Below are 89,324 nucleotides of genomic sequence, written 5' to 3'. Positions count from 1 at the left end.
TGGTGATTGGTGATTGGTGATTGGTGATTGGTGATTGGTGATTGGTGATTGGTGATTGGTGATTGGTGATTGGTGATTGGTGATTGGTGATTGGTGATTGGGGACTGGGGAAACAGGAAATATTTATCTTTCTCCTGACTCCTTGAACTCCTGACTCCTTGAACTCCTGACTCCTCACAGATAACTTTTTCAGCAAACCCTACCTATCTTTCACTTCTTATAAATGAGAAACACCGAACCAATGGGACCAAAATTTTCCACATACACCTTATTATTATAAAACAACCCTGGAGACATACCCCCATCAAATAACATTCCTTCCCTAATTCTTCCTAAACAATTATTTCTCGCAATACCTTCTAAAACATCATCAAACTGACTAGGTAACAACTCTTTATTATTTGCAGAAACTTGAATACTAGAATTAGCTTTCACATCATTAACTAACAGAATTACATAACCTTTACTGGTAATTGCTACCATAGAACGGTTAGTAGCACCTTTACAAGCAAAATCACCTAAAGCTTTGCAAATATCTTTAAAAACACCCTGATTGTAAAATCTACCATTACCACCTACTACATTATAATTTAGTAAATTAGATCCTCTTTTTCCTATCTGAATAGTAGCAACACGCTGACTGGGGTTTCCTCCAGATATCGCAAAAGAAGAACGTTTATTTTTAAAAGCACCAGAATATTCTACACCACGAGAAATATTTAAACCTTGGGGTTTATTCACCGTATCTATATAATCTGCATTAATAGCTGCAATAGGTTTTCTACCATTTAACTTGGAATTTTCATCACCTACCAATTGACTAAAAAATTTAGGGATATACTCTCTTCTAAAATTACCCCTACCATCCTTAGCATAGATTTTATGATCTAAACCCACATTTACTTTAAAATCTAAATGGGGGGATTTAGGATTAAAAACAATTACATGATTAATACCTCTAGAATAACGTTCACCTTTATTATTAGTCTTGAAAAATTCAATACTAAACCGAGAATTATTACCAGGACAAATAGTTGATGGTTTTGGTTGAGAATTAGCCACCTGATCCTGAAAACCTAATAATAAGAAACTGCTACTAATTAAGAGGAATAAGAAAGATAATTTTTTCATGGATTGGTAATTGGTGATTGGTAATTGGTAATTGGTGATTGGTAATTGGTAATTGGTGATTGGTAATGGATAGGATTTACAGGATGGTTTATTTTATCAGAATCAGGACACCCTTTGGGAAGTCAAAAGTCAAAAGTCAAAAGTCAAAAGTCAAAAGTCAAAATTTTTTGTCTGAATCAGGATAACCAGGATTAGAGGATGTACAGGATGTGATTTTTCATTTTTATGATATGATCTGATTTGTAATTATAGGAAATTTTATATATAATGGATAATGAAGAAGGTATTATAGATATTCCTTTGCGTCCCCTGATTTGGATGGGGGACTCTCTGAAAAATATCCGTTCATTTCCAGAAGAGGTTCGCAGTTCTATAGGTTACTCACTACAATTAATACAAGCTGGTGAAACTCCAATGGATGCAAAACCCTTTAAAGGTTTAGGGAGTGGTGTATATGAAATTGTTAAACGTTATGATACGGATACTTATAGGTGTGTTTATGCAGTAAAAATTGGCAACAATATTTATGTTTTACACGCTTTTCAGAAGAAGTCAAAACAGGGAATTAAAACCCCACAGTCTGATGTTGATTTGATTAAACAACGTTACAAAGATGCAGTAGCAAGGGAACAGGAACAATGAACCAAGAAAAGACATTTACAGAAAGTAGTGGTAATGTTTTTAAAGATTTAGGTTTTGCTAATGCTGATGAACTTTTAACTAGAGGTAAAATTGGAATACAAGTAATTAAAATTTTAAAACAACGTAATTTGAAACGGCGAGAAATTAGCGAGATTTTAGGTATTTCTCAACCGGAAGTATCTCATTTAATGAATGGTGAATTTCAGCGTTTTAGTGAGGGTAAATTATTGATATTTCTGAAAAAACTTGATGCAGAAATTACTTTACATATTCGTTATTATGATGTTGTTAATCAAGGTGAAACTGTGATAGTTTTGTAATTTTCTGATAGCGTGGTGTAAGCAAGATCAAGATAACCAGGATTATAGGATGTACGGGATGTTATTGTTTAATTGATGGTTTGATTTTCTGTCTTTTTGTCTGAATCAGGATAACCAGGATTAGAGGATGTACAGGATGTTATTGTTTAATTGATGGTTTGATTTTCTGTCTTTTTGTCTGAATCAGGATAACCAGGATTAGAGGATGTACAGGATGTAATTTTTATTTTAAGTTTCTGGTTTACGAAAAGATGATAAATTTAGATTAAATAATGATAAGCTGTTACACAGCTAAATTGTATAATCCTAATGTTCTGAACTCTTGTTTAACAGGCAAGATGCCTGTTCCACTTATACAAATTAAATGCACAACAGCTTATAATATCTTTAGATTCTGATGCAAACAGAAAAGTAATCAATAACAATCCTGAAAATCCTTAAATCCTGGACATCCTGATTCAGACAAATTCAGAAATTTAAACAATAACAATCCTGAAAATCCTGAAATCCTGGACATCCTGATTCAGACAAATTCAGAAATTTAAACAATCACAATCCTGAAAATCCTTAAATCCTGGACATCCTGATTCAGACAAATTCAGAAATTTAAACAATCACAATCCTGAAAATCCTTAAATCCTGGACATCCTGATTCAGACAAATAAAATCTATAAAATCAAACCATCAATTAAACAATCACAATCCTGAAAATCCTTAAATCCTGGACATCCTGATTCAGACAAATTCAGAAATTTAAACAATCACAATCCTGAAAATCCTCAAATCCTGGACATCCTGATTCAGACAAATTCAGAAATTTAAACAATCACAATCCTGAAAATCCTCAAATCCTGGACATCCTGATTCAGACAAATTCATTAACTTATATTAAGTTACATTAACAAAATAATAAAAAAATTAATACAACATAACTTAGTCAAGACTTTACAACTATACGTAAGTGTAGTTATTATATTGATTAGATTAGATAGATTCAGATCCCGGACTTCTTAAAGAAATCCGGGATCTATAAAGATTACCCATTACCCAATAAATATGACTATTCAAAAAATATTAAACGAATTTAAACAAACTTCCACCTCTACCCGTGATTTAGGTGATAAATTTGAACGCTTAATGTTAAATTATCTCAAAACTGACCCCTTTTATAAAGATCATTTTAGCCAAGTTTGGTTATGGATGGAATTTCCTAAACGGGGAAATATGCCAGATACAGGTATTGACTTAGTAGCAGTGGAAAAGGATACTGGGGATTATTGGGCGATACAATGTAAATGTTATGATTTAGATCAGACCTTAGAAAAATCAGATATAGATTCATTTTTCACCGCTTCCGGGACAAATTTATTTAAAAAGCGGATGATTATTTCTACTACTTCTAAATGGAGTAAACACGCGGAAGCAGCATTAGAAAATCAACAAATTCCCGTTATTCGTGCTACTATTTATGATTTAGAAAATAGTCCTATTGATTGGAATAAATACAGTTTAAAAAATCCTGATAATTTAGAACTTAAACCTAAAAAAAGCATTCGTCCCCATCAACAAACCGCATTAGAAAAAGTCCTCACTGGGTTTAAAAATGCAGATAGAGGTAAATTAATCATGGCCTGCGGTACTGGTAAAACCTTTACTGCGTTGAAAATTGCGGAAAATTTTCCTAGAGATAATAATTTAGATAATAACTTAATTCTGTTTTTAGTTCCTTCTATTTCTTTACTTTCCCAAACTTTGAGAGAATGGACTGCTGAAAGTGAGATTAATTTTCATAGTATAGCAGTGTGTTCTGATGTCAATGTGGGTAAAAATAAGAAAAAGGGTTCGACTTCGCTCACCAACCATGATGTTGCAGATATTACAGTTAATGATTTAGCTTTTCCTCCTACAACTAACGCTCAAGATATTATTAAATCCTATCAAACTTTTGCAGATAAAAAAGAATTAACTGTTATTTTCTCCACCTATCAATCTATTCAAGCAATATCGGAAGCGCAAAAAATTGGTTTACCACAATTCGATTTAATCATCTGTGATGAAGCACATAGAACCACAGGAGTAACTATTGCGGGAACGGATGAATCTTATTTTGTGAAGGTGCATAATCAAGATTTTATCAAAGCTAAAAAACGGCTGTATATGACAGCAACTCCCAAAATTTACAGCGATGATACTAAAGTTCAAGCTAAAGAAAATCAGGCTTTTTTATGTTCAATGGATGATGTGGAAATCTACGGTAAAGAATTTCATCGTTTAGGTTTTGGTGAAGCTGTTAGCACTGGTTTATTAACTGATTATAAAGTCATGGTGTTAGCAGTTGATGAAAAATTTGTGGGTGCAACTTTTCAACAACAGTTAGCAGATGCAAATAACGAATTAAATTTACAAGATGCGGTAAAAATTGTCGGTTGTTGGAATGGTTTAGCTAAACGTTTACTTAGCGATGAAGAAGGAGATGATACAGAAGATAAAACCCCAATGAAACGGGCGGTGGCTTTTTCTCGCAGTATTAAAGATTCAGAAACAATTGTAAAATTGTTCGCTAATATTATCAATGATTATCAACAATTAAACCCCGATGATGAGACAGTTTTAGAATGTGAATTACAGCACGTTGACGGTACACAAAACGCTTTACAAAGAACCGAAAAATTAGAATGGTTAAAAGCTGAACCCTCCTATTCCTCCCCTTCACAAGGGGGGGTTAGGGGGGGTAATATCTGTCGCATCCTCTCCAATGCACGGTGTTTATCGGAAGGGGTGGATGTTCCTGCGTTGGATGCTGTCATGTTCCTGACTCCTCGTAACTCCGTGGTGGATGTGGTGCAGTCTGTGGGGAGGGTGATGAGAAAAGCAGAGGGGAAAAAATACGGTTATATTATTTTACCTGTGGGTATTCCTGCGGATATGTCGCCTGATGTCGCTTTAAAGGATAATGAAAAATATAAGGTAATTTGGCAAGTATTACAGGCATTACGCGCCCATGATGACAGATTTAATGATACTGTCAATAAAATTGATCTCAATAAACGTCGTCCGAATAAAATTAGTGTGGTTGGGGTTGGTGGTAGGCAAAAAAATGATAGTTCTACATCTACAAATACGGGAAGTTCCTATCAACAATTAGAGTTAAATTTCCCCGTTGAAGAATGGCGAGATGCGATTTATGCAAAAATAGTTACTAAATGTGGTAATCGTCGTTATTGGGAAGATTGGGCTAAAGATGTAGCGAAAATTGCTGAAGGTCACACTTCCAGAATTAAAGCATTATTAGAAAGTTCTGAATCAGAAGCGAAAAAGGCATTTGATGAGTTTATCACAGGTTTACATCAAAATATTAATCCTAATGTCACCACAGAAGAAGCAATTGAAATGTTATCTCAACATTTAATTACCAAACCTGTGTTTGATGCTTTGTTTGAAGGATATGAATTTACTAAATTTAACCCCGTTTCTCAAACCATGCAAAGAATGTTAGATGTGTTAGAAAATCAATCTTTGCAAAAGGATGTGCAGACTTTAGAAAAGTTTTATCAAAGTGTGCGAGAACGCGCAAGCGGTATTGATAATGCGGAAGGAAAACAGAGGATTATTATTGAATTATATGATAAATTTTTCCGTGCTGCTTTTCCTAAGTTAGTGGAAAGATTGGGGATTGTTTATACTCCCGTGGAAGTGGTAGATTTTATTATTAAAAGTGCTGATTTTGCCTTAAAACAAGAGTTTGGTGTGGGTTTATCTGATGAGGGTGTACATATTTTAGATCCCTTTACAGGTACGGGTACTTTTATTGTCCGGTTGTTGCAAAGTGGGTTAATAAAACGGGAAGATTTACAACGGAAATTTAGTCATGAGTTGCATTGTAATGAGATTGTTTTATTAGCTTATTATATTGCTGCGATTAATATTGAGGAAAGTTATCATTTCTTAGCTGGTAGTGAATATCGGCCTTTTAATGGCATTGTTTTAACTGATACTTTTCAAATGTTTGAAAATGACGGTTATTTGTTAGAAAAGATTTTCCCGGAAAATAATCAACGGGTGATTAATCAAAAGCAAAATGATATTACTGTGATTATTGGTAATCCTCCTTATTCTGCTGGACAAACTAGCGAAAATGATGGGAATAAAAATCTTAAATATGATCAGTTAGATGGTAGAATTGCTAATACTTACGCTAAATATTCTACTGCTACTTTAAAAAATAAACTTTATGATTCTTATATTCGCGGTTTTAGATGGGGAAGTGATAGAATTAAAGATAAAGGTATAGTTGGTTTTGTAACCAATGGAAACTTCATTGATAAAAGCTATGCTGATGGTTTAAGAAAATGTTTAGTAGATGAATTTACTAGCATTTATTGTTTTAATCTAAAAGGAGATATGAGAATTAGTGATTGGAAAAGAGAAGGTGGTCAAATTTTTGGTTCTGGTAGTCAAGCTGGTATTGCTGTGATTTTATTAATCAAAAATCCTGATCAAAAACAGGAATGTAAGTTATTTTATCATGATATTGGTGATTATTTAAGTCGTGAGGAAAAATTAAATATTATTAAAAGTTTTGGTGATATTTCTACTATCCAATGGTCAGAAATTACCCCTAATGAAAATTATGATTGGATTAATCAACGTAATGATGATTTTGAAAGTTTTATTTCTTTAGGTGATAAAAAAAATCAGCAAGAAAAAACTATTTTTGATTTGTATTCAAATGGGGTAAAAACAAATCGTGATACTTGGGTTTATAATTTCTCTCATAAATCAGTTATTGATAATATGACGAGAATGATTGACTTTTATAATCAACAAGTTGAAGATTTTAAGAAGATTATAAAAGGTCAAAATCTGAATAATGTTGAACAAAGAAAGAAACAAGTAGAAAGTTTTATTGATACTGATGCTAAAAAGATTAGTTGGACAAGAGAGTTAAAGGAAGATTGCGGAAAATTTAAAATACACAGCTTTAACGAAGATGAAGTAACAAAAGGAATGTATCGTCCTTTTTGCAAACAAATATATTATTTTAATAGATATCTAAATAACTGTGTTTACCAAATTCCTAAAATATTTCCTAATCAAAATTTAGAAAATTTAGCAATTTGTGTTACTGGAATTGGCGCACAAAAGGATTTTTCAGCTTTAATAACAGATGTTATTCCTAATTTACATTTTCAACATACAGGTCAATGTTTCCCCCTATATACCTACGAAAAACAAAGCGAACTAGGAGAACTATTTGCAACAGCAACCACAGAACAATACACCAAAAAAGAAAACATTTCCGATAGCATATTAAAAGACTTCCAGAAAAAATATCAAGACAAAACCATCACCAAAACAGACATATTTTATTACATATATGGAGTCCTCCACTCCCCAGAATATAAACAAAGATTTGCAGCAGACTTAAAAAAAATGTTACCCCGCATCCCCTACACGGGAGACTTTTGGACATTCAGTAAAGCAGGTAGAGAATTAGCAGAATATCATATAAACTATGAAACCATAGAACCTTATGAAATCAAAGAATTTTCACCAGAAATATATTTAGATACTCAAGATTACCGTGTGGAAAAAATGGTATTTGGTAAGAACAAAAACGGAATAGATAAAACCACCATCATCTATAACAGTAAAATCACCTTATCACAAATCCCCCTAGAAACCTACGAATATATAGTAAATGGAAAATCAGCATTAGAATGGATAATGGAAAGGTATAAAATCACCAAAGATAAAGATAGTGGAATAGTCAATGATCCTAACCACTGGTCAGAAGATCCGCGTTATATAGTAGATTTAGTGAAGAGGATAGTTAGGGTAAGTTTAGAAACAGTGAGAATAGTAAAAAGTTTACCAGCATTGAATGAATGGTAATGTACAATCAACGTAGGGGTTTAGCAATGCTAAACCCTTACAAATAAACGGGATAACCATAAAATCATCTGCGTTTATCCGCGTACCCTTCGGGAAGCAAGCTACATCTGCGTTCAATATTATTATTGTCAGAATCAGGATAACCAGGATTAAAGGATGTACAGGATGATTTATTTTGTTTACTAAAAGATGATAAACATAGATTAAATAATGATATAATATCTTTAAATTCTGACTTTTGACTTTTGACTTTTGACTTACCGAAGGGTGTCCTGGACATCCTGATTCTGACAAATAATGATATAATAAAAAATATTTAACTCAGGAGTTAAAAAAAATGACATTTAAAGAACAACTGGTAGCAGAAATAGAAACCATGACAGAAGAACAAATAGCAGAATTGTTAATAATGGTTAAAAATATGAAAACCAAACCAGAAATTAAACGGCGTTTTCCAGTTGTGAATATGGTAGGTAAAGCTAAAACATTAGGTGATATTGTTAGTCCTATTGTAGATGAAAAGGATTGGGAATGTCTGAAATAATTGTACTTGATACTCATATTTGGTTATGGTTAATCAATGGTGACTTTGATAGATTTCCCTCCCATTGGATTGAAAGATTTGAATTAGCAGAATCAATTGGAGTTTCACCTCTTTCCTGCTATGAAATAGCACTTGCTCATCAACGTGGAAGATTAGAATTAAATTATTCTCCACAGGAATGGATTCAGCGAGCTTTAACACCTGCTAAAATAGATTTATTTCCCACTACACCAGAAATTGCAATTAGAGCAGTTAATTTATCACCTATTCACAAAGATCCATTTGATCGAATAATCATTGCTACTACCTTAGAATATAGAGCAAAACTGGCAAGTATGGATGGATTATTTGCTAAATATCCCGAACTTAATCATCACCTGATGTAAAACCATCCTGATTCTGACCAAAAATGATCATTATGAATAGAGAGAATTTAATTAATTTCCTCAAAGAAAATTTAACTAACATCAAAAGTTATGGTGTCACATCCTTAGCTTTATTTGGTTCTTATGCAAGAGATGAAGCTAAAACTACCAGTGATCTGGATTTATTAGTAGAATTTCAAGGACAAGTTACCTTTGATCAATATATGGATTTAAAATTTTTCCTAGAAGATAACTTAGGTTTATCCGTTGATTTAGTAACTAAAAAAATGTTAAAACCTCAAGTAATCAGTTCAGTAGAAAAGGATGTAATTTATGTCGCGTAGTTTAAAACTGTATTGTGATGATATTGTCATCAGTTGTGATAAAATTCTGCGTTAAGTCGCTCAGTACAAGTCGCTCAGTACAAGTCGCGGTAGTTGAGCGTAGTCGAAACTCGATAACCACCTGATTCTGACAAAGAATGATATAATAAAGAATATTAAATGTGCTTCAGGAGTTAAAAACATGACATTGAAAGAAGAACTATTAGCAGAAATAGAAACAATGACAGAAACGCAAATAGCAGAATTTATCATGATGCTTAAAAACATGAAAAATAAAAATTCAAATTTTGATGAAAATCAAATTAAAAAATTAACTCTTGGTGAATGTATAGCAAAATTTCGAGAAGAATTAATAGAAGAAAAAATAGAAATTAACCCTGATGAAATTTGGGAAAATATTCGTGATTATCATCCAGGAAGAGAGGTAATTTGGTGATTCGATTTTTATTAGATACTAATATTATTTCTGAACCTTTAAGGATAGAACCCAATCAAGCAGTTTTACAAAACATGGTAAAATATGAATTAGAAATTGCTATGGCATCAGTAACATGGCATGAATTATTGTTTGGTTGCTATCGTTTACCACATTCTAAAAAGAAAAATAAAATTACTAATTAGGGGTTGCTGAGAAAGTCTTTCCGTGAGGGCATAGGAGTCAGGAGTCAGGAGTCAGGAGTCAGGAGGAGATTGGAAAATTTCTTTGCCATGTCTTGAAATCCCAAAAAATGCACACTTTTTCCGGTATACCCTTCCAAACCCTTGCACTAATTTCTGTGTTTATCAGCCTCTAACCTTTGATATATCAAGGTTTTAGGTTTATTCAGCAAACCCTAATTATTTACACCAGGTAATTAAACCCAAAATACCCATCTTACATTATGATGATGTAGCTGCGGAATGGTTTGCTAACGAAAGAGCGCGACTTGTAGGAATAGGAAAAACTCCTGCATATCCAGATGGACAAATTGCAGCAATAGCAAAAACAAATGATTTGATTTTAGTAACAAATAATGTTGCAGATTTTAGTGAGTTTCAAAATCTGAAAATAGAAAATTGGTTTCTGGATTGAAAGAATCAAAAAAACATCTGCGTTTAAGCTGTTATGCCTTTAACTTGAATAATTAATACAAGCAAGATGCTTGTGCTACTGTAACTTCAGGTTTTTTGATTATACAGTTTAGCTGCACATCAGCTTATCTGCTTTTTTGTCACCTGTCACCTAAATAGGGGTTGCTGAGAAAGTCTTTCCGTGAAGGCATAGGAGTCAGGAGTCAGGAGTCAGGAGTCAGGAGGAGATGTGAAAATTTCTTTGCCGTCTCTTGAAATCCCAAAAAATGCACACTTTTTCCGGTATACCCTTCAAAACCCTTGCACTAATTTCTGTGTTTATCAGCCTCTAACCTTTGATATATCAAGGTTTTAGGTTTATTCAGCAAACCCTATTTAGGGCTTGCTGAAAAAGTCTCTTCGTTAAGGCAGGGAATAGGGAATAGGCAAGACTTTGGGTGATCTGTTAGTAACCAATTCTTTGAAATTTCACCCGGAAAATGCACGCTTTTAGGAGTATACCCCTGAAAAATCCTGCACTGATTTCCTGATTTTCCACCTGAAACCCTTGATTTATCAAGGTTTTGAGTTTATTCAGCAAGCCCTACTGAGCGTGTTGAAGTATGCCTACCCCACAAGAATCTACCCCATAAGAATTAATAGAATATTTTTTGATTTGGTTTTTTCAGGTTGATCTACAGGTTGATCTACTTGTTTAATTTTATTTAAATTTTATCAGTTTCTTGTGTACTCTCTGTATAAATAATTTTGCTAAACGCATTCGGGTGATATCTTGAATATTAGCTGAGTAATATTTTTTGTGATCAAAAAACTCATTTATTGCTGACAAAATTACTGTGAATCGCTGGATAATATTTTCAGTTCTGTATTCTGCTAAAACTTCTGTGGGTAAAGTCAAAGCCACTGGAGATGATAAAGTTTTGAGAATACGTTGTACATCATATTCTAGAGAATACCCAGCTATTTTATAACAATTAAATCCCGGATCTAAATAATCAGAAAGCCCGCCGTTAACGCTAGAAAAAACTTGACAACCACAAGCTAAAGCTTCCATCGGTTGCAAACCAAAACCTTCACTTACACCCTGTTGCGCCCAATATTCCGCAGAGTCGTAAAGGTAAATTTTCGCTCTATTAAATAATCCTGGTAAATCTTCAATATAAGAATCAACAACAAAAACTTTACACTTTTGTTGTAATGTAGGAATTAATTGTTTAATTAAATATTCAGAAGATTTTCGCGCTTGCACTAAAACATCAATATCTCTATCTAAATGCAAATTTGTAAATTCATCAGCGATTTGATTAGGTAAATAATAAATTAAATTATTAGGTGCTTTTTGTCCCCAATATCCCATTGTATTACGGCTAACTGTAATAATCGGAATACTGGAGGGAAGTTTAAAATTATAACCTGCACTATGAGCATGATAAACTACATTATATTTTTGCAGTTTAGGTGCGAGGTTAGCTATATCAAATCCCCAACTAATCACAAATATTACATCATCTAAATTTTGCTGTGAATTTTGATTTTTTAGTATATCATCAAGAAACAGCTTATCCTTTTCTCTTTGTCGGTAAGTGACAACTTCTGCACTACAGATATTTTGAGCTAAATTAACTGTTTTTAACTCTGCCCAAAGCCCACCACAAGCAAATTTTCCATCTGTTCCTGGAACTAAAAAGTACAGTTTTCTCATATAGAAGTTGGTTTTGATAATTACAATTATTTTTGTAGGTTGGTAATTGGTAATTGGTAATTGGTAATTGGTAATTGGTAATTGGTAATTGGTAATTGGTAATTGGTAATTGGTAATTGGTAATAGTTGATAGTTAATAGGGAAACATCAAATTTATTACCCAGTCCCCAGTCCCCAGTCACCAGTCCCCAGTCCCCAGTCCCCAGTCCCCAGTCACCAGTCCCCAGTCACCAGTCCCCAGTCACCAGTTCCCAGTCACCAGTTCCCAGTCCCCAGTCACCAGTCACCAGTCCCCAGTCACCAGTCCCCAGTCCCCAGTCACCAATCACCAGTCACCTGCCGCCATTTTACCTTAACAAAATGCGCTTCACGTCCCCAAGTGTCCCGTGTAAGAATGATATTTTCAATTGCGAGGTTAAAGGGGATAGCTGTTGTTAAATAACGTTGAACGAAAGCACCTAAATCTGGAGCAAGTTCAGAAGCCGTAGTTGCAGCTAATCCTAAACCTACTAGTTGCTCAACAGGTCTAAATGGTAGCATCACAGACACACCCATAGCAAATCCAGCAGTTAACAACATTGCTACAGATAAATTTGTACCGCAACGGGGATGTACCGCTAAATCCCATTCTCCGTTGGTAAGACGATATTGAGCTAGTGTTACTGCACGCCGTAAATAACTGATATTTACATCACCATAAAGGTAAAATCCCTGTTCTGTGGATAAACCACTTAATGATTCATTATCAAACTGTACATGAGTAGGCTGTTTGGGAGAAGAATCAACACTTTTTATTTCACTCAGAACCCAAACAGTAGCGTGTTCTAGGGCGTGAACCTGACGCAGCATGAGAATTTCTTGTAAACCGGGTACAAAAGATAGCTGTTGTAGTAAGTCGGTATCTTGGTTTGGTGATGGTGCTATCAAGTCAAGATTAAAAAAGTTAAAGGGAAATGAGCTATTTGCATAAGAAGTTGGAGTATTCATTTTCCCCCAAGCGGATAAAGTAATATAGATTTCTTTCCAATGTAACGCTTGTACAACTAGATTATTGCTAATTTTTGTTGAAAAATAGCAGGAGTCATGAGTCAGTAGGGGTTTAGCAATGCTAAACCCTTTGGCCTAAATCAAACGAGAAATTCTGATATGTATGTCAGTTCCGATCGCAAAAATTCGCTGATTCCCAGAGCATCAACTTTTACTAGATAAAGTCACGGAACTTGTGGTAGAGGTTCACACTGAAAAATAAAGGTGAGGAGGAGAACAATCTGTAAACCTCAAAATTGATCTTGCCAATTTTAGATTTTAGATTTTAGATTTTAGATTTTGGATTTTGATTGAGGTGTTTTGGTACTTGTACTTCAGAAGCAAGCTCAATACCCCGCTCTTTGTCGGTTGTACCTATCTCAAATACTCGCTGCGCTGCTTACGCTTCGCTAACCCAAATCGAAAATCCAAAATGGTTGAACTTTTCAGCATCCACAGGGATTCATATTAATAAACTAACTCACATTTGAATCATTGTAGTTAGGTAATGTACAGCAATTCACATCGTTTAAACAGACCTTTCCCCACTGTAAAGCCCAGCGAACCAAAGCGACTCGGTTATCTGTCTTTGTTTTGCTGAGAATGTTGCTGATATGATTATCAACTGTACGTTTGCTAATCTCCAGTTTTGCTGCAATCTCTTGGTTAGTTAAGCCTGCGGCCACTAAGTCGATAATTTGCAGTTCTCTGTCTGACAGACTAACAGGGGTCCCAGACTCATTAGCAGCCATGGCTTATTTATTTCTCCCTTGGTATATGTACTTAATCACTCTTTCTAATTCTAAAAGATTCTCTCAGAGCTAGACGTTGTAAATGTTCCTAGTAATACTAAAGTCAATATTTTCTGGGAATTTAATCTGAAGGTTAATTTTCTTAAAAGCAAAATTTCTATAAAATATAACCTATTCATCAGTAAATATTCAGTGTTACTTCAGTGGTAAATTTTGGGTTTTTATAGCATTATGTACTATATAAAGTGATAAAAACTGCTATTTTATGGTTAACTGGAGACAAAGGAATAAAGATGCTTATACATTTTATACATATTCCTAATCCCAAGTCGTAAATCGAAAATGATATGAGTAATCCCCATGTTTTGTGTCTAGGCGAAGTTTTGTTTGATTGTTTAGCGGATCAAATGGGGCTAAAGCTGGAAGAAGTCAATTCTTGGACTCCCTACCCAGGGGGAGCGCCAGCTAATGTGGCTTGTGCTTTAGTTAAACTGGGAACGCCCGCAGGTTTTATTGGTGCTGTAGGAGAAGATCAACCAGGTAATGCACTGGTGAAGTTATTACAAGATGTAGGTGTAGATACAACGGGTGTGCAACGTCATCCGACAGCACCAACGCGACAAGTTTATGTAGTCAGGGATTTGACCGGCGATCGCTCTTTTGCTGGTTTTGGTAAATATGATACTAGCGAATTTGCCGACACCCGCTTACAAGCTAAACAAATACCAGAATCACTGTTTAACGATGCTGATTTTTTGGTGTTGGGGACTTTGGAATTAGCTTATCCTGAAAGTGAGGCTGCTATTCATCAGGCATTGAAATTAGCGGAACAATATGATTTGAAAATCATCTTAGATGTGAATTGGCGACCTGTATTTTGGCAAGATGCTAATTTAGCAAAGCAAAAAATTGCAGCATTATTGCCACGTTTTGATTTTCTCAAACTCACAAAAGAGGAAGCATCATGGTTGTTTGATACTACAGACCCTGGAGCAATTACTTACAGATTGAACTCATTAGAAGGGGTTTTAGTCACCGATGGCGAAAATGGTTGTGCTTATTGTTTAGGTGAGAATGAAGGTAAATTACCAGCTTTTTCTATACCTGTGGTGGATACCACTGGTGCAGGAGATAGTTTTTTAGCTGGGTTTCTCCATCAGTTGAGTAAGTTGGGTATTCATAGTTTGAGAGATGCAGAAACAGCAAAACGAGTTGTTACATACTCTAGTGCGGTAGGGGCGTTAACTACTATTAAACCAGGTGCGATCGCATCCCAACCCACAGCAGAAGAAGTTGATGCTTTTTTAGCCGATCATAAACTTTAAAAATCAACAGTTTTCACTGATTGAAGTAAAACCAAAATTAGGGGAATATCAGATACAATCACCTGATATTCCCTTTACAAATTAAGCCTTGCCAAAATAGACAGCGCCCCAAATCTGGGTGATAAAACCAAAATTTTTCTTTTGTTCCTAAATCCTCAATATCTTGAGAAGCATCTAGGGGAACTTCAATGATGGGAAACTGCTCTGCCATAACAGTTCATTTACAGTGATACAATTCATACTCATACCCATATATTCCTGGCAACTTTTGATCATCAAGCAGACATTTTTCCACTTCCTGACTAATGGGAGCATGAAAATTAACCAACCATAAATCAAAAGGTCGTGGTAATTCTTTGATAGTCTTTTCTAGGGCTATAGTAGAAGTATTGGGGTTTTGGGCTTGATGGGCGAGGAGAAATTGAGTATTTTCAATATTAGTTTGCAAACCAGAGAATTTTAATTCCCAAGCTATACCCATGATTTCCCCAGTTTGTACTAAACTTTTATGAGTTGTGGCAATGAGAACCGGGACTGAAGAATTTTGTTCAATAACAGGAAGAAATAAATCAGGGCGATAATATTTGCGATAACCCAGATTAAAAGTAACTGTAATAGCACTGATTAACCCCATTACCCAAATCAGAATTACAGCTTGTTTGCCGTTAATACCCCATTTACCGATGTTGGGATTTTGATAACAAACTGCTAGACTTGCACCCAGTAAAATTATTACTGCTGGAAAGTAAACAAAACTATAGCGAGCGCCCCTGGTAAGATCAATACCCAGGAAATAAGTAAAGAAGAAAAAGAAAGCGATCGCCCCTAACACTACCCCAATCAATACCTGAGTAATAGAACCAATTTCCGGTTTTTGCAATTGAACTTTTATCCCCCGAATTAAAATTGGCACTGCCCAAATAAAGAAAATTAACATCACCAACCCAGAGAAAATAACCACCGTTAAATCAGGTGCTTCCACTGGGAGTAAGGAAATCATAGTGATCCATGTACCTAAAGCTTGAAAAATGGGGCTAATCCAACCCAGTCCGACCCGTTCACTTTTAATCCACTCGGTTAAAGTGCCAAGGTAGCGATTTTGTAACCTCCCAGGCAACCACACCAACCCAGCAACAGCCGTACCAACTACTACATAATAAAATCGCCACCACACAGGAGAGAACAACACCCAAGTTTTTGTCTGAGTTTGTTGTTTCCAAGCCACAAAAATCAAAGCTACAGCTTCAGCGCCAAGAGTGATCACAAAAAAGAAATGAGTAGCAAAACCCAAGGCGTTAACTCCTACCCAAGCAATAATTAACCACAAAGGTAATAATTTTTGCTTTTCCAAGTGACGAACAGCAACTACCAAACAAGCCAGGGAAAGCATCACCCACAGCATAGCCAAAGTATAATGACGGGCTTCTTGTGCTAAAAATACTGCGTAGGGTGAGACTGCCATCATTGCAGCCGCTAATTGTCCTACTAATGAAGAACGAAAAGCTAATTTACCTAAAAAATAAGCACAGGGAATAGAAACCGCACCCAGTAAAGCCGGAAAAGAACGTGCTGCAAACAAAGATACTAAACCTTCAGGGTGGGGAAATAGCCGCATCCACAGATGAACCAAGACAAAATATAGTGGTGGGTGATTATCCTCTGTGAGAAGATTATTAATTACATCTCCTGTACCAACTGCGGGATTAATTTGTAATGGTTGTAATAAAATATCAGGAGCGATCGCCTGATCTAAAGGTACTGGTAAAAAACTATTGCCCAAGCTAAATACTAAAGTCGCAAATTCATCAGTCCAAGGCGGTTTGGCGGTTAAATTAGTCAAACGTAACCCTACACCAATAACGAACCAAATCAGCAGCAGTAAAGAATGAAACCAGGGAGCAGAAACGGTAGAGCGCCTATTATTCACGTCCATCTTTATTATTGGAAAATTGTTTTAAACAGCGTTCTTGTACTTTAACTACAGTTCCTCTCTTCAACAACTCTGATATAGTCACAAATTCATATCCCTGGGGAGTATAAGCTTTCAAAATTTCCTCCACTACCTCTACAGTATTATGGCGACTAGCATATACTCCTTTTTTTGCTACACCATCAGAATCATGTAAAAGAATGATTGAGCCATTATGAAAGTTATTTTCAAAAATTTTCATCATCTCTGCGGCAGATTTACCACGCCAGTCTTGTAAATCTACATCCCAAAAAATAATCGGTTTTTTTATCTGCTTTAAAACATTTGTGACAACAAAACCAGCACGACCAAAAGGGGGTCTAAAGTGAACATTGTCTCGTGAGATTAATTGACTAATTAAAATATCGGTTTCCCTAATTTCTCTAGAAATAGTATCTTTAAATTTACTATTGAGATTGTAATGATGCCAGGTATGGTTTGCTATTTCATGTCCCTGTTTTTCCAAAGTTCTGACAATTTGGGGATACTTTGCACTGTGTTTTCCCAAGACAAAAAATGTTCCCTGAGCTTGATAATCTAAAAGGGTTTGAGAAATGGCTCTGGTATAGACTGGATCAGGTCCGTCGTCAAATGTCAATGCTAAAACTTTATCAGGAGTGTTGATACAAAATACTGATTCTCCAAATAAGCCGGGAAGCAGGAAACGCTTTGGCCAAGCCAATTCTAAAAAACAGTAAACTGCTATCACTATCAATAACAGAGGCAATAATTGGGAAAATCTGAATTTCGATGGACGATGTTTGCCAAAACGCAGGAAAGAAAATCTCTGAGTCAAGGGTTGAACTAAAAGTATTATTACGGTTTAAGCAAAAATTTTAACATTGAAAGCATATCAGATTATCAGTAAATTTGTCTATAGTTAGGCTTTGATTAAATTTCATAAGAGTCGTAGGGACGAAGCATTCGGGCGACTAATTATAAATTTTTGTCCAAGGCTATTTTCCTGTAAGGGCGAAGCATTCGGGCTATAAATTATCAATTTTGATCACAGGTTATTTTCCGAATGCTTCGCCCCTACTTCGCCCGTACAGGAGTCAGGAGTCAGGCAAAATTAATTTAAAACCAAATGCTTTGAGTTAGCTTTTTTGGATCGGAATATCAGGTATAATCATCAGATACAATTAAGTGATATTCCCTTTATCTTGTACCTAATTCATGTCTTTGATTATTGCTGGAGAACGCAGCGGAGTGGGCAAAACTACGGTGACGCTCACACTTTTAGCCTCTTTGTGTCGTCGTGGTGTCAAAGTACAATCTTTTAAGGTTGGTCCAGATTATATTGATCCTATGTTTCATCAGTATGTTACTGGTCGTCCTTGTCGAAATTTAGATGCGGTTTTGACTTCAGAAAGTTATATTCAAAAATGTTTTCAGCGTCATTCCCAAGAATGTGAATATACTCTGGTTGAGGGAGTGATGGGTTTATTTGATGGTGTTGGTAATTCTTTCAATATAACTGAAAATGGCAATCATCAAATGGACTTTGCTAGTACAGCCCATGTTGCCAGATTATTAGATAGCCCGGTAATATTAGTAATTGATTGTAGTCGTTTGTCTGGTTCAGTGGCAGCGATCGCACATGGTTATTGTAGTTTGGATCAGAGAGTTAAAATTGCTGGATTAGTCTTAAATAGAGTAGGGAGCGATCGCCATTTATCTTTATTAAAAAATTCCTTGAAAACTCTCAACTTACCTATTTTGGGTGTTCTCAGAAGACAGGATAATATTACTATTCCTGATCGTCATCTGGGTTTAGTTCCTACTGGAGAATTACCAGAATTAGATGATGTAATTCATCGTCTTGCAGATTTAGGCGATCATTGTTTTGATTGGGAAAAATTATTACCACTATTACAAGTAACTGAAATTCTGTCTTCAGATGTTCCCAATTTTCAAATCAACGAACCGCACAGACACAGAGAAAGCGGAGAAATAAAAGAAAATCAAAAATCAAAAATCAAAATTGCTGTTGCACGGGATCAAGCTTTTAATTTTTATTATCAAGACAACTTAGATTTATTAGAGAAACTGGGAGCAGAATTAATATTTTGGAGTCCTTTAAAAGATACTCAATTACCAAAAGATATTCAAGGAATGTATTTTGGTGGTGGTTTTCCTGAAGTATTTGCACAAGAACTAGCAGCAAATATTAAAGTTATTCAAGAAGTAAAAACAGCGATTTTATCAGGAATACCCACCATTGCTGAATGTGGGGGTTTAATGTATTTGTGTGAAAATATTATTGATTTTGAAAATCAATCTTGGACAATGGTAGGAATATTACCCACATCTGCACAAATGGATAAAAAATTAACTTTAGGATATCGTCGCGCAGTGGTTTTAGAAAATAGCTTTTTATTAAATGCGGGTACAAATATTTATGGACATGAATTTCATCGTTCTCATGTAATTACAAACCCGCAAAAATCATTGTTTGATACCTATCGTTATGACTGTGAAGAAAATACAGGTTTTGAAGGATGGAATTTACCTAATATTCCTAATGTTCATGCTTCTTATGTTCATCAACATTGGGGAGAAAGTATAGAAATTCCCCAAAGGTTTTTACAAGAATGTTTAAAATTTAGTTATGTCAAGGTGTTGAGGGTTGAAATAATCTAGTCTGATGAAACCAAAGAAACTAAAGAAACTAACATCACCGCAAATACTATACTTCCCAATCTTCAAGTTGTAGATTTTCAACTCTTTGAAATTCTCTAGTATTATGAGTTACTAAAATAAGATTATTAGCTAATGCAATACTAGCAATTTGAAAATCATAAGCACCTATAGGAGTACCTAATTTTGATAATTGAGAACGAATTTCACCATAAATTTTAGCTGCTTTTCCATCAAAAGGTAAACTAATATATTGAGAGAAAAAGAATTCATATAAAGATAAATTTTTTTCTTTTTTTATGCTACGACAAGCTCCATAGTATAATTCTGCTTTGACAACATCACACAAACAAATATTTTCACGATGAGTGGTTTTAAATTTATTAATTACATTTTCACTACGTCCTGTTAAATATTGAATGCAGGTATTAGTATCTAATAAGTAAATCATCATTCAATATCCCAAACTCTTTGATCGCAATCAACGAAATTTTCTCTAACTAAAAATTCACCTTCCCATTTTCCAGCAGTTTTATCAAAAAAATCAGCAGGATATCCTAATTCTTCTGGTGTTGGTATTTTTTCTTCAAAAGAATTAGTAATAATTATTACTAATTCTTGATTAGCTAATTCTTGGGGAAGTTGTAACAATAATTTACCTTGTGTATCAACTTTTGATTTAAGTCTTATTTGCATATAATTAACTCCTTAGTATCTTGGATTATTATACTACTAATTATTTGAAAAGTATTTTTTAATCATTCATGGCTAAATATTACAGGATGAAGTTCGGAATGCACTGGAAGGTAATCGAAGAGATTAAATGGATTAAAGCTAATTGTTTACTCTATTAAAAATGAGTATGGAAAAATTTTTAATACTGTACCAAAAAACTGCTCAGTTAACGAAACAAATAAGGCTGAAACCCTTGAAATTTGGTAATGCCCCAAAAAAGGCTTAACCGAGTAGTATTGCACTATGTCGCCCTCAAGGAACTATCACCAACAGCACAGTGAGGAGCGATCGCTTTATCATCAAAGATGAACTGATAATTTTTTTATCTTCCTTTGCGCTTTTGCTTCTAACCTTCGGGATCTCCGTACAAAAACTACCATGACTATTGATATAATGACTTGAATGTGGAACTTTGATTTCCCCTATTCCCTATTCCCTATTCCCTATTCCCTATTCCTTAGAAAATCAATGTTTTTCAAATGGTGCTTTAGAGTTATTATCGTTTGCTTGGGTTTGTGGCTCATCTTGGATCTAGCTTCTCATTTAGGGGCGGAAATTTTTTGGTTTCAAGAAGTTGGTTATTTGCCAACTTTTATGGTGCGGTTAATAACTCAAGGTGCTTTATGGGTGGGTGTTGTTAGCTTGAGTATGATCTATTTACTGGGAAATTTAATTTTAGCAAAACGTTGGCAATATCCCCAGTCCCTGAAAATTGAGCCAGCAAGAATTGAAAAAACTACACTGAGTAGGGAACTAACAAATTTTCTAAGTCCGCAGTATAAGCAAGTCTATCAAACTCCGCAGATTGCGACAGGAAACACACAAATTAAATTATTCTGGTTGTTACCGCTAACGTTAAGCTTGAGTTTTTTAGTGGGGTTAATTTTCACCCATTATGGACAAGTTGCGTTAAGTTACTGGAATGGACAAATTAATCAGGTTAATTCACCTTTTACTATCTTATTTAGACCAGAGATAGTTTGGAACTTGAGCATTAGAACTATTTCGCAAGTTTGGTATTTTGCATTAGCTGTGGTGATGGCGATCGCTCTTTTGATATATTCTCAGTTTTTGCTGTGGGCGATCGCTATTATTTTTAGTCTCGGTTTTGGGTGGTTAATATCTCAACAATGGGAAAAAATCTTGTTGTATTTGCACTCCACCCCCTTCAATAGCACTGAACCTTTATTTGGCAAAGATATCAGCTTTTATATTTTTTCCCTTCCTGTCTGGGAACTGTTGGCTTTTTGGCTGATAGGTTTATTTTTATATAGTTTTCTTGCTGTTACTCTCAGCTATCTTGTATCAGGAGACAGTATCAGTCAAAGCATTTTTCCTGGGTTTTCGCCCACACAAAAACGTCATTTATTCGGCTTAGGTGGCGGTTTAATGTTGGTGATAGCCTTTGGTTTTTGGTTAAGTCGTTATGAACTGGTTTATTCTCCCCGTGGTGTGAGTTTTGGGGCTAGTTTCACTGATGTTAAAATACAGTTGCCCGCTGATACCATGTTATGTGTTTTAGCTGTGGCGATCGCCTTTTATTTATTATGGCAAACTTTATTTTGGAAACCCAAATCTCAACATCATCAATGGGTAATTTATGGTTTAGGTATTTATTTATTATTAGTAATTGCAGGTGATTTTATTGTACCTGCGGTTATCCAATCTTTTATAGTTCAACCCAATGAATTACAGAGAGAAACACCTTATATTCAACGCACTATCGCCCTCACTCGTCAAGCATTTGATTTAGAAGCCATAGATGCTCAAACCTTTAATCCCCAAGGAAAATTAACCCAAGCAGATATCAAAGCCAATGATTTAACTATTCGCAATATTCGGCTTTGGGATCAAGAACCACTATTAAAAACTAACCGACAATTACAACAAATTCGTCCTTATTATGCGTTTCCTGATGCCGATATTGATCGCTACATTATCAGCAACCAAACTAACCAACAAGAACCCCCAACAAATGAAAAACGTCAGGTACTAATAGCCGCCAGAGAATTAGATTATAATGCTGTCCCACAACAAGCACAAACATGGGTAAACCGCAATTTAATTTACACTCATGGTTATGGTTTTACCATAAGTCCAGTAAATACAGTTGCACCAGGTGGTTTACCAGAATATTTTGTCAAAGATATTAGTGGTAATGGTGCAGCTTTAACTACTGCTAATGCAGCTATTCGGGAAAGTATTCCTATTGGTGAACCACGAATTTATTATGGAGAAATTTCTAATACTCATGTCATGACTGGGACAAGAGTTAAAGAATTAGATTATCCCAGTGGTAGTGATAACGTTTATAATACCTACGATGGCAGCGGTGGAATTACAATAGGTTCTTTATGGAGACGGTGGTTATTTGCCACATATTTAAAAGACTGGCAAATGATATTTACACGGGACTCTCTACCAGAAACAAAGGTATTATTCCGGCGAAATATTAACCAAAGAATTAGAGCGATCGCCCCTTTTTTACAATTTGATAGTGAACCTTATATAGTTGCCGCTGATGCCAACCCAGATGATAAAAATCAACAATTTCCCGGTGCAAAAAATTATCTTTATTGGATAGTCGATGCTTACACTACCAGCAGTCATTATCCCTACTCAGATCAAAATAAAGACGGTATTAACTATATTCGTAATTCTGTTAAAATCGTCATTGATGCTTACAACGGCACTGTCAGATTTTATGTTGCTCAACCTCAAGATCCGCTAATTATTGCTTGGTCAAAAATTTTCCCGCAAATGTTCCAACCGCTAACAAATATGCCTATTAATCTCCTTAGTCATATTCGCTATCCGGTAGACTTTTTCAAAATTCAATCTGAGCGGTTAATGATTTATCATATTACTAACCCTCAAGTATTTTATAACCGGGAAGACCAATGGCAAATACCCCAAGAAATTTACGGAACTGAACCCCGTCAAGTTGAACCTTACTATTTAATTACCAGTCTTCCTGGTGTTCCTTTTGAAGAATTTATTTTATTGCTTCCTTACACACCAAAAGAAAGAACAAATTTAATTGCTTGGTTAGCAGCGCGTTCTGATGGAGAAAATTACGGTAAATTGCTGCTTTATAATTTTCCTAAAGAACGTTTAATTTATGGACCAGAACAAATAGAAGCTAGAATTAACCAAGATCCAGTAATTTCTCAACAAATTTCATTATGGAATCGTCAAGGATCAAGAGCAATACAAGGTAATCTTTTAATTGTTCCCATTGAACAATCTTTATTATATGTTGAGCCAATTTATTTAGAAGCAACCCAGAATAGTTTACCAACTTTGGTTAGGGTAGTTGTTGCCTATGAAAACCGCATTGTCATGGCACAGACATTAGAACAAGCTTTACAGGCGATTTTTCAGCCAGAAATAACACCAGCGCCGGCTATTATTCGTCCTGTGGAAGAAGAAGGAATACCACCGGTTTAAAATAATTTGTAAGTTGTGATTCATTCTTTTATCAAGATGAGTTACTATATAAATTAAGCAACAAATAGTCTCAAAATCACAGCTATAAATTGTCAAAAATTGTCAGAATCAATAATTATGCTGTTAAGTGAACATCTTAATTTTAGTAATTTGAAATCATTTTCTATCAATGGCTTATTCGGCTATAAGGATATGAAAATTCCTTTTGATAAAGAAGCTGTTATTCTTATTGCTGAAAATGGTTCTGGTAAAACTACCATTTTAAATGCTCTTTACTATTCAATATCTTGTAAGTTTAGTAGATTAATTACCATTGATTTTGAATCGGTCGTTCTTGAATTTGCATCTGGAGTAAGTGTTGAAATTAAGAAAAGTGATTTAACTGCTTCTGCTTTAATTGAAACATTTAACTCTGTAGCATTTAGAGATGTTAGTATGGCTGGAAATATTACTGGAAATATTATAATACCAGCTACTACTATAAAAGGTTTTGCTAGAACAATGATTGAGCAAAATTCAATCAATATTAAAAAAAATATTAGAGAAAATTTACATGAATCAATATTATATTTCCCTACTTATAGAAGGATTGAAGAAGAACTAAAAAATTTAGGTAATGAAGAATTAAATTTTGGTAAAGAGGATGAGCGATTAATTCAGTTTGGAATGGACGATGTAATTGCAAAATTTGATAGAATTGAAAAAAATATCAAAGATGCAACTTTAGAATTATTACCAAAAGTAAATGGTGAAATGTTAACTCAGTTTGTTGAAGTTACTACACCAACTCAAGAAATGAGGGATAGTATCCAACCTGAAACCTTAAATATAGTATTAAATAAAATAGGAAATAACATACCTGAAAATGATAAAAACAAAATAGAAGAACTGGTTAATTCAGGAAAAATAAAATCTCCCGAATATAATCAATTAGTTTATTATTTATCTAAACTGCTTGGCTTATATGAGCCACAAAGAGAAAAAGATAATTCGATTAAAAAATTTGCCGAAGTTTGTAATAAATATCTACATAAAAAACGTATTGTCTATGATGAAACAAGTGTAGAAATTTCGATAGTTCAAGAAAAAAATCATCAACCAATAGATATTAGAAATTTATCTTCTGGTGAAAAACAAATTATATCCTTGTTTTCTAAAATTTATCTTGACTCAGATGATGAATACATAATTTTGTTTGATGAACCTGAGCTTTCTCTTTCTCTAGAATGGCAAAGATTATTACTTCCTGATATCTTGAAATCAGGTAAGTGTAAACTGCTGTTAGCTGTCACGCATTCACCATTCATTTTTGATAATGAGTTAGATACAAATGCAATAGACTTAGATGATTTTGTCACGGAAAAATAGATGTCAGTAGCTAAACTTAGAAATGCTCGAAATAGACCGGTAGTAGCATTTACCGAATTTACCCGACAATACAAACAAGATGAATTTGCTCTATACTGCTTCTTTGAAGGTGAAGATGATAAGAAGTATTATGGAATTAGAATCAGAAATATTGCCAGACCAATAAAATACTCTTACTTTAGTTGTGACGGAAAACAAGGAGTTTTAGACATTCATCGAATTATTACTAATCGCAAAACTTACTCTCAAGTTAGAGCAGCATACTTTATAGACAGAGATTTTGATATATCAATAAAAAATACAGAAATAACTGGAATATATGAAACTCCTTGTTACTCAATAGAAAATTTCTATACATCTATTAATAGTTTTTGTGAAATTCTGAGAAGTGAATTTAAGCTGTCTGAATCAGATATTGATTTTAATAACTGTAAAAACCTTTATATAAAACTTCAGAAAGAATTTCATGATGCAGTTGAACTTTTAAATATTTGGATAGCTTGTCAACGAGAAAAAAGAACAGATTTGAAGTTATCTGGTCTTGATATCTCCAAGTTAGTACAGATAGATTTAGATAATATCACAAGTAACTATAGCATTAATGATTTATATACTCAATTTACCAAAGCAATTACTGTTACTCAAGAAGAACTAGACTTAAAGCAAAATCACCTAGGTTTACAAGAACATCAAAAAAGTTTTAGAGGTAAATTTGAGATTTATTTTTTATTCAAAGTTATTCAAAAACTAATTGAAGAAGCAAATAAAGGCAATCCCAAGTATTTTACTAAAAAAATAAAAATCACCTTAAATTTGCGGGAAACAACACTAATTTCTAATTTGTCCCAATATGCGGACACCCCAGATTGTCTAGTAGGTTATTTGGAATCTTTTAGAACTTCTGTGAATTAAAATTATCATAACACTTTGCGCGAAACCTGAATCTATAGTATTTTATTAATTGTAATTAACCAAATTTAGGAAAATTAATCATGCTATATCACTTAGATTTTCACGTTGAATACCCCGACGACATGACACAGCAAGAACTCTTTACCATTTGGAGTGAAGAAGCAGATGCAGCACTACAAGCAAAGCAAGCAGGAATTGTTGTAGATTTGTGGAAATGTGTGGGAACTCGTCGAGTAATTGTTATTGTTGATGTTCCCACACCTGACACACTGGATCAAATTCTCTTAGATTTACCTATCATGAAAAAAATGGGTCAAAATGTACAAGTAGAAGTAACTCCTTTGAGAAGATATGAAGACTTTGCAGCAGATGTAAAATCTCGGTTAGAGAAAAAATAAACATAAAGCAAAGGTAAGCATTCAGCCGTCACCTATCAGCTTTCAGTAGTCAGATTTTGCAAGCGTTGAATAAAACCCACAATTTGCAAACATTCTGACTCCTGTACGGGCGTTCGCGAAGCGTGCTGGAAGCATCAGCATTCGGGCAACAAATTATCAATTTTCTGACCAGGTTATTTTCCGAATGCTTCGCCCCTACTTCTTATCAAATTTAGTATTTAATACTGGGAAAAATGAGGATGTCTATCATCTCACCAACAGCTAAACCTGAGATAGCAATAAATGTTAAAATCCAAAAAGAATAGGTTTTGCTAAATCCAGAAAAACGCATTTCTAAATCAGCTAACAACGTGGTTGCTAATGGGATAAGAAATATGCTGAATAAAATTGACCAAATTGCTATTAAAGCGATGGATGCACTGAGAACCAAGACGACAACTAAAGTTTGAGAACCAAAAACTAAAAGATTTTCTAACCAAGAATTACTTTTTCTGACTATAGCTATAGCGATCGCCGCCACAAAAGCTCCTACTAACCAAACAATCTGATGCGCTGCTAAATACCATCCTAGCAGATTGTAAGCCAGCCAAAGTAATACTAATGCAGTTACAGGAATCCTTTGGAAAAACAGCAAGTTCATATTTCCCGATCCTATAATTAGGGGTTGCTGAGAAAGTCTTTCCGTGAGGGCATAGGAGTCAGGAGTCAGGAGTCAGGAGTCAGGAGGAGATTTGAAAATTTCTTTGCCATCTCTTGAAATCCCAAAAAATGCACACTTTTTCCGGTATACCCTTCAAAACCCTTGCACTAATTTCTGTGTTTATCAGCCTCTAACCTTTGATATATCAAGGTTTTAGGTTTATTCAGCAAGCCCTAATTATTTTAACATCAATTTAATTGACCAAGAGATTATTTGTCTAATTCAAATAGACAATTTTTGACATTATTCCTCTATCCCCAGAATTATTTTAACACTCTGTCCCTACGGCTGCATTAATTTGTAATTTTTGTCAATTTCTTACCTTGGATATACATTCAGATATTTACAAGCAAACCTATCGACAGAGATAGCCAAGGTTTTATTTTGTTACACCTATAATTGAAATAAATAATCTAATTTTTCACAAATTGCTGAGAAAGCGTATTATATAGAGCAGGTAAATAATATGTATATTGAAGACATATTACAACATCAGGTAGATAAGGTAGCGTTAAATAAAACCTTTCATGGTTTAACACAAACCGAAAGTCAACCGGAATACGCGCAACAGGAAGGATTAAACATCTCCGATTTAGCAATAGCTTTAAGTCCACTCAGCTTTGTATTTATTTGGGCAATTTTTCTGTTTATTGTCCAAAAACTTCGTTCTCATGCAGACAATAAAATAGCTTTTAGTGTCAATGGTTTACATCAAGTTCCCTGTAAAAACTGTAAATTTTTCTCAAATAACCATTATTTGAAGTGTGCAGTGAGACCTGATATAGTTCTCACAGAAGAAGCTATGAATTGTTCTGAATACTGCCCCAAAAAAGGAAAATTTACACCAAACAAACTATTTAGATAGGGTGAAAAGTCTTTGACTTTTTCCGCAAACCCTACTTATTTCCTCCTGCCTCCTGCCTCCTAACTACTGACTCTTGTTATATTTTGCTATTAACTTCTTGACTTGAGCGGCCACAAGTGGATGGGGGTCTGTTTGCAAATGGGGTAGAATTTCTTGCAGCACTCGCTGGGAAACCACACTCAAGTATGAAATCACTGCTTCTCTGACAAAACCTGTAGGATGGCGCAAATTTGTCAAAATTTCCGTCGTTGTCAGTCGCACGTAAGCAGCTTGAGCAAAATGAAAACAGCAAGCTAAACACCAGTCAGAGAGCAAATTTCCCTGGTTGATAAGTTTACGGACAAGCTCAATAGAAATAATGGCATCACCATCCCTGGTGCGATGCACTTTTTGAAAGCACTTCGACTTACTTCGACACCGCCCTTCGACACCGCCCTTCGACACCGCCCTTCGACACCGCCCTTCGACACCGCTCAGGACAGGCTCAGGACAGGCTCAGGACAGGCTCAGGACAGGCTCAGGACAGGCTCAGTACAAGTCGCTCAGTACAAGTCAAAACCTGTAAAGTTTTCGGATTTATATGGCTAACGCCACGCTACGCTATCAGCAAACCCTAAGTATTTAGGATAACAGTAACAGCAGTTACTAAATAGTAAAAGTCCTGAACAACTGAGTATTATTTTTCCCACTCAGCAGTCAGGACTATCATTTTGAAATAAATTTACAGTTTGGTGATTGGTGATTGGGGACTGGGGACACTTCGACAAGCTCAGTGCATCGCTGGGGACTGGGGACTGGGTTATTAACTTCTCTTTCCTCCCCTGCTTCCCCTGCCTCCCCTGCCTCCCCTGCCTCCTCTACACCTTACAATCCAGGAATGATTACTTCTTGGGTGAAATTAGCATCATCATATTTCGCCCTTCTTTCTTTGGCGCTTGCTGTACTTCACCAAACGGTTCTAAATCTGTAGCCATCCGTTTTAGCAAATCCTCTGCTAAGTCACTGTGTTGGATTTCTCGACCCCGGAACATCACAGTAGCTTTGACTTTATCACCATCTTTGAGGAAGCGTTCAGCTTGCTTGACGCGCACATTATAGTCGTGTTCTTCAATCTTATAGCGCATCTTTACTTCCTTCACGTCAGCCGTGTGCTGCTTCTTCCGGGCTTCCCGCGCCTTTTTCTCCTGCTCAAACTTATATTTCCCGTAGTCCATGATTCGACATACCGGCGGGTCGGCTTTGTCACTGAGTAGCACTAAGTCTAGTTCTTTTTCTTCTGCTAACTTTAGTGCTTCATGGGGCGGCATAATTCCTAATTGGCCGCCATCAGTGTCAATGACTCGAATTTTCGGGAAGCGAATGCGTTCGTTAATTTGGGGCAGATCGCGAGTTCTTTTTTTCTCAATCACAGGCATTATGATTTTTGGGAGCTTTTTTAGTTAAGGATTTGGCTTGGCTTTGGTTTACTTAGTTTTATTTGCTATGCCAATAAAGGCAAAATACGTAAATGACTCACAATGGAAAAATGAGTGCATATCTTTAGGTTAGCTAATTCAAACAACATTTGGTTAATCTGTTGTATTTGTTATTCTACTAACTTTGTTCAGATTTCCTACAATAGTTAATTTAAATTACAGTTTTCCAGGAAAGAGTTTGTGACTACTACGTTATCTTGGCAGCAGCGGCTAGGTAATCAAAGAGATTGGCTGTGGAGAGGTTGGCAAATTCGCTATACCTACATCCGGCCTACTTACAATTACCAAAATACCACACCTTTAATTTTACTACATGGTTTTGGTGCTTCCATTGGTCATTGGCGACATAATTTAGAAGTTTTAGGTACACATCATACGGTTTACGCTTTAGATATGCTGGGTTTTGGTGCTTCTGAAAAAGCTCCGGCTAATTACAGTGTCAAACTTTGGGTAGAACAGGTTTATGACTTTTGGCAGGCATTTATCCGTCAACCAGTGGTATTAATAGGTAATTCTGTTGGTTCTTTAATCAGCTTAGTTGCGGCTGCTACCTATCCTGATATGGTAGCGGGTGTGGTGATGATGAGTTTACCTGATCCCACTTTGGAACAAGAAGCCCTTCCTGCTTTTTTACATCCAGTGGTTAGGGGTATGAAAAGTATGATTGCTTCGCCTTTACTGCTGAAACCTCTGTTTAATTTTGTGCGTAAACCAGAAGTATTAAAACGTTGGGCTGGTCTTGCCTATACAAACCCCGAAGCCATTACGGATGAATTGATAGATATTTTAGCAGGACCTCCACAGGACAGAGGCTCTACCCGTGCTTTTATTGCTTTGTTTAAATCTTCTATAGGTGCAGAATTTAGTCCTAGTGTCAAGGAAATATTACCAAACTTAACAATTCCTATGTTATTGATTTGGGGGCGAAAAGATAAATTTGTTCCCCCAAACTTGGCCAGTGAGTTTGCTAAATACAATGAAAAATTAGAAGTTTTGTATTTAGAAGATGTAGGTCACTGTCCCCATGATGAAGCACCGGAAAAGGTGAATGAGGTAATTTTAAATTGGATTAGGGAATGGGGAATGGGGAATAGGTGATAGTTGATAGTTGATAGGGAAAAATAAAATTGATTACCCAGTCACCAGTCACCAGTCACCAGTCACCAGTCACCAATCACCAGTCACCAGTCCCCAGTCACCAATCACCAATCACCAATTACCCAACTTTAACTTGCTCAGAGGTTACATTAGTAGCACCATTAACGGAACGAGCGACAGAAACCATTTTGTTGAGAATTTTCTGACTGGGAACTTCACCTTTTAATACCACGGTGCTACCTAGTTGAGCTACCCAGAGGCGATCGCAATCTGCAAGTTCTGAATCTTGATCAAAGGCTAATGCGACTCTTTTAGCTAAACCGCTTTGATCATATTCGCCATTTAATCCTATACGTTCTGGAGGGATTTTGTCAGCGGTAGCTGCTGCTTGTGGAGTTGGGTTTACTTTTGCGTTTTCTGGTTTTTCCATTCCAAACAGTCTTTTTAACCAACTCATAAACGATTTTCTCCTGGTAAAGTGGTTCTCACATATCAGTATAAAACTTTAAAAAGCCAGTAACATCTATCTCTGCTAAGATTTGCAGTAGTTTTAATCTCGTTTAATCTCGTTCCCAGTCTCAGACTGGGAATGCTGTCATTGAGTCTCTGACTCTGATTTAATAGAAGGCAGAGCCTTCTTACATTCATTCCCATACAGAGTATGGGAACGAGAAAGAATCACTTTTAAATCCTGGAAATCCTGATTTAGATAGGAGTCACAAGCGTATTAAAATAAGGGTTTAGACCGAAAATTTTATTTCGTAGTCAGTCTAAAGCAGCCCTGAGATATGGCTGATGTTACATTTATCTCTTTATACTCCCTAGCCTGTGTTGGCGAAGATGAAACATACTCTTTCTGTACTTGTTGAAGATGAAGCGGGGGTTTTGTCCCGTATTTCTAGTTTATTTGCCCGTCGTGGCTTTAATATAGAAAGCCTTGCTGTCGGTCCTGCTGAACAGGGTGGAGTTTCCCGAATTACGATGGTTGTACCTGGTGACGATCGCGTGATTGAACAACTCACAAAGCAGTTATATAAATTAGTTAATGTCCTGAAAGTACAGGATGTTACTGAGACACCTTGTGTAGAAAGGGAATTGATGCTTTTAAAGGTGAATGCTACCAGCAGCAACCGTTCTGAGGTGGTGGAACTGGCTCAGATTTTCCGCGCTAGGGTTGTGGATGTAGCGGAAGATTCTCTGACTTTGGAAGTGGTGGGAGATCCGGGGAAGATGGTGGCGATCGTCCAAGTGTTGCAAAAGTTTGGTTTAAGGGAAATTGCCCGCACGGGTAAGATTTCTTTAACTCGTGAATCTGGTGTTAATACTGAGCTACTGAAGTCTTTGGAAGCAAAGGTTTAGTTTTCAGCTATCAGTTATCAGTTATCAGTTATCAGTTGTCAGTTGTCAGTTGTCAGCTATCAGTTATCACGCGCCATCCTAAAAAAAGGCGATCGTCCATCCATATCATAATATTTAACTACAATAGAGGCGATCGAGTCTTTAACCCCTATTCCCAGTTTTATGACTCTTGCGAAACCTGCTGACATAGATATTACCCATCTTCCCGACCACACTGAGTTACCAGAGTCGGATGGAACATTTGTGAAAAATTTTCAAGAACATCCCCAAAGCATCTTACTAACAGACTCCATCAATAGCACCTTGCAAAAAATACATCCTGATGGACAATATGCGATCGGTCAAGACTGCGGTATTTATTGGCGTTTAACCGAACCACTGGAAAAAGGCGCGGAAGCACCAGATTGGTTTTATGTAGCTAATGTACCACCAATGTTAAACGGTAAATTCCGCCGTTCCTACGTATTGTGGCAGGAATATATAGCACCTTTGATAGTTTTAGAATTTGTGTCTGGGGATGGTACAGAAGAAAGGGATAAAACACCTTTTAATGGTAAGTTTTGGGTGTATGAACAAGCAATTAGAGTACCGTTTTATGGTATTTATGAAGTCCAGAAAGCCAGTGTCGAAGTGTATCATTTAGTGAATGGACGTTATGAATTATTACCAGCTAATGAAAGGGGGCATTATCCGATTTTACCGTTAGGTGTAGAGTTGGGAATTTGGGAAGGACAGTATAATAATATGCAAGCTCCCTGGTTGCGCTGGTGGGATTTACAGGGGAACTTGTTGTTACATAGTGGGGAAAAATGTGTACAGCTAACTACGGAAACCCAGCAGTTAACGTCTCAGTTGGAACAGGAACAGCAAAAAGCGGCACGTTTAGCGGAACGGTTGCGGGAGTTGGGGGTTAACCCGGATGAGGTTTGAATATACCTCACGCAAAGACGCAATTTTTAAATCCCCGATTTCTTTGAGAAGTTGGGGATATATGTGATATTATTCATCATTTTGCATTTGGCTTTCTCTAATTTTATTGTTGTTAGATTTTAGTGGTTTGGGAATATAATTCTAGTTGCTGCATATCTGGTAAATTCAAATGAGTTTCTTCACTGTCAAATAGATGAGGGTCAACTAGAATAAAATCTTTTAAGACATTAACAGGTAATAATTCTGTACAGCCTAAAATATCTATAGAATAACCATCTCTGATCAAAATAGTAATAATTTCTTGCTGTTCTTGATGATTTTTAATTAAAGTTGCTTCTAAATCTATAATTTGTCCATTTTCTTGAATAATTTGTAAAAATTCTTGAGCATAAATTGTGGTATTTTGTTGGTTATTAAGAGTCTGTGTTAAACAATTTCCTGATAATCCTGTTGCATCTATTTCGGTAATTTTCCATTGTGATTGAGGATAGGTTTTAGCGAGATAATCTACTATCAAGAAAACGCGATTTTCTATTGTTTCTTCTGGGTTAATAACTAGAGTAAGTGCAGATTTTTCTGGTTTATTCATAGGGGTTTTGGTTGTTTACTACGAGTGGGAGTACCACCTGTTATATTAGCAAGCCAAAGATGTTGATGAGGGGGTGGTAAATGATCAGGACGGGGTGTACCATTAGGATATGTAGGACTGGTAAAGTCAATGTCTCGCACTGGTTGACCATTGGTATCAAATTCTCTAGCTTGATAAACTCTTTGATGGTATTGATCCCATCTTAATCTAGAATGCCCTCCTTGAGCTAAAGGATCGGCTATGGGTTCACCAAATCTTGGAGGTCTTTGACTTTGATAAACTGGTGTTCCATCCGCATATCGAGAATGGATTTTTTCTGACACTAATGACAGACTCCTGAAGGTAATTGATATTATTAATATTTCATATTTTGACCTAATTTGAATCAATCATAAAATATTGGCTACCAACTATATCTTTGGAAGTTGGGGATTTTGTGGTGTGTTAAGTTTACGTAATTTTTCTTAATTTATCTTCATTGATAGAAATACAAATGTAACATAAGTTAAGTAAATTCTACATACTATTGACTTATAATTGTGATTTAATGAAGGTAGTATTGTAAATACACAGGTTGAGTAACTGCACAGTCTCAGCTATTAAACAGCTATTTTGTAAATTTGTATGTGATGAATGATCAGGCGATCGCCAAAATTGCCGAACCAAATTATAAAATTATTAGGACTTACGCAAGATGTGACTGAAAACCTTATTCTTGCGTAGGGGTAATTCATGAATTACCCCTACTTTCGTTTCCTTTTGCGTAAGTCCTGATTATAAACGGATGCAAATATGAAAACAATCAAAATCAAGGTATCATTATCTACACAACAAGAAGAAATTTTTAATCAATATATAGATCAACTAGAATGGTTTTGGAATTTAGCCCTAGCTAACCAGTTTCACAATCATTGTATCAAATGGTATGAATGGGCAAAAAAACAGCAACAACTCTTAGATAAAACCAAAGAAAACCTCGATAAATTAAAACCCGAACAAAAACAATTAGTTTTAGATTTCTATAGCCACAAATATGGTGAAAAACAACCTAAGTTAACGGAGAAACAAAAGGATTTAATTAATAAATTTGAGATTTTTTCTCGTTGGTTGCCTTTTGATTTAGATGGTATTATACCAGTTCCCTTACTCTTGGGTAATAGTGGTTATGAAGGCTTATCTTGTAGAATTGCTATTGGTGGTCCGCGTTGGGTGAGAGATGAAAATATTAATATCCCCCTGAAAAATAAAAAAGGGGAAATTATACATAAAAAAGGTTCTAAATTAGTTCCTGGTAAACATCCTTATCAACCTATTAAACCCACACCCCACAGTTATAAAACCTTTCCTGGTGGTAAATTTGCAGGTAGAGAATTAGTTGATGTAAAAAAACTCGATAATTTAGATGGGTTAAACAGTATCAGAAGCGCAGAAAATCTACCCCCTTTAACAGTACCTACTGATTATATCGGGGGAACAATGAAATTTTTTGAAGTTTCCTGGAATGCGTTTCTAGATCCGAAATTACCAGAAAGACGCAAGGTAAAATTCAAAGATAAAGAACGGAAATTAACCACATTATCCAATAACCAAAAACCACCAAACCGGATCAACCCGGAAAAGAACACTGTGAGTATTTCAGGAATAGGTGAAGTAAAAGTCATAGATAGAAATTGGTTGCAAAGATTAAACCTAGAAAATATCAGTCCTAGAACCTATACCCTGAGTAAAAAACCTTCTGGATATTATCTAAATATTGTAGTTGCCCATCCTCTCCAGGAAGAAAAATCTAAACTAGATAAACAATTACCAAAAGTGAAAAAAGAATATGGAGAAGAAAGTCAAGAATATCAGGAGATTTTGAGTAAATATAATGAAGTTTCTGAGCAAATCAAATCATCATATTTTGATGATGTTAAAGATTTATCTGTAGGTATTGATCCGGGAGTAAATGCGGTTATTTCCACAGATCACGGGGCTTTGTTTATGCCTAATATAACTAGAGAAAGGATATCTATTCATATTGAGGAATTACAATCAGAATTAAACAAAATAAAAGATATTAATGATGCCCAATGGAAAGCCGCAGAAAACAAAGGAGAAAGACCAAAAACCAAAAACGAAATTAAGTTACAAGCGCAAATTAGTAGACTGCATGAAAAAGGTGCTAACTCTGCTAATTGTTTTAATCATAAACTTTCTACCCGCATTGCTAGAACCTATAGATATGTATGCTGGGAAGATACCAAAATTAAGAACTTACTCAAACAAGTTGAACCTCAAGCCTTACCAGAGGGGGTAGGATATGCCCACAATGGAGCATCTGCCAAACGTGGATTAAATTGGATCATGAGACAGCGTTGTTTGAGTGATTTGGAGGCAAAAACTAAAGAGAAAGTTGAGAAAAAAGGCGGAAAATTTAATGAACCTTCTGCTAATTATAGTTCTCAGCTTTGCCATTGTTGTCAGCAGAAGGGAGAAAGGGTTTCTCAACATGAGTTTATTTGCAAAAATCCCGAATGTAGTTTATTTGAAAAATTGCAGCAAGCTGATGTGAATGCTGCCAGAAATCATAAACAACATGGAGGCTTTGAAGTGGGAGAGGTGAAATATAATTTAACAAAATTACAGTATCAAAAACCCAAGAGATTTAAAAAGAAAAAGTTGACAAAGTAATCTATTTCAATTATTATTAGATTACCGCAGTTTGGGCGGGTGATTAAGTGATTAATCTATGGCTTGTAAGTTTTGATCTTTGGATTTAAACCCAGAAGCAAGGGGTGTGGTGACTATCCCCGTAGACTGTCCAGAAATATGGCAGGAACAACTTAATTTTTGGCAAACCACAAGCTCGGCTAAAAATGCCGGGGATCTGCCAAAACCTCAGAACCTAGACAATTTAAGGGTTTCAGCACTTCAAGCCTCAGATTTTAAATGCTCTTTAGCGGCTGAAATGGACTTTTTGATCAGGTCCGCCAAATATGGCTCTGAAACTTAGGCTAATTAAGGATCTCAATGGGCGGGGTTTCTAGAAGTTCTGAGGACTGATTGTTGTTTAAACGATACTGATCCTCTAAGATAAGAACCCGGCATTTAGTTTCTAGAAGTTCTGAGGACTGATTGTTGTTTAAACAGCAGTCTGACCCTACGCAACTATTAAAAGACATAGTTTCTAGAAGTTCTGAGGACTGATTGTTGTTTAAACTAGCGTAAGCAGTCGTCTATGGGTGATAGTTTCATGTTTCTAGAAGTTCTGAGGACTGATTGTTGTTTAAACTCAATATGTCGAGTCTTTATTTAAACAGAACGTACTGGTACTCGAGTTTCTAGAAGTTCTGAGGACTGATTGTTGTTTAAACATCACTAATAACACCTATTTGGGCATTGATAGAGATAGTTTCTAGAAGTTCTGAGGATTCTTAGTTGTTTAAACCATCTCTCTAAAAAACCCTCTTCTTCCTCTCTTCCTTCGTTTCTTCGTGTCTTCGTGGTTCAATAAAAAATCATCCTGAAAATCCTAAAATCCTGGACATCCTGATTCAGACAAAAAAAGAGGCAGAGCCTCAAAAAAGCATTCCTAGTCAGAGACTAGGAACGAGATAAACGAGATGAAAACTAACCCAACTTAATAGTTTTCGTAATCACCGATAAACTTTCCTCAAACAAAGCCTCACGCCCCCAACGTTGCACCTGCTGACTTAATAAATATTCCGGCTTTTGTTCAGCAAGAGAACTAACTTGTTGAAATAAACCAGCAGATTGAGCGCCACCTTGAGTTTCCATCCGCATACAACCGCCGGTTTCAGAACAAATTACCGTACCACAATTAGCTTGAGGATTAGTAGAACTCAAACGCAAAGCAATCAAATCACCAACAATTTCGCCAATATCAGCAACAGGAACACCTGCTAACTCTGCATTAATTTGTCTTTGATCTTTCGACACAAAAACAATATTGGTAATATCATAATCACCAAATTCTTTGCTGTAAGAAACAGGTTGCCATTCCAAGCGACTCGCTAACCAGCCTAAAAATAATAAAGCTTGGGCGGCATTGCCTTTTTCATAATCAATATTTACCCGATCAATTTCTCTCAAAGCTGCACGACGTTGGGGAGCATCATAAGCTTCTGCTGTTAATTCTTGCCATGCAGATAAACGTCGCCAATTTAAATCAGCTAAAGGAACTCCTGTATCTGCCAAATCTTGTAAAGTTAATAAATCACTTTCAGGAGCATTAAAATTACAAGAATCAACAATTACATTATTACAAACTGCCGCCAATCTCTTAAACAAAGGATTTTGAGAATCAGGAGTAGCTTTCCACCATAAAAACTTAGGCAAACCACCAATTAACAAAGCGGGAATCATACCCCCAATACGTTCCAAAGCCGCAGCAGTACCAGTTAAGGTAATGTATTCGCAACAAATTAATGTACTAGAAGACTGCTTTTGAATAGGACAATAGGCAGAAACCTGCGCCTTTACACCCTCATCTTCCCCCGCAATGGGACATAAAGCAATAATCCGGCAAGGGTTACGCAAAGCAATTTCATCAGCAATAGTGGGACTGGTAGGACTGTAAGTATAGCCCATCGCCGCACCATGACTAGCTCCATGTTCCCCACTGTGCTGAAGTTTAAAATATTCTTCCCGTAAAACCTTGATCGTTTCCGGTGTGGGAATACCGCTTTCTGGAAGTCCGTGTTTTTTCTGTAGTTCCCGCAGTGAAGTTTGGGTTTGGGGTCCCAAAATCCCATCAATAGGACCGTTATAAACACCAATAGCGGCTAACAAATACTGGGTTTCTTCTGGTTCATAAACCACTAGGGTAAATGTTGCAGCACGGGTAGCAGCAGGTAAACCGCCTTCTTCTCCTTGAATACCATAACTTTGCCAAATTTGACTGAGTTCGTTTTCAATATCAGTCAAACACACATCTTTAGGGGCTTGGAGAGAATAAATTGTAGAAGCTTCAGTTACCATAATTTTGGATTTTGGATTAATAATTGGGCATGGGGCATGGGGCATTGGGCATGGGGCATGGGGCATTGGGAAAAACTCTTACCCAGTCACCAGTCCCCAGTCCCCAGTCCCCAGTCACCCCTTAAAGTCTGCGCCAACGGCGGCCGTCTTGGTTGATTAATAATTCAGCTTCTGCTGGTTCCCAAGTACCCGCTTCATACTGAGGAACAGTAGCGGGATCTGCGGGTAAGTCCCAAACAGAGAGCGCAGGTGTCACTACACGCCAAGCAGCTTCTACTTCGTCAGACCGGGTAAACAATGTTTGGTCGCCCATCATACAATCTAAAAACAGGCGATCATACGCATCAGATGTGGCCTCAATCCCAAATGAACCATAAGTAAAGTCCATATCCACGGAACGGGTGCGGAAGTCTCCACCGGGCATTTTCACATCAAAACGGAGCGAAATACCTTCATTTGGTTGTATCCGCATTGTCAAAATATTGGCGTTTGCTTGTAATGCGGCGGATGGGAACATTCTGGAAGGTACTTCCCGGAAATGGATGGAAATTTCACTGACTTTTTTCGGCATCCGTTTCCCTGTCCGCAGATAGAAAGGTACACCTTGCCAACGCCAGTTATCCACCACAAATTTCATTGCTACATAAGTGGGTGTGGTGGAATTAGGATCAACTCCCGGTTCTTCTCGATATCCAGGGACTTTTTCTCCTTTCATCCAACCGGCGCTATATTGTCCGCGAATGGCAGAACGGGACAGGTTATTGACATCTGCTAAACGAGTGGCTTGTAATACTTTCACCTTTTCTGTACGGATACTGTCAGCATCCATTGAGTTAGGTGCTTCCATTGCGGTTAAACAATACAACTGCATGAGGTGGTTTTGCAGCATATCCCGTAGCGCACCGGCACTTTCATAATATCCCGCCCGGTCTTCTACACCTACGGTTTCAGCAACGGTGATTTGTACGTGATCCACAAATTGCCGATTCCATAATGGTTCAAAAATGGCATTGGCAAAACGGAACACTAACAGGTTTTGTACTGTTTCCTTACCTAAGTAGTGGTCAATGCGGTAAACTTGGTTTTCTTTACAAACCTTCTGCACTACTTGGTTGAGACTTTGCGCTGATGCTAAATCACGCCCAAAGGGTTTTTCAATAACGAGACGGTTTTTGTAGGGATCGTCTAACATTCCCGCTGAACCTAGCTGTTTAATAGCTTCGGGGAAGAAGTTGGGCGCAACGGAAAGGTAAAACATCCGATTTCCTCGTGTTCCCCGTTGGGGGTCGAGTTCAGCGAGGAAGTTTTTCAGTTTTTGGTAACTTTCGGGGTTGTCAATATCACCGGAACAGTAAAATAAACCCTTAGAAAAGTCTTGCCAGAGTTCTCCCAGTTCAACTTTGCTGTGAGCTTCCCGCATTCCTTTTTCCATCTGTTCCCGGAAGTAGTCATGGGTCCAGTCACGACGGGCAACACCAACAATGGTAGTTTCTGGGGGAATGCGTCTTTCCCGACGGAGTTTAAATAATGCAGGTACGAGTTTACGCCAGGTTAAATCCCCTGACGCGCCAAAGATAACAATAATTTGGGGTTCGGCCATCCCTTGTTGTTGGAGACCAACCCGCAAGGGATTTTCTAACAGACTGACCATAAGGATTTTGGATTTTAGATTTTGGATTTTAGGTTGGTGACTGGTGATTGGTAATTGGTGATTGGTGATTGGGGGATTAGTGATGGGTAATTGGTGATTGGGGGATTAGTGATTGGTAATTGGTGATTGGGGGATTCATGATTGGTGATTGCGTTATCAACCTCCCCATCTCCCCAGTCCCCAGTCACCAGTCCCCAGTCACCAGTCACCAGTCCCCAGTCCCCAGTCACCAGTCCCTAGTCCCCAGTCCCCAATCCCCTATACTGGTGACAATACCTTGAGTTTCTCTTCTAAAGAGTTCATTAGGGACTGGAAGGGCTGAACAAACTTGTCAATACCCTCTACAAGTAGTTCTGACATCACTGCTTCAATATTGATGTTGATGTCAGGATCTTTTAAGCTTTGGATGAGGTTATGAGCTTCTGCAACTCCTGTTTCTAAACTGTCGCTCACATGACAATGATCAGCACAGGCTTTAATAGTCCCAGGTGGTAGAGTGTTTACTGTGTCATGTCCGATTAATTCGTTAACATACATGACATCGCTGTAACTGGGGTCTTTGGTGCTGGTACTTGCCCAAAGGAGACGTTGCACTTTTGCCCCTTTAGCTGCTAATGCTTGCCACCTATCACTGGCAATTATATTTTGATATTCTTGATAGGCGATTTTTGCATTAGCGATCGCAATTTTTCCTCTGACTGCCCTCAATCTTGCTTCGTGGTTAATATCATCAACGCCTTTCTGCAATTTAGCATCAATCTTAGCATCAATGTTGGTATCAATCCGACTCAAGAAAAAGCTGGCTACTGAAGCAATTTTACTAATGTCCTGACCTTCATTTACCCGTTTTTCTAAACCCCGAATATAAGCCCAAGCTGCATTTACATAGCTTTCTACTGCAAATAACAGGGTAATGTTAACGTTAATTCCTGCGGCTATTGTCGCCTTTACAGCAGGTAAACCAGCATCAGTTCCCGGAATTTTAATCATCACATTTTCCCGCCCAATTTCTTGGCAATAGCGACGGGCTTCATCTATTGTAGCTTGGGTATCATGGGCGATGGTGGGAGGAACTTCAATACTCACATAACCATCCAGTCCCTTGGTCGCATCATACACAGGGCGCAGAATATCACAAGCATTGCGGATATCTGCAAAAACCAGAGATTCATAAATTTTGTATGTGGGTAAACCAGCACGCATCCCCGCTTCAATGTCAGCATCATAAATGGCATTACCAGTAATTGCTTTTTCAAAAATGGCTGGGTTGGAGGTAATACCAGAGATTCCTTGATTTTCTACCAGGTTTTGCAGTTCCCCAGATTGAATAATGTCACGGCTTAAATTATCCATCCAGATACTTTGACCGTGGTTTTTAATCTCTAATAAATGATTGGTTGCCATAACTATTTTTTAACTCCTATTAACATTGTTTTTTGTGAAGTTGAGAAGTTTACTCATCCTAATTTCTTGATGGAGAAGCGCCAATTTATATGAATGAACCGCAAAGTACGCAAAGTACACGAAGGAAGAGGGAAGAAAAGAGGGAGAAAAGAATTTATCAATCAAATAATTCGGCGTTTCTTGACCAGGAAATAGTTTAATTGAGTGTATTTTTTACTTCACATACAAACATTGCTAGTCCTGCATTCCAATCCCAATGTGCCAATGTTTAGCTTCGATTACTGGCCATACTAAATGCTTTTACTGGATTTTGGCTACTGACCTTTTTGAATAAATGACTCGACTTTAGCTACATCCTGTTGACTACCAATAATTAATGGTGTGCGTTGGTGCAGTTGTTTGGGGACTACATCCAAAATATCCTCTGTTCCAGTGGTAGCAAGCCCTCCAGCTTGTTCTATCAAATATGCCAAGGGTGCAGTTTCATAAAGTAGTCGTAACTTACCTTCTGGTTTTTGTAATGTACCCGGATAGAGAAATACACCACCTTGTACTAAAATTCGGTGAATATCGCTGACCATCGCCCCACTATAACGGGCAGTATAACCTTCTGTCTTATGCACATAACGAATATACTCTCTAAATGATTCTTCCCACTGCCAGAAATTTCCTTCATTAACACTATAAACAGCACCATGTTCAGGAATTTTCACGTTTTCTTCTGTGAGAATAAATTCTCCTAAACTGGGATCAAGGGTAAAGAAATGTACACCTTTACCAATACTGTAAACCAGCATGGTACTTGGTCCATAAAGAATATAACCTGCTGCTAGTTGTTTCCGTCCATGATTTAATAAGTCTTTAGCTTCACCATCTAAGTCTGTTCCTTCTTGTTGACGGATGGAAAAAATTGAACCTAAACTGAGGTTAATATCTGTGTTAGATGAACCATCAATGGGATCATATAATAGGGTATAACGTCCAATAGGGCAGTTTTCGGGGATGTAATAGGGTTTTTCCATTTCTTCCGAAGCCAAGCGACAAACTAAGCCACTTTGCTTAAATACGGAAATAAACACTTCATTAGCATAGACATCCATTTTTTTCACAGATTCACCTTGGACATTCACTTCCCCTGTGAAACCCAGAACATCTTCCATTAAACCTGCACGGGTAAACCGTCGTGCAATCAGTTTACCAGCTAAGGCGATGCGATTCATTAACGCACTCAAATCCTGTGCTTCTGGTCCAAAACTCTGGAGTTGTTGGAGGACATGACGGGATAAGGTTGTACAATCTCGGTCTAAGGCTTTATCACTGGATAAATCTAACGTTTCTGCTACTTGAGTCATTTTGGTTACTTCCTGGGATTTTGCCTATAGCGGTTTTTAGCCACTACTTCTATCTTAGAAAGGTATTTGGATAACTTAAATGTGATTTTATATAAACTAAAGAATTGATATTCTCGTTCCTAGTCTCAGACTGGGAATGCTGTCATTGAGTCTCTGACTCACAACCATGTAAAATAACATTGATGAATTTTGTCTGAATCAGGATTTTCAGGATTTAAGGATTTTCAGGATGTGATTTTTAGATTTCTGGTTTATTCTCGTTAAATTATGGTAAATAATCTGGATTAAGAACATCTATAACAGAGAAAGGAGGATTTTCAGGAAATAAATTAGGTGATAATTGATATCTTTTCAGAATATATTGCCTAGCTTTTTGATAACATTCTTCAAAAATATCATCTAGCATATTTCTTAAACTCGGACTATCTTCCAGAGTTAATTCTATTTGTAATCTTTGTTCCGCAACTGTATTTCGCCATCCTCTAGCATTATTTTCTTTTTCTAACTGCCAATATTCCAGTTTTAACAAATGTTCAATTAATGTGATTAAACGGCTTTTTAATTCCTTTTTCTCGCTTCTACCCATGCTGTTGATTTCTTCTATTAAATTTTTAATGTCTAATTCATCAAATTTATTGCTTTCTAATAAATTGGCTGTGGTTTGTAGCCAAAGATAAAAATCTTGCTCATATAAATTTTTTGATTCGTTTTCTATCTTGAATTTTTCCATATTTAGTTACTATATTAAATGTATATTTAATTTTATTATACCACAAGCCTAGCCGCCTCTACAATAAAGTTAACTAAAGTTAAAAATAAGCTGATGTGCAGCTAAACTGTATAATTAAAAAATCTGAAGTTACAGTAGCACAAGCATCTTGTTTGTATTAATTATTCAAGTTAAAGGAACAACAGCTTATTCTCTCTATTTAGTCATCTTTAGATCACTTCATCTATGAGACTGGGAATTTATTCCCAGTCGGTGCTGACATTCAGTTTAGGTTACGCAAACCATTTATCGCTGCTTGTTTTTTTGCTTCTTTCTTGTTCTTGCCTTTTCCCAGCCCGTAGATTTTACCATTTATTTCAACTTGAACAGTAAATTCTTTTTCGTAATCTTGTCCAGTTTCTTGAATAGTCCTATATGTAGGAATATCAAAACCATTTTTTTGAGCCTTTTGTTATAACAAGCCTTGAGGATTTTCTAAACTCTCTAAACTGATATCTTCAGGAATTTTATCCTCAACAACTGAAGCTTTCCAATCGCGTCACGGTTATTTAACTAGGACTTACGCACTGTACAAATTCACCATGATGTGCATGAACCAAAATCCGTCGTTTCAGGCTTTTGTCGATTAACTTCCGATCAATAGCGAACTGCTTGCAGCAGCGCTTCGCTATCGCTCAAAAATCATTAAAAAATCACGTTAAAAAGCCTGAAATCTATACCTCATATTTGGTTGATCCTGTCAATGCGTAAGTCCTATTAACATATTCCAGATGCAGCTAATCTTAAAAGATTTTTAGATCCATAAAGGCTTAATACAGTTTTATATATAATACAGTTGTTATTATAATGGAGATTACACTTAAAAATGCAGTTAATATTATACAGTAAACCCGGTTGCCATCTCTGTGAAGGTTTACAAGAAAAACTAGAACAAATTACAAGTATTTCTTTTAATTTGGAAATACGCGACATTACGACTCGTGAAGATTGGTTTGCTGCTTATCAGTATGAAATTCCAGTGTTGTTTTTATCGAACCACAGAGACACAGAGAACGCAGAGGAGTTACAACCTATACCCCGTCCTTCTCCTCGCGCAAATGTTCGGCAGTTGGAACAATTGCTTTTAAAATATATTCCCAATACTTAAGCTGTCAAGTAGTTAAGCTGTATATTTTTCCAATAGTGAAGTATTGTAGTGCGGGCAAGATGCCCGCTAGACTTATACAAATTAAATGCACAACAGCTTACTAAAAATATAATCACATATTTCTAGCTTGGTAAGGTTCAAGGCTTACTGGGGCTAACTAAAAGCCGCACTATTGGATTTCAATCATCAGATATGATGACAAAAATTAATGATATTTTTCTGTTACGGATGTTAATATTTGACTAGCCCTGACTAGATTTTTGTTATTTAAACGTTGCAATTTTTGGAGTTGGAGAGATGTAAAAGGAATTTGGAAATCTCCTCCTGACTACTCTAATCTCAGGAAAAGACTTTCTTGGCAAGCCTTACTTATACATTTTCGCAGTTTTTGTCAAATCCCGTCCTTAAACTAAATCTATCCGGCAATATTATCCTATGGTTACAAAACTTTATCTCATACAGCAGTCCTTTGATCTTAAAGAAGCATTTCGCTACAGCGTTGGTTTGGTAGTAGTTTGTCTGCTAATGCTTATTCTATTATGGTTACCAGATATTTTAAGGGAAAGGTAAATATAGGTAAATATAGGGATCAACAACTGACAAGCACTTTGGTATACCTTTGGCGGGTGTTGTAGCTGTGGCATTTGTACTAGTCATTTATGATAAGTGATTTTATAGTCTAAAACACTTTTAATTCTTGAGTGATTGCCTATTATCTGCATAAATAGGTAGGGTTTGCTGAATAAACCTAAAACCTTGATATATCAAAGGTTAGAGGCTGATAAACACAGAAATTAGTGCAAGGGTTTTGAAGGGTATACCGGAAAAAGTGTGCATTTTTTGGGATTTCAAGAGATGGCAAAGAAATTTTCAAATCTCCTCCTGACACAAGAGGGCAACCACGGGGGGTTTGCCCCTACTGACTCCTGACTCCTATGCCCTCACGGAAAATCATATAATTGATGCTGCTGCCACTGCGACCTTTGCTACTAAACAGCGCGTACTAGCAATAATTAGACCGGGCGATCGCACCCAAGTACAAGAATGCGTTAAAATTGCCAATGAATACAAAACACCCATTTATCCCATTAGTGGTGGTAAAAATTGGGGCTTTGGTTCTAGGGTTCCCCCCCAAGATGGCAATGTGATTATGGACTTGGGACGGCTGAATCAAATTATTGACTACAATGAAAAACTTGCTTATATTACAGTACAACCTGGGGTAACTTTTCGTCAGGTTTATGAGTATCTCCAGTCCGTAAAATCTAATTTATTTCTGTCTGTCATTGGTGGATCTCCTGAAGCTAGTGTCATTGGTAACACATTAGAAAGGGGAGACGGTTCAGGTCCTTTAGGCGATCGCTTTGCTCATGTTTGCGGGTTAGAAGTGATATTACCAACTGGAGAATGTATTCATACTGGATTTGGTCGTTTTGGTCATGCTAAAACCACTCGCCTTGCACGTTGGGGGGTTGGTCCTTATGTAGATGGAATTTTCACCCAGTCTAACCTGGGAATTGTCACCCAAATGACGGTCTGGCTGCTACCCATGCCTAAATATTACCAGACCTTTAGCTGTCGAGTTAATGATTATACAGGTTTAGCCAGACTACTGGATAGTGTGCAAACTTTAATCCTGCAAGGAACCATTCCAGAGAGTTGTTTTTACATCTGGAATTGTTACAAAGTTATAGCCAAAGAAGGAAGATACCCTTGGAAAGTAACTCAGGGTAAAACACCCTTATCGTTACAAGAGATGAAAGGAATAGAACCTTGGTTTGCCGGTGGTTCATTATTTGCGAACAGCCAAGGGGAAGGTTTAGCACAACGTCAAATAGTTGCAGAAACCTTACCCCAGGAATTACAGCCAGTAGATTTTGCCCAGACAAATCCAGAGGAAGATGGATTAGGCGTACCCGATGATGAGAATATTAGAAGTACCTATTGGCGTAAAAAAACCAAGATTCCCCATGACCTTAATCCTGACCGGGATCAATGTGGCGTAGTGTGGCTGTGCCTATTGTTTCCCTTTGATGGTCAACAAATAGTTGAAGCCTTAGAAGTGATTGCTTCTACAATTAAACTTTATCAGTTTGAGCCAAATTTGGGCATGAACTGTATATCAGCTAGGACTGTACGCCTGTTTATAGCCATTATGTATGATCGGGAGGTATCAGGGTCCGACACACAAGCCATGGACTGTCATGATCAATTACTAGAGTGGTTGTTAGCTGCTGGATACATACCCGACCGATTAGGAATTCAATCCATGAATTCTTTACCTCCAACACAAGATGATTATGCCCAATTTATGAGTAGTCTCAAACAAAACCTTGATCCTGAAAATATCTTAGCTCCAGGTAGATATGACTGCTTTTAAACAAGGGCGTTGCAGAGAAATCTCTGCAACAGGTCAAAAACTAATCTAACTGTCGTGCTACCAAGCGGGCAAATAATCCATCCTCCTGAACCAATTGATCATAATTTCCTACCTGTACTACTCGACCTGCTTCCACAACATAAATGCGATCAGCATTGCGAATAGTGCTGAGACGGTGGGCGATAACAATACGAGTGGCATTCATTTGATCTAAACTTTGAGTGACAATAGCCTGGGTTTGATTATCCAAAGCACTAGTAGCCTCATCCATCAACAGAACTTTAGGTTTTAAAACCAGCGCCCTAGAAATCAATAGCCTTTGTCTTTGTCCCCCAGAAAGGTTAGTTCCCCCTTCGCTAATTACCGTGTGCATTCCCATAGGCATAGCTTTAATATCTGCATCAAATCCTGCCATGCGGGCTGCTTCCCAGGCTTCATCCAAAGTAACTAAAGCCCCGGATGTAATACTGTCAAAAATTGGGGAAGAAGAAATGCGGACATTTTGCAGCACTACACCTAATTGTCGTCGTACTGCTGGCATATCCAGCCCGGCTAAATCTTGTCCATCGTAATAAATTGTGCCGCTGGCGGGAGTCTCAAAGCCCAATAACAGGCGAAATACTGTAGACTTACCACTGCCACTTGGTCCGACTATAGCAATAAATTCTCCCGGTTCTGCATGGATGCTGACATCATCCAGGGTGAGCGGACCATCTTCCCGATAGCGGAAAGTGACGTGATCTAAAGCAATGCGGCCAGTCAGTCGCCCGGGATCAGCTTTGGTGGGATCTGATTCTTGTTCTGTTTGCAGAATTGTTTTGGCTCGTTGCCACAAAGGAACAATTTCCAAAATATCAGTCAGAGTATTACTAATATTTGTGGCACTGCTAATAAACACACCAAAAGCCGAATTAAACGCCAAAAATGCCCCCGCTGATAGTCCGCTAGGGTTTCTCTGAACTGCCGCCATCTGAATAAACAGAATTGCAAACCAAAAGATCAGTATGGAACTGACCATAGATAGGGCTTCATTGAAAACTGTTAAACTATCGTTAATTCCTTGAACTTTTGATTGTAATTTGGCTCGATAACTATATTTTTTTGCCCATGCGGCAAATCCTCTTTCCTCGGCAGCAGCCACACGCAGTTTAGCTACACCGTTGATTAGTTCTACAGTAAATCCATCAATCTCTCCATCTAATTCTTCTTGTTTTCTCTGTTTGGCGATTAACATCCGACTGGAAATCACTGTCACAATCATCACTAAGACCGTTATACCAACACCCACTAAAGCTAGTTTCCAGCTATAGATAAACATCAGCCCTAAGTTGAGGAGTGCAAAGACTCCAGTTAAGAGTGTGCGTTGGGTAGAACCACTTAATTGACTGCGAATTTCACTCACCGCTAAGAGACGATTCACCAGATCCCCAGAGGCATACTGGCGAAAAAACCCAGGACTTAATTTGAGGATGCGATCCCATAAGGCAGGTTGTAGGGCAGCATCAGCGGCATTTTCTACTCTTAAGGTAATAATCTGTTGTGCTAATTCAAAGGTGGCTTTTCCCAAAGCAGCCGCAAATAAACCCAGTCCCAGTTGTAATAATAAGGAGCGATCGCTGTCGGGAATAGCATCATTAACTAAAATTGCCGTTGCCTGGGGAGTCACCATCCCCAGCAGTGATCCTAAAATACCCAAGATGAATATTAGTGCTACATCTTTTTCATACCCTCTGATACCAAAACGGAAAATATCTATGGCTTTGTTAATCAACGGTGGTAACGGCCGATAAAATACATAGGCTTCCGGTTTGATGTTGGCGATAATGTTAGCATTGACGGGAATTTTACTTAAAGTCTCAGGATCGAATAACAGATAAGAATTATTTAGACCTGGTAATAAAGCTACAGGTTGATCAGCCTTGGTGTAGGCTAACAAAGCGTCGTGTTCCTGTTTCCACCACTCCCCTATCAGCAATACTCGACGGGTTCGGCATTGGGAAGATCGAGCGATCGCTTCTAGGGGATCTTGCACCCGTTCCAAGTCTTCTGACTCTGCCGGGGGCAGAATTTTAATCCCCATGAATCTACCTACAGCCCCCGCCGCAATTAGTAAGGGAGTTCCTTCTGGTAGAAATGTTACTTGTTGCGGTTCTAAGATTGAAGTTAGTTCTTCCATAGAACTTTCAATCATCCGGCGGTTAAATTCCTGCCTTTGCTGGAAACGCCGAAATTCTGACTCTATATGCTGCTGCTCTAAAACATTAAACAGGTGAAAAAAGTAAGTGTGTAACAGGGCTAAACTTGCCGGTAACTGTTGCACCTGTGCTATTTCTTGCAGGGGTGCTGTATAAACTTCAACCGGATTTTCCGCTTCCAACCAAGTACCACCTACCAAGGGTATGGGGGGAGAAGAACTATCTATGATGAAGTCTTCTATTCCTCTCCAGCGAGTTCTGCCTTGTTGACAGACTACCCACGATATATTTTGTCTTTTTTTGCCATTACCTGTGGAATATTGAGGAGGTACAAGGGTTTGCTCTTTCAGTAAAGATATGTAGTGAGTTCCTTCTGCTACAATACTATTGCTTGTCAACTGGTGATGCTGTTTTAGCCATTCTCCTAAGTGATAACACCAACCTTCTATGAGAGCGATCGCCTCCCAGTTACCATCTTTAACTTGCTCTAACAACTCCTCGAATGGTAGTTCCAGCAGTTCAGTTTCTTCTAGTGCTACTGCCAAAATGCCCCTAAACTCTTGAGATTGGCTGCTTAGTGCTAAACTAGCGCCAAATAAAGCTTCTCCAGCACCGACATTAAACAAAAAGCGGCGACCACCTTTCACCTGTGAGTTTTCCACCAAGATACCATGCAAGACTAAAGAACCTGACTTGACAAACCAAATTTTCTCAGGATCATTTAAAAGCAATGGTTCATTACCTTTAACAATACGTCCCTGCCGAGTAATAGTCATATTTATCCTTCCTCAGTACCTATTAATCGTGTATATACTCCAGGTTTGCTTCGTAATTCTTCGTGAGTACCCCGCTGTACTACTTTTCCCCGGGATAAGACAATAATTTCATCGCAATCACGAATCGTACTGAGTCTGTGAGCAACAACTAGACAAGAACAACCACGCCGACGCAGGTTTCTGTCAATGATCAACTCCGTTTCCGCATCCAGCGCACTAGTTGCCTCATCAAGAACCAATACGGATGGATTTCTCACCAAAGCCCTGGCAATTTCCAACCGCTGACGTTGACCTCCACTTAGATTCATTCCCCCCTCAGTAAGTTGGGTATTATACCCACCAGGCATATTCAAAATTAAATCGTGGATAGCGGCATCTTCACAGGCTCTGACTAGATCTTCTTCCGGTACGGTTGAATCCCAAAGAGTCAGATTTTCCCGCACAGTACCTGCAAACAGAAAAATTTCCTGCTCTACCATCGCCAGGGAATTGGCAAGAATAGGGCGAGTAATTTCCTGGCGCGGTATCCCATCCAAAAGGATATCCCCTGACCAGGGTTGATATAGTCCGGTGACTAACTTAGCCACAGTAGACTTACCTGAACCACTACCACCGACTAAGGCGACTCTTTCCCCTGGTTTTAAACTCAAGCTTAAATCTGAAATTAGAGGATCTTCTAAACGACTGTAGCCAAAGGTTAGTCCCCGCAGTTCTACATATCCTTGTAATTTAAATGACTCTTGAGTGTATGCAGGGGTGGAGTTTTGCTGGTCAACTTCGCGCTGGGCTTCGGTATCTACTGGGTTTTCTAAAACATCATCAAGACGGTTTAAATCTGCTTGTAAATCCTGTAGTGTACTACCAAAGTTAACTAATTCATTCACAGGGTCAAGAAATTGCTCAGTCAGAGACTGGTAGGCAACCAGCGCCCCAATACTCAGACTGCCCTGCATCACTCTAAATCCCCCTACTACTAAAATGGAGGTGACAGCTAATGAGGTTAACACTGTCGGTAAGCTGCCTAGTATACCGCTGGAAAGTCCTAATTCCTGCTGGGCGTTAATGCTTTTAGCATAGTAACCGGCAAACTTAGAAAATAAATCAGACTCTAAGCCACTAGCTTTAACTGTTTCAATACTTTGAATACCACTAATAGCTACTCCACCTACTTTCCCTGTTTCTTGAGATAATCTGATATTGGCATCAACTCGGTTACGGGAGAGGGATTGCAGGGCTACAAAGTTAGCTGAAGCAAAGAGAATGGCAATGAGAGTTAATACTGGATCGTAGAAGAACATAATCAAGGCATAAAGCACCATCATTAAGGAGTCTATGGCCGTGGTAGCCAAACGTCCTGATAGAACCTCCGCAACCTTATTGTTCAGTTGAGCGCGACTACTAATTTCTCCCGCAAAGCGTTGAGCATAAAACCCCACTGGTAAGCGGATGGTATGCCAGAGAAACTGACCAGACATAGTAACTGACAGTTTCAGTAGTAATTTTCGCAGATAGGAGAGCCGCAAGCGAGCTAACAAGCCTCTCAGCAAGGCTGCTACCACCATACCCAACAATAGGGGACGCAGCCAATCAGTACGGTTTTGAACTATAACTTCATCAATAAAGACTTGAGTAAAGGCAGGTACAGCCAAGCGAGGAATTGTCAGCAGCAATCCCGCCACCAAGGAAAAAATAATTGCTGTGCGGGAAGTCTGCAAGCGTGAGGCTAAGGCAGGAAGAATCCCTTTTTTCCTACCACCCTTCTTAAACTCTGGTCCGGGTTCCATCACCAGGACTACCCCTGTGAACCCTTGGTCAAATTCATCAAAAGTAATCTTTCTCCGACCATCTCCTGGATCGTTGAGATAGACAGTTTTACCAACAAACCCCTCCACTACTAAAAAGTGGTTGAAGTTCCAAAAGACGATAAAAGGAGGTTTAATTGTCTGTACATCTTCTAAAGATTTTCTAAATCCTTTGGCATTTAAACCGTACAACCGAGCCGCTTTGAGTACGTTGGAGGCTTTGCTACCATCTCTGGATACTCCACATTCTCGACGCAATTCTGTTAAGGGAACCATCCGACGGTAATAGCCCAAGATAATACCAAGGGCAGCCGCCCCACATTCTACAGCTTCCATTTGCAGTAAGGTAGGAGTTCGGACGTAACCTCTATCCTTTGGTCTGATCAAGTTAGAAATAAATGCTATGGACATAATTTACTAATAAATACCAGTAATGGATCTAAAGATGGGGATAACGTAGGCTATGGGTGCAATTTCTCCTACTTTGACTCGGACTTGTACTGTAGTTCCCGGAGATAGCTGGATATCGGGACCTTGAGAGGAAGACCATTGATAGCCACTCTTAGTATTGTCGGTTTTCAGTTCGGCAAAAATTTGGATCGGGGCGTTCCCTCCTCCTGATGCCAAACCTTGGGCTAGACTTTCTGCTAGATTTTGGTTGCCAATGACAGTTGACATATCTTGTATAGTCACAGGAAATGGTGTAACGTTTGTGACATTGCCTAGAATACCGCCAAATCTTTCTCGCTTGACTAGACTAGGGGTAACTTGAACCTCCATGCCCTGTTTAACTTGCTTACCATCCTTATCAGCAAAGTACATAACGCTCATGAGTTTGGCTGCTGCTCCTTGGGAGTTAATTGCCCCTAGACGAGAACCTCCAGACACTATCTGCCCTGGCAAAACTGATAATTCTAAAACCTTGCCATCATAATCACTGATAATTTTGCTCTTTAGTTCTATTTCTCTTTCTATTTGAGCTATTCTTCTTCTCACCTCTTCGATATTATTCTTTCTATTAATCCGTGCTTCTAATTCTTCTTGATCTAATCTGGCTAGTTGACTTTTAACTTCTTGGAGTTTGCTATTGATCTCGTCAATGGTATTCAAGCTTTGCTGATATTGTCTTTCCAGATCAGCTCGCTGCACTTGATTTTCTTGCAGTTTAACGTTAAGTTCGTTGCTTTGGTTGATCGAATCTAAATACTGTCGTTCTGTATTTACCTGTTCTAGTTGTAGCTGTTTTTGTTGGGCTTCCAGATCAGAGAGTCGGGCTAGACTATCAAAATATTCTCTTTGGGCGCTTAATATCAGATCCGCACTGACAATTTTTTGTTCATACAATTGGCGGCGAGCTGCTAGCTGTGTTTCCAGTTGGGGTAGCAATTTATTAATTTCCTCTATGCGATCATTAAGACCTTCTCTTCTTTGTTGAATAGACTCAATACTTCTTTGACGCAGACTTGGTAAAACTTTTTGATCATTACTCAGTCGTTTTTGAATTACCTCACGACTTTGGTCTAGTAGGATGAGATTTTTTCTGCGTAACTCTGGCATGATCGACTCTCGCTTTAAGCTCAGTTTCAGGTTAACCTGCTGTTTGTCCAGATTTATCCTTTCTGAAGCGAGTCTAGTTTTGAGTGCTAAGTTACTGTCCTGTGCTTGAGTCAATAGTTCTGCCAGCTTTTGTTTTTCTTGCTGTAGTTGCTTTTCTAGAGAAGGTTGGCTGATAATGCCAATGATGTCTCCTTTTTTGACTTCATCTCCAGGTTGAACTTTGAGTTCAACTACTGTCCCATCACCAGGTGCTTGCAATTGGATGACGCTGCGGGGATATAACAACACACCTTGTCCGGTAACTGTGAGGGGAAGGCGACCAAGGACACTCCAGATTGCGGCTATTGTCACCAAAGATGTCAATCCGGCTAATGGTATCCAAGCTCTAGGATTGACAACATTCATAAGTTGGTCGAGCCTTTCTGGTGAAGATAGGCGTTCTAGGGATTCCTCACGAAATAGTTTTTTGGATGAATCTGACATAACAATTAACTCACTGAAGATTTATATTTGCTGAGGGTTTAACTGACTTTTAATCGTTTGAGCATCCAGTCAAATCTTGCTCCTCCCAGAGTCAAGTTATCCATGATGTCCAAATCAATTTCATCTTCGTAGGCTGTTTCTAAATCTAGACTTTGACCGATTTGGTAACGACCTTTGCCGTATCCCAAACGGCTAATTAGACCTTGCAATCTCCCCGCCAGTAGCAAACAAACAACTCGATAAAAACGGGATGCTGTTCCTACATCTTGCTGTAGTTTTACTAATAGTTGTTGTTCGCTAATTCTCAGTAAAATGGAATTTTCTAAGGCTGTTAAGGTTGAGGTTGAGGTGGGTTTATCTATGGCGATCGCTTCTCCAACAATTTCCCCCCTGTAAAGACGGATGATCTCTTGTTCTAATAATCCATCTGGTTGTTCATCGTTTTCTAGAAGCCCGAAAACACTAAACAGCCGATTGGGTTGTTCTTCTTTGACTAAAACCGCCATTACTCCTTGGAGGATAATATCCAGATTTTCGATTTGCTGGCCATTGCGGATGAGAACTTCTCCCGCTGATATTTGTATCAATCTTCCCGCCCCTAACATCCAATCAACGTCGCTGTCACTCAGTTCTCCAAAAATGAGCGGTACATCCTCTAGGGGCGGAATTTGTCCTTTTTGCTGACGTAAAAAGTTCTGTACTAGTTGTCGCCAACGTTCTGACAGTAAAGTAGCAATTCCCCGATAAAATCGGGCGGCAAAACCAAAGTCATCTGCTATTTTCTCTTGCAGTTTGGCGGAGGAAATAGCTAGGAGATCGGAATTTTGTCTTGCTTTTACAGTCATTATTCCTGGAGTTATTTCTAGTGCAGATATTTTGCCAATCACTTCTCCAGGGTTAAAGCTGGAAATTTCTGCTTCTAAATCTTGGTCTTCCTCCAGGGCAGCAAAAACACGCCCCAGCCTACCACCTTGATTTTGACTAATACTGCCGCTGAGTTTACCGCTAATTACTAGATATAAATAATCAGGCGATCGCCCTTGTTCAATTAACACATCTCCTGATGCAATTTTCTCTATGTTTCCGTTTTCTTTCAGCCATTGGATATCGCTATTACTTAACTGTTTGTGAAAAAGGTCTATCATAATTTCACCTATTTAATCATCAAGGTTTAAAAGGTTGGACTTACAGGGGTGTAATTTCACAACCTGGGGAAAGCAGATGTTTAACATCATTGAGGGCTGATTCTATCAGGAATACTCCTTGTGCAGATGCTAATTCTTCCAGTCTGAGAGTTGTTAAGGCAATCAATATTGACATTTCTTCTTGTCTTGTTTTGGCTGATTGGCGAAACTTTTGGTCAAATTCTTCTATATTTTCCGCTGCTGTTTTCACCAGCCTTTGTAAAACTATAAACGCCCCTTGGGAAAGTGAAGGCTCTCCCCGATAATTTTCTAATCTACCTCCTTGACGATAGGTGGGAAAAGCTTCTAAACCGACAAAGTGTAAAAACCAATCTGCCCGATAATAACCTATAGCGTTGACAATTCCTCGATAATCTGCAATCAACTCATCGAGTATATTATTTCGCATCGAGCCAAACCAACGGCGTGTTACATAATGGGTGCATTCATGTTCTAAGCGAATTTTGACTGATAGTTCTAACCATTGTTTTTCCTCCAGCCCTAACTCAGCCCCCCTAACGTTGCTATATACTCCTGAACTCAATAAAATAAATCGGTCACGATATAGTTCTGGACGTTGAATTAAGTTTTGAAATTCCGTTTCCCAATTTGACTGATTTGGATCTTGTTGTTTCTCTAACCATTCCTGTTGATATTGTCTTACCCGATCCCAGTTGTTATATCCTTGCACAATACAAGCACCCATTGATTCTGGAATAGAGTGCGGTTCATTGCGTTTAGTTAAAGCTTGGACTAAGCTAACAAAATCATGTCTATTACCTGCTACCAAAACCGGAATCCCACCCGCTAAGGTTTGATGAATATATAGTTGCAGATTTTCTGGTGCTAGTAAAGTTAGCCCGGTAGCCATTTTCATCTGTGCAGTTGATTTGCCTTTGCGAGTTGCAGCCCGATATTCTGATGTTTCACTGATACCTCCGACAATCGGAAATTGCAGTTGCACCAAGTGCGTCTGCAAAGTTGGATAAGCCCCTATAAGATGAGATTCCTGGACATATTGCTCCCAGGTAGCAAGATAAGGTTCAGATTCGCTTTGGTGCAGGTATTCTACCCCAGGAAGAGTAAAAACATTTTGATTGTAAGCCAGTAGTTCCAGAACTTCTGACTCATTAGCTCCATAAGCTGCTAAAGTATCGGTGCAAAATTTTAAGGAATTCATTGCTACCGCCAAGAGCAAAAAAAAGTATGTTATGGTTAATAATAGATGAAAAAGTTGTTGTATAATTTACTCGGATGTTTTATTTTTGTAACATTTTTCATAATTTCGGTATTTAAGCCATGTCAAAAATTATTTCTATCCACTCTTATCGGGGCGGTACTGGTAAATCAAATACCACAGCCAATTTGGCAACGTTGGTTGCTAGTCAAGGACATCGTGTTGGGATTATTGACACTGACCTCCCTTCCCCTGGAATTCATATTCTATTTGGTTTAGGAGATCTACAAGGCCGTACAACTCTGAATGATTTTCTGTGGGGGAAGAATAAAATCAGCGATGCTGCCCATGATGTGAGTTATGTTTTAGAAGGACAGGGTACTCCCAATAGTAAACTTTACTTAGTCCCAGCCAGTGTCAAAGTTAATGATATTTCTCGGATATTAAGACAAGGTTTTGATCCAGAATTGTTATTTGCAGGATATGAGCATCTGATTAAAACCCTGAACTTAGATTATTTATTTATTGATACTCATCCTGGTCTAAGTGAAGAAACTTTACTTTCTTTAACAGCTTCCCAAGTTGTGCTGTTGATTTTGCGACCTGATCAACAAGATTTTCAGGGAACAGCCGTGACAGTAGATGTGGCCAGCCGTCTCAAAGTCCCTCAGATGTTTCTCATAGTTAATAAAGCCCTACCCGAATACGACTTTGAACAAATGAGCCAACAAGTCACAAATACATATAATGTACCAGTATTGGGTATTCTGCCAGACTCTCAGGATATGCTGCGTTTAGCCAGTCAAGGGATATTCACCATCAAATATAAAAACCATGCTATCAGTAAAGTTATGCAAAGAATGGCTCAACAAATCACTGGTAAAACATTTACTATTTAAACTAATAGCTAAACCATATTGGACTAGCAGACGTGCCTTATTTAATCTACGCTCCTGCAACTGGTAACCAAAAAGTTTATCAATTAACACTGGGAGTTAACACCATTGGTCGCCAAATGGATAATACTATTGCTCTCATTGAGCAAACTGTATCTCGTTACCACGCCCAAATTCATGTCACTCCTGACTGTGTGACAGTTCATGATCTGGGAAGTCGTAATCACACTTTTGTCAATGGAATGCAAATCGGTGATATTTATCAAATTTGTGAAGGTGACCAAGTTGCTTTTGGTAGTTCCTCTTTTAAATTTGTTCACCACCTGACTACATCTGGGTTAGAGCAGTTTGAGGCTAAACAACAATATTTAGGCAATAATTTCAAACAAATTCCTATCCCCCAAGTTCCTGAAAAACTGGAAAATTTATTAGACCAACAGTCTAGCGATGACTCTGTTCTTAACTTCAATACTCACACCCAGGAACACCAAGTAAACAAACTGAAAATTCTCCTAGAAATAAGTAAACAACTTTGTTCTCCCAACGAACCCAATGAACTTTTGCAGAAGATACTAGATCTACTATTTCAAATTATGAAAATTGATCGGGCGGTAATTCTCCTAGTAGATGAAGATTCCCAGAAACTAGAAGCAAAAGCAGTCAAGTCACGGGAGTATATTCATAATACGCAAGATTTTTACAGTCGTAAAATCGTTAATCTTGCTTATGAAAGTGGAGATGCAATTATCACGGAAAACCCCCAGGTTGATTTTAATGACTCTGCGTCTATTGTGCGATCTGGGATTGAGAATTGTATGTGTGTTCCACTGAAAAACTATAAGGAAAATATTGGGGTATTATACGTCGATAATTTATCTCCCATGGTTCGTTATACTGGTGAAGATTTAGAGTTTTTAAGTGCTTTAGCTAACCAAGCAACAGCAGCTATTCATATGTTTCGGGAGTTCCACAAACGAGAACAGAAGTTAAAACAACAAGTATTATCATTGCAAATTCAAATCGACCAATCGAAGAAAGAAAGCGAAGTTGCTGAGATTGTTGGGGGTGATTTCTTTCAAAATTTGCAGCAACGTGCGGATCGACTCCGAAACAATAACAATATTAGCTGAAAGACCCGTTAATATTCCTGAATAACGCATTCCATACCCCTGGGTTCACAATCGGTAATTTCGGTTTTTAAGCTGCTGAATGCGGGCTGTATGGGTTAGGCGTTGGTATCAACCACGCTAAAATTTAATGTTTATTTTATCAAGTAGGGGTTGCAGAGAAAGTCTTTCCGTGGTGGTAGGGAATAGTTTTAGCTATCCATTAGCTCCAAATTTTTTGATTTATTACCCCTAAAATACACAATTTTAATGGTATACACTTGAAAATTTTTGCACCTATTTATCAGCCTCAAACCTTTGATTTATCTAGGTTTAATATTTATAGGACTTACGCAAAAGAACGAAAAAACAGGGTTTTCGTAAGATAGGTTAATGAGATGAAAAAACCCCTACACCCTACACCCAGCCCTAATAATAGATTTTGTACGTAAGTCCTGATTTATTTAGCCAGCCCCAAGTAAGTCTCAAAGTTGCAGAAATGCCTTAACGGGTGACAAGGGGGCTGAAGATGAGATGTGGCAATAATTTGAGAAAATAAGGAGGGAAAAAAATAGGGGCAAGGAAGCCCCCAAAACAACAAAATGTTACCACAATCATATCAAACAATTTTCCGAAAGCATTTAAGTGAACAGCAGTATCTGACACTAGAGATATTGTTGTTATTGATACAAGCTCATCGCCAAGTAAAACCGTCAAAATTGGCAAGTTTATTTCCCCAACCAATTCAATATGAAAGCAGGAAACGCAATCTACAAAGATTTTTAGCAATAGGGAAACTCTGCGTAAAATTATTATGGTTTCCGTTGATAAAATATTGGATTAGACAATCGTTAACACCAAAGCAACTGAATCGAGAACAGCGGCGTTATTTTCATAAAAAACAATATCAAAAATATGGTTATTGGATGGTAGAACTGGATAGAACACAGTGGAAGGGGCGAAACATATTTATGGTGACATTGGTATGGGGTACTCATGCCTTACCACTATATTGGGAAACATTAAATCATGTCGGAAATAGTAATTTACAAACCCAAAAAAGATTAATAAAAACGGCAATAAAGTTGTTAAAAAAATGTCGAATTGTGGTGTTAGCAGATAGAGAATTTCATAGTCCAAAACTTGCTAAATGGCTTGATGAGCAAGGAGTGTGCTTTGCTCTACGTCAGAAGAAAGACCTTCATTTTCAGGAAAACCCAGGACAAGAATATCAAGTGCTTAAAAACCAAGGATTTAAGCCAGGAATGTCGAAGTTTTATGAGGGAGTTAAATGTGGTAAAGGGGATGAATTAGGCTTATTTAATATTGCTGTTTATTGGAAGAGAAAATATCGTCAAAAAAAACCAAAAGAACCTTGGTATATTTTAACAAATCTGCCAACTCTGAAACAAACTTTATGTCTTTATAGATGCCGATGGGGAATTGAACAGTTCTTTAAAGATTGTAAAACAGGTGGCTATAATTTAGAGGACACTAAAGTGAATGAAACTCGTTTTTTAGCTTTAGTCTTATTGATTATTATTGCTTATAGTTTGGCCACTATGTACGGTCAGCGGATGAAAAAATTAGGTATAGAGATTTATGCCGGACGTATTCAACAACACCAGGATAAGTACCCACGTCAGAGTGATTTTGGCTTTGCTCTCTACGGACAATTATGGATTTATGGCATGGAATTATGGGCTGATTTAGCTCTGAACTTAATCGCTCTCAAGCCGCATAAACGCCTCTTTTTTCAACGTGGCTTTCAGGCTCTATCCCTTATGAAACAAGCTGTTTAGCCACCTTGTCACCCGTTAAGCAGAAATGCTTCACAAAAAATTACAATTTCTGAAGAAATAAATTCAGAACATTACAAGGGGGTAGACCTTATTAATTATCTTATTAACGAGGAAACAGTTATGGAAAGTTATGGAAAGTTATGGAAAGTTAAGATCATGATTAATTAAAATTGACAATGACAGTAAAATCGCTAATATTAGACACAGTGGTAAATTTCAGATGATTTAGGAGAAAGAATATGGAAGCCCAAGAAAAACAAGAAGCTTTAGAAGCATTAAGCAAACGCTCAGAGTTTGAAAATCAATTGGTAATTAAAGCTTACGAAGATGAAGCATTTAGACAACAATTACTAGCAGACCCTAAGACAATTTACGAGCAAGAATTGGGAACAAATATTCCCGATTCCTTCAAAATTCAAGTAGTTGAAGAACTGCCAAACACCATTTACATGGTTTTACCCAGAAAAACCGAAGAAGTAGGCGCAGAAGGTGAACTTTCTGACGAAGCTTTAGAAGCAGTAGCAGGCGGTCGTAGGTGGGCTATTGGTTCTAAACGCCATTGGGTTGTAGCTTGGAATTAACGAGCTTTTTGCTTTGAGTAGAAGACTATAATCAAGCTTGCGGAATGACCCAACACTATTTACCTGCTCTTACCCAGAAAGATAGAAGCAGGAGGGGAACTTTCTGATGAAGCATTAAAAGCAGTAGCAGGTGGCGGCTGGGTGATTGTTTCTAAACTTAGTCAGTTGATGGCTTGGTCTTAAACATCTGTCTGCTTTAACTAAGAGACTAGAATCAATCCTCATCTCAAACCTGCTAATTTTTTCTCAGGTACTGAAAAGTGTTTAACTTTTTCACCAGTGGACTGAGATAAATATAAATTTCCAGTTCACTAGGTCTTTTCCAATTTATAAAAAGTTTGAAAATAACTTAGAACTTATGAATAAAATTTCAGCATTAACTAAGCCAAAAAGAATAGAAATTGATATTAGTCAAATTCGCTGTCTTTTAGAACAAGGGGACAGCGAATCCCATTGGCTCAAAAACCTTTCTGATCAAGAGTTAACGCAAGAAATTCTCAAAATTACTCAAATCAAACGTTTTATTGAAAAGGGACAAGGTGATCTCAGTTTTAGAGAAAAGATTTTGAGCAACTTTGATGAAACTGTCAAAGCTTTTAACTTAGATGTTCGTGCCGATGAAGTTGAGTTTTTGTGGAACCCAAGGTCAGCAAAACCACCGCAGGGATACCAAGATTTTAATAATATTCAATCCCAGTGGGCGCAATCTATAATTAATTTAGCAGGATCGAGTAGCAATCTTCGTTATCGAGCATGGCGAAAACGGCAAGTAGCTCGCTGTAAAAGTCAAGTATTCCAGGATGAAACCCAACATTTTCCTGTATCGTTTGAACTGAACAAGGGATGTTCTGTTGGTTGTTGGTTTTGTGGTGTTGCTGCTCCTAGTTTGGGTGATATTTTTTTCTACACCGCAGAAAATGCCCAACTATGGCAAGAAATTTTGGTATTGATGAAACAAACCTTGGGAGAAGCAGCCGGAGCGGGTTTTTGTTATTGTGCTACTGACCCCCTTGATAATCCCGATTATGAAAAGTTTTTAAGCGATTTTCACGCGATATTGGGTGTATTTCCGCAAACGACTACGGCTCAACCTCTCAAAGATCCTGAACGCACGCGATCGCTGTTGAAACTGTCTTTAGAAAAGGGTTGTCTGCTCAACCGCTTCTCGATCATTTCCCTGAAACTCCTAGAAAGACTGCACGCAGAGTTTACACCAGAAGAGTTGGCATTTGTCGGCCTAGTGCTGCAAAATCCCGAATCTGGCTTACCTAAATCTATCTCTGGAAAAGCTAGAGAACGAGCGCAACGTCAAGCAGAAAAAGAGGATAAAACTATAAATGATGATCACTCAGGAACTACAGCTTGTGTGACGGGATTTCTGATTAATATGGTTGATCGGAGTGTGAAATTGATCAGTCCTTGCAATGCCAGCGATCGCTGGCCACTAGGGTATCAAATTTACGAACAGGGAAACTTTAGCAACCCTAGGGATCTGGGTCTATTCATGGAGGCTGCGGTTGATAAGCATATGCAAATAGAAGTTAAAGATAGCGATAATCTGCGTTTCCGTCCTGATCTACAATATGAAAGTTTATCAGACGGATTTCAACTGTCCACCAGATTTTTTAAACATAAATTTCGCCATGCTGACCACATGAAACAGCTAGGAGAAATTATACTACCGGGAAATAAAACCGTCGCTGAAATATTACATCTATTTAATATCTGGGGTATTCCTTCAGGACAAATCCGCAAATCTATCAACCTCATGTTCAGTCAAGGTGTTTTTGATGACGAGCCAATTACTTAACTGACCGATGAAAATTACGAATCTTTGAGGAAGTTATATGTCAACAATTGCGCCTCCCCATATCCAACAACTAGGCTTGGTTAGTCTAGCACAGATTAGACAGTTGCTATCCAGTCAGATTGCAGCCGAAACCCACTGGATCAAAGACTTATCTGATCAAGAATTTGCCCAAGAATTTCATAGAATTACCCATGCTAAACGCTTTATGCAAAGATGGGAAGCTGATCCTCAATTCAGAGAACAAGTTATCAATAACCCAAAGCAAGCAGTCGCTCGCTACCATTTAGACGTTGATCCCGAAGAAATCAAACCTTTGTGGGAACCGCAGTTGCTTGAACAATTACAAGCAGCCGGACAACTGCCTTTACTTGTAGAACGCTGTCGTGATTTTGCCCAAGCATCCGACGAGGGCAATAATTCTCATTTAATTACTGGCAGTCATAATCGCCATTATACAGCTTGGCGATCGCGCCAAATAAATCGTCTATCTAGTCAAGTTCCCCAATGGCTCTCGGAAGACATTGGACATTTCCCAGTTAGTTTTGAATTGAGTCAAGGATGTTCTGTTGGTTGCTGGTTCTGTAGTGTTTCAGCCCCTACTCTTGAAGACATTTTCTTCTACACTCCAGAAAACGCGCAATTGTGGCGGAACGTGTTGGAATTGTTGCAAGAGAAACTAGGAACAGCCGCAGCAGATGGCTTTTGTTATTGGGCAACAGATCCCCTGGATAACCCTGACTATGAAAAGTTTTTGTGTGATTATCACGAAATTTTGGGTGTATTTCCCCAAACTACCACAGCCCAACCTCTAAAAAATATTAACCGGACAAAATCGTTACTCAAACTGGCTTTAGAGAAAGGGAACAGATTAAACCGGTTCTCAATTCTGTCTCTGAAAATTCTCGACAAACTCCATGAGGCATTCACCCCAGAAGAATTAGCCTTTGTTGGGTTAGTGATTCAAAATCAAGAGGCGGGTATTGAAAAAGCCAGTGCTGGAAGGATGCGTGAGTACAACCAACGCCAAGCAACGAAAAAAGAGCAAGTCGTTGATGAATCTTTGCCGGGAACTAATGCTTGTGTGAGTGGATTTCTGTTTAATATGGTGCATCGCAGCGTCAAATTAGTTAGTCCTTGTCCGGCAAGCGATCGCTTTCCCAATGGCTATCAAGTCCATGATAAAGCCACATTTACCACCATTGATGAATTAAAAACATTTCTAGACAAAGCGATTGAGACTTATATGCCTCTATCTCTGCGTTCAGGCGATCGCGTGGGTTTTCGCAGCGACCTTAAATATGAAGAATTTGAGGATGGTTTTCATGTCTCCACGCGATTTTTCACCTTGAAGTTTCGCAATGATCCTTATCTCAAACAACTAGGCCAACTCATTCTCAAGGATGATAAAACCGTATCACAGATTACTTCTTTATTGAATATTTGTGGTACTTCTACCCCCACTACCCTCAAAGCACTCAATTTAATGTTTGCACAAGGAATTTTAGACGAGCAACCAGAGGAATAATTAGGACTTGCTGAGAAAGTCTTTCCATGAGGGGATAGGAGTCAGGAGTCAGGAGTCAGGAGGAAGTTTGAAAATTCCTTTTCCATCTCTCGAAATCCCCAAAAATGCACACTTTTTCACCTATACCCTTCAAAACCCTTGCACTTTTTTCCTATTTATCAGCCTCAAACTTTTGATTTATCTGCGTTTTGCATTTTTTCAGCAAACCCTAATTAGAAAAGCCTAACAATTAGTTTTTATTTGTAATTAGAGGAGGGTTAAACATCATGGCAGAAATTCCAGTTATTCTCTTTGAAGAACACAACGAAGCATTTTTTGCTGATCTTGTTAGATTACCTGAAATCTATCAACAAGAAAAATTAGCAGCATAACTAACTAGAAAAAAAGGAGACCTATTTATGAAACTTGCGATTATTGGTGGAGGAACTGCGGGCTACATGGCTGCTGCTCATATCACAAAACATTTCCCAAATTTTGAAATATATCACATTTATGATTCAGCCATACCCACAATTGGCGTAGGTGAAGGAACTCAGGCACATTTTCCAGCCTGGATAGAAGATATTACAGGTCTGGGATTTTCAGAATTACAGGAAAAATGCAACGTTACCCGTAAATATGGCATCAAATTTGAAAATTGGGGGACAAAAAATAAGGAGTTCATGCATAACTTTTATCCACCAAAATCGTCCTATGGATATCATATATCCTCTGCTAAGTTAGTCGAACTATTGCAGGAATATATCATTTCAACACGGATAGATCAAAAAGTTATTAATGTAGAAAGTAATGGAGTAAAAGTTAAGATTGAATTTGCTGATCATAGTCACCTAGAGGTTGACTTTGCATTTGATGGTCGTGGCTTTCCTAAAACCTTTGATGAGAAACAAGCTAAATGGTCTTTAATTCCTACAAATGCAGCCTTGATTCGGCGAGGACCAATTGTCGATTATAATCAAGCAACGCGCTCTATCGCCAGACCTCATGGTTGGATTTTTGTGATTCCTCTAACTACCCATACTTCCTACGGCTACATTTACAATAATCAAATTAATTCAGTTAGTGAGATAGAGGCAGATTTCCAAGATTTTCTGCAATCAGAAGATGTAAAAACAATGGGAGAAGACAAACATCTGAATTTTCCCAACTTTGCTTGTAAAGATTTCTTTGATGGCGCATTGTTTAAAATTGGCAATACTGCTTCGTTTATTGAACCATTAGAAGCAACTGCGCTGGGTGTTATCCATGCTCAAATTACTTATGCTTCTCTGTATCCTCTGCAAGAATTAGCAGCACTAAATGGTCAACCCAGAGGCGCATTTGAAATTAATAAAATTCAAGCATTTAATAAATTTTTGTCAAATACAATTTTAAAAATCGTGTTGTTTGTAGGATGGCACTATGTTGGCGGTTCTCCTTTTGACACAGAGTTTTGGCGGTTTGCAAAATCAAATTTTGAGCAAGAGTTGGCGAAAATAGATAATCCTTATGTAATCAGTGAATTTAATAAATTTTTAAAAGCTGGCTCTAATTTTAACTATTGGATGTATTTTGATAACCCCCGCAGCAGTTTTTCAGGAATTACACCCGCGAGTTTCTATGAAATTGGCAATGGTATTGGTTATTTTGCTGCTTAATTTGTCAAGAGTCTCCATTCCCTATCCCCCATTCCTAATATGATTATTGATCGGGTGGCGAGAGCAGTTTTAGAATTAAATCCTCGCATTGTTAGTTGCAGTTCGACATTTCAACAAAACTGTGCATCTTTAGCTTTACTGCGGCGCATCCGGGAATTAAACCCGGCGATCGCTACCATTATGGGCGGTGCTAACTGTGAGGGTGAAATGGGGCTGACACTTCACCAAGCCTTTGACTGGGTAGATTTTATCTGCTCTGGGGAAGGGGACGAATTGTTTTCGGCATTATGTCAGCAAATTTTGACCCACGGGCGAGAGCTACCAATACCAGACTCCAAAGACTACCCAGGTGGAAGCGTTAATGTTCGCAGTTATCTCCAAGATCACCGCAAACAATCACAGCCTCAACAAAAAGTGCAGAGTAGTTTACAGATTTTTCAAGTTAAAGTTTAGCAATAAATGAATGCAATGCCTTTGAGTAGTGTTGCGATCGCGCGAATTCACAAACCCACAAGAGAAGAGTTTGAACAACATTTTTTATCCCCCCAAAAACCTTGCGTGATTACCGGCGCAATAGAAGACTGGCGGGCATTATCTGCTTGGACAATTAATTACTTAAAAACCAATATTGGTGATAAAGCTGTCCCTTGTCGTGTATCCCGCAACGATTACTTTGATAATTATCAAGCACATAAACAAATTAAACTAGCTATTTTCTTAGATTGGATTTTAGCCAACGAACAGCAGAATGCTTGGGATATTATTTTTCAGAAAAAAAACAAGACTAAATATTTTGTGGGTTCTTTAGACATTCCCACCTATTTCTCCGAAATCTTAGCCGACATCACAATTCCCAATTATTTCGACTCCCATTTACTCACATCTCAGAATCTTTGGATCGGACAGGGAAATAATCGGGTAAATTTACACTACGATTTCTTTCACAATTTGAATGCCCAAATTCTTGGAAAAAAACACTGGTTCATATTTCCTCCTGAACAATCTTCTTGCTTATACCCTCATCCTTGGTATACCAAATTTTTTTGGTGTAGTCAGGTAAATATCAATCAACCAGATTTGCAAAAATTTCCTAAATTTAGCGAAATTACCCCCTTAGAAGTTATTACTAACCCAGGAGAGATACTTTTTCTTCCTAGTGGTTGGTGGCATTCTCCTGTGGGAATTGGTACTAATATTGCTGTAAATTTCTGGTGGCGAATGACTTTAAAAGAAATAGTCAATTTCCTATCTCTAAAATTTTTAAACATCCACCCACACATAATTTGATATAGTGATCCAATTTGATTCATGTTCGCGTAGCGTGGCGTAAGCCATATTTTTCGTGGAGGCAGGGAACAGGGAACAGGGAACAGGGAACAGGGAACAGGAAAGAAGGCTTTTAGTATGTACAGAGTTCCGTTCAAAAATCAAATAGGATTCCTATAGTATATGAATGTATAAAAATAAAACATCACAAAATTATCCATTCGGAATATTGGTATGTCTGAAAAAAATAAAATCCTCTTATATTTAGTTATTACTCTGAGTCTTTCTTATTTATACCAAGTATTCATCGCCGTTGTCGCTCCAGATGTTACTTCAGAGAAATTTACCAACCTAGCTTTAATCTTAATGTATTTTCCTGGAGTAATTGCTATAATTTTTACTAGTTTTTTTCAAGAAAGATGGTCTAATTTAGGATTAAAAATTAGACGACCCTTATTGTGGCTGTATAGTTTAGTAATTCCTCTGATTATTACAATTTTATTATTAGTTTTTATCCAACTGCTAGGAGGAGAACAAAAGGTTTTCTCCATGCAAGACTATAATGTGAGTTTTTTAGATAAAAACCCAGTTTCCCTTGGTGTTTTTATTCCTTTATTTTCATTAAACTTTACTGTTACTGCTTGTTTAACTGGTATATTTACTATCGGTGAAGAGCTAGGTTGGAGAGGCTATTTACAAAATAAAATGATTCAAGTTTTTGGCTTGATTCCTGGGATTGTGATTTTAGGATTAGTTTGGGGATACTGGCATTTACCGATAATTTTAATGGGTTATAACTTTCCTGAATATCCTATTTTGGGGGCATTGATATTTATGCCATTAACAACAATTGGATTTTCTTTAATTTTCGCCTGGTTGACATTAAGAAGTAAAAGTATTTGGCCTGCTGTCTTAGCACATGGTGCAATTAATACATTACTATCAAATAGTGTAATTGATAGGATAGAAGTACCAGAGAAAATATTGCTTTATTTATTAATAGTTAGTCTCTGGTCGATTGCGGGTATTATCGCCGGTATAAAACTCAATTCAGACTTTAAAAACGGCAAAATTCAAAACTTAACTTTTCATTGATAGGACTTACGCAAAAGAATGAAAAAACAGGGTTTTCGTAAGATAGGTTAATGAGATGAAAAAACCCCTACACCCAGCCCTAATGATAGATTTTGTGCGTAAGTCCTGTTAAATAGGGCTTGCTGAAAAAATGCAAAACGCAGATAAATCAAAAGTTTGAGGCTGATAAATAGGAAAAAAGTGCAAGGGTTTTGAAGGGTATACGTGAAAAAGTGTGCATTTTTTGGTATTTCGAGAGATGGAAAAGGAATTTTCAAACTTCCTCCTGACTCCTGACTCCTATCCCCTCATGGAAAGACTTTCTCAGCAAGTCCTAAATAGGGCTTGCTGAATAAATGTGAAAATATTACAAGTAAAGGGTCTTAGCCTGCTGGAAGTTAAAAAAGTGCAAGACTTTACGAGTTGGGAACTCAAAAACCTTGCATTTAATTTGTACACAAAGGAAAAATCGCTCCCATCAAACTCTTGAAACTGTTAAGAGTTCCCTGTCTCCACGACAAGACTTTTTCAGCAAACCCTCAATAACAACTCCATCAAAATTTAAATCCCAATAAATTCCAGTAACGCAACCAAAAAGTAAAGGTAATACTTGCTATACTCATTAAAGAATAATCAAGTCGCTGCCATAATGTCCAATTTTGACTGTTCCAACCTAGTAGCGTAAACATGATTAAGCCTAAAGTTAAAGCTGCTGTTATAATGGGAATAGTCAGCAAAATAATTATTATAGTGGGGACACCGTAAGTCAATCCATTAGGATGAGAAGAAGCTAAAACAAAACTAATAATAAAAATTAAATTTAAAGATGCGATCGCTAAAGATAACAGGTCTGGAGATTGTGAAATATTGACCATTCCTAAACCTAGAAAAATTATACAACTTCCTAGAAAAATTAACACACAAAAAGCTAAAATAACAAAATGAAACGGACTAGATTCATACCAATGCAGCTTCTCAAAAGTGCTAATTCCCATAAATAAATAAGTGATGCTTCCTTGATCATCCTTTCTACAGGCTAACAACCTATCATCATCAATACGTTGAAATAATAGGGGTTCAACTTCCACCCATTGATGAGATTCTTCATCTTGTGAAAAACCTGGAATAAGTAAACTATCTTCATTTGCTGCAACTCGAATTTGGGAGAATAATGTAGATATTTTCTGGATAGTAAATTGGGAATTGCCCTGATTGCGATAATAACCTATAAAATCTTGTAACCGCTGTTCACAATTCGGCAAACGTTGAGGGACAAAACAGGATTTTGGTACAGGATAATACTTGTCTAGAAATTGGTTAGCAAAATCCGCAACAAACTTGAATTCTAAACTGTTAACAGCAATAAAAAACCCTAAATCCTGTTCTGGCAATAAGAATAATAGACTGGCAAAACCTCTAACAGTTCCTCCATGTTGAATAACTCGTTGGTTATTTTTATAATCTTCGTAAAATCCATAGGTAAAACCAGGTAAACGAGGATCATTAGTGAATTGCTGTTGATGCATCTCTAAGGCAGTTGTTTGATACAGAATCTGTCGGTTTTTATAGCAACCATTCTGCAAGTGAGCCATGATAAAATGAGATATATCAGTTACTGTTGCATTGAGAGAACCGCCTGGTGGAATTTTGATATAACTAAAAGGTACGGCCTGGTAATTATCGGACTCATATTCGTAGCCCACAGCTAAATCATCAGCTAGATGAGCAGGAATTTCAAAACTACTATGGTACATTTCCAGTGGTTGGAAAATATTTTCCTGAACATATTGCTCAAAAGGCATACCAGCAACTACTTCTACCAAATATCCTGCTAGTCCCATACCATGATTAGAATAGCTAATAGTTTTTCCTGGAGGCATAACGCGAGGAGGTATCCGATTGGCAAAGTATTTACCAAGTGGAATTAACTCAGATGGATTTAAAGTTTCCAGACCAATGCTATGTTCTTCAAAGCCAGCTGTATGTGTGAGGAGATTAGCTACAGTAATTGGTTGTGAATATTTAGCGGGGATTTGAAATTCTTTTAAATAGGTATTGATGTCCTCGAATAAATTCAGTTTTCCAACTTCAGCAAGTTGCATAATTGCTGTAGCTGTCAACAGCTTTGAAATCGAACCAAGTCTAAAAAGTGTACGCTCTGGAGTAACTACAATTTTTTTATCTAAATTAGCAAATCCATAACCTTTGCTCAATAGTAATTTACCATCTTTTACCAAAACAAAAACAGCACCAGGAATATTTAGCTGAAGCATTTGCTCACTAAAATATTTGTTAACGAAAGATTCTAAATCTTGATAAAAAAACATAATTTTTTTGTGAGTGGAAACTGATAAGGGACTTCCCAAAAAAACACTCAATCACCTAATGTAAAAAATATCTCAAAGTATCAGAACTCTGTGTCTCCTGCGTCTCTGTGGTTCGTTTATTTGGATAATTTATTTTTTGGAAGTCCCTAAAAATGTTTTAATCTAATCGACAGCCCCTAAATATTTTAACGTCTCTCTTTGCACATCCGTTAAACCAGTTGCGCCTTGGATACACATCCCTTCATAGGGTCGTTTTGTTCTCAATATCTGTAAACATTGTCCCGTGTGAATGTCCCACAGTCGCATAGTTTCATCTTGTCCCCCACTGGCTAAAATCTTACCATCGGGACTAAAAGCCACTGACCACACCCAACTTTGATGGGCTAATATTGTTTGCTCACATTTACCAGTATTCAGATTCCACAGCTTTACGGTTTGGTCGCAACTACCACTCGCTAAAATCTTGCCATCATGACTAAATGCTACTGACTGCACCCAACTGGTATGTCCTAGTAATATTTTGAGACATTCTCCTGTAGCCACATCCCACAAACGGATCGTACAATCGCAACTTGCACTTGCTAAAAACTTACCATCGGGGCTAAAAGAAATTCCTTGTACCCAGCTAGTATGTCCTACTAGGGTATTTATACAGTTACCCGTGGTAATATCCCATAGTTTAATAGTTTTATCTTCAGAACCACTGGCTAGGATTACTCCATCAGGACTAAATTCAACAGACCACAACCAACCTTGATGTCCCTGGAAAGTTGTTAGGCAGTTTCCGGTAATCATATCCCATAATTTAATGGTGTAGTCGCCACTACAACTGGCTAGGGTTAGTCCATTGGGACTAAAGGCTACTGAACGAATCCAGCGGCTATGTCCTTGCAAGGTGTTGAGACATTGACCGGTATGGATATCCCACAGCTTTATAGTATAGTCGCTGCTACCACTAGCTAGATATTTGCCATCAGGACTAAAAGCTACAGAACACACCCACCCTTGATGTCCTTGTAAAACCATTGTATCAGGTGGAGTTTTTAAAGATTCATTTGTTTGCAGGTTCCACAATCGGACGGTTTTATCTTCACTACCACAGGCGAGGATTTTACCATCAGGACTAAAGGCCACCGATTGAATCCAACTACCATAACCTTGCCAAATATCAATGCAGCTACCTGTACTAACTTCCCATAGTCTTACAGAACGATCTTCCCCAGCAGTGGCTAGGATTTCACCATCAGGACTAAAAACTACGGAGGTCAGAAGACTATTATGACCGTGGAGATTTTTCAAGCATTTTCCATCAGCAAGACTCCACAATCTGACTGTGTGGTCACCACTAGCACTGGCTACTAGCTGACCATCAGGACTAAAGGCTACCGATCGCACTCTTTGAGTATGTCCTGTCAATGTTCTTACACATTTACCAGTGGTAGTTTCCCAAATTTTTAGGCTGCGATCGCCACTACCAGTTACTAACCGCTTACCATCGGGACTAAAAGCCAGCGATCGCACCCACCGATTATGTCCTAGTAGTGTTTGCCGACATTCCCCTGTGTCCACATCCCAGAGTTTAACACTCTTATCTTCACTACCACTGGCGATCATCCTACCATCGGGGGAGAAAGCAACAGACCAAATAAAACTTTCATGGCCTACAATTACCTGAAAACATTGACGAGTGTTCGTATCCCACAGCCTGATTGTGCCATCACTGCTACCACTGGCAATCATCCTACCATCAGGACTAAAGACAACTGCACGCACTCGCTGATGATGACCTGTTAAGGTTGACAGACAACTACCATCAAACACGTCCCACAATTTCACAGTGTGATCGCTACTGGCGCTACAGAGTGTTGTTCCATCGGGACTAAAACTAATAGAATGTACCCAACCGGCGTGTCCTTTGCAGCTAAAAACTACCTGACCATTATCAATTTGCCATAAGTGAATTTCCCCATTTACATCTCCTGTAGCCAGTAATTTACCATTGGGACTGAAAGCCAAAGATAAAACGCTGGTTAACTGTTTGGCGAATACCGATTGACTCAGATCAGTATGACTAAAGTTAACATTTTGTAAATTAGTTGTTTGTAAACAACTAGACCAAACAGTTAGCTCAGACAAGTCATAGCCAGTGAGTTCAATTTGCAAGTGACATAAAATATTAATTATATTTCCAGCCGCATATCCAGGTTCTAAAGTAGCGTTATCACGCAGATTGACCAGAATTTTTTGCAATTTCACTTCCAGGTTCTTGAGATTTTTATATAAGCTTAACAACCTCTCTGACAAAGGTTGAATAAATACCTGTATGTGACGTTGCTTAATATACTCTTTGGCTGAGGATTTAAGTAAAGGATATTGATTTAATAATTCTATTTTTTCGCTCTGTATTTCTTCTATAATTATCTCAATTATTTGGTTTTGTATATATTCCCTCACAACTGGTTGTAAAAATAATTTTCTGTTTTTCTTCTCCAAGAGAGAACGATGCAACAGCGAGCGAATACTTGCAATGATATTTTGCGGTGAAATTCCTGGAATGTCAAGTTTCAAATTGACTTGATCTTGGTCTTCTTGTATAGTTAACCAGTATAGAAAGTTTTTTTCACCAAGAGGTAATCGATTAAATTGTTCCTCTATAACCTCATTAATCTCCCCTATTACTAAAGATTTACTTCTGAGCAACTCCGAAATATTCCCATCATATAAATCCTTGGCAATTACCGAAATTATTTTCAAGGCTAAAGGATTAGCACTATATTGTTTAATAACCTTCTGCCAGGATACATCCGATTCTAAAAAACATCCTTTTAATTGTAAGAGTTGCTGTCCTGCTGCCAAACTTAATCCTGCTAATTTTAGACAGCGTACAGGTAGGGTGTCTCCTTGCATTAAGCTAATTTCTTGGGGTTTTTCTCGCGTAGTTAAGATTACACAACTGTTATGCTGACGTTGTCCTAAAGCTTGAAAAAAGCTTCTATAATATTCGTAACCTGTTTGATATTGACCGCTTAAAACACCACTTTGCAAAATTGTCTCAGCATTATCCAAGATTAATAAACAGCGTTTGGTTTTCAGAACTTGCATGAGGGTGGAAATTTGCTCCTCAAGTCTGATGGGTAAATTGTTGTCTTTTCCTTGAGTTAAAGATTTTAGTATATTTAGTATTAATTGTTGTAAAGAAGGTGCCGAAACTAGCGATCGCCAAATCAAATATTCAAAATGACTATGAATTTCTTGTCCTAACTTGACGCTGAGATGGGTTTTACCTATTCCTCCCATTCCCAGCAAGACTACTAAACGACAACCATCATTAACTATCCATTTTTTTAGTGCATCCAATTCCTGAGTGCGATCGTAGAAAACCGTGACATCAGGTGCGTCTCCCCAGTCTTGGTATGTTTTCGTTTCACTGATACGGGTGTGAATCCCATTTGTCAATAATAAATCTTCCGTTGGTTTCACCTTATATGTAAAGGTTTGGAGAGGTAAATTACGTTCAATTACAGTGTTATCTGATTGATACCATTTTCTTTCTAAGGCGGAGCGAAAATTGGTTTTACTCACCTTTTCACCAAACACTTCCGAAAGCAACCGCCATAACTTAGGTCCAATATCTTGCTTGAGATAATTTACCGAATAACCGTAGCTTTTGGCGATATCATGGTAACGTAGCTGCCGATCTGATAAAGATGAAGACAGAAGTAGTCGTTGCACATCGGTGAGATGCTTACCTGTTTTCTTAAAAATCAAAGTATCAACAAAGACCAAGGCTTGTTGAATATCCATAATTTATAAATTTACGTTACAATTTAATTAAACTAATTAGGAGTATTTTTGATCCCAAGGCATTTAAGCTTACGGTAGTTCAATCTCATTGAATAATGATAAATAAACATTTATACTATTTTACCATAAATAAAAACACAAACTAAGTGATGTTTTTTATCTTTAGAAAGAAAAACTCCAAGGGTTTTTTCTCTATATAAGCAAAATTGGGAACATTAAGAGCGAAAATTAAGTATTATACTTAGTAACCCTCATGCTTGTATTGTGGCTCACCCTTAGTTAACTTACAGTATATGTATTATATGAAACTAAAACTCTGGACAGTGGTGTTTTTAGCCGGTTTGGTGTCCCTACCCTTAGATATTGTTCATCAGACTCAGGTGTTAGCCACAGACGAACCAATTCACATAGCACAAACCCCTTCAAATTATGACCAGTATATGCAACTTGGTTATAGAGAAACTGCAAAGAGAAACTACCGCAGAGCCTTACAATATTTCCAGCAAGCACTGCAACTACGTCCTGATGATAGCCATGCAAAAGCTGCAATCAGGAATGTCAGTAGTTACATTGAAACAGACAGCAGTTTAATTGCCTTTGTACCAGGGAGACCTAATAGACTAAGAGCAGCTGCAACCAGAGGAAATTGCTTCTTAAACAGCAAGAATGCTGTAGCCCTAATACCTACAGACAACGAAGCACAGACTGTATCGCCACATCCCACGTTCTTCTTTTACATTCCTGAAACTGCTCAACCACTACAAGGACTGGAATTTGTCTTGTGGGATAATGAAAACGATAAAACCTTGTATAAAAAGACTATTAAATCTGTGACACAGGGAGGTATTGTCAGTATCACTATACCTACTGATCAACCATCATTAGAACCAGAGAAACAATATACCTGGGGGTTTTCCATGGTTTGTGATTTTGCTAATCGTGATCAAGATTTGTACTTAGACGGTAAAATTAACTTAGTAACAAATGACAACCTCTCCTACCAGATAAAACAGAGTACCCAACCTTTAGAACAAGTAGTGCTTTATGCAACTGCTGGATTGTGGGAAAATGCGGTCAGTATTTTAGCTAATTTACGTCGCCAAAATCCTGATGATTCCCAAGTTAAAAAGTATTGGATAGATTTACTGACATCAGTAGACCTGCAAGCAGTAGCTCAGGAGCCGCTTTTATCTTGTTGTACCCCCGAAAATTAATTAATAGTCAGTTGGAACTCAATTGTGCTGCTTCCATCAAGCAGCACAGCAATTAAAACTACCAAGGACTACCTACCATGGTAAATGCAGCCCAATAATAAGGATGGGTCAGTTGTTCATCAGTTCCCACCGTAATTTCAGCAGGTAAGACTATACTGGGGACTTCTTCTAAACCCCGCAACTGACCATCCTGAATATAAATCTTTCCTTGAGCCATAGACACTTGGGCATCTCTTAGCGCTTCTGCACGTATAGGAGCAGTCTTGAGAGATTCATAAAATTTTGTCATTAACGCTGCCGTACTGGTATCGTTAACTGCCCATAAACTGGCGATAGAGGTTTTCACCCCTGCGAGTACAGCTAAACCCGCAAAGCCAATTTCTACTTCTTCATCACCCAGAGCAGTTCTACAAGCACTTAGCACCAACATCTCCACCGGGGGGTCATTCAACTGTAATTGCCGGAGTTGATCTAGGCGTAACCTGTCATCCCATAATTGAATATAGGAATTGCTCAACGGTCCGGGAATAAAATCAGCATGGGTTGCTAGATGAAGAATACCAAAGGGTTGTTGACGACGGCTGGTTTTCAGATTGTCTAAAGTTGCTTGTTTGTCTAATAATGATCTACCTGACCAGAGTTGAGATACTTTTGATAGCTCAAAAGGAACAGATGGTAATGGGGTTTGTCCCTGAGTGCTTTGGGACACTCCAAAAGCCAACACTTGCGAGTTTTTAATGTCAGTATAAACGGTATTGGTTAAACTCAGACTAGGCATTAAGCCAACACTGTATTTTTCTATGAGAAACTGTTTACCATCATGAAAGGCTGCTATAGGTGTTGTACGCAAGCCCACATCTGGGATGAAAACTAAGTTATTAATACCTTCTGCTTCTAAGTCTGCCTCTAGAGGAGCAATGATCCAATCATAAAGTTGCTGAGATGGCTTTAAATAACCATTGCGGCGGCGATTTTGGGGATTGACTATTTGATTGCGAAATTCTTGAGCCACTTGTAAAACCTTACCTTGAGTTGCTCCAGATATACGTTTACGGATGGGATCTCCCTTACCAGTCACTACTAATATTTCTAACTCATAATTGTTCCTCTCGGCTTTGGTGTCTAACACTTTAGTCGGAGTGTTTTTGTTAAGGGAGGTTTCCACAGGTACGAAACTCAGGTAGATTAACGCAGGTTTTATACCAGTAGTTTCTTCTATCTGGCGAACCGTCTTAATAGCATCTTCTCTTGTTGTGATTTCAGGTGCTGATACACCTAAGCGATTGGCAAAAGTATTGCTGAAATCATTTTCTAAATCAACAATCTGTTCAGAAATAGTATTACTATCTAATTGCGTACCAGTTGCTTGTTGTATCTGAATCTGATCAGTATCTTTTGTAGTTTCATTAGTTTCAGTTGTTTCAGTTGTTTGAACAGACGAAGATGTATTTGATACCGTACTAGTCCCTTGTTCTGTCTGGCGGACAATTTCTTTAATATTTTCTTCTTGTGGTTGTGGTTGTGGTTGTGGTTGTGTGACCACTACTTGAGTGATAGGGGTTGCTATTGGTGAAAAAGAAACTCCATCACTAACCTTGATCCTAAAAGCCTCAATGTCACCGCTGGTAGTAATATTCTCTGGTGGCGTATAATTTAGTGTTTCGCCTATAGTCAGAGTATCTCCAGGCTCTAACACAGTATTACCACGCCTGAGTGTACCCGCTATGGAATCAATCACGATGGTGAGATTATCTTGATTGACATTTTCAACTTCTGCTGTAAAGGTGAAATCAACAGGTACACCTGGTTGAGCATCTAAGGCGATGGGAGAGGTAACAGTTAGTGTTGGTGGCGTGTTGACAGAATTAATAGTGATTCTACTAGGTGTACCACTGGCTGCTCCGCCATTAGGCAAGACTGAAAAACTACCAGAAGAGATAATCGCATCAGCACCTGCATTAATAGCCCCTATCATGCCGTTTGCTGTAATAGCACCTATAGTAAATGGTAGATTATCGGGTCCACCATCATGTTGAATTGTTACTGTACCGCCGCTAGAAAGTGCAGTCTCACCGCCATTAGATATCAAGAATTCACCAGTATTAATGGTATTACCTGTTCCTTGTATTAATCCATTAGTGAGTATTTCTACATTTCCAGCTTTAACGCTACCTTCAATGTCACTTGTTGCAGTGGTATTAATACTATTAAAACGAATGATGCTACCTGCTGGACTGGTGGTTCCTAGTCTCACATTACCGCTGGTAAATTGATAATCTCCAGTGAGACCAACAACCCTTCCTGAAGTATTGATATCGCCAACTGTAATATTATTTCTTGCATTCAGGGCTACTCCACCGTTAGTTACTGTGATTCTTTCACCTTCAACAACAAGACTATTAATTGAGAAAAAGGTAGAGTGGTTAATATTACCAGTGATAATATTACCATTATTAGTAGTTATTTTAACTCCATGACTAAGATAATTACCACCAGTAAAATTGAGTCCCTCCCGTATATCAAATAGTGAAGCATCAATATTACCGACAGTAATATCATTACTAGCATTCAGGGTGACTCCACCCAGCCAATCAGAATTTATATCCCTAGTGTTAATACTACCATTGTTAGCAGTTATTGTGACGCTACCTAGTCCAAAACCCTTTGTTGTTTGTATTCCACTGATAACGTCCTCACTTCTGGCGTTAATATTGCCTAAATTGATTTCACCAGTGGTACTTTCTACGGAAATATTACCAGAACGAGAACCACTACCACCGTTAACAATATCACCCGCAGTAATGTTACCACTTGCAAATAATTTTACGTTGGCAGTAGAACTAAAACCACCAATATCATAAAATCCCGTTTGCAAATTTCCTAAGTTAATTTCACCAGTGGTACTTTCTACAGAAATATTACCAGAATCATAACCATTACCAGAGCTAAAAATATTACCCGCAGTAATGTTACCACTTGCAAATAATTTTACGTTGGCAGTAGAACTAAAACCACCAATATCATAAAATCCCGTTTGCAAATTTCCTAAGTTAATTTCACCAGTGGTACTTTCTACGGAAATATTACCAGAATCATAACCATTACCAGAGCTAACAATATCACCCGCAGTAATGTTACCACTTGCAAACCATTTTACGTTGGCAGTAGAACTAAAACCATAATTATTATAATTTTGCAAATTTCCTAAGTTAATTTCACCAGTGGTACTTTCTACGGAAATATTACCAGAATCATAACCATTACCAGAGCTAAAAATATTACCCGCATTAATGTTACCACTTGCAAATAATTTTACATCGCCACTAGTCTGGAGATTTCCCAAGGCTAGACTAGCACCAGAAATGTTAAGATTTGCCCCACCGGTATTCAGAGTGCTATTGGGGTCAGCTTTAACAGCGCCACTCGTGGAAGTGATGGTTAAACTATTGCTGTTATAAGCAACACCTAACTGTAAATTAGTGTTACCAAGAGTAATATCATTGGTAGCTGTGAGATTAATGTTGCTGCCTATTCCATTAATATTGGCATCAATTAAATCTACCTTTGCACCTAAAATATTAACTCTCCCCCCTATTGACCCAGTATTGAGATTACCACTGACAATGGTTGTACCCGGAGTAGATGGGATGGTAGTATTATTCAGGGTGACAATATTATCTGAGACGGTTAACCCGGTGTCAGTATTACCCACTGTGAGCAGTTGTGGTAAAGATGGGATGGGTAATGTCCAATTATTAAGTTCATTCCTATTGGGAATGTCTAAACTCAAAATATTTCCCGGTATACTCAGGTTTATGAAACCCTCACCAGGTACGGATGTAACTAGAATTTGTCCACCGGATGTTGTGAGTGTTCCTGTATTTACCACAGTACCAGCTGATAAACTCAGAGTTTGCCCTGTACCTACTTCTAATTTACCAGCATTGATGATTGCTCCTGGTTGACTGGTGGTAAAGGCAAATCCGTTAGGGTTACCGAATAAATTACTATAGTCATTGTTACCCTCAGCATTAAACCACCCGTTATCAAATCTGATTCCGTTGGCGCTAGTAACAGTAAAGGAACCAGGAATATTTAAACTGGCTTCCCTACCAAAAATAAATCCCGCAGGATTCATCAAAAATAAGTTCGGGTTATTACCCCCTGTCACCTGAATTAATCCATTGATCACGGAAGCATCACCACCCACAATGCGACCGAGAATATTTTGTATGGTGGGATCAGCTTGGAAGTTAGCAATTTGTCCTGAACTAAGTCCAAACCGTTGGAAACTGTGAAAAAGGTTAGCACCAGCAGAAGTACCACCTGTAATATCTGTTGTGTTACCGTTGGGTGTCACAATGGTATTTGTGCCATCTGGGGCGGAAATGATCTGTTGAGCTTGGGCGATCGCTGTGTTAATTCCCCCCAAGGAAAAGATTCCCCAACAAGCAGCACCTAGTGAGAGTTTCTTGGTTTGAGTAAATAGACTTTTAAAGGTTGTTGCTATAGTTGTTGTTAAAGGTTGCTGGTGTCGCAATATAAAGCGACCTGTTGATAATTCTACATCTATGCGATATTTCTCAGCCAGTCCTCGACGTTGCAATGCTCGCGCGATCGCCTGTTGAGAATAAAGGATTTGCTTGGATCTCTGAGTTGCAGAGATACTTTGGTTATGTCTGCGGTAAAGGTAGAGAGGTTTATCGACCCGCCGCACTTGGGTAACTTCCGACAGCCGTAAACATAGGTCATAATCATAGGCGTAGTCTGAGGAAGATATATCTACACCCCCCACTTGTTGGTAAACTGAATACCGCAGTAACCGAAAGTGGAAGGTCATAAAGTTGACTAGTAACTCTTGGGGAGAGTAGGGAATACTACAGCTACGACCATAGCCAAGCAGTTCACCGGCTGCATTAATATCTACATAGTCAGTATAAACTAATCCCACATCTGGCTGATGATTGAGGATAGGTACAGTTTCCGCCAAAGCAGTGGGAGCGAGGATATCATCACTATCTACCCAACCCAGATAAGTACCTCTAGTTTGAGCTATGACTGCTTTGTGAGCTTTCACACTTCCTTGGTGTGCTGCTGCTACTACCCTTACCCGTTGATCTTGGTGAGCATATTTTTGGGCGATGGCTACTGACCCATCTGTAGAGCCATCATCCCAGACAAGTAACTCAAAATCCGTCCATGTCTGCTGTAATACGCTGGCAATAGCAGCACCTAAATAATTTTCCCGATTGTAGTTAACAATAACAATAGATACTAACGGTGACATACAATCAATCCCATTTTTCATATGGCATTAGTATACAATGTCTCATTTTTACTTTAACAGGATAATGTTAATAATTATTAATAATAGCAAGTTTAGCTACAAAGCTTTGGCTACTGACTGTCAAAAGTATGATATCTAAATACTTGTACCCACCCATTTGATACCATCCCAGCGCAGTCACATGAACCCAGGAAACATGACTGGAATCAAGTCTGAATCAGCAACTCAGCAAGAACGACCCAATTTTTTTTCTCATTATCTATTAATTTTGTCCACATCTTTTTTACTTAGTATTAATGGACAGCGTAGCCTAGCTAGTGATATTAATAACCCTATTACTAATTCGGATACCAAGTTAGCAACACCTACACTTGCTCAACAATCACCACAGGAAACCCCCCAACCTGCAGCAAAATTTTATATTCGTCAAATTCGTGTCATAGGCAGTACAGTCTTTAATGAAAAAGATTTTACCCCTTTAGTGAAGGAATTTGAAGAACGGGAATTAACCCTAGAACAGATCAGAGCAGTGAGTGATGCTGTTACCCAACTATATCTAAATCGGAATTATCTCAATTCTAGAGCCGTTAGCGTAACCCCCCAACCTGACAACACAGATGGTATTTTAGTGCTTCGGGTGATTGAAGGACGTTTGGCAAAAATTGATATTAGAGGAACACAACGAGTCAATCCTAGTTATATTCGCAGTCGTATTCAACTAGCTAATACAGTACCTCTCAATACCGTTAAACTGGAAGATCAACTGCGGTTACTACGACTTGACCCCCTATTTAAAAATATAGAAGCCAGTCTACGTCCTACGGGAGAAGAAGGAGAAAGTTTACTAGTAGTCACAGTACAGGAGGCTGAATCTTTTACAAGTAAGTTGTTAATTGATAACTATTCCCCTATTAGCGTTGGTGGTGAGAGATTGGGTTTAGAAGTCGGTTATCGTAACCTGACTGGACTGGGAGACCTGCTAACAGGTTCTTATTACCGCACATTCACAGGAGGTTCTCAGGTATTTAATTTAAGTTATCAGATCCCCGTGAATGGGATGAATGGAACCTTGGGATTGCGGGTTTCACCCAGTAGGACCAAGATCACTGAGTTACCTTTTAGAGACCTAAATATTGAGGGTGAGCAAGAACTGTATGAAATTAACTACCGTCAACCACTATGGCGATCGCCCCGGGAAGAATTTGCTTTATCATTAGGATTTACCCATCAAAGTGGTCAGACTTTTGTTGGTGGTGGGACTTTTCAGTTTGATGGTAGTCGTACCAGTGTAATTAGGTTTGGTCAAGAGTATCTTAACCGAGATCCTCAAGGTGTGTGGTTTGGGCGATCGCAATTTAACCTTGGTGTAGGTTTATTTAATGCTACAATTAGTCAAGACCCTGTACCTGATGGTCGCTTTTTTAGTTGGACAGGTCAATTACAGCGATCGCAACGATTAAATAATAATCATTTATTGCTCATACAAGCGGATTGGCAATTCACACTCAACAGTTTATTAGCTTCCCAACAATTTGTCATTGGGGGTGGACAGTCAGTCCGCGGTTATCGGCAAAATATCCGCTCTGGTGATTATGGTGTGAGATTTGCAGTAGAAGACAGAATTACCATCCAGAGGAATGAATCTGGATTACCAATGATTCAGATCGCACCTTTTCTGGATCTAGGTGTAGTCTGGAACCAATCCGGTAACCCGAATACATCACCCGATCAAAAATTACTACTCAGTACAGGATTAGGGTTTCTGTGGAATCAGGCTTTAGGGATTGATAACCTAAGTATGCGTTTAGATTATGCCATTCCCTTTGTAGATTTAAAGGACAGGGGTAATAACGTCCAAGATCAAGGCTTTCATTTTAGCCTCCGTTATCAACCATAATAGCTCTTCAATGAATGGATGTAAGTGATAGCCTCCACAAAACTACACCTAAAGAGCAAGTCCTAAGTTGACAATTTCATAGACAAAACTATACTTATATTGACAAAAATCAATATATTTTTAGGAAAAAATCAACTACTTGATATATAATACGGTGATATCAAGTATTGAATTGAGACTATTGCCGACGCGAAAACCAAGCAATGATGGTGGTAGTCTTTTTCAGAAACTTAATTGGAACACAATCGCGTCTGGCTAAGGCGTGAAAGTCTACTGAGGGATAACTGCTCCCATGCTCCCGTTGAAGTAGAAAGTAAAGTCTAGTTTTGTCTAGGTTTTATATAGCCCCTTCAAAAATCTTGCACTTTCTTTCCTACTGATCAGCCTCAAACCTTTGATTTACGAGTATTTTGGGTTTATTCAGCAAGCCCTACCTATGATCTGTTGTTAATTGTCGGAAAGACGTGAAAAATGGTATTTTCGGGAGCTAAATTTATTGCTGTGTTGTAATCCTCAATTGCTTCTTGTTGATTACCGAGTTCTAGATAGGTTTGGCTGCGCCAATAATACAATAAAGGATTATCAGGATTAATGTTAATTGCTTGGGTGTAATCTTCTATTGCTCCTTGATAATCTTCTAATTTTTGGTGGCGAAACCTTGCTCTCTCTGTATAAATATCTGTACAGTTGGGATAAAGGATAATTGCTGTATTGAAATTTGCGATCGCCTCCTGTATATTGCCCTGGGCAAAACAGGCATAGGCTTTTTGAATATATAGTTCAATATCCAGTTGCTGTTGATGATTGCTGGTCACTTTTTTTTAGTGTTTCTGATTTGGTAAGCTAATAGCAGATTGCAGATCCGTGAGTTAGATAATTTAAGCTTAAACTCTGTCATCAAGCCAGTTTTACCCCTGTCTCCTGCTGTGTCTTGGATATTTTAACTGGGGCTTGCTAAATCATGCCAAGACGTAGATAAATAAACAGGTCAAGGATTTTTTGAAGTGAAACTAGCAGCAGGTTTTTGAAAGTAGGTGTGGCAAAATAGACTATTTTGAGGATGCAGTATGAAAAAATTATTGCCAACAGATGGGCTAAACCTTTGCAACACAGCCTATTATCTGCCTCTACGACAGGATTTTGTGCCTACGGCAACTACGCTTTAGCGAAGGTCTAGGAAGTGGCACAACGACCGTTAATTGATCCCTAACTAATATTTATTCATACAACAAGTTGTAGATAATAGATTAGGTCAATAAATCTAATCATATCACAAATGACGCTAGTGTAAACCCCTTGACCCTGAAACGAGACGCAAGCCCCAGGCTTTTAGACATGGGGATAAGTCGATAGCGACTTTAGTCGCATTAAAACGATTGATTGGCTTTAGCCACATTCAAAATTGTATAGAATAATTCATCCAATCTTTATTAAAACTTCATGTTATTATACAGGACAATATCGAGAATCAGAAAAATGTCTAATTATGGATGCCAACAACACTTAATCAATATATTGATTTGTGTAGGCAGGAAATAGGGAATGGGGTGTAAGAAGTTTTTATCACTAGTACCGCTTCGCGGAAGTCACGCATTCAAAAGTCAAAAGTCAAAAATAATAGGTCGTAAGCTTTTTAGCGGTTGAGAATGGTTGGTTTATTTACGCTGTGCTGTACTAGTCTGAATTTAAATGTAGTTAAAGTTACCAAAAGTATGAAAACAAATATAGTACCTGAGTCTCAATTCATCCAAAAAGTCACTAAAATTATGGCAAAATCATGGAAACAGCCAGTTATTATTTGCAGTGCGATCGCCACAGTTTTAGTAGTGGGAATGCAGAAACTTGAAGTATTACAGACAATGGAGTTAAAGGTCTATGACCAGATGATGCAAATGCGTAGTGATCCAGGTCCTGATCCCCGGTTATTAATTGTCGCTATTACTGAACAAGATTTGCAAAAATGGAATTGGCCTTTATCTGGTGAAGTTTTAGATAGACTTTTGGGAAAATTGGAAGAATACGAACCTCGTGGTATTGGTTTAGATATTTTCCGTGATTTACCCGTACAACCTGGTCACGAAAAACTACTACAACGCTTACAACTAAGTGATATTATTATTCCCGTCTGTAAACACGCTGATGCTCAAAGTCCTGGTGTTTCACCTCCACAGGGAGTAGAACCCACAAGAGTCGGATTTAGTGATATCATCGAAGATACAGATGGTTTCATTCGGCGTAATCTGATCTCAGTTCAGGTAGACAAGTCTGAGAGTTGCCAAAGTCCCTATTCTTTTAGTTGGCAGTTAGCCCTCAAATACTTAGTAGTTGGAGGTATTCGACCCCAATTAACTGCGAACCAAGAATTGCAATTACGTGATGTTGTATTTAAAACTCTGGAAAGTAATTCTGGGGGTTATCAAAACGCAGATACCCAAGGCTACCAAATTTTACTCAATTACCGTTCCCCTCGTCAGATTGCTCAACAAGTTACTATTACACAGGTGCTTACGGGTAAAATAGAGCCAGATTTAGTTAAAGATCGCATCGTCTTAATTGGTTCTACTGCACCGAGCTTAAAAGATTTTTTTAATACGCCATTTAATAGCGGTACGGCTAATGATGCTGGTAGGATGACAGGAATAGAAATTCATGGGCAAATTATCAGTCAGATTCTCAGTGCAGTTTTAAATAACCAGCGTTTGTTTTGGTTTTTGCCTGCTTGGGGTGAAGTCCTTTGGATAGCTGCATGGTCTGTGATTGGGGGAGTTTTAGCAAGGCGTATTCGATATCCGTTAGTTTTAGGACTAGCAGAAGGAACATCTTTGGCAGTTTTATTTGGTACTAACTTTGTTATTTTTACTCAAGCAGGATGGTTGCCAGTAGTTGCTCCTGCTTTGGGTTTATTAGTTGCTACGGGTAGTGTCCTGGCCTACAGCTTGTATCAAGTCAAACAAGAGCAAGAAATAATCTTGCAGCGTATCCAAGAACAAGCAGATTTAATTGCTCAGTTGCAAGTCTATATGCTAGAAACTTCTAGTATGTCAAAAACCCAATGGATGGACGCAAATAACTCGGAGACTCTGATATCACACCAATCCGAGACTCAAATTATAGCAGAAACCCAATGGATGGACGCAAATAACTCGGAGACTCTGATATCACAGCAATCCGAGACTCAAATTATACCGCCAGATCAGGTGGCGACACCTGAGCATCGTCCTTTGGGACAAAAACTAGCTGTGAATACAACACTTAACCAATGTTATAAAATTACCAAGAGCTTAGGTAGTGGTGGATTTGGGAACACTTACTTGGCTCAAGATATTCAAAGAGTGGAAGATGCTCTATGTGTTGTTAAACAGTTGCGCCCTGCTAGTCAAGATCCACAATACCTTAATATTGTCAAACGGTTATTTAATAATGAGGCGTATATTTTAGAAAAGTTAGGCAAAAACCCCCAATTACCAGAATTTATTGCATCTTTTGAAGAAAATCGGGATTTTTATTTGGTGCAGGAATTTATTGATGGTCATCCCTTGACTCAGGAGTTGACTCCAGGAGTATCTTGTTCACGCGTTCAGGCGATAAATATACTCAAGGAAGTTTTACAAGTACTCATTTTTATCCATAGCTATGGTGTCATTCACCGTGATGTCAAGCCTGATAACTTGATTAGATGCAAAAAAGATGCACACATTGTTTTAATTGATTTTGGTGCTGTCAAACAAATTCAAACCCAAAATCAGCAAATGGAAAGTCATACAGTTGCTATAGGTACTGCTGGTTATGCCCCTGGTGAACAAATTAGTGGTATGCCAAGACTCAACAGTGATATTTATGCTTTGGGGATAATTGCTATACAAGCTTTGACTGGGCTATCTCCAAAAGTTTACCGTAGGGATGTTAAGACGGGTTTGATCACCATTCCTACAGTATCTGGATCAGGTGAACCAGTGTATCAGGATTGGTGGAAGGTGGCAGATACTACCCAAAAGTTGACACAAATACTGAACAAAATGGTACATCTTGACTTCACTCAAAGATATCAGTCAGCAGTTAGTGTGCTTAATGATATCAATAGGAATGTGCGATGAGAGTTTGCTGCTTATCAGTATGAAATTCCAGTTTTGTTTTCATCGAACAACAGAGACACAGAGAACGCAGAGGAGTTACAACCTATACCCCGTCCTTCTCCTCGCGCAAATGTTCGGCAGTTGGAACAATTGCTTTTAAAATATATTCCCAATACAGAAAATAATCATGCAGAATAGGCGCAAGGTTAGCTTGTGGCGAGGTGCGATATATGAATTTACGGGAATTATTGGCGGTTGTTGATGGTTTAGAATGTCCTCAGTCCGCTGATGTGGAAGTTCAGGGGATCAAAACTAACTCCCATGCTTGCGGTGTGGGAGATTTGTTTATCGGAATGCCAGGAACTAGAGTAGATGGGGGTGAGTTTTGGCAAAGTGCTTTAGCTGCTGGTGCTGTTGCTGCTATTATCTCTCCAGATGCGATCGCCAAATATCCACCTAAACAATCGGAAATGGTGATCAGTGCCAGTAACATGAATAAGGTCTGCGCAGAAATTTCCGCAGCTTTTTATGGTTATCCTGGACAAAAGCTCAAAATGGTGGGCGTTACCGGCACGAACGGTAAAACCACAACTACCCACCTGATTGAATATTTTCTCACAAAAGCCAATTTGGCGACGGCTTTGTTAGGAACTCTTTACACTCGTTGGCCTGGTTTTTCCCAAACTGCGGCTTTTACTACTCCTTTTGCGGTAGACTTACAACACAATCTAGCTCAAGCGGTTGATGCTGGGTGTGAGTTCGGGGTAATGGAAGTCAGTTCCCATGCTTTAGCGCAGGATCGGGTTTTTGGATGTGCTTTTGAGGTAGCTGTATTTAGCAATCTCACCCAAGATCATCTTGACTATCACAAGGATATGGAAGATTATTTTGGGGCGAAGGCTTTGTTATTTACTCCTGATTATCTCCAAGGTAGAGCTATTATTAATGCTGATGATGAATATGGTAAACGTTTAATTGTTAGTTTAGGAAAAGAACGAGTTTGGACTTACAGCGTTAATGATCATACTGCTGATTTGTGGATGAGTGGTTTAAATTATCAGCCAACAGGTGTGAGCGGAATTTTACATACTCCTAAAGGTGATGTCGCTTTTAGTTCTCCTTTGGTGGGACAATATAATTTAGAAAATCTTTTGGCGGCTGTGGGTGCGGTTTTACATCTAGGTTTAGATTTACAGGTAGTGGCAAAATCTATACCTGATTTCCCTGGAGTGCCAGGAAGAATGGAACGGGTGCAAATTAGCGATCATCAAGATATTAGCGTAATTGTGGATTATGCCCACACTCCTGATAGTTTAGAGAATTTACTGAAAGCTGCTCGTCCATTTATACCGGGAAGAATGATTTGTGTGTTTGGTTGTGGAGGAGATAGAGACAGGACAAAACGCCCGAAAATGGGGAAAATTGCCGCAGAATTAGCGGATATTGCGGTGGTAACGTCAGATAATCCCCGCACAGAAAACCCTGATAAGATTTTAGAGGATATTTTGGCTGGTATTCCTGATGTTGTGCAAGCGGTGGTAATTGGCGATCGCGCTACTGCCATCCGTACTGCTATTTTGGAAGCTCAACCCGGTGATGGTGTATTATTGGCAGGTAAAGGCCACGAAGATTATCAAATTTTGGGTACGGAAAAAATTCATTTTGATGATCGAGAACAAGCACGGGAAGCTTTACAGGAAAGAGGTGACAGGTGACAGATGACAGGTGACAGGTGACAGCAAAGAGACAGGGAAGCAGGGAGTAGGAAGCAGGGGAGGTATGGGAGGAAAGGGAAGTTCATAACCCAGTCCCCAGTCCCCAGTCCCCAGTCCCCAGTCCCCAGTCCCCAGTCACCAATCACCCAAAATCAGCTAGATTAACTTGTAGGTTAAAATAGGGGCAAATATGCCAAGAACACAGAAAAACGATAACTTTGTTGACAAGTCTTTTACCGTTATGGCAGATATTATTCTCAAAATACTGCCAACTAACAAGAAAGCTAAAGAAGCTTTTGTTTATTACCGTGATGGTATGTCAGCCCAAGCTGAAGGCGAATATGCTGAAGCTTTAGAATATTATGAAGAAGCTTTATCTTTAGAAGAAGATTCTAACGACAAGAGTTTTATCCTTTATAATATGGGTTTAATTTATGCTAGTAATGGCGATCATGAAAAAGCTTTAGAATTTTATCATCAAGCGATTGAATTAAACCCCCGTCTACCCCAAGCTTTAAATAACATCGCTGTAATCTATCACTACAAAGGTGAAAAAGCTAAAGAAGAAGGAGATAATGACGCTGGTGAAGCGTTGTTTGATCAAGCTGCGGATTATTGGATTAGAGCGATTCGTTTAGCTCCCAATAACTATATTGAAGCACAAAACTGGTTAAAAACTACCGGGCGATCGCAAATTGACGTATTCTTTTAATTTGGTGATGGGTGATTGGTGATGGGTGACTGGGGACTGGGGACTGGGTAAAAACTAAATTCTTACTATATATTCCCAATTCCCAATTCCCAATTCCCAATTCCCAATTCCCAATTCCCAATTCCCAATTCCCAATTCCCAATTCCCAATTCCCAATTCCCAATTCCCAATT

The 89,324-nt window shown here is 38.1% G+C and carries 68 protein-coding genes, 3 pseudogenes and 1 CRISPR repeat array; of the genes and pseudogenes, 40 read left to right on the top strand and 31 right to left on the bottom strand.

All coding sequences use genetic code 11. The features are described from left to right. Both H6F47_RS05805 and H6F47_RS05800 read right to left on the bottom strand, forming a co-directional pair. Positions 1-196: pseudogene (locus H6F47_RS05805) on the bottom strand (hypothetical protein); the annotation flags it as partial. Positions 197-210: 14 nt separating this feature from the next. Beyond that, entirely contained in the window at positions 211-1,131 is a 921-nt protein-coding gene (locus H6F47_RS05800) for a phosphodiester glycosidase family protein (RefSeq protein ID WP_190348721.1), read from the bottom strand. A gap of 267 nt (positions 1,132-1,398) precedes the next feature. Here H6F47_RS05800 and H6F47_RS05795 point away from each other — a divergent pair, with 267 nt between their 5' ends. The 8 genes from H6F47_RS05795 (at position 1,399) to H6F47_RS05760 (ending at position 9,862) form a co-directional block, all read left to right on the top strand. Further along, entirely contained in the window at positions 1,399-1,773 is a 375-nt protein-coding gene (locus H6F47_RS05795) for a type II toxin-antitoxin system RelE/ParE family toxin (protein WP_190648029.1), read from the top strand. Beyond that, the gene (locus H6F47_RS05790; protein ID WP_096566139.1) at positions 1,770-2,093 is read left to right on the top strand and encodes an XRE family transcriptional regulator; all 324 of its coding nucleotides are present in this window, start codon (positions 1,770-1,772) and stop codon (positions 2,091-2,093) included. Before H6F47_RS05795 ends, H6F47_RS05790 begins: the two co-directional genes overlap by 4 nt. Positions 2,094-3,149: 1,056 nt before the next feature. Further along, the gene (locus H6F47_RS05785) at positions 3,150-7,988 is read left to right on the top strand and encodes a type ISP restriction/modification enzyme (protein ID WP_190648027.1); all 4,839 of its coding nucleotides are present in this window, start codon (positions 3,150-3,152) and stop codon (positions 7,986-7,988) included. 337 nt (positions 7,989-8,325) lie between these two features. Beyond that, positions 8,326-8,532 (top strand): hypothetical protein, encoded by a 207-nt coding sequence (locus H6F47_RS05780; RefSeq protein ID WP_137668748.1) that lies wholly within the window; start codon positions 8,326-8,328, stop codon positions 8,530-8,532. After that, on the top strand, positions 8,520-8,918 hold the full coding sequence (locus H6F47_RS05775; protein WP_137668747.1) for a PIN domain-containing protein: 399 nt from the start codon (positions 8,520-8,522) through the stop codon (positions 8,916-8,918). Before H6F47_RS05780 ends, H6F47_RS05775 begins: the two co-directional genes overlap by 13 nt. Positions 8,919-8,950: 32 nt before the next feature. Further along, positions 8,951-9,241 (top strand): nucleotidyltransferase family protein, encoded by a 291-nt coding sequence (locus H6F47_RS05770; protein ID WP_137668746.1) that lies wholly within the window; start codon positions 8,951-8,953, stop codon positions 9,239-9,241. A 181-nt stretch (positions 9,242-9,422) separates the two neighbouring features. Beyond that, positions 9,423-9,677 (top strand): hypothetical protein, encoded by a 255-nt coding sequence (locus tag H6F47_RS05765; protein WP_137668745.1) that lies wholly within the window; start codon positions 9,423-9,425, stop codon positions 9,675-9,677. After that, on the top strand, positions 9,674-9,862 hold the full coding sequence (locus H6F47_RS05760; protein WP_190347824.1) for a hypothetical protein: 189 nt from the start codon (positions 9,674-9,676) through the stop codon (positions 9,860-9,862). Before H6F47_RS05765 ends, H6F47_RS05760 begins: the two co-directional genes overlap by 4 nt. Before the next feature lie 1,150 nt (positions 9,863-11,012). Here H6F47_RS05760 and H6F47_RS05750 read toward each other — a convergent pair. After that, complete coding sequence (locus H6F47_RS05750) at positions 11,013-12,014, bottom strand: glycosyltransferase (RefSeq protein WP_137668737.1); 1,002 nt, start codon at positions 12,012-12,014, stop codon at positions 11,013-11,015. Positions 12,015-12,140: 126 nt separating this feature from the next. Between H6F47_RS05750 and H6F47_RS05745 the strand changes: the two genes are divergently transcribed. Next, complete coding sequence (locus H6F47_RS05745; RefSeq protein ID WP_190648025.1) at positions 12,141-12,452, top strand: hypothetical protein; 312 nt, start codon at positions 12,141-12,143, stop codon at positions 12,450-12,452. Here the strand turns inward: H6F47_RS05745 and H6F47_RS05740 are convergent. Together H6F47_RS05740 and H6F47_RS05735 are read right to left on the bottom strand one after the other, a co-directional pair. Then, positions 12,333-13,001 carry a DUF6391 domain-containing protein gene (locus tag H6F47_RS05740; protein WP_190648024.1) on the bottom strand — a complete coding sequence of 223 codons (669 nt, stop codon included), beginning with the start codon at positions 12,999-13,001 and terminating at the stop codon, positions 12,333-12,335. The genes H6F47_RS05745 and H6F47_RS05740 overlap by 120 nt on opposite strands. 515 nt (positions 13,002-13,516) lie before the next feature. Next, entirely contained in the window at positions 13,517-13,792 is a 276-nt protein-coding gene (locus tag H6F47_RS05735; protein ID WP_190648022.1) for a response regulator transcription factor, read from the bottom strand. Positions 13,793-14,139: 347 nt separating this feature from the next. Here H6F47_RS05735 and H6F47_RS05730 point away from each other — a divergent pair, with 347 nt between their 5' ends. Further along, positions 14,140-15,117, top strand: coding sequence for a carbohydrate kinase (locus tag H6F47_RS05730; protein ID WP_190648020.1), 978 nt, complete (start codon positions 14,140-14,142; stop codon positions 15,115-15,117). A gap of 58 nt (positions 15,118-15,175) precedes the next feature. Here H6F47_RS05730 and H6F47_RS05725 read toward each other — a convergent pair whose 3' ends face one another. Genes H6F47_RS05725 through H6F47_RS05715 form a run of 3 tightly spaced genes read right to left on the bottom strand, consistent with a single transcriptional unit; the run spans position 15,176 to position 17,882 of the window. Beyond that, on the bottom strand, positions 15,176-15,328 hold the full coding sequence (locus tag H6F47_RS05725) for a hypothetical protein (protein ID WP_190347834.1): 153 nt from the start codon (positions 15,326-15,328) through the stop codon (positions 15,176-15,178). Between the two features lie 6 nt (positions 15,329-15,334). Continuing rightward, positions 15,335-17,050: a glycosyltransferase family 39 protein gene (locus tag H6F47_RS05720; protein WP_190648018.1), complete on the bottom strand. Its 1,716-nt coding sequence runs from the start codon at positions 17,048-17,050 to the stop codon at positions 15,335-15,337. Next, positions 17,037-17,882 (bottom strand): polysaccharide deacetylase family protein, encoded by an 846-nt coding sequence (locus H6F47_RS05715; protein WP_206755136.1) that lies wholly within the window; start codon positions 17,880-17,882, stop codon positions 17,037-17,039. The genes H6F47_RS05720 and H6F47_RS05715 overlap by 14 nt, the downstream gene beginning before the upstream one ends. Before the next feature lie 380 nt (positions 17,883-18,262). Between H6F47_RS05715 and H6F47_RS05710 the strand changes: the two genes are divergently transcribed. After that, complete coding sequence (locus H6F47_RS05710) at positions 18,263-19,729, top strand: cobyrinate a,c-diamide synthase (RefSeq protein ID WP_137668188.1); 1,467 nt, start codon at positions 18,263-18,265, stop codon at positions 19,727-19,729. 46 nt (positions 19,730-19,775) lie between these two features. Here the strand turns inward: H6F47_RS05710 and H6F47_RS05705 are convergent, their stop codons facing one another. Both H6F47_RS05705 and H6F47_RS05700 read right to left on the bottom strand, forming a co-directional pair. After that, positions 19,776-20,180 carry a type II toxin-antitoxin system VapC family toxin gene (locus H6F47_RS05705; protein ID WP_307722528.1) on the bottom strand — a complete coding sequence of 135 codons (405 nt, stop codon included), beginning with the start codon at positions 20,178-20,180 and terminating at the stop codon, positions 19,776-19,778. After that, positions 20,177-20,422, bottom strand: a complete 246-nt coding sequence (locus H6F47_RS05700; protein ID WP_137668189.1) for a hypothetical protein — start codon at positions 20,420-20,422, stop codon at positions 20,177-20,179. Before H6F47_RS05700 ends, H6F47_RS05705 begins: the two co-directional genes overlap by 4 nt. Before the next feature lie 507 nt (positions 20,423-20,929). Here H6F47_RS05700 and H6F47_RS05695 point away from each other — a divergent pair. The 4 genes from H6F47_RS05695 (at position 20,930) to H6F47_RS05680 (ending at position 26,589) form a co-directional block, all read left to right on the top strand. Then, complete coding sequence (locus H6F47_RS05695) at positions 20,930-23,911, top strand: UPF0182 family protein (RefSeq protein ID WP_137668190.1); 2,982 nt, start codon at positions 20,930-20,932, stop codon at positions 23,909-23,911. 117 nt (positions 23,912-24,028) lie between these two features. After that, positions 24,029-25,279, top strand: a complete 1,251-nt coding sequence (locus tag H6F47_RS05690; protein ID WP_137668191.1) for an AAA family ATPase — start codon at positions 24,029-24,031, stop codon at positions 25,277-25,279. Continuing rightward, complete coding sequence (locus tag H6F47_RS05685; protein ID WP_137668192.1) at positions 25,280-26,191, top strand: DUF4435 domain-containing protein; 912 nt, start codon at positions 25,280-25,282, stop codon at positions 26,189-26,191. An 80-nt stretch (positions 26,192-26,271) separates the two neighbouring features. Beyond that, the gene (locus tag H6F47_RS05680) at positions 26,272-26,589 is read left to right on the top strand and encodes a muconolactone Delta-isomerase family protein (RefSeq protein ID WP_096566112.1); all 318 of its coding nucleotides are present in this window, start codon (positions 26,272-26,274) and stop codon (positions 26,587-26,589) included. Between the two features lie 211 nt (positions 26,590-26,800). On the opposite strand, the gene H6F47_RS05675 is transcribed toward H6F47_RS05680, so the two are convergent. Then, positions 26,801-27,229 (bottom strand): hypothetical protein, encoded by a 429-nt coding sequence (locus H6F47_RS05675; RefSeq protein ID WP_096566108.1) that lies wholly within the window; start codon positions 27,227-27,229, stop codon positions 26,801-26,803. A gap of 526 nt (positions 27,230-27,755) precedes the next feature. Here H6F47_RS05675 and H6F47_RS05670 point away from each other — a divergent pair. Continuing rightward, positions 27,756-28,154, top strand: a complete 399-nt coding sequence (locus H6F47_RS05670; protein WP_096566107.1) for a hypothetical protein — start codon at positions 27,756-27,758, stop codon at positions 28,152-28,154. 63 nt (positions 28,155-28,217) lie between these two features. On the opposite strand, the pseudogene H6F47_RS05665 reads toward H6F47_RS05670, so the two are convergent. Next, positions 28,218-28,490, bottom strand: a pseudogene (locus tag H6F47_RS05665) (hypothetical protein); the annotation flags it as partial. Between the two features lie 545 nt (positions 28,491-29,035). Next, positions 29,036-29,569 (bottom strand): translation initiation factor IF-3, encoded by a 534-nt coding sequence (gene infC / locus H6F47_RS05660; RefSeq protein WP_096566105.1) that lies wholly within the window; start codon positions 29,567-29,569, stop codon positions 29,036-29,038. Positions 29,570-29,809: 240 nt separating this feature from the next. Here infC and H6F47_RS05655 point away from each other — a divergent pair, with 240 nt between their 5' ends. Next, positions 29,810-30,727, top strand: coding sequence for an alpha/beta fold hydrolase (locus H6F47_RS05655; protein ID WP_190648014.1), 918 nt, complete (start codon positions 29,810-29,812; stop codon positions 30,725-30,727). 29 nt (positions 30,728-30,756) lie between these two features. Further along, on the top strand, positions 30,757-30,933 hold the full coding sequence (locus H6F47_RS05650; RefSeq protein WP_190648012.1) for a hypothetical protein: 177 nt from the start codon (positions 30,757-30,759) through the stop codon (positions 30,931-30,933). Here H6F47_RS05650 and H6F47_RS05645 read toward each other — a convergent pair. Then, complete coding sequence (locus tag H6F47_RS05645; protein ID WP_137667832.1) at positions 30,846-31,184, bottom strand: BON domain-containing protein; 339 nt, start codon at positions 31,182-31,184, stop codon at positions 30,846-30,848. The genes H6F47_RS05650 and H6F47_RS05645 overlap by 88 nt on opposite strands. Positions 31,185-31,567: 383 nt before the next feature. Between H6F47_RS05645 and ilvN the strand changes: the two genes are divergently transcribed. After that, positions 31,568-32,086: an acetolactate synthase small subunit gene (ilvN, locus tag H6F47_RS05640; RefSeq protein WP_137667831.1), complete on the top strand. Its 519-nt coding sequence runs from the start codon at positions 31,568-31,570 to the stop codon at positions 32,084-32,086. 162 nt (positions 32,087-32,248) lie between these two features. After that, a complete protein-coding gene (locus tag H6F47_RS05635; RefSeq protein ID WP_190648011.1) occupies positions 32,249-33,016 on the top strand; it encodes a Uma2 family endonuclease in 768 nt (255 codons plus the stop codon). Positions 33,017-33,128: 112 nt separating this feature from the next. Here the strand turns inward: H6F47_RS05635 and H6F47_RS05630 are convergent, their stop codons facing one another. Both H6F47_RS05630 and H6F47_RS05625 read right to left on the bottom strand, forming a co-directional pair. After that, positions 33,129-33,605, bottom strand: coding sequence for a hypothetical protein (locus H6F47_RS05630; RefSeq protein WP_137667829.1), 477 nt, complete (start codon positions 33,603-33,605; stop codon positions 33,129-33,131). Continuing rightward, on the bottom strand, positions 33,602-33,928 hold the full coding sequence (locus tag H6F47_RS05625; RefSeq protein WP_137667828.1) for a hypothetical protein: 327 nt from the start codon (positions 33,926-33,928) through the stop codon (positions 33,602-33,604). The genes H6F47_RS05630 and H6F47_RS05625 overlap by 4 nt, the downstream gene beginning before the upstream one ends. 469 nt (positions 33,929-34,397) lie before the next feature. Between H6F47_RS05625 and H6F47_RS05620 the strand changes: the two genes are divergently transcribed. Further along, positions 34,398-36,278 (top strand): zinc ribbon domain-containing protein, encoded by a 1,881-nt coding sequence (locus H6F47_RS05620; protein ID WP_190648009.1) that lies wholly within the window; start codon positions 34,398-34,400, stop codon positions 36,276-36,278. A gap of 348 nt (positions 36,279-36,626) precedes the next feature. Continuing rightward, positions 36,627-37,035: direct repeats of the CRISPR family, unit length 37 nt; unit sequence GTTTCTAGAAGTTCTGAGGACTGATTGTTGTTTAAAC. Positions 37,036-37,217: 182 nt separating this feature from the next. Here the strand turns inward: H6F47_RS05620 and opcA are convergent. Then, positions 37,218-38,588 (bottom strand): glucose-6-phosphate dehydrogenase assembly protein OpcA, encoded by a 1,371-nt coding sequence (opcA, locus tag H6F47_RS05615; RefSeq protein WP_190648007.1) that lies wholly within the window; start codon positions 38,586-38,588, stop codon positions 37,218-37,220. A 121-nt stretch (positions 38,589-38,709) separates the two neighbouring features. Then, the gene (zwf, locus tag H6F47_RS05610) at positions 38,710-40,239 is read right to left on the bottom strand and encodes a glucose-6-phosphate dehydrogenase (RefSeq protein WP_096566088.1); all 1,530 of its coding nucleotides are present in this window, start codon (positions 40,237-40,239) and stop codon (positions 38,710-38,712) included. Positions 40,240-40,376: 137 nt separating this feature from the next. Here zwf and H6F47_RS05605 point away from each other — a divergent pair, with 137 nt between their 5' ends. Next, the gene (locus H6F47_RS05605; protein WP_190648005.1) at positions 40,377-40,520 is read left to right on the top strand and encodes a hypothetical protein; all 144 of its coding nucleotides are present in this window, start codon (positions 40,377-40,379) and stop codon (positions 40,518-40,520) included. Here H6F47_RS05605 and tal read toward each other — a convergent pair. From tal to H6F47_RS05590, 3 genes are all read right to left on the bottom strand, one after another. After that, on the bottom strand, positions 40,498-41,643 hold the full coding sequence (gene tal, locus H6F47_RS05600; RefSeq protein WP_137667824.1) for a transaldolase: 1,146 nt from the start codon (positions 41,641-41,643) through the stop codon (positions 40,498-40,500). The two genes, H6F47_RS05605 and tal, sit on opposite strands and share 23 nt — an antisense overlap. Before the next feature lie 314 nt (positions 41,644-41,957). Next, the gene (gene fbp, locus H6F47_RS05595; protein ID WP_137667823.1) at positions 41,958-42,995 is read right to left on the bottom strand and encodes a class 1 fructose-bisphosphatase; all 1,038 of its coding nucleotides are present in this window, start codon (positions 42,993-42,995) and stop codon (positions 41,958-41,960) included. Positions 42,996-43,260: 265 nt separating this feature from the next. After that, positions 43,261-43,725, bottom strand: coding sequence for a DUF29 domain-containing protein (locus tag H6F47_RS05590; protein ID WP_137667822.1), 465 nt, complete (start codon positions 43,723-43,725; stop codon positions 43,261-43,263). A gap of 865 nt (positions 43,726-44,590) precedes the next feature. Here H6F47_RS05590 and H6F47_RS05580 point away from each other — a divergent pair. Both H6F47_RS05580 and H6F47_RS05575 read left to right on the top strand, forming a co-directional pair. After that, on the top strand, positions 44,591-44,872 hold the full coding sequence (locus tag H6F47_RS05580) for a glutaredoxin family protein (RefSeq protein WP_190648004.1): 282 nt from the start codon (positions 44,591-44,593) through the stop codon (positions 44,870-44,872). Positions 44,873-45,782: 910 nt separating this feature from the next. Continuing rightward, positions 45,783-47,252 (top strand): FAD-binding oxidoreductase, encoded by a 1,470-nt coding sequence (locus tag H6F47_RS05575; RefSeq protein WP_190648002.1) that lies wholly within the window; start codon positions 45,783-45,785, stop codon positions 47,250-47,252. Between the two features lie 40 nt (positions 47,253-47,292). Here the strand turns inward: H6F47_RS05575 and H6F47_RS05570 are convergent, their stop codons facing one another. The 5 genes from H6F47_RS05570 to H6F47_RS05550 are packed head-to-tail and all read right to left on the bottom strand — an operon-like array spanning position 47,293 to position 56,429. Further along, on the bottom strand, positions 47,293-50,223 hold the full coding sequence (locus tag H6F47_RS05570) for an NHLP bacteriocin export ABC transporter permease/ATPase subunit (protein ID WP_190648000.1): 2,931 nt from the start codon (positions 50,221-50,223) through the stop codon (positions 47,293-47,295). 2 nt (positions 50,224-50,225) lie between these two features. Continuing rightward, a complete protein-coding gene (locus tag H6F47_RS05565; protein WP_190647999.1) occupies positions 50,226-52,436 on the bottom strand; it encodes an NHLP family bacteriocin export ABC transporter peptidase/permease/ATPase subunit in 2,211 nt (736 codons plus the stop codon). 6 nt (positions 52,437-52,442) lie between these two features. Beyond that, complete coding sequence (locus H6F47_RS05560) at positions 52,443-54,065, bottom strand: NHLP bacteriocin system secretion protein (protein ID WP_137668002.1); 1,623 nt, start codon at positions 54,063-54,065, stop codon at positions 52,443-52,445. Between the two features lie 38 nt (positions 54,066-54,103). Further along, positions 54,104-55,210 carry a cyclic nucleotide-binding domain-containing protein gene (locus H6F47_RS05555; RefSeq protein ID WP_190647997.1) on the bottom strand — a complete coding sequence of 369 codons (1,107 nt, stop codon included), beginning with the start codon at positions 55,208-55,210 and terminating at the stop codon, positions 54,104-54,106. A 40-nt stretch (positions 55,211-55,250) separates the two neighbouring features. Then, positions 55,251-56,429, bottom strand: a complete 1,179-nt coding sequence (locus H6F47_RS05550) for a hypothetical protein (RefSeq protein ID WP_190647995.1) — start codon at positions 56,427-56,429, stop codon at positions 55,251-55,253. 119 nt (positions 56,430-56,548) lie between these two features. Between H6F47_RS05550 and H6F47_RS05545 the strand changes: the two genes are divergently transcribed. The 10 genes from H6F47_RS05545 to H6F47_RS05500 all read left to right on the top strand — a co-directional run bounded on the left by H6F47_RS05545 (position 56,549) and on the right by H6F47_RS05500 (position 68,144). After that, positions 56,549-57,325: a MinD/ParA family protein gene (locus H6F47_RS05545; protein ID WP_137667999.1), complete on the top strand. Its 777-nt coding sequence runs from the start codon at positions 56,549-56,551 to the stop codon at positions 57,323-57,325. A 32-nt stretch (positions 57,326-57,357) separates the two neighbouring features. Continuing rightward, positions 57,358-58,452, top strand: coding sequence for a GAF domain-containing protein (locus tag H6F47_RS28790; protein WP_190647993.1), 1,095 nt, complete (start codon positions 57,358-57,360; stop codon positions 58,450-58,452). Positions 58,453-59,030: 578 nt separating this feature from the next. Beyond that, complete coding sequence (locus H6F47_RS05535) at positions 59,031-60,230, top strand: IS4 family transposase (RefSeq protein WP_190647990.1); 1,200 nt, start codon at positions 59,031-59,033, stop codon at positions 60,228-60,230. 239 nt (positions 60,231-60,469) lie between these two features. Further along, positions 60,470-60,811, top strand: a complete 342-nt coding sequence (locus H6F47_RS05530) for an NHLP leader peptide family RiPP precursor (RefSeq protein WP_190647988.1) — start codon at positions 60,470-60,472, stop codon at positions 60,809-60,811. Positions 60,812-61,169: 358 nt separating this feature from the next. After that, a complete protein-coding gene (locus H6F47_RS05525; protein ID WP_190647986.1) occupies positions 61,170-62,621 on the top strand; it encodes a radical SAM family RiPP maturation amino acid epimerase in 1,452 nt (483 codons plus the stop codon). A gap of 37 nt (positions 62,622-62,658) precedes the next feature. Beyond that, on the top strand, positions 62,659-64,146 hold the full coding sequence (locus H6F47_RS05520) for a radical SAM family RiPP maturation amino acid epimerase (protein WP_190647984.1): 1,488 nt from the start codon (positions 62,659-62,661) through the stop codon (positions 64,144-64,146). A gap of 398 nt (positions 64,147-64,544) precedes the next feature. After that, on the top strand, positions 64,545-65,783 hold the full coding sequence (locus tag H6F47_RS05515) for a tryptophan 7-halogenase (RefSeq protein WP_190647982.1): 1,239 nt from the start codon (positions 64,545-64,547) through the stop codon (positions 65,781-65,783). Between the two features lie 39 nt (positions 65,784-65,822). Then, the gene (locus H6F47_RS05510; RefSeq protein ID WP_190647980.1) at positions 65,823-66,236 is read left to right on the top strand and encodes a cobalamin-dependent protein; all 414 of its coding nucleotides are present in this window, start codon (positions 65,823-65,825) and stop codon (positions 66,234-66,236) included. Positions 66,237-66,242: 6 nt separating this feature from the next. Beyond that, positions 66,243-67,070 (top strand): cupin-like domain-containing protein, encoded by an 828-nt coding sequence (locus H6F47_RS05505; protein WP_206755135.1) that lies wholly within the window; start codon positions 66,243-66,245, stop codon positions 67,068-67,070. 213 nt (positions 67,071-67,283) lie between these two features. Then, entirely contained in the window at positions 67,284-68,144 is an 861-nt protein-coding gene (locus H6F47_RS05500; RefSeq protein WP_190647976.1) for a type II CAAX endopeptidase family protein, read from the top strand. Between the two features lie 533 nt (positions 68,145-68,677). Here H6F47_RS05500 and H6F47_RS05495 read toward each other — a convergent pair. Together H6F47_RS05495 and H6F47_RS05490 are read right to left on the bottom strand one after the other, a co-directional pair. Beyond that, the gene (locus tag H6F47_RS05495) at positions 68,678-70,450 is read right to left on the bottom strand and encodes a serine hydrolase domain-containing protein (protein ID WP_190647975.1); all 1,773 of its coding nucleotides are present in this window, start codon (positions 70,448-70,450) and stop codon (positions 68,678-68,680) included. Between the two features lie 162 nt (positions 70,451-70,612). Continuing rightward, a complete protein-coding gene (locus H6F47_RS05490) occupies positions 70,613-74,254 on the bottom strand; it encodes an NB-ARC domain-containing protein (RefSeq protein WP_190647973.1) in 3,642 nt (1,213 codons plus the stop codon). 302 nt (positions 74,255-74,556) lie between these two features. Here H6F47_RS05490 and H6F47_RS05485 point away from each other — a divergent pair, with 302 nt between their 5' ends. Continuing rightward, entirely contained in the window at positions 74,557-75,468 is a 912-nt protein-coding gene (locus H6F47_RS05485; protein ID WP_236104072.1) for a DUF928 domain-containing protein, read from the top strand. Positions 75,469-75,526: 58 nt separating this feature from the next. Here the strand turns inward: H6F47_RS05485 and H6F47_RS05480 are convergent, their stop codons facing one another. Continuing rightward, entirely contained in the window at positions 75,527-80,755 is a 5,229-nt protein-coding gene (locus H6F47_RS05480) for a CHAT domain-containing protein (protein ID WP_190647970.1), read from the bottom strand. A gap of 196 nt (positions 80,756-80,951) precedes the next feature. On the opposite strand from H6F47_RS05480, the gene H6F47_RS05475 reads away from it, so the two are divergent. Beyond that, entirely contained in the window at positions 80,952-82,652 is a 1,701-nt protein-coding gene (locus H6F47_RS05475) for a ShlB/FhaC/HecB family hemolysin secretion/activation protein (protein ID WP_242027339.1), read from the top strand. Between the two features lie 434 nt (positions 82,653-83,086). Here H6F47_RS05475 and H6F47_RS05470 read toward each other — a convergent pair whose 3' ends face one another. Then, entirely contained in the window at positions 83,087-83,467 is a 381-nt protein-coding gene (locus tag H6F47_RS05470; protein ID WP_190647967.1) for a tetratricopeptide repeat protein, read from the bottom strand. An 897-nt stretch (positions 83,468-84,364) separates the two neighbouring features. Between H6F47_RS05470 and H6F47_RS27780 the strand changes: the two genes are divergently transcribed. The 4 genes from H6F47_RS27780 to H6F47_RS05445 all read left to right on the top strand — a co-directional run bounded on the left by H6F47_RS27780 (position 84,365) and on the right by H6F47_RS05445 (position 89,152). Beyond that, complete coding sequence (locus tag H6F47_RS27780) at positions 84,365-86,746, top strand: CHASE2 domain-containing serine/threonine-protein kinase (protein ID WP_242027338.1); 2,382 nt, start codon at positions 84,365-84,367, stop codon at positions 86,744-86,746. 33 nt (positions 86,747-86,779) lie between these two features. Continuing rightward, positions 86,780-86,923 (top strand): hypothetical protein, encoded by a 144-nt coding sequence (locus H6F47_RS05455; protein ID WP_190647964.1) that lies wholly within the window; start codon positions 86,780-86,782, stop codon positions 86,921-86,923. Positions 86,924-86,955: 32 nt separating this feature from the next. Further along, complete coding sequence (locus tag H6F47_RS05450) at positions 86,956-88,440, top strand: UDP-N-acetylmuramoyl-L-alanyl-D-glutamate--2,6-diaminopimelate ligase (protein WP_190347859.1); 1,485 nt, start codon at positions 86,956-86,958, stop codon at positions 88,438-88,440. A gap of 190 nt (positions 88,441-88,630) precedes the next feature. Continuing rightward, positions 88,631-89,152, top strand: a complete 522-nt coding sequence (locus tag H6F47_RS05445) for a photosystem I assembly protein Ycf3 (RefSeq protein WP_137669138.1) — start codon at positions 88,631-88,633, stop codon at positions 89,150-89,152. Here the strand turns inward: H6F47_RS05445 and H6F47_RS05440 are convergent. Beyond that, positions 89,118-89,324, bottom strand: a pseudogene (locus H6F47_RS05440) (hypothetical protein); the annotation flags it as partial. The gene H6F47_RS05445 and the pseudogene H6F47_RS05440 overlap by 35 nt on opposite strands.

Source organism: Sphaerospermopsis sp. FACHB-1094, from assembly GCF_014696195.1.
Lineage (GTDB): Bacteria > Cyanobacteriota > Cyanobacteriia > Cyanobacteriales > Nostocaceae > Sphaerospermopsis > Sphaerospermopsis kisseleviana.
This window is presented reverse-complemented; position numbering and strand designations above follow the sequence as displayed.

Coding starts and splice junctions, on each gene's coding strand:
- H6F47_RS05800 (WP_190348721.1), bottom strand. CDS start 1,131: ATGAAAAAATTATCTTTCTTATTCCTCTTAATTAGTAGCAGTTTCTTA.
- H6F47_RS05795 (WP_190648029.1), top strand. CDS start 1,399: ATGGATAATGAAGAAGGTATTATAGATATTCCTTTGCGTCCCCTGATT.
- H6F47_RS05790 (WP_096566139.1), top strand. CDS start 1,770: ATGAACCAAGAAAAGACATTTACAGAAAGTAGTGGTAATGTTTTTAAA.
- H6F47_RS05785 (WP_190648027.1), top strand. CDS start 3,150: ATGACTATTCAAAAAATATTAAACGAATTTAAACAAACTTCCACCTCT.
- H6F47_RS05780 (WP_137668748.1), top strand. CDS start 8,326: ATGACATTTAAAGAACAACTGGTAGCAGAAATAGAAACCATGACAGAA.
- H6F47_RS05775 (WP_137668747.1), top strand. CDS start 8,520: ATGTCTGAAATAATTGTACTTGATACTCATATTTGGTTATGGTTAATC.
- H6F47_RS05770 (WP_137668746.1), top strand. CDS start 8,951: ATGAATAGAGAGAATTTAATTAATTTCCTCAAAGAAAATTTAACTAAC.
- H6F47_RS05765 (WP_137668745.1), top strand. CDS start 9,423: ATGACATTGAAAGAAGAACTATTAGCAGAAATAGAAACAATGACAGAA.
- H6F47_RS05750 (WP_137668737.1), bottom strand. CDS start 12,014: ATGAGAAAACTGTACTTTTTAGTTCCAGGAACAGATGGAAAATTTGCT.
- H6F47_RS05740 (WP_190648024.1), bottom strand. CDS start 13,001: ATGAATACTCCAACTTCTTATGCAAATAGCTCATTTCCCTTTAACTTT.
- H6F47_RS05735 (WP_190648022.1), bottom strand. CDS start 13,792: ATGGCTGCTAATGAGTCTGGGACCCCTGTTAGTCTGTCAGACAGAGAA.
- H6F47_RS05730 (WP_190648020.1), top strand. CDS start 14,140: ATGAGTAATCCCCATGTTTTGTGTCTAGGCGAAGTTTTGTTTGATTGT.
- H6F47_RS05725 (WP_190347834.1), bottom strand. CDS start 15,328: ATGGCAGAGCAGTTTCCCATCATTGAAGTTCCCCTAGATGCTTCTCAA.
- H6F47_RS05720 (WP_190648018.1), bottom strand. CDS start 17,050: ATGGACGTGAATAATAGGCGCTCTACCGTTTCTGCTCCCTGGTTTCAT.
- H6F47_RS05710 (WP_137668188.1), top strand. CDS start 18,263: ATGTCTTTGATTATTGCTGGAGAACGCAGCGGAGTGGGCAAAACTACG.
- H6F47_RS05705 (WP_307722528.1), bottom strand. CDS start 20,180: ATGATGATTTACTTATTAGATACTAATACCTGCATTCAATATTTAACA.
- H6F47_RS05700 (WP_137668189.1), bottom strand. CDS start 20,422: ATGCAAATAAGACTTAAATCAAAAGTTGATACACAAGGTAAATTATTG.
- H6F47_RS05695 (WP_137668190.1), top strand. CDS start 20,930: ATGTTTTTCAAATGGTGCTTTAGAGTTATTATCGTTTGCTTGGGTTTG.
- H6F47_RS05690 (WP_137668191.1), top strand. CDS start 24,029: ATGCTGTTAAGTGAACATCTTAATTTTAGTAATTTGAAATCATTTTCT.
- H6F47_RS05685 (WP_137668192.1), top strand. CDS start 25,280: ATGTCAGTAGCTAAACTTAGAAATGCTCGAAATAGACCGGTAGTAGCA.
- H6F47_RS05680 (WP_096566112.1), top strand. CDS start 26,272: ATGCTATATCACTTAGATTTTCACGTTGAATACCCCGACGACATGACA.
- H6F47_RS05675 (WP_096566108.1), bottom strand. CDS start 27,229: ATGAACTTGCTGTTTTTCCAAAGGATTCCTGTAACTGCATTAGTATTA.
- H6F47_RS05670 (WP_096566107.1), top strand. CDS start 27,756: ATGTATATTGAAGACATATTACAACATCAGGTAGATAAGGTAGCGTTA.
- infC (WP_096566105.1), bottom strand. CDS start 29,569: ATGCCTGTGATTGAGAAAAAAAGAACTCGCGATCTGCCCCAAATTAAC.
- H6F47_RS05645 (WP_137667832.1), bottom strand. CDS start 31,184: ATGAGTTGGTTAAAAAGACTGTTTGGAATGGAAAAACCAGAAAACGCA.
- ilvN (WP_137667831.1), top strand. CDS start 31,568: ATGAAACATACTCTTTCTGTACTTGTTGAAGATGAAGCGGGGGTTTTG.
- H6F47_RS05635 (WP_190648011.1), top strand. CDS start 32,249: ATGACTCTTGCGAAACCTGCTGACATAGATATTACCCATCTTCCCGAC.
- H6F47_RS05630 (WP_137667829.1), bottom strand. CDS start 33,605: ATGAATAAACCAGAAAAATCTGCACTTACTCTAGTTATTAACCCAGAA.
- H6F47_RS05620 (WP_190648009.1), top strand. CDS start 34,398: ATGAAAACAATCAAAATCAAGGTATCATTATCTACACAACAAGAAGAA.
- opcA (WP_190648007.1), bottom strand. CDS start 38,588: ATGGTAACTGAAGCTTCTACAATTTATTCTCTCCAAGCCCCTAAAGAT.
- zwf (WP_096566088.1), bottom strand. CDS start 40,239: ATGGTCAGTCTGTTAGAAAATCCCTTGCGGGTTGGTCTCCAACAACAA.
- H6F47_RS05605 (WP_190648005.1), top strand. CDS start 40,377: ATGATTGGTGATTGCGTTATCAACCTCCCCATCTCCCCAGTCCCCAGT.
- tal (WP_137667824.1), bottom strand. CDS start 41,643: ATGGCAACCAATCATTTATTAGAGATTAAAAACCACGGTCAAAGTATC.
- fbp (WP_137667823.1), bottom strand. CDS start 42,995: ATGACTCAAGTAGCAGAAACGTTAGATTTATCCAGTGATAAAGCCTTA.
- H6F47_RS05590 (WP_137667822.1), bottom strand. CDS start 43,725: ATGGAAAAATTCAAGATAGAAAACGAATCAAAAAATTTATATGAGCAA.
- H6F47_RS05580 (WP_190648004.1), top strand. CDS start 44,591: ATGCAGTTAATATTATACAGTAAACCCGGTTGCCATCTCTGTGAAGGT.
- H6F47_RS05570 (WP_190648000.1), bottom strand. CDS start 50,223: ATGACTATTACTCGGCAGGGACGTATTGTTAAAGGTAATGAACCATTG.
- H6F47_RS05565 (WP_190647999.1), bottom strand. CDS start 52,436: ATGTCCATAGCATTTATTTCTAACTTGATCAGACCAAAGGATAGAGGT.
- H6F47_RS05560 (WP_137668002.1), bottom strand. CDS start 54,065: ATGTCAGATTCATCCAAAAAACTATTTCGTGAGGAATCCCTAGAACGC.
- H6F47_RS05555 (WP_190647997.1), bottom strand. CDS start 55,210: ATGATAGACCTTTTTCACAAACAGTTAAGTAATAGCGATATCCAATGG.
- H6F47_RS05550 (WP_190647995.1), bottom strand. CDS start 56,429: ATGAATTCCTTAAAATTTTGCACCGATACTTTAGCAGCTTATGGAGCT.
- H6F47_RS05545 (WP_137667999.1), top strand. CDS start 56,549: ATGTCAAAAATTATTTCTATCCACTCTTATCGGGGCGGTACTGGTAAA.
- H6F47_RS05535 (WP_190647990.1), top strand. CDS start 59,031: ATGTTACCACAATCATATCAAACAATTTTCCGAAAGCATTTAAGTGAA.
- H6F47_RS05530 (WP_190647988.1), top strand. CDS start 60,470: ATGGAAGCCCAAGAAAAACAAGAAGCTTTAGAAGCATTAAGCAAACGC.
- H6F47_RS05525 (WP_190647986.1), top strand. CDS start 61,170: ATGAATAAAATTTCAGCATTAACTAAGCCAAAAAGAATAGAAATTGAT.
- H6F47_RS05520 (WP_190647984.1), top strand. CDS start 62,659: ATGTCAACAATTGCGCCTCCCCATATCCAACAACTAGGCTTGGTTAGT.
- H6F47_RS05515 (WP_190647982.1), top strand. CDS start 64,545: ATGAAACTTGCGATTATTGGTGGAGGAACTGCGGGCTACATGGCTGCT.
- H6F47_RS05510 (WP_190647980.1), top strand. CDS start 65,823: ATGATTATTGATCGGGTGGCGAGAGCAGTTTTAGAATTAAATCCTCGC.
- H6F47_RS05505 (WP_206755135.1), top strand. CDS start 66,243: ATGAATGCAATGCCTTTGAGTAGTGTTGCGATCGCGCGAATTCACAAA.
- H6F47_RS05500 (WP_190647976.1), top strand. CDS start 67,284: ATGTCTGAAAAAAATAAAATCCTCTTATATTTAGTTATTACTCTGAGT.
- H6F47_RS05495 (WP_190647975.1), bottom strand. CDS start 70,450: ATGTTTTTTTATCAAGATTTAGAATCTTTCGTTAACAAATATTTTAGT.
- H6F47_RS05490 (WP_190647973.1), bottom strand. CDS start 74,254: ATGGATATTCAACAAGCCTTGGTCTTTGTTGATACTTTGATTTTTAAG.
- H6F47_RS05485 (WP_236104072.1), top strand. CDS start 74,557: ATGAAACTAAAACTCTGGACAGTGGTGTTTTTAGCCGGTTTGGTGTCC.
- H6F47_RS05480 (WP_190647970.1), bottom strand. CDS start 80,755: ATGTCACCGTTAGTATCTATTGTTATTGTTAACTACAATCGGGAAAAT.
- H6F47_RS05475 (WP_242027339.1), top strand. CDS start 80,952: ATGACTGGAATCAAGTCTGAATCAGCAACTCAGCAAGAACGACCCAAT.
- H6F47_RS27780 (WP_242027338.1), top strand. CDS start 84,365: ATGAAAACAAATATAGTACCTGAGTCTCAATTCATCCAAAAAGTCACT.
- H6F47_RS05450 (WP_190347859.1), top strand. CDS start 86,956: ATGAATTTACGGGAATTATTGGCGGTTGTTGATGGTTTAGAATGTCCT.
- H6F47_RS05445 (WP_137669138.1), top strand. CDS start 88,631: ATGCCAAGAACACAGAAAAACGATAACTTTGTTGACAAGTCTTTTACC.